The 115,343-nt window shown below is 69.1% G+C and carries 87 protein-coding genes, 1 pseudogene and 1 riboswitch (2 of these 89 cut by a window edge); of the genes and pseudogenes, 52 read left to right on the plus strand and 36 right to left on the minus strand.

Going from position 1 to position 115,343, the window contains the following annotated elements; all coding sequences use genetic code 11:
- Positions 1 to 1,438: the 3' portion of an MFS transporter gene (locus FBZ87_RS02255; RefSeq protein WP_186454525.1), read on the plus strand. Its footprint begins 77 nt before the window's first position; only the last 1,438 of its 1,515 coding nucleotides appear in the window; its start codon lies off the left edge, out of view; its stop codon occupies positions 1,436 to 1,438.
- Here the strand turns inward: FBZ87_RS02255 and FBZ87_RS02260 are convergent.
- On the minus strand, positions 1,382 to 1,885 hold the full coding sequence (locus FBZ87_RS02260) for a PaaI family thioesterase (protein ID WP_145608745.1): 504 nt from the start codon (positions 1,883 to 1,885) through the stop codon (positions 1,382 to 1,384). The genes FBZ87_RS02255 and FBZ87_RS02260 overlap by 57 nt on opposite strands.
- A gap of 184 nt (positions 1,886 to 2,069) precedes the next feature.
- Between FBZ87_RS02260 and ppk2 the strand changes: the two genes are divergently transcribed.
- The gene (ppk2, locus tag FBZ87_RS02265; RefSeq protein ID WP_246134191.1) at positions 2,070 to 3,053 is read left to right on the plus strand and encodes a polyphosphate kinase 2; all 984 of its coding nucleotides are present in this window, start codon (positions 2,070 to 2,072) and stop codon (positions 3,051 to 3,053) included.
- Between the two features lie 45 nt (positions 3,054 to 3,098).
- Here the strand turns inward: ppk2 and FBZ87_RS02270 are convergent, their stop codons facing one another.
- The gene (locus FBZ87_RS02270; protein WP_211106817.1) at positions 3,099 to 3,887 is read right to left on the minus strand and encodes a class II aldolase/adducin family protein; all 789 of its coding nucleotides are present in this window, start codon (positions 3,885 to 3,887) and stop codon (positions 3,099 to 3,101) included.
- A 105-nt stretch (positions 3,888 to 3,992) separates the two neighbouring features.
- Here FBZ87_RS02270 and FBZ87_RS02275 point away from each other — a divergent pair, with 105 nt between their 5' ends.
- From FBZ87_RS02275 to FBZ87_RS02335, 13 genes and pseudogenes are all read left to right on the plus strand, one after another.
- Positions 3,993 to 4,688 carry a Crp/Fnr family transcriptional regulator gene (locus FBZ87_RS02275; protein ID WP_186454526.1) on the plus strand — a complete coding sequence of 232 codons (696 nt, stop codon included), beginning with the start codon at positions 3,993 to 3,995 and terminating at the stop codon, positions 4,686 to 4,688.
- 13 nt (positions 4,689 to 4,701) lie between these two features.
- On the plus strand, positions 4,702 to 5,613 hold the full coding sequence (locus FBZ87_RS02280) for a LysR family transcriptional regulator (RefSeq protein WP_145608747.1): 912 nt from the start codon (positions 4,702 to 4,704) through the stop codon (positions 5,611 to 5,613).
- A 69-nt stretch (positions 5,614 to 5,682) separates the two neighbouring features.
- Complete coding sequence (gene leuC, locus FBZ87_RS02285) at positions 5,683 to 7,107, plus strand: 3-isopropylmalate dehydratase large subunit (RefSeq protein ID WP_145608748.1); 1,425 nt, start codon at positions 5,683 to 5,685, stop codon at positions 7,105 to 7,107.
- Positions 7,107 to 7,721: a 3-isopropylmalate dehydratase small subunit gene (leuD, locus tag FBZ87_RS02290; protein WP_145608749.1), complete on the plus strand. Its 615-nt coding sequence runs from the start codon at positions 7,107 to 7,109 to the stop codon at positions 7,719 to 7,721. The genes leuC and leuD overlap by 1 nt, the downstream gene beginning before the upstream one ends.
- Positions 7,722 to 7,828: 107 nt before the next feature.
- A complete protein-coding gene (locus FBZ87_RS02295) occupies positions 7,829 to 9,157 on the plus strand; it encodes a 2-hydroxycarboxylate transporter family protein (protein ID WP_145608750.1) in 1,329 nt (442 codons plus the stop codon).
- 107 nt (positions 9,158 to 9,264) lie between these two features.
- A complete protein-coding gene (locus tag FBZ87_RS02300; RefSeq protein ID WP_145608751.1) occupies positions 9,265 to 9,732 on the plus strand; it encodes a VOC family protein in 468 nt (155 codons plus the stop codon).
- A gap of 175 nt (positions 9,733 to 9,907) precedes the next feature.
- The gene (locus tag FBZ87_RS02305) at positions 9,908 to 10,921 is read left to right on the plus strand and encodes a retroviral-like aspartic protease family protein (RefSeq protein ID WP_186454527.1); all 1,014 of its coding nucleotides are present in this window, start codon (positions 9,908 to 9,910) and stop codon (positions 10,919 to 10,921) included.
- A 239-nt stretch (positions 10,922 to 11,160) separates the two neighbouring features.
- Positions 11,161 to 12,369, plus strand: coding sequence for a retroviral-like aspartic protease family protein (locus tag FBZ87_RS02310; RefSeq protein ID WP_186454528.1), 1,209 nt, complete (start codon positions 11,161 to 11,163; stop codon positions 12,367 to 12,369).
- 515 nt (positions 12,370 to 12,884) lie between these two features.
- Positions 12,885 to 13,382: pseudogene (locus FBZ87_RS02315) on the plus strand (RDD family protein); the annotation flags it as partial.
- Between the two features lie 92 nt (positions 13,383 to 13,474).
- Positions 13,475 to 14,890, plus strand: coding sequence for a short-chain fatty acid transporter (locus FBZ87_RS02320; protein ID WP_145608755.1), 1,416 nt, complete (start codon positions 13,475 to 13,477; stop codon positions 14,888 to 14,890).
- Between the two features lie 121 nt (positions 14,891 to 15,011).
- Complete coding sequence (locus FBZ87_RS02325; RefSeq protein WP_145608756.1) at positions 15,012 to 15,449, plus strand: hypothetical protein; 438 nt, start codon at positions 15,012 to 15,014, stop codon at positions 15,447 to 15,449.
- A gap of 106 nt (positions 15,450 to 15,555) precedes the next feature.
- Positions 15,556 to 15,984: a hypothetical protein gene (locus FBZ87_RS02330; protein ID WP_145608757.1), complete on the plus strand. Its 429-nt coding sequence runs from the start codon at positions 15,556 to 15,558 to the stop codon at positions 15,982 to 15,984.
- Positions 15,985 to 16,083: 99 nt separating this feature from the next.
- Positions 16,084 to 16,701 carry a GNAT family N-acetyltransferase gene (locus FBZ87_RS02335; RefSeq protein ID WP_145608758.1) on the plus strand — a complete coding sequence of 206 codons (618 nt, stop codon included), beginning with the start codon at positions 16,084 to 16,086 and terminating at the stop codon, positions 16,699 to 16,701.
- A gap of 98 nt (positions 16,702 to 16,799) precedes the next feature.
- Here the strand turns inward: FBZ87_RS02335 and FBZ87_RS02340 are convergent, their stop codons facing one another.
- Both FBZ87_RS02340 and FBZ87_RS02345 read right to left on the minus strand, forming a co-directional pair.
- A complete protein-coding gene (locus FBZ87_RS02340) occupies positions 16,800 to 17,282 on the minus strand; it encodes a glutathione peroxidase (protein ID WP_145608759.1) in 483 nt (160 codons plus the stop codon).
- Between the two features lie 111 nt (positions 17,283 to 17,393).
- Positions 17,394 to 17,768, minus strand: a complete 375-nt coding sequence (locus tag FBZ87_RS02345) for a hypothetical protein (RefSeq protein WP_145608760.1) — start codon at positions 17,766 to 17,768, stop codon at positions 17,394 to 17,396.
- A 286-nt stretch (positions 17,769 to 18,054) separates the two neighbouring features.
- Here FBZ87_RS02345 and modA point away from each other — a divergent pair, with 286 nt between their 5' ends.
- The 3 genes from modA to modC are packed head-to-tail and all read left to right on the plus strand — an operon-like array spanning position 18,055 to position 20,694.
- Positions 18,055 to 18,873, plus strand: coding sequence for a molybdate ABC transporter substrate-binding protein (modA, locus tag FBZ87_RS02350; RefSeq protein ID WP_246134193.1), 819 nt, complete (start codon positions 18,055 to 18,057; stop codon positions 18,871 to 18,873).
- A 24-nt stretch (positions 18,874 to 18,897) separates the two neighbouring features.
- Positions 18,898 to 19,599, plus strand: a complete 702-nt coding sequence (modB, locus tag FBZ87_RS02355; RefSeq protein WP_145608761.1) for a molybdate ABC transporter permease subunit — start codon at positions 18,898 to 18,900, stop codon at positions 19,597 to 19,599.
- Positions 19,600 to 20,694 (plus strand): molybdenum ABC transporter ATP-binding protein, encoded by a 1,095-nt coding sequence (gene modC / locus FBZ87_RS02360; RefSeq protein WP_145608762.1) that lies wholly within the window; start codon positions 19,600 to 19,602, stop codon positions 20,692 to 20,694.
- On the opposite strand, the gene FBZ87_RS02365 is transcribed toward modC, so the two are convergent.
- Both FBZ87_RS02365 and FBZ87_RS02370 read right to left on the minus strand, forming a co-directional pair.
- On the minus strand, positions 20,691 to 21,674 hold the full coding sequence (locus FBZ87_RS02365) for a TolB family protein (protein WP_145608763.1): 984 nt from the start codon (positions 21,672 to 21,674) through the stop codon (positions 20,691 to 20,693). The genes modC and FBZ87_RS02365 overlap by 4 nt on opposite strands.
- 94 nt (positions 21,675 to 21,768) lie before the next feature.
- On the minus strand, positions 21,769 to 22,116 hold the full coding sequence (locus tag FBZ87_RS02370) for a winged helix-turn-helix domain-containing protein (protein ID WP_145608764.1): 348 nt from the start codon (positions 22,114 to 22,116) through the stop codon (positions 21,769 to 21,771).
- A 137-nt stretch (positions 22,117 to 22,253) separates the two neighbouring features.
- On the opposite strand from FBZ87_RS02370, the gene FBZ87_RS02375 reads away from it, so the two are divergent.
- From FBZ87_RS02375 to FBZ87_RS02395, 5 genes are all read left to right on the plus strand, one after another.
- The gene (locus FBZ87_RS02375; protein WP_145608765.1) at positions 22,254 to 22,961 is read left to right on the plus strand and encodes a PadR family transcriptional regulator; all 708 of its coding nucleotides are present in this window, start codon (positions 22,254 to 22,256) and stop codon (positions 22,959 to 22,961) included.
- A 9-nt stretch (positions 22,962 to 22,970) separates the two neighbouring features.
- Positions 22,971 to 24,338 carry an MFS transporter gene (locus tag FBZ87_RS02380; RefSeq protein WP_145608766.1) on the plus strand — a complete coding sequence of 456 codons (1,368 nt, stop codon included), beginning with the start codon at positions 22,971 to 22,973 and terminating at the stop codon, positions 24,336 to 24,338.
- A gap of 123 nt (positions 24,339 to 24,461) precedes the next feature.
- Positions 24,462 to 24,791: a hypothetical protein gene (locus tag FBZ87_RS29045; protein ID WP_186454529.1), complete on the plus strand. Its 330-nt coding sequence runs from the start codon at positions 24,462 to 24,464 to the stop codon at positions 24,789 to 24,791.
- A 134-nt stretch (positions 24,792 to 24,925) separates the two neighbouring features.
- Complete coding sequence (locus tag FBZ87_RS02390) at positions 24,926 to 25,759, plus strand: substrate-binding periplasmic protein (RefSeq protein WP_145608768.1); 834 nt, start codon at positions 24,926 to 24,928, stop codon at positions 25,757 to 25,759.
- 83 nt (positions 25,760 to 25,842) lie between these two features.
- Positions 25,843 to 26,796 carry an NAD-dependent epimerase/dehydratase family protein gene (locus FBZ87_RS02395; RefSeq protein WP_145608769.1) on the plus strand — a complete coding sequence of 318 codons (954 nt, stop codon included), beginning with the start codon at positions 25,843 to 25,845 and terminating at the stop codon, positions 26,794 to 26,796.
- Here the strand turns inward: FBZ87_RS02395 and FBZ87_RS02400 are convergent.
- Positions 26,786 to 27,673 (minus strand): LysR family transcriptional regulator, encoded by an 888-nt coding sequence (locus tag FBZ87_RS02400; protein WP_145608770.1) that lies wholly within the window; start codon positions 27,671 to 27,673, stop codon positions 26,786 to 26,788. The two genes, FBZ87_RS02395 and FBZ87_RS02400, sit on opposite strands and share 11 nt — an antisense overlap.
- Before the next feature lie 145 nt (positions 27,674 to 27,818).
- Between FBZ87_RS02400 and FBZ87_RS02405 the strand changes: the two genes are divergently transcribed.
- The 4 genes from FBZ87_RS02405 to FBZ87_RS02420 all read left to right on the plus strand — a co-directional run bounded on the left by FBZ87_RS02405 (position 27,819) and on the right by FBZ87_RS02420 (position 31,312).
- Positions 27,819 to 28,577, plus strand: a complete 759-nt coding sequence (locus tag FBZ87_RS02405; RefSeq protein ID WP_145608771.1) for an SDR family oxidoreductase — start codon at positions 27,819 to 27,821, stop codon at positions 28,575 to 28,577.
- A 33-nt stretch (positions 28,578 to 28,610) separates the two neighbouring features.
- Positions 28,611 to 29,504 (plus strand): SDR family oxidoreductase, encoded by an 894-nt coding sequence (locus tag FBZ87_RS02410; RefSeq protein ID WP_211106818.1) that lies wholly within the window; start codon positions 28,611 to 28,613, stop codon positions 29,502 to 29,504.
- 270 nt (positions 29,505 to 29,774) lie between these two features.
- Positions 29,775 to 30,056, plus strand: coding sequence for a hypothetical protein (locus tag FBZ87_RS02415; protein ID WP_145608773.1), 282 nt, complete (start codon positions 29,775 to 29,777; stop codon positions 30,054 to 30,056).
- A 281-nt stretch (positions 30,057 to 30,337) separates the two neighbouring features.
- Positions 30,338 to 31,312 carry an NAD(P)H-dependent flavin oxidoreductase gene (locus FBZ87_RS02420; RefSeq protein WP_145608774.1) on the plus strand — a complete coding sequence of 325 codons (975 nt, stop codon included), beginning with the start codon at positions 30,338 to 30,340 and terminating at the stop codon, positions 31,310 to 31,312.
- Positions 31,313 to 31,368: 56 nt separating this feature from the next.
- Here the strand turns inward: FBZ87_RS02420 and FBZ87_RS02425 are convergent, their stop codons facing one another.
- From FBZ87_RS02425 to FBZ87_RS02435, 3 genes are all read right to left on the minus strand, one after another.
- Positions 31,369 to 31,713, minus strand: a complete 345-nt coding sequence (locus tag FBZ87_RS02425; RefSeq protein WP_004272344.1) for a hypothetical protein — start codon at positions 31,711 to 31,713, stop codon at positions 31,369 to 31,371.
- Between the two features lie 119 nt (positions 31,714 to 31,832).
- Positions 31,833 to 33,236: an O-antigen ligase family protein gene (locus tag FBZ87_RS02430; protein ID WP_145608775.1), complete on the minus strand. Its 1,404-nt coding sequence runs from the start codon at positions 33,234 to 33,236 to the stop codon at positions 31,833 to 31,835.
- A 100-nt stretch (positions 33,237 to 33,336) separates the two neighbouring features.
- A complete protein-coding gene (locus FBZ87_RS02435) occupies positions 33,337 to 34,311 on the minus strand; it encodes a glycosyltransferase family 9 protein (RefSeq protein WP_145608776.1) in 975 nt (324 codons plus the stop codon).
- A 184-nt stretch (positions 34,312 to 34,495) separates the two neighbouring features.
- On the opposite strand from FBZ87_RS02435, the gene ygfZ reads away from it, so the two are divergent.
- Positions 34,496 to 35,419, plus strand: coding sequence for a CAF17-like 4Fe-4S cluster assembly/insertion protein YgfZ (gene ygfZ / locus FBZ87_RS02440; RefSeq protein ID WP_145608777.1), 924 nt, complete (start codon positions 34,496 to 34,498; stop codon positions 35,417 to 35,419).
- Here ygfZ and FBZ87_RS02445 read toward each other — a convergent pair.
- Positions 35,388 to 36,572, minus strand: a complete 1,185-nt coding sequence (locus tag FBZ87_RS02445) for a glycosyltransferase (protein ID WP_145608778.1) — start codon at positions 36,570 to 36,572, stop codon at positions 35,388 to 35,390. The two genes, ygfZ and FBZ87_RS02445, sit on opposite strands and share 32 nt — an antisense overlap.
- A 382-nt stretch (positions 36,573 to 36,954) precedes the next feature.
- Here FBZ87_RS02445 and FBZ87_RS02450 point away from each other — a divergent pair, with 382 nt between their 5' ends.
- Positions 36,955 to 39,327 carry a HAMP domain-containing protein gene (locus FBZ87_RS02450; RefSeq protein ID WP_186454530.1) on the plus strand — a complete coding sequence of 791 codons (2,373 nt, stop codon included), beginning with the start codon at positions 36,955 to 36,957 and terminating at the stop codon, positions 39,325 to 39,327.
- Between the two features lie 82 nt (positions 39,328 to 39,409).
- Here the strand turns inward: FBZ87_RS02450 and FBZ87_RS02455 are convergent, their stop codons facing one another.
- Complete coding sequence (locus FBZ87_RS02455) at positions 39,410 to 39,859, minus strand: hypothetical protein (protein ID WP_145608780.1); 450 nt, start codon at positions 39,857 to 39,859, stop codon at positions 39,410 to 39,412.
- A gap of 129 nt (positions 39,860 to 39,988) precedes the next feature.
- Positions 39,989 to 40,426, minus strand: a complete 438-nt coding sequence (locus FBZ87_RS02460; protein ID WP_145608781.1) for a winged helix-turn-helix transcriptional regulator — start codon at positions 40,424 to 40,426, stop codon at positions 39,989 to 39,991.
- A 174-nt stretch (positions 40,427 to 40,600) separates the two neighbouring features.
- On the opposite strand from FBZ87_RS02460, the gene FBZ87_RS02465 reads away from it, so the two are divergent.
- Both FBZ87_RS02465 and FBZ87_RS02470 read left to right on the plus strand, forming a co-directional pair.
- Positions 40,601 to 41,215, plus strand: a complete 615-nt coding sequence (locus FBZ87_RS02465; protein ID WP_145608782.1) for an NAD(P)-dependent oxidoreductase — start codon at positions 40,601 to 40,603, stop codon at positions 41,213 to 41,215.
- 234 nt (positions 41,216 to 41,449) lie between these two features.
- A complete protein-coding gene (locus tag FBZ87_RS02470; RefSeq protein ID WP_040847588.1) occupies positions 41,450 to 42,193 on the plus strand; it encodes an acetoacetate decarboxylase in 744 nt (247 codons plus the stop codon).
- Positions 42,194 to 42,247: 54 nt separating this feature from the next.
- Here the strand turns inward: FBZ87_RS02470 and FBZ87_RS02475 are convergent, their stop codons facing one another.
- On the minus strand, positions 42,248 to 42,910 hold the full coding sequence (locus FBZ87_RS02475) for a LysE family translocator (protein WP_145608783.1): 663 nt from the start codon (positions 42,908 to 42,910) through the stop codon (positions 42,248 to 42,250).
- A 25-nt stretch (positions 42,911 to 42,935) separates the two neighbouring features.
- Positions 42,936 to 43,034, minus strand: a riboswitch (ZMP/ZTP riboswitch).
- A gap of 20 nt (positions 43,035 to 43,054) precedes the next feature.
- Positions 43,055 to 44,332 carry an MFS transporter gene (locus FBZ87_RS02480; RefSeq protein WP_145608784.1) on the minus strand — a complete coding sequence of 426 codons (1,278 nt, stop codon included), beginning with the start codon at positions 44,330 to 44,332 and terminating at the stop codon, positions 43,055 to 43,057.
- An 843-nt stretch (positions 44,333 to 45,175) separates the two neighbouring features.
- Here FBZ87_RS02480 and FBZ87_RS02485 point away from each other — a divergent pair.
- The 5 genes from FBZ87_RS02485 (at position 45,176) to FBZ87_RS02505 (ending at position 51,083) form a co-directional block, all read left to right on the plus strand.
- Positions 45,176 to 45,742 carry a RidA family protein gene (locus FBZ87_RS02485; RefSeq protein WP_246134194.1) on the plus strand — a complete coding sequence of 189 codons (567 nt, stop codon included), beginning with the start codon at positions 45,176 to 45,178 and terminating at the stop codon, positions 45,740 to 45,742.
- Between the two features lie 82 nt (positions 45,743 to 45,824).
- Positions 45,825 to 47,426 carry a flavin monoamine oxidase family protein gene (locus FBZ87_RS02490; RefSeq protein ID WP_246134195.1) on the plus strand — a complete coding sequence of 534 codons (1,602 nt, stop codon included), beginning with the start codon at positions 45,825 to 45,827 and terminating at the stop codon, positions 47,424 to 47,426.
- An 11-nt stretch (positions 47,427 to 47,437) separates the two neighbouring features.
- Complete coding sequence (locus FBZ87_RS02495) at positions 47,438 to 47,848, plus strand: c-type cytochrome (protein WP_145608785.1); 411 nt, start codon at positions 47,438 to 47,440, stop codon at positions 47,846 to 47,848.
- A gap of 291 nt (positions 47,849 to 48,139) precedes the next feature.
- Positions 48,140 to 50,593, plus strand: a complete 2,454-nt coding sequence (locus tag FBZ87_RS02500; RefSeq protein WP_246134196.1) for a TonB-dependent receptor plug domain-containing protein — start codon at positions 48,140 to 48,142, stop codon at positions 50,591 to 50,593.
- Positions 50,594 to 50,720: 127 nt separating this feature from the next.
- Positions 50,721 to 51,083, plus strand: coding sequence for a DUF1304 domain-containing protein (locus tag FBZ87_RS02505; protein WP_145608786.1), 363 nt, complete (start codon positions 50,721 to 50,723; stop codon positions 51,081 to 51,083).
- Positions 51,084 to 51,107: 24 nt separating this feature from the next.
- On the opposite strand, the gene FBZ87_RS02510 is transcribed toward FBZ87_RS02505, so the two are convergent.
- Both FBZ87_RS02510 and FBZ87_RS02515 read right to left on the minus strand, forming a co-directional pair.
- Positions 51,108 to 52,139 carry a DUF6607 family protein gene (locus FBZ87_RS02510; RefSeq protein WP_211106819.1) on the minus strand — a complete coding sequence of 344 codons (1,032 nt, stop codon included), beginning with the start codon at positions 52,137 to 52,139 and terminating at the stop codon, positions 51,108 to 51,110.
- Between the two features lie 124 nt (positions 52,140 to 52,263).
- Positions 52,264 to 54,546, minus strand: a complete 2,283-nt coding sequence (locus FBZ87_RS02515; protein ID WP_145608787.1) for a TonB-dependent hemoglobin/transferrin/lactoferrin family receptor — start codon at positions 54,544 to 54,546, stop codon at positions 52,264 to 52,266.
- Positions 54,547 to 54,786: 240 nt separating this feature from the next.
- Between FBZ87_RS02515 and FBZ87_RS02520 the strand changes: the two genes are divergently transcribed.
- Genes FBZ87_RS02520 through pnuC form a run of 3 tightly spaced genes read left to right on the plus strand, consistent with a single transcriptional unit; the run spans position 54,787 to position 58,776 of the window.
- Entirely contained in the window at positions 54,787 to 56,970 is a 2,184-nt protein-coding gene (locus tag FBZ87_RS02520; RefSeq protein WP_246134197.1) for a TonB-dependent siderophore receptor, read from the plus strand.
- Between the two features lie 17 nt (positions 56,971 to 56,987).
- Positions 56,988 to 58,175: a phosphotransferase enzyme family protein gene (locus FBZ87_RS02525; protein ID WP_211106820.1), complete on the plus strand. Its 1,188-nt coding sequence runs from the start codon at positions 56,988 to 56,990 to the stop codon at positions 58,173 to 58,175.
- Positions 58,176 to 58,200: 25 nt separating this feature from the next.
- Positions 58,201 to 58,776, plus strand: coding sequence for a nicotinamide riboside transporter PnuC (gene pnuC / locus FBZ87_RS02530; RefSeq protein WP_145608788.1), 576 nt, complete (start codon positions 58,201 to 58,203; stop codon positions 58,774 to 58,776).
- A gap of 142 nt (positions 58,777 to 58,918) precedes the next feature.
- Here the strand turns inward: pnuC and FBZ87_RS02535 are convergent, their stop codons facing one another.
- Together FBZ87_RS02535 and FBZ87_RS02540 are read right to left on the minus strand one after the other, a co-directional pair.
- On the minus strand, positions 58,919 to 59,194 hold the full coding sequence (locus FBZ87_RS02535) for a hypothetical protein (RefSeq protein WP_145608789.1): 276 nt from the start codon (positions 59,192 to 59,194) through the stop codon (positions 58,919 to 58,921).
- Positions 59,191 to 59,550: a hypothetical protein gene (locus tag FBZ87_RS02540; protein WP_145608790.1), complete on the minus strand. Its 360-nt coding sequence runs from the start codon at positions 59,548 to 59,550 to the stop codon at positions 59,191 to 59,193. Before FBZ87_RS02540 ends, FBZ87_RS02535 begins: the two co-directional genes overlap by 4 nt.
- A gap of 138 nt (positions 59,551 to 59,688) precedes the next feature.
- Between FBZ87_RS02540 and FBZ87_RS02545 the strand changes: the two genes are divergently transcribed.
- Positions 59,689 to 60,177 carry an Lrp/AsnC family transcriptional regulator gene (locus tag FBZ87_RS02545; protein WP_088873899.1) on the plus strand — a complete coding sequence of 163 codons (489 nt, stop codon included), beginning with the start codon at positions 59,689 to 59,691 and terminating at the stop codon, positions 60,175 to 60,177.
- Between the two features lie 59 nt (positions 60,178 to 60,236).
- Complete coding sequence (locus FBZ87_RS02550) at positions 60,237 to 61,022, plus strand: amino acid ABC transporter substrate-binding protein (protein WP_145608791.1); 786 nt, start codon at positions 60,237 to 60,239, stop codon at positions 61,020 to 61,022.
- Positions 61,023 to 61,102: 80 nt separating this feature from the next.
- On the opposite strand, the gene ppdK is transcribed toward FBZ87_RS02550, so the two are convergent.
- From ppdK to FBZ87_RS02565, 3 genes are all read right to left on the minus strand, one after another.
- Positions 61,103 to 63,787 (minus strand): pyruvate, phosphate dikinase, encoded by a 2,685-nt coding sequence (gene ppdK, locus FBZ87_RS02555; protein WP_186454531.1) that lies wholly within the window; start codon positions 63,785 to 63,787, stop codon positions 61,103 to 61,105.
- 253 nt (positions 63,788 to 64,040) lie between these two features.
- The gene (gene glyS, locus FBZ87_RS02560) at positions 64,041 to 66,185 is read right to left on the minus strand and encodes a glycine--tRNA ligase subunit beta (protein WP_145608792.1); all 2,145 of its coding nucleotides are present in this window, start codon (positions 66,183 to 66,185) and stop codon (positions 64,041 to 64,043) included.
- 3 nt (positions 66,186 to 66,188) lie between these two features.
- A complete protein-coding gene (locus FBZ87_RS02565) occupies positions 66,189 to 67,103 on the minus strand; it encodes a glycine--tRNA ligase subunit alpha (RefSeq protein WP_145608793.1) in 915 nt (304 codons plus the stop codon).
- Positions 67,104 to 67,462: 359 nt separating this feature from the next.
- Between FBZ87_RS02565 and FBZ87_RS02570 the strand changes: the two genes are divergently transcribed.
- The 4 genes from FBZ87_RS02570 (at position 67,463) to adhP (ending at position 71,608) form a co-directional block, all read left to right on the plus strand.
- The gene (locus tag FBZ87_RS02570) at positions 67,463 to 69,160 is read left to right on the plus strand and encodes a bifunctional aminoglycoside phosphotransferase/ATP-binding protein (protein WP_145608794.1); all 1,698 of its coding nucleotides are present in this window, start codon (positions 67,463 to 67,465) and stop codon (positions 69,158 to 69,160) included.
- A gap of 6 nt (positions 69,161 to 69,166) precedes the next feature.
- Complete coding sequence (locus FBZ87_RS02575; protein ID WP_145608795.1) at positions 69,167 to 70,117, plus strand: DnaJ C-terminal domain-containing protein; 951 nt, start codon at positions 69,167 to 69,169, stop codon at positions 70,115 to 70,117.
- 3 nt (positions 70,118 to 70,120) lie between these two features.
- Positions 70,121 to 70,486 (plus strand): chaperone modulator CbpM, encoded by a 366-nt coding sequence (locus FBZ87_RS02580; RefSeq protein WP_145608796.1) that lies wholly within the window; start codon positions 70,121 to 70,123, stop codon positions 70,484 to 70,486.
- A gap of 93 nt (positions 70,487 to 70,579) precedes the next feature.
- Entirely contained in the window at positions 70,580 to 71,608 is a 1,029-nt protein-coding gene (gene adhP / locus FBZ87_RS02585) for an alcohol dehydrogenase AdhP (RefSeq protein ID WP_145608797.1), read from the plus strand.
- Between the two features lie 31 nt (positions 71,609 to 71,639).
- Here the strand turns inward: adhP and FBZ87_RS02590 are convergent, their stop codons facing one another.
- From FBZ87_RS02590 to FBZ87_RS02600, 3 genes are all read right to left on the minus strand, one after another.
- Entirely contained in the window at positions 71,640 to 71,885 is a 246-nt protein-coding gene (locus FBZ87_RS02590) for a hypothetical protein (RefSeq protein WP_145608798.1), read from the minus strand.
- A 162-nt stretch (positions 71,886 to 72,047) separates the two neighbouring features.
- Entirely contained in the window at positions 72,048 to 73,526 is a 1,479-nt protein-coding gene (locus FBZ87_RS02595; RefSeq protein WP_145608799.1) for a methyltransferase regulatory domain-containing protein, read from the minus strand.
- A 68-nt stretch (positions 73,527 to 73,594) separates the two neighbouring features.
- Positions 73,595 to 74,551: a glycosyltransferase family protein gene (locus FBZ87_RS02600; RefSeq protein WP_145608800.1), complete on the minus strand. Its 957-nt coding sequence runs from the start codon at positions 74,549 to 74,551 to the stop codon at positions 73,595 to 73,597.
- Between the two features lie 342 nt (positions 74,552 to 74,893).
- Between FBZ87_RS02600 and FBZ87_RS02605 the strand changes: the two genes are divergently transcribed.
- Positions 74,894 to 76,780 carry a glycosyltransferase gene (locus tag FBZ87_RS02605; RefSeq protein WP_145608801.1) on the plus strand — a complete coding sequence of 629 codons (1,887 nt, stop codon included), beginning with the start codon at positions 74,894 to 74,896 and terminating at the stop codon, positions 76,778 to 76,780.
- Positions 76,781 to 76,898: 118 nt separating this feature from the next.
- Here the strand turns inward: FBZ87_RS02605 and FBZ87_RS02610 are convergent, their stop codons facing one another.
- The gene (locus tag FBZ87_RS02610; protein ID WP_145608802.1) at positions 76,899 to 80,450 is read right to left on the minus strand and encodes a ligand-binding sensor domain-containing diguanylate cyclase; all 3,552 of its coding nucleotides are present in this window, start codon (positions 80,448 to 80,450) and stop codon (positions 76,899 to 76,901) included.
- A gap of 180 nt (positions 80,451 to 80,630) precedes the next feature.
- A complete protein-coding gene (locus FBZ87_RS02615; protein WP_145608803.1) occupies positions 80,631 to 83,102 on the minus strand; it encodes a tetratricopeptide repeat protein in 2,472 nt (823 codons plus the stop codon).
- A 126-nt stretch (positions 83,103 to 83,228) separates the two neighbouring features.
- On the opposite strand from FBZ87_RS02615, the gene FBZ87_RS02620 reads away from it, so the two are divergent.
- Positions 83,229 to 84,134, plus strand: coding sequence for a hypothetical protein (locus FBZ87_RS02620; protein ID WP_145608804.1), 906 nt, complete (start codon positions 83,229 to 83,231; stop codon positions 84,132 to 84,134).
- Positions 84,135 to 84,137: 3 nt separating this feature from the next.
- Here FBZ87_RS02620 and FBZ87_RS02625 read toward each other — a convergent pair whose 3' ends face one another.
- From FBZ87_RS02625 to FBZ87_RS02635, 3 genes are all read right to left on the minus strand, one after another.
- The gene (locus FBZ87_RS02625) at positions 84,138 to 85,346 is read right to left on the minus strand and encodes an MFS transporter (RefSeq protein WP_145608805.1); all 1,209 of its coding nucleotides are present in this window, start codon (positions 85,344 to 85,346) and stop codon (positions 84,138 to 84,140) included.
- 122 nt (positions 85,347 to 85,468) lie between these two features.
- Positions 85,469 to 86,056 (minus strand): nucleotidyltransferase family protein, encoded by a 588-nt coding sequence (locus FBZ87_RS02630; protein WP_145608806.1) that lies wholly within the window; start codon positions 86,054 to 86,056, stop codon positions 85,469 to 85,471.
- Positions 86,057 to 86,204: 148 nt separating this feature from the next.
- Positions 86,205 to 88,475, minus strand: coding sequence for a TonB-dependent receptor (locus FBZ87_RS02635; RefSeq protein ID WP_145608807.1), 2,271 nt, complete (start codon positions 88,473 to 88,475; stop codon positions 86,205 to 86,207).
- Between the two features lie 487 nt (positions 88,476 to 88,962).
- On the opposite strand from FBZ87_RS02635, the gene FBZ87_RS02640 reads away from it, so the two are divergent.
- The 3 genes from FBZ87_RS02640 to FBZ87_RS02650 all read left to right on the plus strand — a co-directional run bounded on the left by FBZ87_RS02640 (position 88,963) and on the right by FBZ87_RS02650 (position 94,107).
- The gene (locus tag FBZ87_RS02640; protein WP_145608808.1) at positions 88,963 to 90,159 is read left to right on the plus strand and encodes a glycosyltransferase family protein; all 1,197 of its coding nucleotides are present in this window, start codon (positions 88,963 to 88,965) and stop codon (positions 90,157 to 90,159) included.
- Positions 90,160 to 90,536: 377 nt separating this feature from the next.
- A complete protein-coding gene (locus tag FBZ87_RS02645) occupies positions 90,537 to 92,888 on the plus strand; it encodes a TonB-dependent receptor (protein ID WP_145608809.1) in 2,352 nt (783 codons plus the stop codon).
- 64 nt (positions 92,889 to 92,952) lie between these two features.
- The gene (locus FBZ87_RS02650; RefSeq protein WP_145608810.1) at positions 92,953 to 94,107 is read left to right on the plus strand and encodes a metallophosphoesterase family protein; all 1,155 of its coding nucleotides are present in this window, start codon (positions 92,953 to 92,955) and stop codon (positions 94,105 to 94,107) included.
- 7 nt (positions 94,108 to 94,114) lie between these two features.
- On the opposite strand, the gene FBZ87_RS02655 is transcribed toward FBZ87_RS02650, so the two are convergent.
- Positions 94,115 to 102,658, minus strand: coding sequence for a tetratricopeptide repeat protein (locus tag FBZ87_RS02655; RefSeq protein WP_145608811.1), 8,544 nt, complete (start codon positions 102,656 to 102,658; stop codon positions 94,115 to 94,117).
- A gap of 247 nt (positions 102,659 to 102,905) precedes the next feature.
- Here FBZ87_RS02655 and pseB point away from each other — a divergent pair, with 247 nt between their 5' ends.
- Both pseB and pseC read left to right on the plus strand, forming a co-directional pair.
- Positions 102,906 to 103,928, plus strand: coding sequence for a UDP-N-acetylglucosamine 4,6-dehydratase (inverting) (gene pseB / locus FBZ87_RS02660; protein ID WP_145608812.1), 1,023 nt, complete (start codon positions 102,906 to 102,908; stop codon positions 103,926 to 103,928).
- Positions 103,928 to 105,163: a UDP-4-amino-4,6-dideoxy-N-acetyl-beta-L-altrosamine transaminase gene (gene pseC / locus FBZ87_RS02665; RefSeq protein ID WP_145608813.1), complete on the plus strand. Its 1,236-nt coding sequence runs from the start codon at positions 103,928 to 103,930 to the stop codon at positions 105,161 to 105,163. Before pseB ends, pseC begins: the two co-directional genes overlap by 1 nt.
- Positions 105,164 to 105,182: 19 nt before the next feature.
- Here the strand turns inward: pseC and FBZ87_RS02670 are convergent, their stop codons facing one another.
- The 5 genes from FBZ87_RS02670 to FBZ87_RS02690 form a co-directional block, all read right to left on the minus strand.
- The gene (locus FBZ87_RS02670; protein WP_145608814.1) at positions 105,183 to 106,424 is read right to left on the minus strand and encodes a tetratricopeptide repeat protein; all 1,242 of its coding nucleotides are present in this window, start codon (positions 106,422 to 106,424) and stop codon (positions 105,183 to 105,185) included.
- 68 nt (positions 106,425 to 106,492) lie between these two features.
- The gene (locus FBZ87_RS02675) at positions 106,493 to 106,879 is read right to left on the minus strand and encodes a response regulator (protein WP_088873923.1); all 387 of its coding nucleotides are present in this window, start codon (positions 106,877 to 106,879) and stop codon (positions 106,493 to 106,495) included.
- Between the two features lie 25 nt (positions 106,880 to 106,904).
- Positions 106,905 to 111,182, minus strand: coding sequence for a response regulator (locus tag FBZ87_RS02680; RefSeq protein WP_145608816.1), 4,278 nt, complete (start codon positions 111,180 to 111,182; stop codon positions 106,905 to 106,907).
- Positions 111,183 to 111,317: 135 nt separating this feature from the next.
- Positions 111,318 to 113,483 (minus strand): prolyl oligopeptidase family serine peptidase, encoded by a 2,166-nt coding sequence (locus FBZ87_RS02685; protein WP_145608817.1) that lies wholly within the window; start codon positions 113,481 to 113,483, stop codon positions 111,318 to 111,320.
- A 117-nt stretch (positions 113,484 to 113,600) separates the two neighbouring features.
- A protein-coding gene (locus FBZ87_RS02690) for a prolyl oligopeptidase family serine peptidase (protein WP_145608818.1) crosses the window boundary here: on the minus strand, positions 113,601 to 115,343 show its 3' portion. 387 nt of this gene lie beyond the right edge of the window; 1,743 of the gene's 2,130 nt are visible here — the last part of the coding sequence; its start codon lies off the right edge, out of view; its stop codon occupies positions 113,601 to 113,603.

A 115,343-nucleotide genomic window follows, 5' to 3' on the forward strand; every position in this document is an offset into this window, starting at 1 on the left:
CTGGCAGGCGATGACCCTGTTCCTGGCCTATTTCCAGACGGATGTGCAGGGCGTGCCCCCGGTGTGGGTGGGCGTGGGTTTTCTGGTGGCCGCCATCGCCGACGGCCTGGCCAATCCCCTGATGGGCGTGTGGGCCGACCGCACCAGCACGCGATTGGGCCGGTACCGACCCTTCATCCTGTGGGGCGGCGTGCCGCTGGGCGCCGTCATGGCGGCCTGCTTCACCGCGCCCGGCTTCGGCCAGGGCGGCCTGATCGCCTACGCCATCCTGAGCCACATGGCCTGGCGCGGCGTCTACACCATTGTCTCCATCCCCTACGCCTCGCTGTCCGCCCGCATCACCCAGGACGCGGAGGAACGGTCCAGCCTGACCGGCTATCGCATGACCTGCGCCTTCATCGGCGGCATCACCGTGTCCTTCCTGCTGCCGGCCCTGGCCGCCCGCATCGACCACATGGCAAGCGGCGGGCACGGCGGGACGGCGGGGGCCGGCCTGGGCTACAGCATCAGCGGCCTGGTGGTGGGCAGCCTGTCCGTCGCCTTGTTCTGGCTGTGCGCCAGCGTGGTCAAGGAACAGCCATACCCGGCCCTGACACCGGCTTCGCGCGCCGCGCTTGACAGCGATGTCGTCGGCTTCCTGCGCACGCTGGGCCGCTCCGGCCCGCTGATGCGCCTGCTGGTGTCCATCGGCCTGATCCAGGTGGCGGGCGCCCTTCAGTTCCGCAACCTGGTCTATTTCTTCAAGTACGACGTGGGCGACATGGACCTGGCCGCCTATGCCATGCCCGCCTTCTCCGCCGCCAGCGCCGTCAGCGTGCCCTTCTGGGTATGGCTGTCCCGCCGTACCAGCAAGAAGGTGTCGTGGCAGACGGGAACGGGCCTGGCGGCGCTGTCCTCCCTGGCCTTCCTGATGGCGCCCAGCGACCGGCCGGCCCTGGCGGTGGCGGCCATCGCCGCCCTGTTCGTGGGCTGCACCGTCCACGCCGTGGGCTTCTGGGCGATGCTGCCCGACCTGGTCGATTACAACGAGTGGCGCTTCGGCCGCCGGGACGAGGCCAAGATATTCGGCGTGGCCTCATTGGCGCAGAAGGTGGCGCTGGGCCTGGCCGGCGCCCTGCTGGGCTGGCTGCTGTCCGCCATCGGCTTCGTGCCCAACGCCACCCAATCGGCTGAAACCTTGAGCGGCCTGCGCCTGCTCATGTCCCTGCTGCCCTGCGGCCTGTTCATCGCCACCCTGGCGTTGATGGCGGGGTACCCGCTGGACGGTGCCCTGCACCGGCGCATCGTGGAGGAACTGGACGGGCGGCCGGCCGGCGGAACACCGCCCACCGCGCCTTCACCGGCCAACAATCCAGTCGCCGGCAGCCCAGCTCAAAGTGGGTCAGGCCTTGGGCGGCCGGGGGTCGAACACCAGGCACGTGGTGGTGCCGTGGGCTAGCAACCGGCCCTGGGCATCGATCAGGCGGCCTTCGGAGGTGGCCGTGCGGCCGCCGCTGTGGATGACGCGGCCTTCGGCCCGCACCGGGCCCGTCGCCTCCGTCACCGCGCGGATATAGTTGATCTTCAGTTCCAGCGTGGTGTAGCCGCGCCCGCCGGTCAGCGTGGTCTGCACGGCGCAGGCCATGCAACTGTCCAGCAGGGTGGCGATCCAGCCGCCATGGACCGAACCGATGGGGTTGTAGTAGGCGTGGACCGGCGTGCCGGTGAAGACGGCGTAGCCGTGTTCGGCATGGCTGAGCGTGAAGCCCAGGGTGTGGGAGATGGGCGGCGGCGGCAGGTCGCCCGCCATCATGGCGTGCAGGAAATCCAGCCCATCCATGCGGGCCAGCGCCGCCATGCGTTCCGCCTCGCCCACCTGCTTGTCGGCCTTACCCGCGGCAACCATCGTTGATCCTCTTGAACGTAGCGCGTCACCGCCATCTTGCCCTTGTCACTTTCATTATGCAATCCACATAACCGAAGGGCGCATTGACATGGCGCAAGGATGGGGCGCCCCATTCAGGGACAAGGTGCTTGGCAAGGAACCGCAACGGTTCACCCGCGCACATTACTGGGAGGCCTGAGACGCCATGGCCGGCAAGTCCAAGAAGCACGCGAACCAGAACACGCAACACACGAATGGCGCCGCCCAGAGCGGCGAGGTGGGCGAGCCCACCCCGGAAGAGATGGCGGACATCAGCCCGGCCCCGCCGCTGGACGGCGAGATCCTGCGCAACGCCAAGGAACATAAGCGCATCGAGGACCGCTGGAACATCCTGGGCCCGGGCAAGCCGGGCCGGCCGCCCAAGCACTACAAGTATATCGATGAGATGGCCCGCCTGCAGTTCGAGCTGCTGAAGCTGCAGGAATGGGTGCGCATCCAGGGTCTGAAGGTGGTGGTGCTGTTCGAGGGTCGCGACGCCGCCGGCAAGGGCGGCGTGATCAAGCGCATCACCGAAAGCCTGAACCCCCGCATCTGCCGCGTGGTGGCCCTGGGCACGCCCACGGAGCGGGAGAAGGGCCAGTGGTATTTCCAGCGCTATGTCCAGCATCTGCCGGGCCCCGGCGAGATGATCCTGTTCGACCGCAGCTGGTACAACCGCGCCGGTGTCGAGAAGGTCATGGGCTTCTGCACCGAGGATGAGTACCAGGAGTTCCTGCGCGCCTGCCCCCTGTTCGAGGAGATGCTGGTGAAGTCCGGCATCATCCTGATCAAATACTGGTTCTCGGTCAGCGATGAGGAGCAGGAGAAGCGCTTCGTGGAGCGCATGCACAACCCCATGAAGCGCTGGAAGCTGTCGCCCATGGACCTGGAGTCGCGCGGCCGCTGGGTGGAATATTCCAAAGCCAAGGACGTGATGCTGGCCCACACCGACCATGCCCATGCCCCCTGGTACATCGTCGACGCCGACAACAAAAAGAAGGCGCGCCTGAACTGCATCGCGCACCTGCTGCACCAGATCCCCTACAAGGATCTGAGCCCGGTGGAACTGCCCCTGCCCCCGCGCCAGCCCGACAACGGCTACAAGCGTCCCAAGAAGTCCACGCAGCACTGGGTGGATGAAGGGTATTGATGGGAATGGGCGGGAGGTTGGCGCCCCTCGCCCACGCCCCATTTGTCAGTCCTGATACCCCGGCATCTGGCGGTCCAGCCGGCGCAGCAGGGCCGGCCAGACCAGCAGGTTGGCGGCCTGGGACACGCCCATGCGGCTGATGTGGATATTACGCTCGATGGCTTCATGGGCGGCAGGGTAGAGCGGCCGGCCCATGGTGAGCGTGCGCACCTGCATGGTGCAGGACCGTTCCAGGAAATACATGCGCGTGAACGCCTCCGCCACCGTGCGGCCGACGGTCAGGGTGCCGTGGTTGCGCAGCAGCATGGTGTTCTTGGTGCCCAGGTCGCGCTGCAGGCGCGGGCGCTCGTCATGCTCGAACGCCACCCCTTCGTAGTCATGATAGGCCAAGTCGTCGATGACCAGCTGCGCCGTCTGGTTCAGGGGCAGCAGCCCTTCCTCCAAGGTCGAGACCGCCGTGCCGTCGGCGGTGTGCAGATGCAGGACGCAGCCCGCGTCCTCGCGCACCTGGTGTACGGCGGAGTGGATGGTGAAGCCCGCCGGATTGACGGGGAAGCCGGTGTCCAGCACCACCTTGCCGTTCATGTCCACCTTCACCAGGCTGCTGGCCGTGATCTCCTCAAACAGCATGCCGTAGGGATTGATCAGGAAATGGTGCTCCGGCCCCGGCACCCGGGCCGAGATGTGGGTGAACACCAGATCGTCCCAGCCGAACAGGGCCACCAGCCGGTAGGCCGCCGCCAGATCGACGCGCAGCCGCCATTCCTCGGCCGAGACGCGGTCACGCAAGGGCGGCTGGTCGGCGGGGGCCAGCTTGGGCGCGGTGTCGAACATGGGGTCCTCCCGGTGTTTTTATGATGTGCACAGCCTACGCCCGGACGGCTTCCAAGAATGTCGCGGATTTGACAATCTGAGCCGAACCGTTTGGGGGAAGCGAAGGTGGACAAGCACGCGGCGGCCCAGGTGCTGGAGGCGCGGGGGTGGCTGGCGGAGCAGCCGGCGGATCTGCGCGCCGAGATCCTGGCGCGGGGGCGCCTGCGCACGTACCCCGACGGCCAGGCGGTCTATCGTGGCGGCGACGCGCCGGATGGACTGTACGCCCTGGTCACGGGCCGCATGCGCTTGGCCACGGTGCAGGAGGATGGGCGGGAGGTGGTGATCCTGCATGCCGGGCCGGGGCACTGGTTCGGCGAGGTGTCCATGGTCGATGGCCTGCCCCGGGGGCAGACGGCGGTGGCGCGGGGGGAAAGCGTGGTGCTGCACCTGGCGGCCCAGGCCTTCACGCAAATCGTGGAGGCCGACCCCCGCCGCTGGGCCAATTTCGCCGGCATCCTCAGCCGCCACCTGCGTCAGGCCACGCATTACCTGGGGGAGGTGCTGGCCCTGCCCACGCCCCAGCGCACCGCCCGCCTGCTGGCGCTGCTGTGCCGGCTGGAGGAGGCGCCGCCGGGGAATGCGGGAAGCGGCCCTGTGCTTCTGCCGTTGTCGCAGGAGGATCTGGCCGGCATGCTGGGGCTCAGCCGCCAGACGGCCAACCGCGCCCTGGGCCGGCTGGCGCGACTGGGCCTGGTGCGCCGGGGCTATGGGGGTGTCGAGGTGCTGGACGCCACGGCGCTGGAGCGCTTTGTCGGTTAAAGGCGGGATGGATATGGAAGTCGCGTGGCTGGAGGATTTCCTGGCGGTGGTGGCGCACGGCGGCTTTTCCCGCGCGGCGGAGAACCGCAACATCACCCAGCCGGCGCTGAGCCGCCGCATCCGCGCGCTGGAGGACTGGGTGGGCACGCCCCTGTTCCACCGCACCACCCACACGGTGGAGCTGACCGCCGCCGGCGAGTCCTTCCAGGTGACGGCGGAGGAGACGCTGCGCCGCCTGGCCAGCGGCCGCGATGAGGCGCGGGAGGTGGCGCAGGGGCATACCGAACTGCTGCGCTTCGCCGCCACCAACGCCCTGTCGCTGACCTTTTTCCCCGCCTGGCTGCGGCGGGTGGAGGCGACGCTGCCCTTCAACATCAACGTCCAGATGGTGGCCAACCATATGGAGATCTGCGAACGCATGATGATCCAGGGCCAGTCGCAGTTTCTGCTGTGCCATCATTATCCGGCGGCCAGCACCCTGCTGGCGCCCGGCCAGTTCCGCTCCGTCCACATCGGTGACGACATGCTGGTGCCGGTCAGCGCGCCGGACGCGGCGGGGCGGCCGCTGCACACCCTGCCGGGCCATACCGACGCGCCCGTGGCCTATGTCGCCTATCGCCCGGAATCCGGCATGGGGCGCATCGTGGCAGCGGCGCTGGAGACCGCCCTGCCCGCCACCCACCTGAAGCCCACCTTCACCTCGCACCTGGCCAAGCTGCTGGTGACCATGGCGCTGGACGGGCGCGGCCTGGGGTGGTCGCCGCTGAGCCTGGTGGCGGAGCATCTGGATCGGGGGGAGCTGGTGCGCGCCGGCGATGAAAGCTGGGACATCCCCATGGAAATCCACCTCTACCGGTCGCGCGCGCGGCAATCCGCCGTGGCGGAGAAGTTCTGGGCGCATGTGGCGGGACGTGCCCCCGCATAAGCTTATACGGAGACGGCATTGGGCAAGGAGCCGACGGGGCTTCCATAGTGCGTCCATAGGGAGAAAGAGATGCCCCGGACGCTCTACGACAAGATCATCGACGCCCATACCGTCTGCCGCCTGGACGACCATGGACAGGTACTGCTGTATGTCGACCGCACCATCCTGAACGAATACACCAGCCCCCAGGCCTTCAGCGGCCTGCGCGAGGCCGGACGCACGGTGTGGAACCCGTCCGCCGCCCTGATGGTGGTGGACCATGTGAACCCCACCGTCAGCCACCGCACCCTGGAGGTGGCGGACAAGGAAGCGGCGGCGCAGATCGCCTATTTCCGCGAGAACGCCCGCGATTTCGGCATCGAGCTGTTCGACATCCTGGACCCGCGCCAGGGCATCGAGCATGTGGTGGCACCGGAGCAGGGGCTGGTCATGCCGGGCATGGTGGTGGCGGCCGGCGACAGCCACACCACGGCCTATGGCGCGCTGGGCGCCCTGGGCTTCGGCATCGGCACCTCGGACATCGAGCATTACCTGGCGACCCAGACCCTGGTGTACCGCCGGCTGAAAACCCTGCGCATCACGGTGGACGGCGATCTCGCCCCCGGCGTGACGCCCAAGGATCTGGTGATGGAGGTCATCCGCCGCATCGGTGCCGACGGTGCCACCGGCTACGCCGTGGAATTCGCCGGGCCCGCCATCGACGCCATGGGCGTGGAGGGGCGCATGACCGTCTGCACCATGATCGTGGAGGCCGGCGCCCGTGGTGCCATCATCGCGGCGGATGAGAAGGTGCTGGCCTACATCCAGGGCCGGCCCCGGGCCCCCAAAGGGGCGCTGTGGAGCCAGGCGGCGGAGGCCTGGCTGGCGCTCAGGACCGACGAGGGTGCCATCTTCGACCGCGAAGTCCACCTGGTCGCGGAAGACGTGGCGCCCATGGTCACGTGGGGCACCAGCCCCGACCAGGCGGCGGTCATCACAGGCACCGTGCCGGCGCCGGAAGCGGAGGCGGAGCCTGGCCGCCGCGCGGCGCTTTCCCGCGCGCTGGACTATATGGGTCTGGCGCCGGGCGCGGCGCTGGACGGCATCACCATCAGCCACGCCTTCATCGGGTCCTGCACCAATGCCCGCATCGAGGATCTGCGCGACGCCGCCCGCGTTCTGCGCGGCCGGCGGGTGGCGGCCGGCGTGCGCGCCATCATCGTGCCGGGATCGACCCAGGTGCGGGCGCAGGCGGAGCGCGAGGGGCTGGACCGGGTGTTCAGCGCAGCAGGCTTCGAATGGCGGCAGTCCGGCTGTTCCATGTGCCTGGCCATGAACGACGACGTGCTGCGGCCGGGCGACCGCTGTGCCTCCAGCACCAACCGCAATTTCGAGGGTCGGCAGGGCAAGGGCGCCCGTACCCACCTGATGAGCCCCGCCATGGTGGCCGCCGCCGCCATCGCCGGCCACCTGGCCGACGTCCGCACGTTCAGCACCCAGGAGGAGGTCGCCTGATGCAGCCCTTCATCCGCGTCACCGGCCCCGCCGCCCCCTTCCCCCAGCCCAATGTCGATACCGACGTCATCATGCCCAAGCAGTTCCTGAAGGGCGTGGACCGCAAGGGGCTGGACCGGGGCGTATTCTATGACCTGCGTTTCGGTCCCGACGGCCAGCCGCGTGCCGACTTCATCCTGAACCGCCCCGGCTGGCAGGGCGCCCGCTTCCTGGTGGTGGGGCCCAACTTCGGCTGCGGCTCCTCCCGCGAGCATGCGGTGTGGGGCTTGGCCCAACTGGGCATCCGCGCCCTAATCGGCACCAGCTTCGCCGGCATTTTCAACGACAATTGCCAGCGCAACGGCATCCTGACCGTAACCCTGGACGCCGCTGTGATTGATGATCTCATGACCCGGGTCGGCCAGCCGAGCGCCAACGGTCTGACCATTGACCTGCCGGAGCAGACCATCACCGTGGATGCCGACGGCCACATCATACCCTTCGCCATCGAGGCCTTGCGCCGCGACGCCCTGATCCAGGGCCTGGACGGCGTCAGCGCCACGCTGGCCCGACACGCCCAGGCCATCCGCGCATTCGAGGACGGCCACCGCCAGGCCAATCCCTGGTTCTACTGAGCCGCTGCCCCCGTCAGCGTGCCGCCTCGCACCCCACCGGGGCGCCGGCAGCGGCCCCGCCTTGCCAAAATAAGAATGGCCAAAATAAGAATGGGAGGACCCAAGACGTGACCGAGATCCCCGCCGCCATCCCCGGCACACCCTCGGCGCCGGCGCGCCTGGCCCCCCTGCGCATCGGGCCGCTGCCCCTGCCCATCTATATCGCGTTATGCGCCGTCACCGTCCTGGCCGCGATGTCCGGGCGCCTGCCCAACGACGTCATCGGCGGCCTGTCGGTGCTGATGCTGACCGGTTTCCTGTTGGGGGAGCTGGGCGCCCGGCTGCCCGTGCTGCGCCATATCGGCGGCACCGCCATCCTGTGCCTGTTCGTGCCGGCGGCCCTGGTGGGTACCGGTGTCGCCGACCCGGCCATGGTCAAGGCCGTGACCACAACCTTCAAGACCGCCAATTTCCAGTATTTCTACATCGCCTGCCTGGTGGCGGGCAGCATCTTGGGTATGCCGCACCGGGTGCTGGTCCAGGGTTTCCTGCGCATGTTCGTGCCCCTGCTGGGCGGCACGCTGGCGGCGCTGGGCACGGGAATCTGCGTCGGCCTGGCCTTCGGCTACGGTCCTGCCCACACCTTCTTCTTCATCCTGGTGCCCATCCTGGGCGGCGGCCTGGGCGAGGGCGTGCTGCCCCTGTCGGCGGGGTATGCCGAGATCCTGGGCCGGCCCCAGGCCGACCTGATGGGCATGATGGTGCCGGCGGCCCTGCTGGGCAATGTGGCGGCCATCATCGGCTGCGGCCTGCTGAACCGCTTCGGCCAGCGCAACCCGCGCTACAACGGCAACGGCATGCTGGTGCGCTCCGGCGCCGACCAGGACCTGCTGGCGGAGCGCGCGCCCGACCGGCCCATCGAGCTGCGCCTGATGGGGGCCGGGCTGCTGCTGGCCTGCGGCCTGTTCATCCTGGGCACGCAACTGGCGCCCCTGACCGGCATTCCCGCCCCCATCCTCATGATCGTGGGGTCCGCCCTTTTGAAGCTGACCCGCATCCTGCCGGCGGAGATGGAGCTGGGCGCCTATCAGATCAACCGCTTCATGTCGACCAACCTGACCTTCGCCATCCTGGTGGCCATGGGCGCCCTGCTGGTGTCGTGGCCGCAGCTGGTGGGGGCCTTCACGGTCGGCTATGTCGCCATCTGCACCGCCACCGTGGCCGCCATGATCGCCACCGGCTTCTTCATCGGTCACAAGATGCGCATGTACGCGGTGGAGGCCGCCATCGTCACCGCCTGCCACAGCGGCCTGGGCGGCACCGGCGACGTGGCCATCCTGTCGGCGTCCGACCGCATGGGCCTGATGCCCTTCGCCCAGATCTCCACCCGCATCGGCGGGGCCGCCATGGTGGTCATCGCCACCGTCCTGCTGCGAGCCCTGGGCGGCGTATCCTGAAGGGTGCGGAGGGAAGCGCCTAAGCGTCATTCCAACCGTGTAGAATGGTGGGCGCCGGTCAGCGGACATCTGGCCGGCCACGACACCGAACCGGGAGGAGACCAGCCATGACCGAGCCCAATCCACGCCATCCCCTGCCCCACCTGACGGTCGAGGGCGCCGCCGCCGCCATCGACTTCTATACCCGGGCCTTCGGCGCCACCGAGGCGAGCCGCCACCTGACACCGGATGGCCGCGTGCTCCACGCCAGCCTGGTGTTCCCCGATGGCGGCGTGCTGATGCTGAACGACGACTTCCCGGAATTTGCCGGCGGCCGCAGCCGCAGCCCCAAGGCGGTGGGCATCTGTTCCATCACCCTGCACATCACCGTGGCCGACGTGGATGCCGCGTGGGAAAAGGCCGTGGCGGCCGGCGCCAACATCGCCATGCCCCTGGCCGATCAGTTCTGGGGCGATCGCTATGGCAAGCTGACCGACCCCTTCGGCCAGGACTGGTCGCTGTCCAGCCCCCGCCGCAAGCCGTCGGCGGAAGAGATGGCCGACGTCACGGCCAGGATGTTCCCGACCAAGGGCTGACCACCGCCTCGCGGATCCCTGGTGCCGCCGGGGCGGTGCGTATTATCCTGGCGCCAGAAACGGCGCCAGGAGCGTGCCGGCCCCGGTGACCGGGGATAGGGGGGCATATATGGCTTGGACTGTAAGGGGTGCGGGTCCGGGAGCGGGACCGGCGGCGGCATGGCGTCGGCTCGTCATGCTGGTGAAGGCCGGTGGCCTGTTGTGCCTGGGTCTGGCGGCGTCACCCGCTGCGGCGGAAAAGCCGAAATGCCAACTGCAGCCGATGAGCAACCTTATCATCACCATGGACCGGAACATGCCCCTGGTGGACGTGGGCATCAACGGCCAGCAGGTTCACATGCTGCTGGACACCGGCGCCGATACCAACTTCATCACCAGGCCGGCCGCCGAGAGGCTGAAGCTGCGCCACGGGTGGGAGCCCGGCCAGCATGCCGAGGGTGTGGGTGGCCGCGTCGCCATCTATTCCAGCCAGATCGACGACATGACGCTGGGCAACTGGCTGGTCCATCGGGTGGAGATGCCGGTCTTGAGCAACCACGACGTTGGCGACGGGCCGGACGTCGTCGGCGTGTTGGGCGAACGGTTCCTGTCGAATTTCGACCTGGACATCGATATCGCCCACAACCGCCTGGTCCTCTTCCATGCCGAGGATTGCGAACATACCGCCCTGGCGTCCTACTGGGGCATACCCTACGACTACACGAAGATCGAGCGCATGCGGGAGGACGGGTCGCCGATCTGGCTGACCGTCCTGATCAACGGGCAGCCGGTACGCGCCATTCTGGATACGGGCGCCGCGACCTCGGTCATGACCTTGCAAACGGCGGCGCGGTTGGGCATGACGCCGCAGACCCCCGGCGTCACCCACACCGGCAGGTCTGGCGGCATCGGCAATGACGCGGTCGACGACTATGTCGGCCTGTTCGACAGCTTCAAACTGGGGGATGAGGAAATCCGCCGTGTCCATCTGCGCTTCGGCGAAATGTTCGGCAACGGCGGATGGGACGTGCCCGAGATGCTGCTGGGCCTGGACTTCCTGCGCGCCCACCGCGTGTTCATCTCACACAGCCAGCACCGGCTCTATTTCGCCTATGTCGGCAGCGGGCCCATCTTCCAGGTCATGGGTCCCAGGCTGCCTCGCGCCGACCAGGCGGCTGATATGGCGCCGGCGGAGACGGAAGGGCGCTGAAGCCCGTCAGACTGACCGTAAGGGGTGATGTCGCGTCGTTCCTGGCGCCGGATCATCGGGACCAGCGACATAATTGCATTTCAATATGTTCCGGCTTTCACAACCAGCGAGCGTCATGGCATTGTTTGCGCAATGGCCGCGCGTGGTGCGATGGCCTAGGGGATAGTCTGACTGTGACGATGGGGAAACCGGCCCCGGTTGGGAATCGGCATGGTTCCGGTGCCGAGGCGTCGGGCGAAATGCTTGAAGGCCGCACCAGCGCGAGCCCGCCCGGTGATGATGCCCATGGGTTCGATGGCTGGTCCCGGCGGGTCAACCACCCGAACAGACCGCCCGCAGCTTTCAACGCAGAAAGAAGCATGACCATGACGACGCGACGCCGTCGCACCCTCCGCCACTTGGCGGTGGCGACCCTGGGCCTGACCCTGGCCTGCGCCACGGTGGGCCCGCACAGCAACGCCCAGGCGAGCGAAGACAAGCGGAAGTGCCAGTTGCTGCGGGTCGGCACCCTAGGCCTGACCATGGACGCCAACATGCCCTTGCTGGACGTGGGTGTGAATGGCCAGGACGGCTATCTGATCATGGATACAGGCGCCACGTTTGGCACGATCACCAAGCCGGCGGCGAAAAGGTTGCAGTTGTCCGGGCATTGGGTGCCGGGAATTTACATGGAAGGCGTCGGGGGCCGGGTCAGCGTCGAGGAAGCCAGGATCGACGAACTGCGGCTGGGCGATTGGAAGGCCCATCACATCGACTATCCGGTATTCACCAATCATGACCTGTCGGACAATGAGAAGATATTCGGCCTCATGGGGGAGAATTTCCTGTCCAAGTTCGACCTGGATATCGATATAGCCCACAATAAAGTCAGCCTGTTTCAACCCCAGAACTGCGACGACGTCGCCTTGGCCTATTGGACTGACGCTTACAACGAGGCGGAATTCAGCCGCTTTTCGAAAGAGAATCCGAAGATCTGGTTGAAGGTCCTGCTCAACGGTGAGGAAATCCGCGCCATTCTCGACACGGGCGCATCCACCTCGGTGATAACCGAACGGGCGGCGGCCCGGGCAGGGTTGACACCGGAAAGCCCCGGCGTGACGCGCAGCGGCAAATCAGCGGGCGTCGGCGACGACCAGGTGCAAGACTATATCGGCGTCTTCGACAGCTTCCGGCTTGGGGATGAGGAGATCAAACATGTCCGCCTGCGCTTCGGCGAGTTGTTCAGCCATGGCGGTCGCGAGGTACCGGAGATGCTGCTGGGCCTGGACTTTTTACGTGCCCACCGCATGTTCGTCTCCCACAGCCAACGCAAGATTTATTTCTCGTATGTCGGCGGTCCGGTTTTCCAGGTAATGGGCCCACGCCTGCGCCGGGTGACGCCGGAGGCGGAACCGGCGGCGGAGGGCGAATCCCCCGCACCCCAGCCGGACGATAAAAAGCAGCCCTGAGCCGTATGCCCATCACCGCGCCAGGGCCTGCCCACCCTGGCGATTATGGTGAGCTGCCCGCAATGCCCCCCGGGGATTGAAATGCGCTGATCCAAGGCGCCAGGACGTTGCGCGACCTGTCACAACTCATCACAAGTCGCCGCGCAGTCAACAAATCGTAACGCTCACCCCCTTGCCCTATTGGAGAGAGGATGATAAGAGTCGTCACACAATAATCACAGCGCCATTTACTTGGGATGAACGGCCAATTAACTCGGCAAACCATCCTGATTTAACGTAAACGGCGCTTTAATGGCGATAATATTTCAGGCACTGCCGCCGCCTTCACCGGCCCCGTCTCATTCAAGACGGTGACACTTGTTGTGGCGGCATTGTCCTCATGCTCCGATGGGCCTACCCTCATGGACCCGCCCCTCAACCAACGGACAAGAGGGACCATGAGCGTCGAGACGACCGTCCCCACCCTTCCCTTGCAAAACAGCACCATCCCCGTTGGCTAGACCTACGGCGGCTTTTGGCGCCGGGCGCTCGCGGCCCTCATCGACACGTTGATCCTGTTCGTCGTCTCCCTGACCCTGGCCGTGGCTTTCGGCTATCCGCTCGCGCCACAGATGGCGGCCGGATCCGGGGCATCACCGGTGGCCCTAGGCACGGCAACGGTGGTGAACATCGCGCTGTACCTCACCTACCACACGCTGTTCGTCGCCAGCGGCATGCGGGCGACGCCGGGCAAGCGCTTCATGACCCTGGTCGTGGCCCGGCCTGATGGTGGACGGGTGGGCCCCGGCATCGCCTTCGCCCGCATCGGCGTGCAGGAACTGCTGACCCTGCCGCTGCTGCTGATGCAATCCCAGGCCAAGACAGCACCCCTGTTGTACCTGGCGGTGGTGCTGGTCTTCTTCGTGGCCCTGCTGGTCAACTACCTGATGGTGGCCTTCACCGACCAGAAAACCGCCGGCCACGACCGCATCTGCCGCACCCGCGTGTTCAAGACCCCGGATGAGGGGGTATGACCGCTGTGACACCCCACCTTGCCGCTGGTTTTCCCCGTTCTCGCCGCTAAGGTTAATGGCGGCGGGGGAAGACCCGCGTGGAGGGAACGTGAATGGCAATCAATAAGATGGAAAGCGCCGGGGCGGGCGGCGAGGGGGTGCTAGCGCGCTGCGCCGTCGCCTTCACCCGCTGGGCGGAAAAATGGTTCCCCGACGCCTTCGTTTTCGTCGTCCTGGGGGTCATCATCGTCGCCGCCGGCAACCTGGTAACGGGCGCGCCGGTGGGTGCCGTCGCCACCGGCGTGGGCGATGGGTTCTGGTCCCTGATCCCCTTCACCATCCAGATGTCCATGGTGGTGATCACCGGCTATGTCGTGGCCAGCTCGCCGCCCGTGCTGCGGCTGATCGAATGGCTGGCGCGGGTGCCGGCCACCGGCCGGGGGGCGGTCGCCTTCACCGCCTTTGTCAGCATGGCGGCCTCCTACCTCAACTACGCCCTCAGCCTGGTGCTGGGCGCCTTGCTGGTGCGGGCGCTGGCCCGGCGCCAGGACATCCGTGTGGATTACCGCGCGGCGGGGGCGGCCGCCTACCTGGGCCTGGGCGCCACCTGGGCCCTGGGCCTCAGCTCCTCGGCCGCCATGCTGCAGGCCAACCCGGCCAGCCTGCCCAAGGCGGTGGCCGACATCACCGGCATCATCCCCCTGAGCCAGACCATCTTCCTCTGGCAGTCCATGGTGATGGGCCTGGTGATTCTGCTGGTGTCCGTCGCCATCGCCTATTATTCCGCCCCCGGCGACGCGCGGGCCCGCACCGCCGCCGACCTGGGCGTGGACGTAACGGAGGCCGCCGCCGAAAAAGGAAGCGCCACCCGGCCGGGCGATTGGCTGGAGCTGACGCCCATCCTGCCGCTGGTCATCGTGGCCCTGGGCGCCGGCTTCCTGGTGCATGAGTTCCAAAACAAACCGGCCCTCGGCGTCATCTCCAACCTCAACACCTACAATTTCTTCTTCATCATGCTTGGCCTGCTGCTGCACGGGCGGCTGTGCAGCTTCCTGGCCGCCGTGTCCAAGGCGGTGCCCAGCACCGCGGGCGTGCTGATCCAGTTCCCCTTCTATGGCGCCATCGCCCAGCTGCTGACCCAGGTGCCGGGGTCGGATGGGCAGTCCATCTCCCACCATCTGGCGCATCTGTTCGTCAGCCTGGCCAGCGGCAGCACCTTCCCCGTCGTCATCGGCATCTATTCCGCCATCCTGGGCTTCCTGGTGCCCTCGGGCGGCGGCAAATGGATCATCGAGGCGCCCTACGTCATGCAGGCCGCCATCGACGTGAACGCCCACAAGGGCTGGGCGGTGCAGGTCTACAACGCGGCCGAGGCCTTGCCCAACCTGATCAACCCCTTCTGGATGCTGCCGCTGCTGGGCGTGCTGGGCCTGAAGGCCAAGGATATTGTGGGCTTCAGCTTTACCCAGCTGCTGTTCCACCTACCTTTGGTGCTGTTCCTGCTGTGGCTGCTGGCGCCGGCGGCCTAGCCTCGCGCACCGGTAGCGGTGATTGTATAAAATGCCGCATCCACCCTCCATGAGTTGAGGGGATGGTGGATGCGATGCTACGGTGAGCGCACGCCCCTTCCTCGCTTGAGGCCCACGCCTGATGAAGACCACCCTCGTCCTGGCCACCGCTTTCCTGCTGCTGGCTGGCTGCGCCGCCCCGCCGGCCACTTCGCCAACCACATCCTACGATGCGGTCCAACGGGCGGCGGCGGCGGCGCCGGACGGTGTGTTCGACACCTATGCCCTGGAGGTGCGGGCCACAGGGCGTGAGCATGGTCACATCTATCTAAATTCGGAAATGGACTACCGTGACCAGCGCAACGTGACGGTCGAGATCTTGCCCACCGCCATCCCGGCTTTTCGCCAAGCCTACGGCCAGGACGCCGACACCTACCTACAAGGCCGGCGCATCCTGGTCAGCGGCGAAGCCAAGCGGGTAACCATCTGGTTCTTCGCCAACGGCAAGCAAACCGATAAATATTATTACCAGACACACATTCTGGTGGCCGACCCGAGCCAAATCCAGTTGGGTTCCTGAACCGGTCCGGATAAGTCTGAAGGGACGGGCGCCGTGTCGCCGTCAAATTGAACGGACGCTCCTCCGCCTTATCTTGGTGACGCGCTTATCGTCATTGGAGAGCCCTATGAAGACCGCCGCATTGTCGATTCTTGCCGCCGCGCTGCTGGCCGGCTGCGCCACCCAGCCGCTGACGCCTGAGGACGCCATCCACTACGCCGCCGCTGTGGCGCCGGACGTCTATTCCGATACCTATGTCATGGACGTGGTCGCGACCGGCCGGCAGAACGGCCGCATCTTCCTGAATTCGCAGGAGGACTATCGCGACCCGCACACCTTGACGATCGAGATCCTGCCCAGCGCCCTGCCCGCCTTCAAACAGGCCTACGGCGAGGATGCCGACGCCCATTTCAAGGGCCATCGCGTCACGGTGCTGGGTGAGGCGCGACGCGTCACCATCTGGTACCTGAACCAGAGCGGCGAGCGCACCGGCCAGTCCTATTACCAGACCCATATCGTGGTGTCCGATCCGGACCAGATCAAGATCGAGTCGTGACGGCCCCATATCGCCGTCCTATTCCGCCTGACGCCTTGCCAGGCCCGCGTCCCCTCGTGGAAGGTGGGGCATGGGATTTGGTGATGTAAGGATGCCCTCATGGCGGATGCGGATGCGATACCCGCCCCAATGATCGTGCCCACCCTGGGCGACGGCGGCGTCATTCTGCGGCCCTTGCGCCTGGATGATGTCGTCGCCCGCCTGGCCCTGGGCCGCGATCCGGAAATCCACCACCTGATGGGCTGGGACGGCAGCGGCGCGCCGGCAGGGTACACCCAGGCCGACGCCGACCTATGGATGGCCGACCAGCTGAAGTTCCCCTACAGCTGGGCCATAGCCCTGCCGGAGCCGGGGGCGCAGGGGGCGGACGGCCCCCTGCCTGACCGCATGGTGGGCAGCGTGCGCCTGGGCGGAGTGAACGACGCGCTGGCGCCGGGCCTGCGCACCGCCAGCCTGGGTATCGGCCTGCTGGACCCGGCGGCGCTGGACCGGGGGCTGGGCATGCGCGCGATGCGCCTGCTGTTCCCCTACGCCTTCGGTCCCCTGGGTCTGCACCGCATAGGCCTGCGCGTGCTGGCCATCAACACCCGCGCCGTCCATTGCTATGAAAAACTGGGCTTCCAGATCGAGGGACGGGAGCGGCAAACCTATTCCCTAATGGGCCAATGGCACGACAGCCTGGTCATGGGCCTGCTGGCCGAAGAATACCGTGGCTGACGCCACCGGCCACCATCCTGGCAAGGGCGGCCGGTGACCGTGGGCGCGGCAGGGCGCGGGCCGAGGCCAAACCAGCGGACGCCCCCGCCTTGGGCCTGTCAGGCGGCCAGCGCGGCCTGGATGGCCTTTTCCAGCTTCTCGGGCTTGGCCACCGGCGGATACCGCTTCACCTTGCCATCCTTGCCCACCAGGAACTTGGTGAAGTTCCACTTGATGGACTTGCTGCCCAGGAAGCCGCGGGCGCGACCCTTCAGATGCTCATACAACGGCTCGGCCTTGTCGCCGTTGACCTCGACCTTGGCCAAGACGGGGAAGGTGACGTCGTAGGTCAGGGAGCAGAAGTTCTGGATTTCCTGGGCGTCACCCGGTTCCTGCTGGCCGAACTGGTTGCAGGGGAATCCCAGGATGACCAGCCCCTGGTCCTTGTACTTGCGGTACAGGGCCTCCAGCCCCTTGTACTGCGGGGTGAAGCCACACTTGCTGGCGACGTTGACCACCAGCACGACCTTGCCCTTGTAGGCCGCCATGTCCACCGGGCCGCCAGCCGCGTCCCGCACCGTGTAGTCGTAAATCGTGGCCATGGCCTTCCCCCGTTTCGTCCTGGCGGGAAGGCCCAAGGGTCCGGTGCCCCGGGGATTCCCGATCTTTCCCAAGGCTACAGGATGAATTATATTGTGCGCAAGGTAATTTGATTACACCAGCATGTTGACGGCGCTGATCTGCCCACCCTGGCCACCATCGTTGCTGGCGCTGCTGGCATCGCTGTCGCCCATTCCCGAACCGTCCTTGGCCGCCGCCTGGGTGGCCGGCGTCGTGGTCGTGGTGGTGGAGCCGTCGGAGTAGGTGACGGTGGTGGTGGTCGAGCCATCCGGCGCCGTGGTGGTGACCGTGCTGGTTACCGTCTTGGTCGAGGAGCTGCTGCTGGTGCCGCCGGCCGAGCCGCTGCTGTCCGACGATGCGGTGGACGATGACGCCGAAGACGACGCGCCGCCGGACGTGGTCCCCCCGCTCTGCAGGAGGGAGCTGAGCGAGACGGTCATGTTGGTGCCGGACGAGATGCTGGTCATGGCGATGATCCCCAAGGCTTGAACAGGCGCAGGGCGAAGCCCCCGCAGATTGGCCGGAAGCCAGGGTGATGCCGCCCCCGGCCCGCCGCCAGCGGTAAGAGGGCATGCGGTCCGCCTGCAAATTCCGCGACTGCCTTTGGCCTGTCCGCCGTTGCGGAAGGCAGTCGTTCGCAGCACTGCGATGAAATGATCGAATCCGGGCGGCGGATACGCGTGGCGACGGCCCCAATCACACGCTATATTCATCAGGATATAGCGTGTGATTGAAACGCGAGGGGGCAAGACAATGCATGAAATGTGGAGCCGGCGGATGCTGGGCCGGCTGGCGATGGCTGGCGCGACGGTGGCGGTCGCGATTGCCCTGGGCACCGCCACCGCCCTGGCCCAGGGCGGTGGCCCCCTGGTGTTCGCGGCCGCCAGCCTGAAGAACGCGCTGGACAACGCCAATGCCGCTTTCGTCGCCGGCGGGAGGCCCAAGGCCACCGTCACCTACGCCGCCAGTTCCGCGCTGGCCAAGCAGATCGAGGCGGGCGCCCCCGCCGACGTGTTCATCTCGGCTGACGAGGACTGGATGGACTATCTGGCCGGCAAGGGCCTGATCCAGCCCGCCACCCGCCGCGATCTGCTGGGCAACGATTTGGTGCTGGTGGCCCCCGCCGATGCCAAAACCACCATCGAGATCAAGCAGGGCTTCGCCCTGGACCAGGCACTGGATGCCGCGCAGAAGGGAGGCCGCCTGGCCGTGGGCGACACGGCCGCCGTGCCCGCCGGCAAGTACGCCAAGGCCGCCTTGCAGAAGCTGGGCGCCTGGGACAAGGTGCAGGACCGCCTGGCCCCGGCAGAGAACGTGCGCGCCGCCCTGGCCCTGGTGGCCCGGGGGGAGGCGCCGTTCGGCATCGTCTACAAGACCGACGCGGTGGCGGAACCGGGCGTGCGCATCGTCGCCACCTTCCCCGCCGACAGCCACGCCCCCATCCTCTATCCCATCGCCCTGGCCAAGGAGGCCACCAACGCCCAGGCGCGGGCCTTTCTGGATTTCCTGGCCGGCCCCAACGCGCGCCCCCTGTTCGAGGCGCAGGGTTTCACCGTACTGTCGGCGAAGTGATTCCTTCCTGACCGCTCGGCCCTCATGAACGACTTCGGTTTTGGTCCGGATGAGGTGGCGGCCATCCATCTCAGCCTGAAGGTGGCCATCTGGGCCACCCTGGCGTCGCTGCCCCCCGGCATCGCCGTGGCCCTGGCGCTGGCCCGTGGCCGGTTCTGGGGGCGGGATCTGTTGAATGGCCTTGTCCACCTGCCCTTGATCCTGCCCCCTGTGGTGACGGGCTATGCCCTGTTGCTGCTGATGGGGCGCCAGGGCTGGGTGGGCAAGCCCCTGGCCAGCATCGGCATCGTCTTCGCCTTCAACTGGACGGGCGCGGCGCTGGCCGCCGGCGTCATGGGCTTCCCCCTGATGGTGCGGGCCATCCGCCTGTCCATCGAGGCGGTGGACACCAGGCTGGAGCAGGCGGCCGGCACCCTGGGCGCGCCACCCCTGTGGGTGTTCGCCACGGTGACCCTGCCCCTGATGCTGCCCGGCGTGCTGGCCGGCGCGGTGCTGGCCTTCGCCAAGGCGCTGGGCGAATTCGGCGCCACCATCACCTTCGTCTCCAACATCCCCGGCCGCACCCAGACCCTGTCGGGCGCCATCTACGCCTATACCCAGTCGCCCGGCGGCGACGCCGGCGCCCTGCGCCTGGTGGCGGTCTCGGTGGTGCTGTCGCTGATGGCATTGCTGCTGTCGGAAGCGCTGGCGCGCAGCGTCAGCCGGCGCATCGGCGGGGTGGCGTGAATGAGCGCGCCGCCCGCCCTTGACCTTGATGTAACCCTGCGCCAAGGCGCTTTCGATCTGGTGGCGCAAATGACGGCCGGCCGGGGCCTGACCGTGCTGTTCGGCCAGTCAGGTTCAGGCAAGAGCACGCTGATCGACCTGGTGGCGGGCCTGAAGCGTCCAGACCGGGGCCGCATCGCCGTGAATGGCGTGCCCCTGGTGGATACGGCGGCCGGCCTGTGGCTGCCACCCCATCGCCGCCGCGTCGGTTATGTCTTCCAGGAGGCCCGGCTGCTGCCCCACCTGACGGTGCGGCAGAACCTGCTGTATGGCCGCTGGTTCGCCCGCCGCCATGTGGCGGCGGAGGCGCCTACGCTGGACTCGGTTACCGACCTGCTGGGAATCGGCCCCCTGCTGGCCCGCCGTCCCACCACCCTGTCGGGTGGGGAGAAGGCGCGCGTGGCCCTGGGCCGCGCCCTGCTGGCGGCCCCGCGCATCCTGCTGATGGATGAGCCGCTGGCGGCATTGGATGAGGCGCGCAAGGCCGAGATCCTGCCCTATCTGGAACGGCTGCGCGACCACGCCGGCCTGCCCATCCTGTACGTCACCCACGCGGTGGCGGAGGTCGCGCGCCTGGCCACCACGGTGGTGATGGTAGACCAGGGGCGGGTGCGCGCCGTGGGCACCCCGTCCACCCTATGGTCCCGTCCCGACCTGATGGACCTGACCGGCGGGGCGGAGGCGGGGTCGCTGCTGGACGCCGTGGTGGGGGCCTGCACGGATGACGGGTTGTTCCAGCTGGACACCCCCGCCGGCCGCATCCTGGTGCCCCATCTGCCGGCCCACCTGGCGCCGGGCGCCCGCACGCGCCTGCGCATCCCCGCCCGCGACGTGCTGCTGTCCGACAGGGCGCCTCAGGGCCTGTCGGCCCTGAACATCCTGCCCGGCATCGTCGCCGACGTACGAGAGGACGCGGATGGCAGCCGGGTGGTGCGCCTGGAATGCGTGGGCGCCCCCGTGCTGGCCCGCGTCACCCGTACCAGCGCCGACACCCTGGGTATCGCACCGGGCCAGCCCCTGTGGGCCATCGTCAAGGCCGTGGCCTTGGGAAGTTAGGGCAGCGGTTCGTAGCTAACAAAGGCGAAGCGCTGGCTGTCCGGCGACCAGGAATTGACATTCAGGGAGCCCTGGCCGCCGAAGAAGGTCAGCAGGCTGCGGATGGGGGCGTCGGCCTTGGGCGTCCCGTCGCCCGGCAGATCCATCAGGCGCAGTTGCACACCGGGGATGCGGCCGTCATGCGTCCTGGTGCCGGCGGGGAAGGACAGCATCAGCAGGTGGCGCCCATCCGGCGAGGGGTGGGGGAACCAGTCCTCCAGCGCGTCGTGTGTCACCCGCTGCGCCCGCGACTCCTTGGGCCCCGCGCCATCGGCCGGCAAACGCCAGATGTCCCAGCCATCCTGGCGGTCGGAATTGATGTAGATCCAGCGCCCATCGGGGCTGTAGTCCGGGCCGTCGTCGCTGGCGGCGATGTTGGTCAGGCGCTGTTCGGCGCTTCCATCCACCGGGCCGTCCACCGGCACGCGGTAGAGGTTGTAGGTCTGGGCGCCGTCGCGCTTGGCGACGAAGGACAGCCACTGGCCATCCGGCGACCAGCCGTGGAAATAGCTGGGTGTCGCGGGCGTCATGCGCCGCGCGTCCCCGGTCCTGGCCACGCCGTCCTTGCCCACCACATAGACGAAGCTATCGCGCATGGACCCCACCCCGCAGGATGCGGCGATCTTGTCCCCGATGCGGGTATAGGCCTTGTCGTTGTTGCAGCGCAGGTCGCCCATGGGGATGGCCTTCGGATGGCCGGCGTCCGGCCCCGCGACTGGGATGCGGTAGAGGACGCCCTGGCTGTTGGCCAGCAGCGACCGGCCATCCGGCGCCCAGTTTGGCGCTTCCCACACCGTATCGTCGGTGAAAAGCACCGTGGTCTTGCCGCTGGCGATGTCGAACAGCGTGATGCGGCTGCGGAAATGGTCGTTGTCGGCCGCATGGGCGATGACGGCCGTGGCCATGGCGGCGACGAACGTCGCGAAGCCGGCGAAACGCATGGGTGTCCCTCCTGCCAATTCTTATGGTGGGAGGGATAACATGAGGGCCGCGCGGTGTCTTCTGACAACGCTGTCCAACCGGCCGCTTGCGACCTTAGGCGCCGGGTGGCCGCAGGCGGCCGGCCAAACCGGCGCGGATGTCGGCCGTGGCCTCGGCTGCCGCCTTTTCCATGGCGCGATAAGCCGCCACCAGCTCATGCCCGAACTCCGTCAGGGCAGCGCCGCCGCCCCCGCCGCCGCCTACCTGGGTGGTGACCGAAGGCTGGACGAAGGTCTGGTTCAGGGCGTCGACCAGTTGCCAGGCGCGGCGGTAGGACATGCCCATGGCCCGCCCGGCGGCGGAGATGGAGTGGTGCTCGGCGATGGCTTCCAGCAGACGAATCTTGCCGGGGCCGACGGCGCCCTGGTCACCGAAATCAATGCGGAGGGTGAGGCGGTTCATGGGGGCGCATTGAATCGCGGGCGGCGCCCGCCCGCAAGGGGCATGCGCGGGACCCGAATGGAAAACCGTCACGGCCATAAAACCCGGGTAAAAAGGCGATTGATAGTTTAATCCAACTATATTAGTTTGTTTAAACTATGAAAGCGGAACTCCTCATCCTGGGCGTGCTGCAGGGCGGCGACCTGCACCCCTATGAAATCAAGCGCCGGCTGACGGCGGCCCATGTCGACCATTACATCGACGTGGACGTGGGCACGCTGTACTACGCCGTGCGCAGCCTGGCGCGCGACGGCCTGATCGAGGCCAAGGGGGTGGAGGCGGTGGCCCGCGGGGGCGAGCGCACCACCTATGGCCTGACACCCGCCGGCCGCGCCCGGTTCCACGCCCTGATGGCGGAACGGCTGGCCGACGTCTCGCCCCGCTATCACCCGCTCTATCCCGCGCTGATGTTCCTGCACCACGCCGATCCCGACGCGGTGGCGGACGCGCTGCGCCAACGCCTGGCCGTGCAGCGGGACTATCACCGTCCCCTGAAGGCCTTGGCCGACTATCTGGCGCCCGTCCAATCCACCGGCATGCGGGCCATCCTGGAAAACGGCCTTGCTCACCTGGAAACGGAGAACGCATGGCTGGCCAAGCTGCTGGAAACCATCGAGGCAGGCGACATCCGTCCGCCCGACTATGACCGGGCGCGCCTGATGGCACTGTTTCCGGCGGGTCAGCCGCCCTTACCCCCGGGATATGCCCAGGCGCCCCCGCCAGTACCCCCGCTGCCGGTGCCCCCGCTGCCGGCCAAAACCAGACGTCCCCGGGCGGCCAAGCCCGCCAAACCCCCGTTGTCCTGAGGCAAGCCCATGTCCGCCAAGACAAAGCCGAAGCGTCCGCCCAATCCCCTCATGCACAATCGCAATTTCCTGTGGCTGTTGGGTGGCGGCGTCATTTCCATGCTGGGCGACCAGTTCAGCCTGCTGGCCATGCCGTGGCTGGTGCTGGCCGTGACCAACGACACCCTGGCTATGGGCCTGGTGCTGGGCCTGATCAGCCTGCCGCGCGCCGTGTTCCTGCTGGTGGGTGGGGCGCTGGTGGACCGCTATCCCGCGCGCAGCGTGCTGCTGCTGACCAAGTACGTGAACGCCGTGCTGCTCGGCGGATTGGGCGCCGGGGTGCTGACCGGCACCCTGACCATTCCCGTGCTGTGCGGGGTGGCTTTCGGCATCGGCCTGGCCAGCGCCTTCAGCATCCCGGCCGGCACCACCATCCTGCCCCGGGTAATCCCGGGCGACCAACTGCAGGCCGCCAACGGCATGATGATGGGCCTGCGCCAGGCCACCTTGCTGCTGGGCCCGCTCATGGCCGGTGGCCTGATCGCCGTGGTGGGCGGCAGCGGCAAGGCCGCCGCGTCGGGGGCGCCCAGCGACCTGGCCGGTCTGGGCGCCGCCTTCCTGGTGGATTGCGCCACCTTCGTCATCTCCGCCCTCACCCTGTACCAGGTGCGCATGCTGACCCTGCCGGGTGACACCCCGGCGCGGAAGGGGGAAAGCCTGGGCGCCGTCTTCCGCTCCATCGGCGACGGCATCCTCCATTTCTGGCGGGATCCAGAGCTCAGGGCCCTGTGCCTGTATTTCTCGGCCACCACCTTCTTCATCGGCGGGCCCTTGCAGGCGGTGCTGCCCGTCTTCGCCCGCGACCGGCTGGCGGACGGCGCCGATGGCTTCGGGCTGATGATGGGGCTGCACGGCGTGGGCACCCTGGTGGGCATGACGGTATCGGGCGCCCGGCCCAACTTCCGCCTGCGCACGCTGGGCGCCACCATCCTGTTGATCGACAGCCTGGTGGCCCTGGTGTTCATGCCCATGGGCCTAGCCCAGCATACCTGGCAGGCGGCCCTGCTGATGGCCATCGCCGGCTGCCTGGCGGGCTTCATCCAGATCGGCGTCTTCACCTGGATCCAGCGCCGCATACCACCCGCCATGCTGGGCCGGGGCATGAGCCTGTTCATGTTCATCGTCATGAGCCTGGCGCCCCTGTCGTCAGCCCTGTGCGGCTGGCTCATGCGCTACGTCCCGCCGCAGGTCATGTTCCTGGGCAGCGGCCTGGCGCTGTGGGGCATCGTCGCCCTAGGCCTGACGTCGAAGTCGCTGCGCGCCATCGCCATGCCGGTCCGCACGCCGCCGGCGGCGGCACCGGCGGAGACGCCCATCGAAAACCCCGCAGCGGTGTAGCGCGCCCCGGCGGGGGGCTAGCCCGAACGGCCCTCTCCGTTTGGCAGCCTCCCCCCGGCGGGGGGCCGATGTTAGGGTATGCAACGTCCCGACCGACCTCTTCTTCCCCGAAGGAACGGCCAGATGACGCCACCCGACATCCCCGATACCGATCTTCAGATCACCGAGCCGGCGCGCGTCCTGTACAGCCAGGATCCCGATGGGGCGGCCGCCCGCATGCGCCATCTGTTCCAGGCCGGCACGGCGGGCCAGGCGGCGGACTGCCGCGCGCTGGCGGAACTGCTGCTGAACGCCGCCACCGACATGACGGCGGGTGACGCGCTGGCGGTGGAGGCCATCCTGGACCGCCAGCCGCCGGAAATGCGCGGCTGGCTGTTGCAGCGCGCGGCGGCCCTGGCGGCGGCAAGCGGTGTGGTGCGGCATAAGATCGCCAGCGCCGCCAACCTGCAATGACGCGGGCGGTCACCGCACCGCCACCATCGTTAAGGAATTGGTAGGTAATCCGGGCGGACAATACCTTGCTCCGCCCGGTTCTTTGTTCGCCCCTTCCCGGCGGATCTTCCCCGCAGCGCCGCCGCCAGGAAGCGATGTCCGGTACCCCCGCCGCAGTCCGTTGCCCCCACGCACCCCGCCCCGTGCGGCTGGCGGCGCTGTGCCTGGGCGCCTTGCTTGGGACGGTGCCAGCGGCCCTGGCGGGAGAGGCGGCGGTATCCCTGACGCTGATCACCGAGGAAAACCCGCCGCTGAACTATACCGACCCCGCCACCGGACGGTTGACGGGCATCATGGGCGATTTGCTGCCGTCGCTGATGACGGCGGCGGGCATCGCCTATCAGGTGCAGGTCATGCCGTGGCGCCGCGGCTATCACACGGTGCAGGAGGTGCCGGGAACCTGCCTGTTCGCGGTGAACCAGACACCAGAGCGGCAGACCCAATTCCAGTGGGTGGCACCCATCGCGCAAGGCGGCGCCGCCCTGTTCGCCCGGGCGGACTGGCTGCACTACGATCGCGCACATCCCGACGGCACCCACACCCTGGCCAGCCTGGATGAGGTGAAGACCCTGGCCGCCGAGGCGCAGGCGCGGGGAACGCCCCTGTCCATCCTGGTGCCAGTGGGCACCATGCTCGCCACCACCCTGCGCGACCAGGGGCTGGACATCACCGAGGTGTCGCTGGCGAACCAGATGCCCATGTTGGCCGCCGGGCGCGCCGACCTAGCCGCTGCCGGCGCCATCAGCGGCCGCTGGCTGGCCCGCCAGGCGGGGGTGGCGATCGAGCCAGTGCTGACCTTCAGCGTGGCCCCGGTGGGTATCGCCTGCAACCTGGGCACCGACCCCGCCCTGGTGACCCGTCTGCGCACGGCGCTGGAGGGCTTGCGACGCGACGGCACGCTGGACCGCGTGATCCGGAACTATCAGTAAAGCTTGGCGGTTTCCCCCGTTGCCCTGCCGCCCGCGTCCGTGTCATTCAGGCGGAACCCAAGGGCTGGCACGAGGAAACAGGCATGGCCAAGATCGTGGTGACCGGGGCCACCGGGTTCGTGGGCCGCGCCTTGCTGCCCCGGTTGCTGGCCGGCGGGCATGAGGTCATCGCCGTGGTGCGCAACGCCGGCGTGAGCCTGCCCACGGGCGTGACCGCGGCACCCGTGGGTGACCTGGCCGGCCCGGTGAACTGGGCCCCGGTGCTGGAGGGGGCGCAAGCCTTGGTCCACCTGGCGGGCTTGGCGCATCAGCGCAACGTCACGCCGACCGCGCTGCAGGCCCTGAACGTCACCGCCACCGTGCGCCTGGCCCAGGCGGCGCAGGCGGCGGGGCTGCGTCGCCTGGTCTATGTCAGCAGCGTCAAGGCCCAGGGCGACCACAGCCCCGGCCGCCCCCTGACGGAACTGGATCCCGCCCTGCCGGAGGACGCCTATGGGCAGTCCAAGCGTGCGGCGGAAGAGGCCCTGACCACGCTATGCCCGCCGGACGGCCCCCTTTCGCTGGTCATCCTGCGGCCGCCTCTGGTTCATGGACCGGGGGTGAAGGCCAACATGGCGGCCTTGCTGCGCCTAGCCACGCGCTGGCCCCTGGTGCCCCTGGGCGGCATCGCCAACCGGCGCAGCCTGGTCAGCCTCGACACTTTGGCCGATGCCATCACCCGGGCGGTGGAACGGGTCGGGATCACCGGTACCTTCCTGGTCGCCGATCAGCCCGCCCTGTCCACCAGCGGTCTGGTGGCCACCTTGGCCGCCGCCGCCGGCAAGCGGCCGTGGCTGGTTCCCCTGCCGGCGGTGTTCTGGAGCCTGGCCGGCCGCCTTCCCCGCCTGTCCAGTATCGCCGACCGCCTGACGGGATCGCTGGAGATCGATGATGCGGCCTTCCGTGCCGCCTTCGACTGGCAGCCGCCGCTGAACCAGGACGAGGCCCTGGCCCGCACGGTGCGGGCCTATTTGCACGGGACGCGGCCTAGCCTTTGAACAACCCAGCCACCCAGTCGACAAATACCCGCACGCGCGGCGACAGCTGCCGGTTGTGGGGATAAAGGACGGAGACGGGAATGGGCGGCGGCGGGTAGAGGGACAGCACCTCCACCAGCCGTCCCAACGCCAGATCCGGGCCCAGGTGATAGCGCGGCGTCTGGATCAGACCCAGACCCAGGCGGGCAACCTCCGTGAAGCTTTCAGCGCTGGCGACGCTGATCCGCCCCGGCAGGGTCAGGCTGCGCACCTCATCCCCCACCATGAATTCGAAGGGGAAGGGCCGGCCGGTGGCGGACGAGACGAAGTTCACCGCCTGGTGCCCGTTGGCCAGGTCGTCGGGCGTGGCGGGTACGCCGTGACGCTCCAGATACGGGGGGCTGGCCACGGTGGCCTGGGGCATCAGGCCGACGCGGCGGGCAATCAGGGCACTGTCGCGCGGCTCGCCCGCGCGCAACACGCAGTCCACGCCCTCACGCACCAGGTCCACCAGGCGGTCGCCCTCACTGATGTTCAGGTCCAGGCCAGGATGGCGGGCCAGGAAATCCGGCAGGGCGGGGAACAGGAAGTGCCGCGCCAGCTTGCCATGCACATCCACGCGCAACAGGCCCTTGGGATCGGTGGCGCGGAAGGCGCCCTCCGCCTCCTCCACATCCGCCAGCAGGCGCAGGCAACGCTGGTAGAAGGCTTCGCCATCCAGCGTGGGACTGACTTGCCGCGTGGTGCGGTTCAGCAGCCGCGTGCCCAGCCGCCCCTCCAGTTGTTGCAGGGTGTGGGTCACCGTCGCCCGGGGCATGCCCAGATCCTCCGCCGCCGCGGTGAAGCTGCGCCGTTCCACGATGCGGGTGAAGACGCGCATGGCGTCGAAGCGGTCCATGGGCTACCGGCCTATTGTTGATCATTTTTGGATAATGATGGCAAACATAGACCATTTATCCAGGATCAGCTAGGGCGCACCTTTTCTTCATCGACTGCAGCGGCCCGCGACGGTGCGGGCCCGAACCGAAGGAAAGGATCACGTCATGACCACGAACACGAACGGCAAGAAGGTCGCGCCCAAGGTCGCGCTGGTGACCGGTGCGTCCCGCGGCATCGGCGCCGCCATCGCTGAACGGCTGGGCCGCGACGGCCACACCGTCATCATCAACTACGCCGGCAGCGCCACCGCCGCCGAGGCCGTGGCCGCCAAGATCGAGGCCGCCGGCGGCCGCGCCCTGACCGTGCAGGCCGACGTGGCCGACGCCGCCGCGGTGAAGACCATGTTCGATCGGGTGGAGGCCGCGTTCGGTGGCGTCGACATCCTGGTCAACAACGCCGGCATCATGCCGTTGGGCGCCATCGCCGACGTGGGCGACGACGCCTTCGACAAGCTGATGGACGTCAACCTGAGGGGCACCTTCAACACCCTGCGCGAGGCGGCGCAGCGTCTGCGCGAAGGTGGCCGGGTCATCAACCTCTCCTCCAGCATCGTCGGACTGTACCCGCCCACGTACGGCGTGTACGCGGCCACCAAGGCGGCGGTGGAGGCCCTGACCGTGGTCATGGCGCGGGAAATGCGCGGCCGGTCCATCACCGTGAACGCCATCGCCCCCGGCCCGACCGCCACCGACCTGTTCCTGAACGGCAAGCCGCAGGAGGTGGTGGACCGGCTGGCCAAGCAGGCCCCGCTGGAGCGCCTGGGCCAGCCCGAGGATATCGCCGCCGCGGTTGCCTTCCTGGCCGGCCCGGATGGCGCCTGGATCAATGGCCAGGTGCTGCGCGCCAATGGCGGCATCATCTGAACCGGCACCTGAGGGAATGAGGAGCATGCGATCATGAGCCAAGTCATCGTCATCACCGGCGCCTCCAGCGGGTTCGGCGCCCTGGCCGCCCGCGCCCTGGCCCAGGCCGGCCATACCGTCTACGCCACCATGCGCGACACCCGGGGCCGCAACGCCCCGCAGGTGGAAAAGGCCAAGGCCTACGCCGCCGAGCATGGCGTGGATCTGCGCACGGCGGAAATGGACGTGCAGTCCGACGCCTCGGTCGAGGCCGCCGTCGCCCAGATCATCAAGGAGGCCGGCCGCCTTGACGTCATCGTGCACAACGCCGGCCACATGTCCTTCGGCCCGGCCGAGGCCTTCACCCCGGAGCAGTACGCGCAGCTGTTCGACATCAACGTGCTGAGCACCCAGCGGCTGAACCGCGCGGCGTTGCCGCACCTGCGGCGCCAGGGCAAGGGCCTGGTGGTGTGGGTGTCCAGCAGCAGCACCCGGGGCGGCACCCCGCCCTATCTGGCGCCCTATTTCGCCGCCAAGGCCGCCATGGACAGCCTGGCCGTCAGCTACGCCTCGGAACTGACCCGCTGGGGCATCGAGACGGCCATCATCGTCCCGGGCGCTTTCACCAAGGGCACCAACCACTTCGCCCATTCGGGATCGCCGGCCGACACGGACCGCGCCGCCGAATACAACCAGGGACCCTACGCCGATGTGCCGGATCGCGCGCTGAAAGGCCTGGCGGCGCTGGAGCCGCCGGACGCCGACGCCGCCAGCGTGGCCGAGGCCATCGTGCGGGTGGTGGATCTGCCCCATGGCAAGCGCCCCTTCCGCACCCACATCGACCCGTCGCAGGACGGGGCGGAGGTGGTGAACGGCGTCGCCGACCGGGTGCGGGCCGAAATGTTCCGCCGCATCGGGCTGGAGGATCTGCTGTCGCCCAAGGCGTAAACCTGGGCCACCCAACCCGGTGCCCACAGTTTCCTAAACCAACCCGCGTAGACCGGATGGGGGTGCCTTAGTACTAGGGCACCCCTTTTTGTCATGGGCAAGCAGAGCCCCAGAATTCACCCGCCTTTCCGCCTACGTCGGACTGCTTCATGACAGGTGGCGGTGCCCATGCTAGCGTTCCACCTGTGATTGGTGATTTGCAGTCCCATTTCCTGATCCGTGAAAAAGACTTGGGGGCGTCGTTGAAACCCTTGCTGACCGGAGGAAATCTTGAAGAATAGTCGTCACCGTTTCCTGTGGCGCGGCCTGCTGGCCGCCGCCGCCCTGACCGCCGTCGCGGCCTGCGGGTCGTCCCGCCCCGAGCGGGTGGACCTCAGCCACAGCTACCGCATGGTGGACGAGCGCGGCCGCACCGCCGGCCAGGTGGTGTTCTATCCGGCCGGTGGCGGTGCCGTTTACGACGCCGACAACAACCTGATCGGCAGCGTCGCCCCGCCCAATTCCACCACCATGGCGCCGCCCCCGGCGCCGGTGCCGCGCAACTATCCCTAAAGTTCTCCCGGCCCTCAGACACGTGGTTCCCCTCCCGCCTGAGGCTCCTTGGGTGGGGACCGGCCGCCCCGGTCCCCACCCATTTTCTTGCGCCCCATGCCGTGAAAAATTTCTTGGCGCGCGGCAGTGGGCTGCGCCTGGGCTTTACCGTTCTCCCAGGAAAAGCGCCACCCTCCCCTGCATTGACGCCTCCTGAGCACCGTGGCATTGAGGCCGGATCGGCCGGCCGCGGCTGTTCAAGAAATGCGGCTGTTCAAGAAATACAGGGGAGACGCCGTTCCATGAGCCTGCCGCCCGTCCTTGCCCAGAACCTGGCGCTGCCGGTCATCGCCTCGCCCATGTTCATCGTGTCCAACCCGGATCTGGTCATCGCCCAGTGCCTGGGCGGCATCGTCGGGTCCTTCCCCGCGCTGAACGCCCGGCCGAAGGAAGCGCTGGATGAGTGGCTGACGCGCATCGACACCACCCTGGCCGACGCCCGCGCCGCCAATCCCGACGCCAAGATCGCGCCCTATGCCGTGAACCAGATCATCCACCAGTCCAACGACCGGCTGGAGCACGACATGGAGGTGTGCGTGCGCCACAAGGTGCCAATCATCATCACCTCGCTGCGGGCGCCCGGTGACATCGTGCCCCACGTTCACAGCTACGGCGGCCTGGTGTTCCACGACGTCATCAGCCTGCGCCACGCGGAAAAGGCGCTGGAGGCCGGGGTGGACGGGCTGATCCTGGTGGCCGCCGGCGCCGGCGGCCATGCCGGGGCGCTGAGCCCCTTCGCCCTGGTGGGGGAGGTGCGGCGCTTCTACGACGGCCCCATCATCCTGTCCGGCGCCATCGCCACCGGCGACGCCATCCTGGCGGCCCAGGCGATGGGGGCGGACCTGGCCTACATGGGCACCCGCTTCATCGCCACGACCGAGGCCAACGCCGCCGCCGGCTACAAGCAGGCCATCGTGGAGGCCAGCGCGTCCGACATCGTCTACACGCCCTTCTTCACCGGCGTCGCCGGCAACTACCTGAAGTCCAGCATCGTCGCCGCCGGCATGGATCCCGACAACCTGCCCCAAGTGGACCGTAGCAAGATGAACTTCGGCGCGGCCGCCTCGGGCGCCAAGGCGTGGAAGGACATTTGGGGCGCCGGCCAGGGCGTGGGCGCCATCGGCGACGTCCTGCCCACCGCCGACCTGATCGCGAAGCTTAAAGACGAATACGCGGCCGCCAGGAAGCGCCTGCTGGGCCTGCAGGCGATTGTATAAATGAAGAAGGGGCGCGCCGGCCGGACCGGCGCGCCCCGTTTTGCTTCAAAGCGGCCTTAGTGGTCGGAACCGTGCAGGATCTGGCCACGGATGCCCGTGTCGTAGGCCAAGCCCGCCTCGGTCACGATGGCGGCGTTGGGGAACTGCGACTTGATCAGGCCCTTGCGCTCCAGCGCCACCCAGGCGGCCTCGTTGGACAGGCCGGTGGCATCGGCCGACATCACGGTGTAAGGCCCCAGGTGGAAGTGGTTACCGTGCGCGTGGGGGAAGCGGTCGACCATCACGCCGCCCTCGACCACCGGCTGGCCCACGCCCTCAAGCCCGGCCAGGACCTGAAGCAGGGTCAGAGTCTTCAGCTGCAGGGCATTCAGGTTCAGCGGGTTCTTTTTCACGGGCGGCATGGGCGGGTCCTCAAAGGAAGGGCTATTGGGCAATGAATATGGGGTTGCCATTTACCCCCGCCAGCCCGCCGGGGGCAAGCCGTCAGCAATGCTGGCCTGCCCCAACGCCGCCCCCGGCGTCAGGCCTTGCCGGCCCGCGTCCACCATCCCGCCGGCAGGTTCAGTTCCAGCAGACCCGCCGCCAGCATGATGCCGCACAGCCACCAGGTCTGCCACACGCCGTAGGAGAAGCAGCCCACCGCGATGGTGGCGGCGATGGCGGCCAGCGCCGTGGCCTGGGCATAAGCCGGCAGGCGCCGCGTGCCCCAGGCCAGCCCCACGCCCAGCCATGTGTAGAGCAGGCTGCCCACCACCCCCAGCTCCAGCAGCACCTGCAGGAAAATATTGTGCGGATGCAGGGGGATGATGGGGGATTCAGGGTGGAACTTGGAAACCTCGCCCTCATCCGGGATGTTGCGGGAACTGTCCAGTCCCCAGCCGAGCAGAGGTTTTTCCAGGATGCGGCGGGCGGCCACGTCCCAGATTTCCACCCGGTGGCGGAAGCTCCACGGCATGCGCGCCTCTTCCGTCAAGCCGGCGCGGTGCAGGGCCAGCGAGATGGGGATGGAGAGGGTGGGACCGGCCACCAGCGCCACGATCAGCAGCACCCGGGCCGTGCGCGCGGAAAGCCGCGCCAGGCCGTAGAACACCAGGCCCGCGCCCAGGCCCACCTTGGCCGAGGCGCTGGTGCCGCCCAGCGCCGCCAGGAAAAAGGCCGCTGGCATCACCCAGGCCCAAGGCATGGCCCGCCCAGCCGGGGGCAGCCTCATCACCGTCAGCGCCGGCAGGCGGGCGACGGCCCCCCGGCCTGTGACCCAGGCCAGGCGAGCCAGGCCCAGACCCAGGGGCCAGGCCAGCGTGGCGAACAGCACGGCGGGCCGGTTCAGCGCCCGGTCATGGTCTACTTTCGTGCCCTCAAGCGCCTTTTCCAGGCGGTAGATGGGTTGGTCGCCCACCACCTCGACGGCGAAGATGGCCAGGCCCACCAGCATGCCGATGACGGCCCAGCGGATCAGCAGCCAGCGTCGCTGCTCATCCACCTCGCGCAGGGTGCCGATCCAGAACAGGAAGGGCACGACAGTGTAGAGGAATGTCAGCAGCTGCCCCACGCCGTCCTTGCGCACGGGCGTCCACAGCACGGATACCGCCCCCAGCAGCAGGCACAGCGCCAGGGGCAGCAGGGGCGTGGCGCGCCAGGTCGCGCGGGCGGTGAGCAGCGTGGGCAGCCGGCGGGCGGTGAGCGCGTAGAGGATGCCGCCCAGGAAGGACAGGCTGATCAGGGCGGGTGCCGTGCCCAAGGGCAGCAGGGCGCAGACGAAGCCCAGCACGGTCAGCAGGAATAGCGTCAGGCCCGTCCATGCCAGGCTGAAGGGCGCCGCCTTCCGGGATATGGCGGTGGGCTCGGCCGCCGGCGGGGCGGCAGGCAAGGGGGACATGACCGGTGCACTGGCCCGCAGTTCGCGCGTGGTCTGGGTCGACGACATCTTGCTCCAGCGTATCTCTCCGGTGGCCCAAGGCCCCCCAGCCTGGCCACCAAGGCCCCACCTTTTACTCGGGAACGGCCATGGTCCTAGCGCTTTTTTATCAGGTCACAGGATGGGCATGGGGATAGGCCGTCACCTGGGCCAGCAATTCAGCCGCGGCGTCCGCCACGTGACTGAGGGAAAGTGCCGCCATGCGGGCCTCGGGCGACGCGCCCGGCTCGGCCACCGGCGCCACCACGGCCCGGGCTTGGGAACCCCACGGCGCATAGAGGTGCGACGGGGTGGGCCCGAACAGACCCAGCGTGGGCGTACCGGCCGCGGCGGCCACATGCATCAGGCCGCTGTCGTTGCCGACGAACAGCCGCGCCCGTTCCAGGCAGGCGCCCGCCAGCAGCGGATCGGTGCGGCCCACCAGGTCGATGACCCGGCCGGCACCCAGCGCGGCCCCCAGGGCGTCCAGCACCGGTGCGCAGCGCGGCCGTTCCGCTTCCGCCGCCAGGACCATGACCCGGGCGGGGCTGGGACCGGCCGCGAGCGGGCCGGCCACCATCCGTAGGGCCAGCGCGGCGAAGCGATCCGCCGGCCATTCCTTACCCGTCCAGTTGGCGGCGGGGCCCAGCGCCAGGATCGGGCCCCCGGTGTCGGGCCCCAGAAGGACGCGCGCCTCGTCGCGGATGGCGTCATTCAGGAACAGGCGGGGGTTGGGCGGCGGCTCCAGCCCCAGCACCTGGCCCAGAGACACGACCTTGGGCTGGCGATCGTCACCGCCCCGGAACGTGGCGCGGCGACCGGCCAGGACCAGGCGCGACACGGCGCTGTTGCGCAGATCCACCACCAAATCCCAGCGCCGGCCCGCCACCTGCCGCCACAGGTCCAGCCAGTGGCCGGCCAGCCGCCGCTTGGGCATGGCGATGATCTCGTCCAGGCGGGGCACGGCGCGGAACAGGGGGGCGGCGATGGGACCGCAGGCGATGGTGAAGCGCGCATCCGGCATCTGGTGCACCAGATGCCCCAGCAAGCCGGTTGTCAGCACCGCGTCGCCCAGACGGGTGGAGGTGATGAACAAAACCCGCAACAGACTGGCCCCCAAACCCACGGCATGACCCCGGCGACCGGCCCCTTATACAAGCGCCGTCAGACGCTTGCCAATGCGGCGATGGCGGTCGACCCTTGCATACGGATGGGAACCCTTGCGGCGTAACGCGCCACCCCTTACCTGTTGAAGCACCCCATTGGGAAAACTGTTCAGGTCCGGCATCATGACTGAAGGCGTCGCATTTTCCTGGCCCCTGATCACCCACGGCGTGGCCGGCCGGCTTGCCGACCGGGGCGTGCTGGCGCTGACCGGGCCCGACGCCCGCACCTTCCTGCAGGGGCTGATCACCAACGACGTTCGCCGCGTCAGCACCTCCCACGCCATCTACGCCTTGTTCCTGACCGCCCAAGGCAAGTTCCTGCACGAGCTGTTCGTGACCGCCCAGGTGGATGCCGACGGCAACGAAACCCTGCTGATCGAGACGGAGGCGGCGCGGGCGCCCGACCTGCTGCGCCGCCTGTCGATGTACAAGCTGCGGTCCAAGGTGGCCTTGGCCGACGCCAGCGCCCGATGGGCGGTGGGCGTAGCCCTGGACGGGGCGGCGCCGGACGCCGCGCCTGGTGCCGCGGGGATCATGGAAACGCCGGACGGCCCGGCCATCGCCTATGTCGATCCGCGCCATGCCGGTCTGGGCTTGCGCCTGCTGCTGCCCCGCCCGCTGGCGGAGAGCCTGCCCGACGCAGCCGACGCCTACGCCCGGCGCCGGCTGGACCTGGGCGTGCCGGATGGCAGCCGCGATCTGGTGCCGGAAAAGTCCATTCCGCTCGAGAACGGCATGGACAGCCTATCCGCTGTGGCCTTCGACAAGGGCTGCTACATGGGTCAGGAACTGACGGCCCGCACCCACTATCGCGCCCTGATCCGCAAGCGCCTGATGCGGGTGACGGCAACCGACGGAAACGCCCTGCCCGCCGCCGGCACGCCGGTGCTGTGGGGGGAGCGCGAGGTGGGCGAAATGCGCAGCAGCCTGGGGCCCCTGGGCCTCGCGGTCCTGCGGATCGAGGACGTGGAAAAGCCCGACGTGGCCCTGAGCTGCGGCGGCGTGCCGCTGACGGTCAGTGGCCCGGTGCCGGCGCCCCGGCCTTGAGCGCGGCGGCGGCGGCCGCCTCGGCAGAAGCGATCAGTTCGGCGTAGAGCCGTTCCAGCGCCTCCAGGCTGGTGGCCTGGTTGTAGGCGGGCAGCTCCGGCCGGTGACGCAGGCGGAGTCCAGCCGCACGGGCCTGTGCCATCGCCTCCAGCGCCACGCCCAACTGCTCCGCCAAGTCATCGGCATCGCCCAGGGCCGCCAGCGGGGCCAGCGCCAAGCCGCTGCCCGTTCGCGCGCCGTCGGCCGCGCTGAACGCGTCCCTGCCGTCCTGTGACGGGGGCTGCAGGATGGTGCGGGCCCCTTCCGAGGCGGAGGCCACGACGGGTACGCCGGCGTCCAGTGCCTCCAGGAACACCAGACCGAACGGTTCGAACCGGGAGGGGGAACAGAACAGGTCGGCGGCGTGGTAGAAATCTTTTACATCGCCCCGAAAGCCCAGGAAGCGGATGGCCGGGCAGTCTGCCGCCTGTTGGCGCAATGCCCCCATCTCGGGACCATCGCCAACGATGGCCAGCTTGAGGTGCGGGTGGTCCAAGCCGCGCACCGCGCTGACCAACAGGTCGAAGCCCTTTTCCCGGATCAGCGGCCCCACGCCCAAGGTCAGCACGTCGCCCGGCAGTTCCGCACCCATTTCCGCACGCAGTGCGGCGATGCGGCCGGCATGCGGGACGGGATGGGCCTGCCGCCACAGGTTCACGCGGGCGATGCGCCCCTCGAACCCGCCCAGCTTGGCCTCCTGTGCCTGCCAATCGGTGGTGGCGACCACGGCGTCGTGGTTCTGGTACCACCGGCGGCGGTAATCGGGGTGCATGGTGGCCAGCAGGGATGGGCGGCCCGGCAACAGCGGCCGCAGCCGGCCCACGGTCTGGCCCGCGCGGCCGCCATGGCAATGGATGACATCCGGCCGGAAGCGGCGGATATGGCTCCATATCCCCGGGGCCATGAGGCCGGGTCCCACCGTCACCACCCGCAGTCCCGGCAGCGCGCCCGAGGGCGGTAGCTGGTCGCGGATGGAACGACCGCCCGCGTCGGCGCAATCAGCCCGGACGATCAGCAGCACGTCGTGGTGGCGCGCCTGGGCCGTCGCCAATTCCGTGACGTGGCGTTCCGCCCCACGGAACCCTTTGGACAATATAATCTGGACGATACGCATACAGGCCCTCGATACGAAACCCGCGCAGCCACAACGGCGCAGACAACCGGGCCTCCTCACCCAGGATCCAGGCGCACCAACTTCGCCCGACCTGATCCTTCCTACGCCCTGCCCGGCGTGGGGGCAAGCCCCCGCCCGGCACCCGGCATTAAGGTCGCAATCGCGCACCCTGGTCGCGCGGTCTCTTGGTACGCGCCTGATGACGCCAACCCATCATCGTGCCAGCCGGCGCAAAGTGCTTAAGTACAAAGTCATTGACGAAGATGGGGCGCCCTCCCACACCATGCGCCTTGGACCGGGGCGCCTTGGACCGGGGCGCCCTGGACCGGGGCGCCCTGGAGATCGGCGTGTGTGGAAATGGGACGACAGGCGGGTGGGGGGTATGAGGTCAGGGGTCAGTTCATCGCACGGCACCGCCAGAGGGGGCCACGCCGGCAGCCTGCGGCGCGCCAGCGGCTGGATCGCCGCCCTGGTCGTCGTCGCGTCGGTCGCCCTGGTGGCGGCCGCGACCTACAACATGGCCCTGTTCAGCCGCGTGGACAGGTCGCTGGATGAGACGCCAGCCGCCGCCGCCGCCAAATCCCGCGCCCTGGATGAGGCGCGGTCGGCCCTGGGTAACGGCGGGCTTCTGAACGCGCTGGCCGTGTACGCCGAAACCGGCAGCGCCCAGGCGCGGGCCGACATCGCCCAGGCGCTGGAAACAGCGGACCGTAACGTCCGCGCCTTCGAAGGCAACCGCCTGACCACGGCCGAATCAGATCTGGCGCGCGACCTGCACCGCCTGATCGACCGCTATCGCGCGGCGGTGAATGCCGCCGGCGACAAGCCGCAGGCCCTGTCCGGCGCCACCGGCCTGTCGCTGATGACCCTGCATGCCGCCGTGGCCGACCGCATCGCCCAGCTGCGCCGGCAGGAGGTGCAGACCACGGCCGATGTCCTGGCCGGCCCCGCCCGCGCCGGCTTTTGGCTGGGAATCGCCGCCGTGGGCGCCATGCTGGCCACGGCGGCGGCGGCCCTGTGGCTGATCCGCCTGCGCCTGCTGGTACCATTGGCCCAGTTGCGCGACAGCGTGGGCGGAGTCGCCCGGGGGGATTGGCGCGTGCCCGTGGCCGGCACCGACCGCGTGGATGAACTGGGCGACATGGCGCGCGCCATCGAGGGCTTCCGCCGCCAGGTGGCCGATCTGCCCGACGTGTCCATCATCACTGAGAACGGGCGCGTGCGCCTGAAGTTCGACGGCAATGCCGGCGACCTGTTCGACCAGTTGACCGCCCGCCTGCGCAGCGCCGGTGACACCCTGGCCGGCAATGGCGACGCCGTGTCCACCCTGGTGGCCGACACCCGGCGCGACCTGACCGGCCTGCTGAGCGGCACCCAGCGCGACCTCACGGAATTGCTGGGGGACACCCGGCAGGAGCTGGCCGACAGCGTGCGCCGCATGGGCGAGCTGTGCGGCGCCGTGGCCAAGGCCGCCGGCGACAGCAACCGCGAGATCAAGGAGGCGACGGAGCTGTTGAGCCGCGCCGCCCTGCAGGTCCACGCCTTCGACGACCGCGGCGGCGGTGGCGGGCTGGACAACTTGGTGGAGGCGCTGCGGCGCAACGCCGACCTGGTGGCCAACACCGTGCTGACCGCGGGCGAGGACGTGGGCCGCGTCGTGCGCGGCCTGTCGGAGACGGAGGGGGAGCTGCGCCGCGCCACAAGCCAGGCGCAAGAGGCCAACGAGCGCATGAACAGCGCCATGGGCGACCTGCAGAACAAGCTGCTGGCCTCGGTCAAGCTGCTGCGCGCCTCGGGCGAGATGCTGGCGAGCAGCTCGGCGGAGGCCACGGCCGGCCTGACGCGCGCGACGGAAGCGGTGGGCAACAGCGACCGCAACCTGCAGGCCGCCTTGGCCCACGCCGGCGATCGGCTGGAACGGGTGACGGGCCGGGTGGAAGGCTCCGCCGAATTGCTGCGCGGCACGGCGGATGAGGTCACGCGCAACCTGTCGGGCGCGCTGGACGGCCTGAACCGCGCCAACCGCCTAATCGAGACGGCAGCCGAGGCCAATAGCACCCGCCTGGAGCCGGTGGCGGAAAGCCTGGCGGCGGTACAGCGCGACCTGGCGGGGGCCGCCGCGGGCGTGGCGCTGCGCGCGGGCGAGATGACCCGCACCCTGGACAGCCTCGGCAAGATATCGGAGGCCATGCGCGCCGAGCTGGAACGCCGCAGCGCCGATCCTGACCAGAAGGCCGCCGCGGACGAGGCCATCGCGCGGCTGGAGGCCACGGCCCACGCCCTGGGCGACCGGGCCGGCAGCATCGGCGACACCGCCACCCGCCTGTCGGACATGCTGGCCGCCGGCCTGGGCGACGCCGGGACGCGGGTGGAGCAAGCGGTGCGCGACCTGCAGCGGGAGGCCACCAGCCTGGCGACCGACGCCAGCGGCGCCACCAACGCCCTGAACCGCGCCCTGGCCCGCCAGGACGAGGCGACGGAATCCCTGCGCGCGCTGACCAGCGGACTGACGGAGGCACTTACACCCCGCGTCGATCCCAACCTGGCGACCGTGCAATCCCTGGCCGACGGCCTGCGTATCCGCATGGAGGCGGCCGACCGCACCATCCGCGGCCTGCTGGACCTGACCGGTGACCTGAAGGCCCTGGTCGACAGCAGCCGCGCCCACGAGCAGGCCAGCACCGCCGCCACCAAGGATCTGGGCGATCGGCTTGCTGCCATCGCCGATCAACTGCGCGCCACCGCCGGCAGCTGAGGCCAGCCCGGCGCCATTCCCGGTAAAGAAGAGGGCGACGGCCGGCCGGCCGTCGCCCTCATCGCATCAGCGGAAGGTTCGCTTACTTCGCCGCCGGCGCCGCAGGGGCCGCGGCGGGCGCGGACGTTGGGGCCGGCGCGGTGGCGCCCACGGGCACCAGCGTGACATTCACCGGGCTGTCGTACTTGTTGTCGGCACCGCTGGCGCTGTCGATGGCCCAGCCGATACCGCCGCCGGCCAGGATATTGCCGACGGTGGCGCCGGCCGTGCCGGACTTGTTCAGGAAGGTCGCTTCCTGGAAGCCATCCTTGGTGCAACGGATGGTGATGTCGTGCTTGGTCTTCTTCACCGTGGCCGACGCCGGGGTCTGGCTGACCCGGGCGATGACCGTGCCTTCCCGTTCCAGGGCGCAACTGGCACCGGCGGGATTGGTGTTCACAGTGATTTCCTGGGAGGTGCCCTCGATGATGGAGGAGCAGGCCGACAGGCTGAATATGGCCAAAGTAGCAGCAAGCGCTAACCGAATATGCATGAGGATTCACCACTAAGGAGATAGCAATCTCCCGAGCATATTGATTGCCGATTTGTGATTCATTGCATGATTGTGGTTAATGGTAGCCGCAAATGGCGGCATAATGTCGCAGCGTCATGCCGCCCCATCCTATGCGGGGTCGTCACCCAGTGCCGCGTCGTACGCCCGGCGGCTGGCGCGGATGGCGGGCTGGTGAAGGGCGGCCCATTGGGCGAGTTGCGCCAGGTGGGCGGAGAAGCTGCGGCCCAGGTCCGTCAGAGCGTATTCCACTTGCGGCGGGGTGGTGGGGAACACGGTACGGCGGGCCAGGCCGTCGCGTTCCAGCTTGCGCAGGGTCTGGGCCAGCATGCGCTGGGAAATGCCCTCGATGGCGCGGCGCAGGGCGTTGAAACGGGCGGGGCCACCGTCCAGGTGACGAATGACCAGGACGCTCCACGCGTCACCCAGGCGGTCCAGGACATCGCGCACGGGGCAGACGCCATCCTCCGCGTCGGGGCGATATCCCGCGGCCACCACATCCCCGGCGATGACGGGTTCCACAGTTGCTTCGGGCGTGCATCCGTCCATGAGTGTCTCTGTCCTGAGCGCGTCAATTCCTATGGGGGCGGGTGGTAATGCCACGATAACCAGGGCACCGAAACGTGCCTTCTTTAAACCTGGCAGTCAAAATGGCATCTGGTTACCGAACGTAACCTAGTCCGCTGCGCGACAATCCGCCAGCGCTCAAACCGGAGACATCCCATGAAAGTCGCCCTGATCGGCGCCACCGGCAATGTCGGCACCCGCGTTCTGGCGGAGCTGCGCCGCCGCGGTCACACCGTCACCGCCATCGCCCGCGACGTGGCCAAGGTACCGGTCCAGGATGGCGTGACGGCCAAGTCCGGCGACACCAACGACGCCGCCGGCCTGGCCCCTTCGCTGGCCGGCCACGACGCGGTCATCAGCAGCACCCGCTTCCAGGGTCTGGACCTGACCTCGCTGCTCAGCGCCATCAAGACCGCCGGCGTCAAGCGCCTGCTGATGGTCGGCGGCGCCGGCTCGCTGGAGGTGGCGCCGGGCGTGGCGCTGATCGACACGCCGGAATTCCCGCCCGCCTATAAGGCGGAGGCCGGCGCCGGCCGCGACGTGCTGAACGCGCTGCGCCAGGGCGACATCGGCGTGGAATGGACCTTCCTGTCGCCGTCCGCCTTCTTCTTCGCCGGGGAGCGCACCGGCCGCTTCCGCCTGGCTGACGACCAGTTGCTGGTCGACGCCACGGGCAAGAGCCAGGTCAGCTATGAGGATTTCGCGGTCGCGCTGGTGGATGAGGTGGAAAGCCCGGCGCACGCCAACCGCCGCTTCACCGTCGGTTATTGATAAGGCTGAGGAAACGGGGTGCGGCCATCCGCCGCCCCCGTCTGCCTTTGGTTTTGATGCGGCGCAACAAAAATTACTCGGACAGGGAATGGTTTTCCGGGAATGCATCCGACATCCTGGTCATCCCTTCGTCCGGGTATCGGTCCGCCGCTAAAGTCCTGCAACCATCCCGCCCATCGACCGGTCCCGGTGCTTCCCCCCTTTTGGCTCTGAACGCCTGGGAGTAGTGCCGACATGAATCGTGACGAGATCCTCTCCGCCAGTTCCATGCCCCTGTTCAGCCCCAGCTATCCGCGGGGGCCCTACCGCTTCATTCGCCGCGAATATCTGATCATCACCTATGAAAGCGACCCGGAAGCCATCCGCCGGGCCCTGCCGGAACCGCTGGAGCCGGCGCCGGGCAACCTGTGCTTCTATGAATGGATGAAGATGCCGGATAGCTCCGGCTTTGGCGATTATGAGGAGAGCGGCACCGGCATCGTCGCCCAGTTCAATGGTGAGCCCTGCAACTTCTCGGTCCAGATGTACCTGGACGATGAGCCGCCCATCACCGCCGGCCGCGAGATCTGGGGCTTCCCCAAGAAGTACGGCATCCCCCGCCTGAAGGTGCAGAAGGACACCCTGACCGGCACGCTGCACTACGACGAAGAGCGGGTGGCCATGGGCACCATGACCTACAAGCACTTCAGCCTGGCCGACCGGCTGGATGAGGTGGCCAAGGGCATCGGCAAGCTGAACGTGAACCTGAAGTTCATTCCCGACGTGGACGGCGGCCCCAAGGTGGCCCAGCTGGTGGGCTACAACCTGACCGACATCCATGTCCACGGCGCCTGGGACGGCCCGGCCCGCCTGCACCTGATGCCTCACGTCAACTGCCGCGTGGCCGACCTGCCGGTACGCCGCATCGTCGGCGGCCGCCACCAGGTGGTGGACTTCACCCTGCCCTTCGGCCGGGTGCTGCACGATTACATGGCCTGATGCGGCGCGGGTGGGCGCATCCCTCGCCCACCCATTCCCGACCCAATCGTGGCGTCAGCGCGCCAGGGCCGCGTCGCGCACGGCGTCGGCCACCAGGCGCAGGCCCAACGCCCCCATGACCGTTCCCGTCACCCGGTCGATGCCGCCCTTGGCCTTCAGATAGGCGCGGCGCGGCGCCGCCGCCGAAAAGGCCGCGGCCACCACGCCGTACCAGCCGGCCTCGATCAGGAAAATCACCGGCGGCAGAACCAGCAGCAGGTGGGACGGCGGCCCCCCAAGCTCGGACTGGGCGGGCAATAGCGCCGCGAAGATGCTGGCGTAGGCGATGGCGGTCTTGGGATTGCTGAGCTGGGTCGCCAACGCCACGACGAAGGCCCGGCCCAGGGAAGGGGCGCGGCCCTGGGCCGGCGTGTCCGCGCTCATGGCCAGCGGTGTACCGGCGCCCCGCCACATGCGCAGGGCGAGGTAAAGAAGGTAGAGGCCCCCGGCCAGGCGCAGCGCCATGTTCAGCCACGCCACTTGGGTCAGCAGCGCGGTCAGGCCCAGCAGGGCCAGGGTTCCGAAGAAGGTGCCGCCCACGCCCATGCCGACGGCGGCGGCCAGGCCATTGCGGCGGGACTGGGTGACGGCCGTGCGGGTGACCAGCACGAAACTGGGACCAGGGGCCATGGCCCCCAGCAGCAAAGCGACGAGGATGGGGATCAAGCTGGCAAGCATAGGGCGCCCTTTCCATTCAAAACGGGTGGATGGCCCAGGCGTGCGGCACGAAGGTGCGCCCGCGCTTCCCGATGGTGCCCCATCCAGCCCCGTTCCGGGGCCTGCGCCAGTCACGCGGAGGGGAAGAGCGTAACCGTCACCCCCCTAGCCCGCAACCATGGTGCGCCGGTCCGCCCGCCGGCCGAAGATCAGCGCCGTGCACAGGATGACCGCGCCACACGCGGCCATGACCAAGGGCGTGGGCAAGAGGTTCAACAACGTCGGCGCCGCCGTCATGGCCACCAGCGTTCCCAGGCAGTCCAGCACCAGGAACAGGCGGAAGACGGCGGCGATCTCACCCCCGCTGAAGCGTGTCTGGCGTAGAGTGGTCAGAGGGATTTGGCACACCGGGCCGCCTGTCGCCGTGGCTACGGCCGACAGCGCGATGGCGGGCAATGTCCATGGCACGGGCACGAACGTGGCCAGCGCCATGACGACGAAGCCGCCGCCCACCAGCACGTCGCCCGCGACCACCAGGGCCATGGGCCGGCGGGTCAGCACACCCCCTGGCGGCAGGCTGCCCACCACCAGGTTGCTGATCAGGTTGCCGGCGCCATAGGCCGAGAACAGCAGGGCCAGGGCGGACAGGCCGCTGAGGCCGAACCCGGCCAAACCCTGCTGACGCACCAGCAGGGGCAGCGACAGCCAAATGGTCAGCGTCCACAGGCCGCCGGTCAGGCCGCTGCGCCACAGCAGATAGGTGAAGGGCGGCTCCCGCCGCACCAGGCGCCAGCCAGCAAGCAAGCGCCCCGCGAGGGTGTCCGCCGCCGCGGCCGCGTGCACAGGCGCCTTCCCCGCCGGGTCGGCGAGATGCGACCGGACACTGAACACGGCGCAGGCCGATGCCAGGAAGCTGAGGCCGTTCACCCCCATCAGCGCCACCGGCGGCATCAGCGTCGCCAGGGCGCCCGCCAGCGTGGGACCGACCAGGCGTGCCAGACGCAAGGTGCCATCGAACAGGGCGTTGGTGGCGGCCAGCAGGCTGCGGTCCGCCGTCAGCCGTGGCAGCGAGGCCTGCAGCGCCGGGTCGAACAACCCCGCCAGGGCGGATAGCGCCACCGATGGCACCACCAGGGTCCACAGGGTGAGTTGGCCGGTCAGTGCCGCCAGCACCGGCACCGCTGCCAAGCCGGCGCGCGCCAAGTCGGCCGCCATCATGACACTGCCCTGGTCCCAGCGTTCCACCCAGGCGCCCGCCAGCAGCGCCACCGTCATCAGCGCCACCGTGTCGGCCGCCGCGACATAGCCGGTGTCTGGCCCTACCAGCCCCACGGCCAGCCAGACCAGCGCCATTTGATGCAACTGGTCCCCCACCGCCGACAGCGACAACGCGCCCCATAGACGGGCGATGGGGCCGTAGGCCAAAGGTTTCAGCAGGCGCATCGAAAGAACGTCGGGAATAGGGGCCGCGTGGGTCACTTCCTGCTTACAGCAAGCGACCGGCCTGTCCAGTGCCGTTCCCGACAGTCAGCCCCCCACAGCCTAAAGCTTCATAGGGCCGTCGCGTCTGCACAGCTTTGCGGCAACATGCCTGTAACAATCCTGAATTGCCCAATCGCTGTGCGCCCGATTCACCGTTGCCTCTGCCGAAATGCTTATATCGCAGCCGCGAACGAACTGGCCCGGTTATTGCTGATAAACCCTGACAGAGTGAAAACGGTCTCATCCCCTGAAAAATGGGGCTGGAACCGGGGTTTTGGCAGTTGGGTCGATAAAAGAGAAACGCAAGCAGACTTCCATCCACTTCTCAATTTGACAGAGACGCATGACGAAACGGGCCGTCACCATCATTGTCAAAAATATTCTCCGGGCTCCAGGCTGCGCTGACCTGGTGGCCGGCCGGCATGCCGGTAAGATTCCGACTCTCGATACTCAGTATTTTGCTAATGATATTGCAGATATGGCCGCCCACGCGGGCGGCCATTCATATTTTCGGCGATCATTTCCTTTCACACCCCCATCAACCAGAGCATGAGGACACGCCCCGGGAGCCGCGCGCGGCGCTGACCCGGCAGCGCACCCCTGTACCGGCGACTACACGGAAATTGTGCGACGCACACGTCCGAAGCCGCCGCCGACTACCCCACTCCGCCCGCCGGGCCCGGCCCGGCGGGCCGGAGACGACAAGTCCCGCCGCTTAAAACCATAAGTGGCACGGGCGCGCACCGTCAGGCAGCGGGCGTCCGTCGATACAGGACCATAAAAACGGAACAGGAGAGCCTTGCCTTGACCACCCATTCCACCCGCAGCCCCGAGCGCCGCATGGCCCGCTTCTTGGGCGCCCTGGCCCTGACCGCCGTGCTGGCCGGCATCATCACAGAAGCCGGCATCATCTCATCCAGCGGAACGGCGACGGCCAAGCAGCCCATCACCCGCACCGACGCCGCCGGCGGCTTTCCCATCTCCGCCGCCGTATCCGTGCCGGCGGGATCGGACGTGGTGTACCTCAGCGGCATGACGCCGTCGGTGGCCGACCCCAACGCGCCCAAGGGCAGTCCGCAGGCCTATGGCGACACCGCCATCCAGACCGTCAGCACCCTGAACAAGATCAAGGAGGCGCTGGCCGCCCAGAAGCTGACCCTGGGCGACGTGGTCATGATGCACGTCTACCTGGTGGGCGATCCGGCCCATGACGGCAAGATGGATTTCGCCGGCATGATGTCCGGCTACACGCAGTTCTTCGGCACCGCTGACCAGCCCAACAAGCCCGCCCGCACCACCGTGCAGGTGGCGGGCCTGGCGGCCCCCGGCCTGATGGTCGAGATCGAGGTGATCGCCGCCCGCGCGCCCTGACGCCGTTCAGGCGGCCCAAGGGCCTGGTGACGCCCGCCGCGAACCGGCGGGCGGTCCCGCGATGCGGACAAGGAGGGTGCATATGCCTGCCATGACGGACCTGCCCCGCGCCGGGGTGACACGGCGCCATTTTCTGGAAAAGGCGGCGCTGCTGGGCGGCAGCGCCATGGTGATGACGGCGCTGAACGCTTGGGGGGCGGGCATCGCCTCCATGACCAGCGCGCCGCCGGCCCTGCGCGGATCGGGTGCGGGGCACAAGCTGCTGATCCTAGGTGCCGGCGTGGCCGGCATGACGGCGGCCTATGAAATGTCCAAGCTGGGCTATCAGGTCACCATCCTGGAGGCGCGCGCCTTCGGCGGCGGTCGCTGCCAGACGGCCCGCAAGGGCTTCAAGATGACGGAGCTGGGCGGGGAGGAGCAGGAGTGCAAGTTCGATGAGGGCCTGTACCTGAACCACGGCCCCTGGCGCATCCCGTTCTGCCATCGCTCCACCCTGCACTACACCAAGACGTTCGGCATCCCGCTGGAGGTCTTCGTCAACGAGAACGATGCCAGTTACGCCCAGTTCGACACGGTGAAGGGTCCCCTGGCCGGCAAGCGCGTGCGCCAGTTCGAAATACGGGCCGACATGCGGGGCTACACGTCGGAACTGGTGGCCAAGGCCGCCACCTCGGGCAAGCTGGACACCGGCCTGGCCAAGGACGACGTGGAACTGTTCATCGAGTACCTGCGCGGCGAAGGCTATCTGGAGAGCGACCTCAGCTATCGCGGCACGGAAGGCCGCGGCTACAAGGTCAACCCGGGCGCCGGCATCGATGACCCCGGCCCCGGCGTGCCCAGCACCCCCTACGCCTTCCCCGACCTGGTGCAGTCCCGGCTGTGGCGCATGGTTCAGTCGGTCGGCACCTTCGACCAGCAGCACACCATGTTCCAGCCGGTGGGCGGCATGGACCGCATCGCCAAGGGGTTCGAGAAGCACGTCGGCCACCTGATCAAGTACAACGCGGAAGTGGAGCGCATCCGCCAGTCCGACAGCGGCGTCACGGTGGACTACCTGGACACCAAGACAGGCAAGCGCGCCACGGTCAGCGCAGATTATTGCCTGTGCACCATCCCGGTCAGCGTGCTGCGCACCATCGATGCCGACTTCTCCGACGCCTACAAGCAGGCCATGGGGCAGCTGTCCTACGACCCTGTATGCAAGATCGGCCTGCAGATGAAACGCCGGTTCTGGGAAGAGGACGACGCCATTTATGGCGGCCATGTCTACACCGACGCCCCCGGCCTCAATTTGATCAGCCTGCCGTCATCCGGCTGGCAGTCGGCCAAGGGTGTGCTGTTGGGCTATTACATGTTCGGCGCCGACGCGACGGACATGAGCGGCAACACCCCGGCGGAGCGCGCGGCCATCGCGCTGGAGGCGGGGCAGCGTATCTTCCCCCAATACAAGGACAGCTTCGAAACCGCCTTCTCCGCCTCCTGGCACCTGATACAGTACAATCTGGGCGGCTGGGGCAACTGGAGCGCGGAGGCGCGGGCGACCGCCTATCCGGTACTGGTCAAGCCCGATCGTCGCATCTACTTGGCGGGAGAGCACATCAGCTACATTGGCGGCTGGCAGGCCGGGGCCATCGAGTCCGCCTGGCACCAGATCGCCCAGATCCATCAGCGCGTGGCGGCGTGAGGGAGGGGGGAATGCGCAAGACCATCATCCTCAGCGCCGCTCTCCTCACCGCTGGCGTCACCGGTCTGGCCATGATGTCGCCCGCCCTGGCGCAGGACGTGGCCAAGGGTCAGGACCTGTTCAACCACAAATGCGCCGCCTGCCACCAGAAGACCGGCCTGGGCGTGAAGGGCGCCTTCCCGGCATTGGCGGGCGACCCCTTCGTGCAGGGCGATCCGGAACCGGTGGTGCGCACCGTGCTGCAGGGCCGGGGCGGCATGCCCACCTTCGCGGCCCTGCTGAGCGAGGAGCAGCTGGCCGACATCATCAGTTACGTCCGCCAGGCCTGGGGCAACAAGGCCCAGGCCGTGGACCCGGGCTTCGTCGCGCAAGTGAAGGCGAACGCCCATCCGCAGGACAAGGCGCCGACCGTCACCCACTGATCGGCGCGGTCGGCCTGAAGTTCAACGGGTCCTGAAGGACACCTTTCCTGGACGGGGTCGGGAAGCCCCGAATCGAGGAAAGGGTCCGGAAAGGGCCAAGACAAGGGAAAGGAGTACGCTTGTAAGTCAAGCCGCCTTTCAAAAAGGCAAATCTACTTCCGCATCGCAATCGATGAGGATTTGAAAAGAGGCGGCCGGGGCAATGAGTCGCTTCGTTTCATAAAATTCGCGGGGAATCGCGCCATCAAGCTGCCGTGATCTAACAAAACATCCAAAGATCAGGGGGCCAACATGACGCTTACAAACAACACCAACGCCATAAGTGCGCGTAAAGCCTTGGGTATCGCCCTGCTGTGCTCAGCGGGATGGCTGGCCATGGGCGCCGCCGCGACCGCCGCCACGGCGCCGGCGCCCGCCGCCGACGCCGACGCGCTGTCGGAAATCGTGGTGACCGGCAGCCGCCGCGTGGACCGCTCGGTCGCGGACAGCCCGTCGCCCATTGACGTGTTCACGCCGGACGACCTGTCGCGCCAGGCAGGCGGTGACACCAACGACCTGCTGCGCCAGTTGGTGCCGTCCTTCAACGTCGCCCGTTTCTCCATCTCCGACGGCTCGACCTTCGTACGCCCGCCGACGCTGCGCGGCCTGCCGCCCGATGAGACGCTGGTGCTGATCAACGGCAAGCGCTTCCACCGCTCGGCCCTGGTGCAGATCGGCGCCAACGGCCTGACTGTGGGCTCGCAAGGCCCCGATTTGGCGCAAATCCCGGCCATCGCCATCAAGCAGCTGGAAGTGCTGCGCGACGGCGCCGCCGCCCAGTACGGCTCGGACGCCATCGCCGGCGTCATGAACTTCACCCTGAAGGACAGCGCCGACCAGGGCACGGTGGTGGCCCAGTGGGGCCAGACCTATGCCGGCGACGGCGGCAGCGCCCACATCCAGGCCAATTCCGGCCTGCCTTTGGGCGACCGCGGCTTCGTCAACATCAGCGCCGAGTATGTGAAGAACGACCCGACCTCGCGCGGGACGCAGCGCCCCGACGCCGCCAAGCTGGCGGCCCAGGGCCTGACCATCCCCAACCCGGCCCAGCGTTTCGGCGATCCGGCGGTGGAGGCGGAGCGGCTGTTCGTCAACAGCGGCATCGACCTGGGCGACAATTCCAAGGTTTACCTGTTCGGCAACTTTGGCCACAGCTACGCCAAGGAAAGCTTCAACTACCGCAACCCCACCACGGTGTCGTGGCTGATCACGCCCTTCACTCTGGACAACGGCGCCACCTTCAAGTGGAACAGCGTCTTCCCCAACGGCTTCACGCCCTGGTTCTATGGCGACATCCTGGATAGCAGCATCACCGGTGGCTACAGGACGACTCTGAAGTCCGGCCTGATCATCGACGCCAGCGCCAGCTACGGCAAGGATGAGCTGCGCTACAGCATCCGCAACACCGTCAACCCCTCGCTCGGGCCCAGCAGCCCGCACCAGTTCTATGTCGGGACCCAAATCCAGGAAGAGACCAACCTGAACCTGGACCTGACCTACCCCATCAATCTCAATTGGCTGGCCAGCCCCCTGACGCTGGCGGGCGGCGGCGAGTACCGGCGCGAAACCTACACCATCAAGTCGGGTGACGTGGCCTCGTACCAGGCGGGCAAGTACTACACCGCCGGCATGCCCATCGGGTCCAACGGCTATCCCGGCTTCACCGCCAACGATGCCGGCCAGTACCCCCGCGGCAACTACGCCTTCTATGCCGACGCCGAAGCCGACATCATCAAGGACCTGAGCGCCGGCGTGGCCCTGCGCTATGAAGACTTCGACGATTTCGGCGACACCACCAACTGGAAGATCTTCGGCCGCTATCAGCTGACCGACTGGGTGGCGGTGCGGTCGTCCATCAACACCGGCTTCCGTGCCCCCACGCCCGGCCAGTCGCACATCAGCAGCACGCAGACCACCTTCAAGGCGGGCAGCCCGGAACCCATCGTGCTGGGCACCTTCCCGGTCGACAGCGTGGTGGCCCAGTACTACGGCGCCAAGACGCTGAAGCCCGAGACCTCGTTCAACATCGCCGGCGGCCTGGTCTTCGACCTGCCGGGCGGCGTCAACCTGACCGTCGACTACTACAACATCAAGGTCGAGGACCGCATCGGCATCACCAGCGACTTCACCGTTTCCGCCGCCGACCAGATCAAGCTGGCGGCGCTGGGCGTGGTGGGCGCCAACACCCTGGGCAACGTCAACTTCTTCACCAATGCCTTCGACACCCGCAGCCAAGGTGTGGATATCGTCGCCAACAAGACCTTTGAGGTTTATGACGGCGACCTGCACCTGACGGCGGCGGCCAACATCAACCATACCGACGTCACCAAATACGACGCCGCCGTGATTGACGCCAACCGCAAGGCGGACATCGAGAACGGCCTGCCGCATTACCGCGTGAACCTGACCGCCACCTACGACATCGGCGCGCTCAGCCTCATGTACCGTGGCAGCTACTACGGCGCCTGGCAGGATAATTCCAGCGCCGGCCAGCATTACGACCCCGCTTGGATCTTCGATGCGGAGATCGGGTACAAGGTGACCGAGGCTCTGACCGCCACGGTCGGCGCGCAGAACCTGTTCGACAAGTACCCGCAGAAGAACCGCAGCGCCGGCCGCCTGAACTATGGCGACCAGTATCCCGACACCTCACCCTTCGGGTACGACGGCGGCATGTACTATTTCCGCGTGGCCTACAAGTGGTAAGCGCCTGATCCAGGCGTGATCGAGGGGGGCCGCCCGGGCGACTGGGCGGCCTTTTCCTTTGGTGTTTGCCAACACCCCGGCACCCGGCATAGTGGGTCCATAACAACCTTTGGGGGACGTCCTTTCCATGGCCGTTATCGCGACTATCCTGGTGGCCGTTGTGGCCCTGCTGCACGCCTGGTTCCTGGTGCTGGAAATGGTGCTGTGGACCAAGCCGCTAGGCCTGCGCACCTTCCGCAACTCCCCCGAAAAGGCCGCGCAGACGGCCGTGCTGGCCGCCAACCAGGGCCTGTACAACGGCTTCCTGGCGGCGGGTCTGGTCTGGGGCCTAGCCTATCCCGACCCGGCGGCAGCGCTGCACATCAAGACCTTCTTCCTGCTGTGCGTGATCGTAGCCGGCGCTTACGGCGCCTGGTCCGTCAGCCGCCGCATCCTCATGATCCAGGCGATGCCGGCGGCCGTGGCCCTGGCGGCGCTGTGGCTAGCGTGAAAACCTGACACGGCCGGGGCGGCGTCAGGCGCCGGACTTGGCCGGGGCTTGTGTCGCGTCGGCGATGACGCGGCGGGCCTCGGCGATGGCGTCCGGGGTGCTTTTGCCGCCCTTGGCGATGCTGTCGGCCAGGCCCATCAGCGCCTTGCCGGTGACGGAGCCGTTGTTGGCCTCCTCCGTCACGCCGACCCCCTGGTGCCGGGCGATGGTCTGGTCCCAGGCGGCACGCGCAGCCGCCCAGTAGGTGGACGTCTTGGCCCAGTAGTCGTCGGCCGCTGTGACGGGGAAGTCGCTGAAGCGGACGTAGGTGTTGACCACCGTCTCATGCACGAAGGTCACCAGGGCGCCGTCACGAATGCCCAGCTTGGCGTTATCCTGCTCATGCACCCAGCCGGCGGGCGTGAGGGCGTGGCGATTGGTGCCGCTGTAACGGTCGTAGGGCGGATGGCGGGTAGCATCGCGGCGGGCCAGGGGGCGCCAGGTCTCGTCGCTGGTCCAGCGCGAGACGCCGGCATCGTGGCGCCAGCGGCCCACCCCGCCATAGCGCGGGGAATCGTCCGTCTGCCAGACGGTCTGCGACCAGGCGCCCTTCGCGGCCGCCCCTTCCACCGGGGTCAGCGACCAGTGGCCGGTGCCCTGGTAGGTCAACACGGTGGCGGGCTGATAAACCCAATCCTGGCGCCAATGCTTCACCACCACGGGCAAGCCGTCCTCGCCATCCACCACCAGGATGTGCTGCAGGCGGATGATGGAGCCGGTGTCCTCCACCACCCGCACCACCTCGTTCCCACCGCTGACCTTGGGCGCGATGGGCTTGTAGTCAATCAGGAAGGCCGTGGTCTCCCGGAAATCGAAAGTCACCTTGTAGGTGCCGGCCATGGCCAGGATGGCTTTCCTGTCCTGCTCCGGCGCAGCGGTGGAGGGGGCGGTGGTTTCGGCCGCGCGGGCGGCCAGCGGCAGGTGGGCGGTCATGCCCAGCAGGGCGGTGCCGGTCAGGAAGGTCCGGCGGCCGGTCTTTAGGGTGTCCGGCGTCTTCAAGGTTTCATGCGTGGTCATCGGGTGGCCTCTTGGGGCAGGTCATCGGGAAAGAAGGTGGCGGCGGGCACGGGCGGGGCCCGCCGCCACGCGACCCGGCCAGGCGTCCCCCCCCGCCGGCCGGATCGGGATCAGCGCTTCGGGGTCACAGCTTCAGGGTCAGCGAGGCGCCGACGTTGCGGCCCGGCTGGGTCCAGGCGTCCAGCACCGTGGAGGTGGAGGCTTGGCCGCGCACGTCGCCCCACCACCAGTACCTCTCATCCGTCAGGTTGAAGATGCCGGCGCGGATGCTGGCGTTCTCCGTCACGTTCCAGTAGGCGGTCGCGTCCAGGATGGTGAAGGCCCCCGGGATGAAGTAGGCCGCGCTGCTGACGTCGGACCGGTCCTTGGCCCCGGAATGGGTCATGGTGACCTGGCCGCCGAAGCGGCCCGCCGGGTCGCGGTAGGTGACGCCCAGCACCAGCTTCCACGGGTCGACGCTGTCCAGCGGGGTGGTGACGCCACCCGACGTGCTTTCGCCATGGGTGTAGGAGAAGGCGGCCAGGGCGCCGATGCCGGAATTCAGGGTGACCTGGCCCTTGGCCTCCGCCCCCCGCAGGGTCACCCGTGACAGGTTCACATACTGGTAGATGGCCGGGTTGGCGGCGGTGAAGGTACCGCCGACCTGCACCTGGTCAATGAAGTCGCGGTAGCGGCCGGCATAGCCGGTGACGCTGGCGTCCCAGCGGCCGCCGCCCAGCACGGCGTTCCCGGTACCAGTACCCGTCTTTTCACCCCAGCCCCCGTTGAACTTGAAGCCGCCCTCGATGGTCTGGCTGGTCTCCGCCTTCAGGTTGGGGTTGGAGACGGACTTGTAGTTCTGCGTCGGATTGGCGAAGCCATTGTTCACCTGCGATGGCGCCGGCGCCTTGAAGCCCTCGGCCAGGTTCACGAACACGCCCACGTCCGGCAGCAGGTGGTAGAGGATGCCCAGCTTGGGCGAGACGTGGCTGTCGTTTTTGGAAATGGGCGTCAGCGCGGTGAACAGCGGGTCGTCCTTCTTGGGCGACAGGTCGTAATAGTCGAAGCGCACGGCGGGGTAGAGCGTCAGCCGCCGGTCGAAGGCGTTGATCTCGTCCTGCAGGAAGATGCCGGCCAGCGTGTAGTCGGTGGTGGGATAGGCCCGCGAGGGGAAGGCGTCGCCGGCCGAGGGCACCGTGCCGTCGCGCAGCGATTCCTGGTGGGTGACGGAGTAGTCGCCGCCGTACACGAAGGTGTGCGTCAGGTCGTGGCCCAGCGTCTTGCTCTGCGCCTGGACGTCGAAGCCATAGACACGCGTGTCGAAGGTGCTGTCGCGCGTGCGATCAACGGCGGTGTTGCGATCCTCCGCCCCATATTGGGTCGCGTGGGTTTCCTGGTAGTAGGCCGTCCAATGCAGGCTGTCGATCACGTCGGCGCCGATATCGTAGCGGTGATCCAGGCTGATGCGGTTGCGATCCTGCCGATCCCGGGCGATTAGGCCCAGCACGCTGGTGGCGGCCAGCGGTGGCTTGGCGATGGCGCTCAACACCGTGGTGTTGGTGTGGTTGTCATCATGGTCGAAGGTCAGGCGCAGGCGGTGTGCGTCCGACGGTTCAAAGACCACCTTCGCCAGGACGGCGTTCGAATAGAGGTCCTGCGGGTTGGCGGTGGTGCGGTCGGTGTTGGCGGCATTGTTGTCGCCGTTGGTCGCGGTCTCGTTGCCGTCGCGGCGTGTGTACGCCACCAGGGCCTGCAGCTTGCCCACCCGGCCCGCGGCCAGCGCGCCCTTGGACCAGGCCCCGTCAGCGGAGGTGTAGCCGACGCTGCCCTGGGCCGCCCAGTCCTTACCGGTGGTCAGGAAGTCGTCCGGATCCTTGGTGATGAAGCTGACGGCGCCGGCGACGCCATCGCTGCCGTAGAGCGCCGAGGCCGGCCCACGCAGGATTTCGACGGACTTCAGCAGCCCCAGGTCGACATAGTCGCCCCGCCCCATGTTCTGTGCGCCGAAGCTGTAGGCGTCGGGCACGCGGATGCCGTCGGTCAGCATCAGGACGCGGTTGCCCTCCAGCCCCCGGATGTTGAAGCCGCTGTCGCCGTCACGGCCGGTGGCGCCGCCGGCCAGCGTGAAACGCGCCGGGCTTTTACGGACGGAGACGCCGGGTTCGTAACGCACCAAATCCTTGATGTCCGTCACCAGCTGGTCGTCGATCTGCTGGCTGGTGATGACGCTGACACTGGCCGGCACGTCGCTGATGTCCTTGGCCGTGCGCGTGGCGGTCACGGTGACCGTCGCCGCCGGGTCAGCATCGGTGCCATCGGCGGGGGCCGGGTCGGGAGCCGCCGCCAGCGCGGTATGGGCCAGGGTGGCGCCCCCCAGCGCCGCCAGCAGCCAAACCGGAACGGTCGCCTTCAACAGCGTTTGCCGCATTCTTGTTTTCCCCATCAGGTTGGTTCCTGGTGCACCTATATGACTCATGAAATTAAGAATCAATCTCATTCTCATTACTGGGTCCGGCACTGGCGCAACCCGGCCCTGAGCAGGCAGAGGTTTGACCCGGCGGCGGGAATCCGCCAAAAAGCCGCCAATCCCAATGCTGTTCGTGGCTTGCCCCACCCCGCGCGCCCAGCGGCGGGCACGGCAGCGCCGCCCTTTCAGGATGACAGTCCCGTGACGATTTCCCACCGCCGCCATGCCCGCCTGATGCACTCCGTGGCGGTGATCGCCCTGGTTATGGCCGGGGCCGCGCAGGCCGAACCGGCCGACCAGCCGGCCACCGTTATCGTCACCGGCGTGCGCGACCAGGGCTTTCGCGCCACCGACATCCAGTTCGGTGCCGCCGGCACGGTGCTGGACACCCCGGCCTCGGTCAGCGTCGTCACCCGCGACCTGATGGACGACCAGCAGGCCCGGCGCCTGAGCGACCTGATCCGCAACGACGCCTCGATCGGGGAGAATTACGCGCCGGAAGGCTATTACGAGGACATCGCCATCCGGGGCTTCCCCTTGGACTTGGCCACCGGCCTGCGGATCAACGGCCTGACCATCGCCGGTGAACAGCCGGTGGCGCTGGAGAACAAGGAACGGGTGGAATTCCTGAAGGGCCTGGCCGGGGTGGACGCCGGCGTGGTGGCGCCGGGCGGTCTGGTCGATTACGTCACCAAGCGGCCGGCGGATGTGCAAAGCCTGACCCTGGGCACCGACAACCGCGGCGGCCTCTACAGCGCGGTGGACATCGGCAGTCTGTTCGGCACGCGCAAGCAGTACGGCCTGCGCCTGAACGCGGCGCATGAGGACATCGCCAGCTACGTCGACCATGCCGACGGCTACCGCAATTTCGGGTCCATCGCCGGCGACTGGCGGGCGACGGAGGACGACACCGTCAACCTGGACCTGGAATACCAGCGCCGGGTGCAGCACTCCGTCTCCGGTTACCAGCTGCTGGGCGGCACGGCCCTGCCGGCGCTGGACACGGTCTCGCCCTCACGCATGCTGGGCGCCCAGTCGTGGACCAAACCCGTCACCATCAATGCCCTGAACCTGTCCGGCCAGTATGAGCACCGCTTCAGCGACGACTGGCGCCTGACGGTGCAGGTGGGCCACAGCCGCACGGTCATCGACGACAACGTCGCCTTCGCCTACGGCTGCTATTATGTGGCCAGCTGTGCCGCCGGCGAGTCGCCCGGCTATTACTTCGCGCCCAACGGCGATTTCGACGTCTACGACTACCGCAGCCCCAACGACGCGCGGGAGGATGACCAGGCCCAGGCTCAGGTGCTGGGCAAGGTGGCGACGGGTGCCATCGGCCACAACCTGACCCTGGGCGCCAGCGTCTTCCGCCGCACGGTGACGCAGACCGACTACGTCTATGACTATGTCGGCAGCGACAACATCTACAACCCCACGCCCCTGGCCTTCGCGCCCTCGCCCAACAGTCCGGGCGCCAATTACGAACGGCTGGACAGCCGCCAGTACGCCATCAGCGCCATGGACCGCATCGACCTGGGCGCCCTGGTGACGGGGCTGGAACTGGATGCCGGCGTGCGCACCGTCTTCCTGCGCGAGCGCGCCTACGACATCGACCATGCCACCATCCGCAACACGGCGGAAACCCTGCCCCTGCCGCAGGTGGCCCTGGTCTACAAGCCGTTGTCGGCCGTGACCCTGTACGCCAGTCATGCGCGCGGCCTGTCCCTGGGCGGCCAGGCGCCGGCCTGGGCCACCAACGCCAGCGAAATCCTGTCGCCATCCCTGTCCTGGCAGGATGAGGTGGGCGCCAAGTACGACTGGAACGGGCTGCTGCTGGGCGCCAGCGTCTTCCGCCTGAGCAAGGCGTACGAGTACGCCAAGCCCGACGACAGCGAATACGGCTTCACCTATGTGCGCCAGGGGACGGAGCGGCACGACGGCCTGGAGCTGAACGCCGCCGGCCAGGTGACCGATGCCCTGCGCCTGACGGCCAGCGCCACCTTCATGCATGCCGTGGCCTACGGCACCGGCACCCCCAGCTATGACGGCCACCAGGCCATCAACGTGCCCCATGTGCGGACGGCGCTCTATGCTGACTACACCCTGCCGCACCTGGACGGGCTGGCCCTGCTGGCCGGCTGGCAATACGTGGGGGAACGGGCGGCGGCGCGTGACGCCGTGGCCACAGCGCCGGCCTATCATCTGTTCAACGCCGGCCTGCGCTACGCCCCCAGCGCGCTGGACAACAAGCTGACCCTGCGGCTGTCGGTCGACAACCTGCTGGATCGGCGGTACTGGAAAGATGTTGGCGAGAGCGCCGGCGACGCCTATCTGCATCTGGGGGCGCCGCGCACGGCGCGCTTCACGCTGCAGTATTCCCTGTAAGGTCCCCGCCCCGCTTCATGAGCGCTTCCCCCGCCCGGTCCACTCTCGACAGCTTGCATCACGCCCATGGGATGGGCGTGGGCGCCGTGCTGCCTGACTGGCCGCCCCTGACCGGGACGGAGGTGGCGGCCCTGCTGCGCCATTACCCCGATGTGGGCGCGGTGCGCGGCATCCTCAGCCATAGCCCGCGCCCCTTCTCCGCCGCCTCGGTGGTGGCGACGGCGGGTGGCGCCCGCCCGGCGGTGTTCGTGAAGCGCCACCATGCCCGGGTGCGGACCGCCGCCCAGCTGGAGGATGAGCACGCCTTCATGGACCATCTGCGCCGGCGCGGCGCACCCCTAGGCGTGCAGATCTGTGATGTGCTGGCGACGGATAGGGGCGCCCGCGCCCTGACCCTGGGCGATTGGACTTATGAGGTCCATGGCCTGGCGCCGGGCCTGGATCTGTACCGGGACGCCCTGTCCTGGACGCCCTTCCGCGACCTGGGCCACGCGCGCGCCGCCGGCACCGCCCTGGCCCGCCTGCACCAGGCCTCGGAAGGGTTCAACCGGCCGCATCGCCGGGGCCAGGCCCTGGTGTCGGGCTTCACCCTGTTTTCCAGCGACGACCCGCTGGCGGCCATGGCGGACTATGTGGCGGCCCGCCCGGCGTTGGCCGACTACCTGTCGACCCGCCCCTGGCGGCGCGACACCCAGCGCCTGCTGCTGCCCTTCCACGACGCGCTGCGGCCGTACCTGGACCGGTTGCCGGCCCTATGGACGCACAACGACCCGCACGCGTCCAATCTCACCTGGACGGATGCCGGCCCCACGGCCGGCGTGGCGGCGGTGCTGGACTTCGGCCTGGCCGACCGCACCACGGCCCTCTATGACCTGGCCACGGCCATCGAGCGCAACACGGTGGAATGGCTGGCCCTGACGGAGGGGCGTCAGCCCGCCGTGCACCTTGACCAGGTGGCGGCGCTGATGGCGGGATACCATGCCGTCAGCCCCCTGGACGCGCCCCGGCGCCAGGCGCTGGCGGCCCTGTTGCCCCTGGTGCATGCGGAATTCGCCCTGGCGGAGACCGACTATTTCCACGGCGTCACGCACTCGGCGGAGAATGCCGGCCTGGCGTACGAGGGCTATTTCCTGAGCCACGCCGCCTGGTTCCACGGGGCCGACGGCCAGGGCCTGCTGGCCTTCATCCGTGACCTGACCCTGTAACCCCGAACGGCGGCGCCCTTCCCCCATGTCCCCCTTGGAAATCGTCGCCGTCATCGTCAGCGCACTGGCCGTCTGGACCACCACCCGCCGGTCCTTATGGTGCTGGCCCCTGGGCCTGGCCTCCGTCGCGCTCTATGGCGTGGTCTTCCTGGAGGCCAAGCTGTACTCCGACATGGCCTTGCAGGCCGTGTTCGGCGCCTTCCTAGCCTATGGCTGGGTGTGCTGGTGGCGGGGGGTGCGGGATGACGGCCAGGTGGTGGTGGCGCCGCTGAGCCTGAAAGCCGCCATCCTCGGCCTGGCCGCCGGCGGGATCGCCAGCGTCGCCCTGGGCCTGGCCATGGCCCGGTGGACCGATGCCTCCCTGCCCTATCTGGATGCCACCCTGGCCGGCTTCAGCCTGGTGGCGCAGTACTGGACGGCGCGCAAGCACATCGAGAACTGGTGGCTGTGGATCGCCGTCGACGTGGTCTATGTCGCCATGTACGTGGTCAAGGACCTGTACCTGACCGCCGGCCTCTACGCCGCCTTCATCGTCTTGGCCATCGTTGGCCTGCGCAGCTGGCGGGTTGGGACGGAAGCACCAGCCGTGCAGCCTTTGTAACTTAAGTCTCGGACCAGCGGCATGGCCCCATGCCGCTGTAGGCTGCGACGGCAGCCGCCGGAGGTTTCCGGGGAACGCAGTGGACTGGAAACTGAGGACAAGCCCAGGCCGCGGATGCGGCCGCCCGGCGCCTGAGGGACGCCTAAATACTCCCTGCGACTTGATGCACGCCCACCACGCCGCGGAACAGGGCGGCCACGCGCTCGCTGTAGGCCGAGGCGGTTTCGGGCAGCTGGATGTCCACCTCCAGCATGTCCTCGCCGGGAAGGTCCGCGCGGCGGCGGGCATAGACGTGCAGGGGCACGATGTCCAGGCGGGCCAGGGTGCCCATCAGGCGGGACAGCAGGCCGGGGCTGGCGTCGGCCGCCACCGACAGCATGACGGGGCTGGCGTTCGACGGCAGGGTCGCGGCGGTCATACCCGGGTCTCCGGCAATCCTGCGACCGGCACGGCGGCGACGGCGACGGCACGGCGCACGGCGGCCTCGGCCGCATCGCCCTCATACCCGACGACGACGGCATGGGCCGTGGCCCAGGGCCGGCCGGCGCGGCGGTCGGCTTCCCCCCGATGGCGGGCCACCGACAGGGCGTAATCGATGGCGGCGTCCAGGCCGTCGGTATTTTCCAACGGGTCCAGGCGGCTCCAGTCGAGGGTCACGTCCACCGGGCCGGCGCGGTTCACGGCAAGGGCAACGAAACCATCGCCGCTGCGCACCAACGTCAAGGTGGGATGCAGGACGGCATAGTCGGCGGGGGAGCAATCCAGGGGGGGCATGGCGGCGGCTCTTCAACAAATCGTGTTCCGATGAGAGCAACAATAGCGACCAAGGCGCGCATAGTCTTTGCGAAGACTGTTCAAAATCGCCATTATCAACATGACTCATGTTTTGATGCGGCGATATGGAGATGGATCATGCGGCACAAGCTGGACGGGCTGGATTGGAAGATCCTGGACGTGCTGCAACAGGACGGCGCCGCCTCGGCCGCCGACGTGGGCGACAAGGTTGGGCTGTCGCAATCGCCCTGCTGGCGCCGCATCCAGCGGCTGGAGGAGACAGGGCTGATCCGCCAGCGCGTGGCCCTGCTGGACCGGCGGGAACTGGGCCTGAACTTCCTGGTCTTCGCCCATGTTAAGCTGGAGGCGCACGCCGGCGACAGCCTGGACGCCTTCCGCCGCGCCATCGCCGACATACCGGAGGTGCTGGAGTGCTTCGTGCTGATGGGCCAGGTGGATTTCCTGCTGCGCATCGTCGCCAAAGACGTCGAGGCCTATGAAGCCCTGTTCTTCAAGAAGCTGTCGCAGTTGCCCGGCGTGCGCGAAATAAATTCGATGATGGCAGTGTCGACCGTCAAGGAGACGACTGCACTGCCGTTGGGGCAGCTGCGCGCTGAATTGGGGTAGTCCAGGCAGGGGGCCTTGACCATCTGACCGGGCAATTCCATTCGCCGGGCGTGCTCATCATGACCCCCAACCGCCGCACCGTCCTGTCATTCCTGATGGCGCTGTCCGCCGGTGGGGCGGGCGTGGCCCGGGCGCAGACATCGCTGGAGCCCGTCCGCATGCTGGTGCCGGAACTGCCGGTGCTGGGTGAGCGCGGCGCCGATGGCCAGGCCAGGGGGCTGGTGGTGGAACAGGCGCAGGCCATCCTGGACCGCGCGGGCATCCGCGCCACCGTCGAGCTGCTGCCGGTGGTGCGCGTGTATGCCGAGCTGGCGCGGGAACGGCCGCCGGGCGGTCCCAAGGTCTATGGCATGGTCGCCGTGCCCATCCGCGACCCGTACCGGGCCATCGTGCCCCTGGCCCTGACCATGGGGACGCAGCTGGTGGCGGTGGCGCGTCAGGGGGTGACGCTGGCGAAGCCCGATGACCTGCGGACGGTGGGCCCGGTGGCCGTGACCGCCACGGGCACCCAGGCCCTGGTCCCAGTCATCCAGCAATATGGGATCACCGTGCAGACCGTGCCGTCCACGCTGAACGGCCTGCGCATGATGGCCCACGGCCGGGTGAACGCCGTGATGGGCATCGCCTCCGTCATCGACGTGGTGGCGCGGGAAAACAACCTGACCGACCAGCTGGGCGACCGCGTGCAGGTCAGCGCCATGGAGGCCTGGCTGTCCTGCGACCCCGCCACCCGCGACGCCCCCGAGACGGCGATCCTGCGGGACGCGGCCGAGGCCCTGTACCGTGAGGGCCGGCTGGACGCGATCGCCCGCCAGCATTTCCAGAAGGCGGCGACGGGGAGCTGACGCCGTTTTCCCGGGCGCCCAAAGAATAAGGGCGACGGGATCGCCCCCGCCGCCCTCAACCTTAGACGCGGAACCGCCGCTTACGCCTCGCTGGCGGGTTTCTCGCCCATCAGGGCCGCCTGCGCCGCCGCCAGGCGGGCGATGGGCACGCGGTAGGGGGAGCAGGAGACGTAGCTGAGCCCCACTTTCTCACAGAAGTAGACGGAGGCCGGGTCGCCGCCGTGCTCGCCACAGATGCCCAGCTTGATCTCCGGACGGGTCTTGCGGCCCCGTTCGGCGGCGATGGACACCAGTTCGCCCACGCCCTCGGTGTCCAGGGTCACGAAGGGGTCGTGCTCGAAGATGCCGGCCCGCTGGTAGTCGGGCAGGAAGCTGGCGGCGTCGTCGCGGCTGATGCCAAAGGTGGTCTGCGTCAGATCGTTGGTGCCGAAGCTGAAGAACTCGGCCGACTGGGCGATCTCCGCCGCCCGCAATGCTGCGCGCGGCAGCTCGATCATGGTGCCGACCAGATAGTCGATCTGCACGCCGGAGGACTGCTTCACCTCGCCCGCCACCCGGTCGATGACGGCCTTCAGGATGTCCAGTTCCTTCTTGGTGCCGACCAGGGGGATCATGATCTCCGGGATCACGGTCTGGCCGGCCTTGCCCACCTCGACCGCCGCCTCGAAGATGGCGCGGGCCTGCATCTCATAGATTTCGGGGTAGGAGATGCCCAGGCGGCAGCCGCGATGGCCCAGCATGGGGTTGGCCTCGTGCAGCTGCAGGGCGCGGTGGCGCACCCGCTGGATGTCCGTGCCGGCGGCCTTGGCCACCTCGTCCATCTCTTCCTCGCTGTTGGGCAGGAACTCGTGCAGCGGCGGGTCCAGCAGGCGGATGGTGACCGGCAGGCCGGCCATGATGCGGAACAGCTCCACGAAATCCTGGCGCTGCATGGGCGCGATCTTGGCCAGGGCGGCGCGGCGGCCGGCCTCCGTCTCCGCCACGATCATCTCGCGCACGGCGATGATGCGCTCGGTATCGAAGAACATATGCTCGGTCCGGCACAGGCCGATGCCTTCCGCCCCGAACTTCACCGCCGTGCGGGCGTCCAGCGGGGTTTCCGCGTTGGTGCGCACCTTCATGCGGCGGAAGCGGTCGGCCCAGCCCATCAGGGTGGCGAAGTCGCCGGACAGTTCCGGCTGGATGGTGGGCACGTGGCCCAGCATGACCTCGCCGGTCGATCCGTCGATGGTGATGACGTCGCCGGCGGCGATCTTCTCGCCCCGCACGGTCATGACCCCGGTCTTGTAGTCGATGCGCAGCTCACCGGCGCCCGACACGCAGGACCGGCCCATGCCGCGCGCCACCACGGCCGCGTGGCTGGTCATGCCGCCGCGGGTGGTCAGGATGCCGGCGGCGGCGTGCATGCCGTGGATGTCTTCCGGGCTGGTTTCCACGCGGCAGAGGATGACCGCCTCACCCATCTGGGACTGGCGCTCCGCCTCGTCCGCCGAGAACACCACCTTGCCGCAGGCGGCACCCGGGCTGGCCGGCAGGCCCTTGGCGATGATCTTGCGCGGGGCCTTGGGGTCCAGGGTGGGGTGCAGCAGCTGGTCCAGGGACTTGGGCTCGATGCGGCGCACGGCCTCGGCCTCGTCGATCAGGCCTTCCCGCGCCATGTCCACGGCGATCTTCAACGCCGCGGCGGTGGTGCGCTTACCATTTCGGGTTTGCAGCATGTACAGCTTCTTCTGCTGCACCGTGAACTCGATGTCCTGCATGTCGCGGTAGTGCCGCTCCAGCTTCAGGCGCACCGCGTCCAGCTGCTGGAACACCTCCGGCATGCTCTCTTCCATGGCCGGCAGGTCGGAACCGTTGGCCTGGCGGCCGGCGATGGTCAGGTGCTGCGGCGTGCGGATGCCGGCCACCACGTCCTCACCCTGGGCGTTGATGAGGTATTCGCCGTAGAAGGCGTTCTCACCCGTGGACGGGTTGCGGGTGAAGGCCACGCCGGTGGCGCAGTCGTCGCCCATGTTGCCGAACACCATGGCCTGGACGTTGACCGCCGTGCCCCAGCTGGCCGGAATGTCGTGCAGCTTGCGGTAGGTGATGGCGCGCTGGTTCATCCAGCTGCCGAAGACGGCGCCGATGGCGCCCCATAGCTGTTCCTGCACATCCTGCGGGAAGGGGCGGCCCAAGGCTTCCTGCACCACCTCCTTGTAGCCCTCGATCACCGCCTGCCAATCGCCGGCTTCCAGGTCGGTGTCGTAGTTCAGGCCCCGGTCGCGCTTGTGGCTGTCCAGGATCTCTTCGAAATGGTGGTGGTCCACGTCGAGGACGACGTTGCCGTACATCTGGATGAAGCGGCGGTAGCTGTCATAGGCGAAGCGTTCATCGCCGGCGCGCTTGGCCAGGCCCCGGACGGTGACGTCATTCAGGCCCAGGTTCAGCACCGTGTCCATCATGCCGGGCATGGAGGCGCGGGCGCCGGAACGCACGGAGACCAGCAGCGGGTTCTCGGCATCGCCGAAGGTGGCGCCGATGATGCCCTCCACCGCCTTCAGGCCGGCGGCAACTTGGTCCTTCAGTTCGGCCGGATACTGGCGGCCGTTGTCATAGAACCAGGTGCAGACCTCGGTGGTGATGGTGAAACCGGGCGGCACGGGCAATCCCAGATTGCTCATCTCCGCCAGGTTGGCACCCTTGCCACCCAGAAGGTTCTTCATCTCGGCCCGGCCCTCGGCCTTGCCATCACCGAAGCTGTACACCCACTTGGACACGCTCATGGTTCCTCACCCGATGAGTTCGGCGGAGCCGCGGCCGGTTCACTCATGGGCCGCCACTCGCCAGTTTCCCCGAAGTTTTTCACTGCGATTTGTGTTTTTTCAGGGTCCGGTCAAGCCGGGCCCCGTTTTGTCACGCGTACTGAAATCAAAGCCTTGCAGACTATCCGGGCCAACGGAAGGGCCAAGATTGTGACCGCACCCACGGTCCCGGGCGCCAAACGAAAACGGGGGCCGGTTTCCCGGCCCCCGCGACTCACCCCTCGATGACCGAGAAGTCCGCCACATGGTTCAGCGTGCGACGGATACTGGCCAGCAGACGCAGCCGGTTGGCCCGCAAGGCCGGATCGTCGGCGTTCACCGTCACCTTGTCGAAGAAGGCATCCACCGGGCCGCGCAAGGACGCCAGGGCGGCCATGGTGCCCACATAGTCCTCGGCGGCCAGCGCCGGCTCCGACGCCGTGCGCGCGGCATCCAGCGCCGCCGCCAGCGCCTTTTCCTCATCCACCTGCAGCAGGGCGGGGTCGGGCACGCCGTCATGGGTGTGGCCGTCCTTCTTCTCCTCGATGCGCAGGATGTTGGCGGCACGGCGGAAGGCGGCCAGCAGGTTGGCGCCATCGTCGGTGTTGACGAAGCCGGCTAGCGCGTCCACGCGGGCCAGCAGGCGGACCAGGTCGCCCTCCGCCCGGCCGGCCCCTGTTCCATGAGAAAGTGCGGCCGCGATCAGGTCGTGGCGCACGCCCTTTTCGCGCAGGGCCACCACCAGGCGATCAGCGAAGAAGGCCAGCAACTCGCCGTCCAGGGCGGCGTTGTCCAGGTTGAGCTGGCCGCGCGCCACCAGGAACAAGTCGCCGAGGTCCAGGCGCAGACCGTTTTCCACCACCAGGCGGATGACGCCCAGGGCGGCACGGCGGAGGGCGTACGGATCGCGGGACCCCGTGGGCTTCTCATCGATGCCGAAGAACGCCACCAGGGTGTCGATCTTGTCGGCCAGCGCCACCGCCACGGAGACGGGGGCGGTGGGGCAGCTGTCGCTGGGGCCCAGGGGCTTGTAATGGTCGGCGATGGCCTCGGCCACGGCGGCGCTTTCGCCCTGCTCATAGGCGATGTAGCGGCCGACGATGCCCTGCACCTCGGGGAACTCACCCACCAGGCCGGTCACCAGATCGGCCTTGGCCAGGCGGGCGGCGCGGCGGGTGGCGTCCACGTCGGCATGGATGGCCCGCGCGATGACCGCCGCCAGGCCTTCCACCCGGTGGACCTTGGCCGCCGTGGTGCCCAGCTTGGCATGGAAGGTGATGTCGGCCAGCTTTTTGGCCTGGTCTTCCAGCGGCACCTTGCGGTCCAGGTCCCAGAAGAACTTGGCGTCCGACAGGCGGGCGCGCAGCACGCGCTCATTCCCGGCCACGACCGCCTTGCCGCCGTCCTCGGTGGTGCGGTTGGCCATCAGGATGAAGCGCGGCGCCAGCTTGCCGTCACTTGTCTCCAGGGCGAAATAGCGCTGATGGGTGCGCATGGAGGTGGTCAGCACCTCCGCCGGCACGTCCATGAAGGCCTGGTCGATGGTGCCGATCAGGCCCACCGGCCATTCCACCAGGCCCGCCACTTCCTCCAGCAGGCCGGGATCGTCGCGCAAGCTCAGGCCCTCGGCGGCGGCGAGCGCGTTGGCCTGTTCCAGGATGCGGGCCTTGCGCGCCTCACGGTCCAGCACGACGAAGGCGCCGGCCAGCTTTTGCTGGTAATCGGCGAAGTCGGTGATGGTCAGCACGTCGGGCGCCAGGAAGCGGTGGCCGCGCGTGGTGTTGCCGTAAGGCAGGGTGACGGCCGTGGGCTCGCCACCCAGGCAGACGTTGCCCTCCGACGCCTCGGGCGCCGGCTCGGCCGTCTTCAGGGTGAGGGAACCCGGTACCACCACGCCGTCGAACAGCGCTAGGATGGACTGCAGCGGCCGCACCCAGCGGAAGGTATTGCTGCCCCAGCGCATGGACTTGGGCCAGGGCAGTTCGCGGATGGCGGCGTCGATGATGCCCGGCAGGGCGTCGACCGTGGCCCCACCCGGCTTTTCCACCACGGCGAACCAGAACACGCCCTTGCCGGTGTCGCGCTGTTCGCACTGGTCCAGGCTGGTGAGGCCGGCGCCACGCAGGAAGCCCTGGACGGCGGCGTCGGGGGATCCCACGCGCGGGCCCTTGCGCTCATCCCGCACGTCGGCCTGGCGCACCGGCAAGCCGGTGACGGCCAGGGTCAGGCGGCGCGGGGTGGAATGGGCGATGGCATCGGTAAAGGCCAGGCCGGCGTCCGCCAGCTTGGTGGTCACCAGGCGCTTGAAGTCATCGGCCGCGCGCACCTGCATGCGGGCGGGGATTTCCTCGGAAAACAGCTCGATCAGCAGCTCGACCATGGTTCAGGCCCCCTTACCGGAAACGGGCCCAGGCAGGGTCCAGTCCACTTTCTTGTCGCCCTTGACCCACTCTTCGCAGCAGGCCTTGGCCAGGTTGCGGACGCGCAGGATGTAGCTCTGCCGCTCCACCACGGAAATGACGCCGCGCGCGTCCAGCAGGTTGAAGTTGTGCGAGGCCTTGACGCACTGCTCATAGGCCGGCCAAGCCAGGCCGCGCTTCAGCAGCTCGGCGCACTCATGCTCCGCGTCCTCGAAATGGCGCAGCAGCATGGCGGTGTCGGCAGCCTCGAAGTTATAGGCGCTCTGCTCCCGCTCATTGCGGTGATAGACGTCGCCGTACTTCACGCCCTGGCCGTTGAAGTCCAGGTCGTACACGTTCTCGACGTTCTGGATGTACATGGCCAGGCGTTCCAGGCCATAGGTCAGCTCCGCCGCCACCACCTCGCACTCGATGCCGCCGACCTGCTGGAAATAGGTGAACTGCGTCACCTCCATGCCGTCGCACCACACCTCCCAGCCCAGGCCCCAGGCGCCCAGCGTGGGGCTTTCCCAGTCGTCCTCGACGAAGCGGATGTCGTGCTGCGCCGGGTCGATGCCCACGCGGCGCAGGCTTTCCAGGTAAATCTCCTGCACGTTGGCCGGCGAGGGCTTCAGGATCACCTGGTACTGGTGATGCTGGTGCAGGCGGTTGGGGTTCTCGCCATAGCGGCCGTCCTTGGGCCGGCGCGACGGCTGCACGAAGGCGGCCCTCCACGGCGTGGCGCCCAGTGCGCGCAAGGTCGTGGAGGGGTGGAAGGTGCCGGCCCCCATCTCCATATCGTAAGGCTGGAGGATCAGGGCCCCCTGCTCCGACCAGAACTGGTGGAGCGTCAGGATAAGTCCCTGGAAACTGAGCTTCGCCGCGCCTGAGGCCGCCATTGCCTGACCGTCTTCACCCTGGAAGGGCGGAAAAGGAACTTTTGGGGTTCGAAAACCCGTCCTCCCCGGCCCTTTGTTGCGTTGCGGCGCACCTTACAAGGCGGGCGAACCCCAAATCAAGGCGGCGACCGGCGCGTTTCCCGCATGTGGGCCCCGTTTTGACGCGGGTGTGACACGCGTGTTCCGCAACGGAACGGGTGTGGGTCCCCGTATGCGGGTTCCGCAAAGAAACGGACGCACCGTCGCTTGATCCCGCTCAACGCGGCGGAACCGCCGGGGGGCCTATGCTTTTCCCCAAGAGAGCCCGTAGCACCCCATCGCCCGGGTTCCGCCTTTCCGCAATCAGGGAGTCTGCCGCGATGGACGACCAGACCGAGACGCTCGCCTTCCTGGCCCATCCGGAATCCTTCGGGGCCCGTGGCAGGGTGGAGCGTATCGACACCCACATCTCCCACGTCTTCCTGGCCGGCGACCGGGCCTACAAGCTGAAGCGCGCCGTGCGCTATTCCTATCTGGATTATTCCACGGTCGAACGGCGCCGGCATTTCTGCCTGGCGGAGCTGGCGGTCAACCGCCGCTTCGCCCCCAACCTGTACCTGGGCCTGCGCCCCGTCCTGCGCACGCCCGACGGCCTGACCCTGGGGCCGGAATGGGCGGCGGGGGAGGATGAGCCGCCCTTGCCGCCCGATCAGGTGGTGGATTGGCTGCTGGTCATGCGCCGCTTCGACCAGGACGCCCTGCTGGACCGCATGGCGACGCAGGGCCGGCTGACGCCGCAGCTGATGCTGGATCTGGCCGACCGCCTGGCCCGCCTGCACCGGGCGCAGCCGGGGCGCACGGAGGGCGGCGGGGCCCAGGGCCTGGCTGAGGCCATCGCCATCACCCGCGCCAACCTGAAACCGGGCGACGCCTTCTCGGCCGCCGACATCCGCGCCTGGAACACCAAGGTGCAGGCGGCCCTGTCGGCGCAAGGCGGCCTGCTGGACGCCCGGCGGGACGCGGGCCGGGTGCGCGACTGCCATGGCGACCTGCACCTGGGCAACGTCTGCCTGGTGGACGGCACGCCCACGCCCTTCGACGCCATCGAGTTCGACCCTGCCCTGGCCTGCACGGACGTGCTGTACGACTTGGCCTTCCTGCTGATGGACCTGTGTTTCCGCGACCGCGCGGACCTGGCCAGCCTGGTGCTGAACCGCTACCTGGACCTGACGGGGGAGGATATGGCCGGACCGGAAGGCCAGCCCCTGGGCGGGCTGCCGGCCCTGCCCCTGTTCCTGTCGGTGCGGGCGGCGGTGCGGGCCCAGGTGACGGCCGCGGCCGCCCGGCGCCAGACCACGCCCACGCAAAAGACCGCCGGGGCGGTGGAGGCCGACCGCTACCTGCAGCTGGCGCTGGACTTCCTGCGCCGCGATCGGCCCCGCGTGGTGGCAGTGGGCGGCTTCAGCGGCACGGGCAAGTCCACCCTGGCCCGGGCCCTGGCCCCCCTGCTGGGCACGGCCCCGGGCGCCCGCGTGCTGCGCACCGACGTAATCCGCAAGCAGCTGTTCGGCGTGGCGCCGGAACAGGCGCTGACCAATGAGGCCTACAGCCCGGCCGTCAGCGCCGCCGTCTACGACCGCCTGCGCACCCAGGCCGCCGCCTGTCTGGCCGCCGGACGCAGCGTCATCCTGGACGCGGTGTTCGCCGACCCCGCCGAACGCGCCCTGGCGGCGGACGTGGCGGCCCAGGCCCATGCGCGTTTCACTGGCCTGTGGCTGCAGGCGCCGGAGGCGATGCTGGCGGAGCGGTTGCGTCGGCGGAGCGAGGGGCCAGCCCGGGATGCGTCGGACGCGGATATGCCCGTTTTGCTAAGCCAGATGCGCAAGGGTGCCGGCGAGGTGCGCTGGGCTATCCTGGACGCCGGTCCCACCCCGGCCACGGTGCTGCGGCAGGCGGAAGCCCTGCTGGCGCCCCCGGCGGGGGAGGCCGGGCGTCACAGCGCGGGAAATCCCCCAACGGGCCGCCCCAAGGCCGGCCGCATGATCGCGTCCCCTGGTCCCTTCCCTGGAATGAGGTAGCCTACGGTGGATCCCTACGCCTTGCTGGGCGTCGCCCGCGACGCCGATGAGAAAGCCATCCGCAGCGCCTACCGCGCCCTGGCCAAAAAGCACCATCCGGACCTGAACCCGGGCAAGCCGGAGGCCGAGGCCAAGTTCAAGGAGATCGCCGCCGCCTACGCCCTGTTGTCGGACGCGGAGAAGCGCGCCCGCTTCGACCGGGGGGAGATCGACGCCACCGGGGCGGAAACGGCCCCACGCGGGCCCGCCGGCGGGGGCAGCTATTACCGCCAGTACGCCGGGGACGGGGGGCATGCCCGCTATTCCGCCGGCGCCGAAGACTTCGGCGGCTTCGACCATGACGACCTGGAAAGCCTGCTGCGCCGGGCCTTCAACCAGGGCGGCGGCCCCGGGAGCACCCGCGCCGGCGGGTTTCCGCTTAAGGGCCAGGATGCGCACTATTCCCTGACGGTGGATTTCCTGACCGCCGCCCGGGGCGCCACCCGCCGGCTGACCCTGCCCGACGGCCAGGTGCTGGACGTCACTATCCCCGCCGGCCTGAAGGACGGCCAGGCGCTGCGCCTGGCGGGCAAGGGCGGGCCGGGCGTGAACGGCGGTTCCCACGGCGACGCCTTCGTGGAGGTGGCGGTTTCGCCCCACCCGCTGTACCGCCGCGACGGCGACGACATCATCATCGAACTGCCGGTGACGCTGAAGGAGGCGGTGCTGGGCGCCAAGGTCAAGGTGCCCACCATCCACGGCAGCGTCATGCTGGCCATCCCCCCCCGCTCCAGCAGCGGCACCCGCCTGCGCCTGAAGGGCCGGGGCATCCGCGCGGGCCACCAGATGGTGGAGCTGAAGGTGGTGTTGCCGCCGGGCGAGGAGCCGGAGCTGGCGGCCTTCCTGGAAGGCTGGAAGCCCCGGCATGACGCCGACCCGCGGGCCGGCCTGGCCGACCTGGACCGTGAGGGAGCTTGAGCCATGGGCACGCTGACCCTGTTGACGTTGAAGGCCGTGTGCGCCCGTTTCCCAGACGTTGGCGAGCAGGACATCCATTGGTGGGTGGCGCAAGGCTGGGTGCGGCCCGACGGCGACCGCGGGCCGGAGCATGCGGCCGACTGGCGCTTCCACCCCGTGGATGTGGCACGCGTGGGCCTGATCCGCGACTTGCGCCACGACATGGGCGTGGCCGACGACACCCTGCCCCTGGTGCTGTCGTTGATCGACCAGGTCTACAGCCTGCGCGCCGCCCTGCGCGGCGTGGCCGGCGTGCTGGACCGTCTGCCGCCCGAGGTGCGCCAGACGGTGCTGGCCGTCACGGAAGAGGTAGATCCGTCCGGTCCTTGACCCATCTCAAGGCTGCGAGCGGCCCGCCGGTATCTTCTGTCGGCGAACGAACGGCCACCGCCGTTCGCCCCCCGACAGGAAGGACCGTTCCCCATGTCTTTGCCCCGGACCATGAAGGCCGCCGTCGTCCACACCCTGGGTAAGCCCCTGGACATCCGCGAGGTCGCGGTACCGGAAGTGGGCCCCGGCCAGATCCTGGTGCGCATCCAGGCCAGCGGCGTCTGCCACACCGACCTGCACGCCGCCGACGGTGACTGGCCGGTGAAGCCGCAGCCGCCCTTCATTCCCGGTCACGAGGGCGTGGGCTACGTCGCCGCCGTGGGCGCCGGCGTCACCAGCGTGAAAGAGGGCGACCGCGTGGGCGTGCCCTGGCTCTACACCGCCTGCGGCCATTGCGAGCATTGCCTGACGGGGTGGGAGACGCTGTGCACCGCCCAGCAGAACACCGGCTATTCCGTCAACGGCGGCTATGCCGACTATGTGCTGGCCGACCCGAACTTCGTCGGCCACCTGCCGGACAGCGTGGGCTTCGAGGAAATCGCCCCCATCCTGTGCGCCGGCGTCACCGTCTATAAGGGGTTGAAGGAGACTGAGGCGCGGCCCGGCCAGTGGGTCGCCATCTCCGGCATCGGCGGTCTGGGCCACGTGGCCGTGCAGTACGCCAAGGCCATGGGCCTGCATGTCGCCGCCATCGACGTCGCCGACGACAAGCTGGAGCTGGCCCGGAAGCTGGGCGCCGACCTGACGGTGAACGCCCGCACGGAGGATCCGGCCAAGCGCCTGCACAGCGACATCGGCGGCGCCCATGGCGTGCTGGTCACCGCCGTCTCCCGCCCCGCCTTCACCCAGGCCGTGGGCATGAGCCGCCGCCACGGCACCGTGGCCCTGATCGGCCTGCCGCCCGGCGAATTCGGCCTGCCCATCTTCGACGTCGTGCTGAACCGCATCACCGTGCGCGGCAGCATCGTCGGCACCCGCGCCGACCTGGCCGAGGCCCTGGCCTTCGCCGGCGAGGGCAAGGTGAAGGCGGAGGTGGAGGTCCAACCCCTGGACGCCATCAACACCATCTTCGACCGCCTGCGCGCCGGCACGGTCAACGGCCGCGTGGTGGTGACGCTGTAGGCTGAGTGTCCGGCGGCGCTGACGCCATCCGTCAGCGCCGCTGCGGGCACTCGGGCTTGCCGCAGGGGGTGGAGCCGCGCGCGACGTAGGCGCCGCAGATGGCGCAGGCGTGCAAATCCTCGGCGGCGGGCTCCGTCGCGCGGGGCGCGCGACCGCCGGGGCGGCTGGCGGCGGGGGCCCCACCGGCCATTTTCCGCCGCTGGGCCAGGGCGCCCCATTGATAAGCCTTCCACACCAGGACAACCAGCCCGACCAGGACCACCAGTTTCGCCAGCATCAGAGCGCCTGCGTGATGGTGGAAGGACGGAGCGGAAGGGCGTGGGTCATGGATGTGTCGTCTTGAGGTAAACGGAGTGAAGCGGCGGAGATTAAGCCGCCACCGGGCGGGCGTCAAAGCGGCATGCGCCGCTGGGGTCGCCAAGGCGCCCTGTCGTTGCCATCACAGCACGCCCAGCCGCGCCAGGCGGGACAGGGCGTCGGGGGGCATGACCATTTCGCCCGCCCAGTGGGCGGCGAGCGCGCCCATTTCCTCCACCGAGGCCATGACGCCACCGCCGGTGACGGCGGAGGCCAGGCGTTCCGGCAGGCGGATCTCGGGATCCAAAGTGGCACCGGTCACCAGGCTGTCGGCCAACAGGGCCTGGTTCAGGCGGCGCACGCCGGGCAGGGCCGCCTGGATCTGGGCATCGGCCAGGCAAGGTGCCAGCACATCGCCCGCCACCAGGATGGCCAGGGCCCGCAGCAGCCAGCCGGCGCTGTCGGGTCCCCAATCCGGCACCGTGCGGGCCAGATGCTCCACCAGGTCCGCCAAGGTGGCGGGCCCGCCGGCCAGCACCGCCAGCACCGGGTGGAACAGGCGCGAAACCTCAGGATCGGGCGGACCCAAGGGCAGGGTGAAGTCCGGCAGGGCGGCGCCGGGTTCGCCCAGGGCCACCAGGCGCAGGGCGCCCAGGCGGGCCACGCGCTGGCGGGGGTCCAGGGCCAATGGCCCGCGCACGAAGATGTCACGGCGCAGCGGCTGGTTGGTGACGTAGTCCTTCACCGTCTCGGCCAGGGCCCGGGTGGGGGCCGCCGCGGCCATGTCCTGCTGCGCCCGGGTCATCATCAGATCGGGGAAGTTCTCGACCCAGGCGGCGCTGCCGGCGTAGCTGAGCTTGGCGGCGGACAGGTCGTCGGCCACCTGGGCATGGTAGGCCGGCTGCCAGCCGCTGTGCATGTATTCATGCACCAGGTAGGGCGCCGTGGCGCCGCGCAGGCGATCCGCCCGGGCGCTGGCGGCGGCGTTGCCGTTGAAATAGCCGGCCCCCTGGTTCAGCAGGTGCAGCAGCAGGTCGCGCGCCTGATCGCCGGCGGCGGCTTTGGGGCCGGGCAGCGCCTGGCCGTAGGCGTTCAGCAGGAACTGCACCGGCATGGCCGCCGCCCAGCCCGGCAGGCAGTTGTAGCTGAGATAGGCCGCGCCGCCGGACTTCAGCCGGCGGGCGATGAGCCGGGCGATATGCCGCCGGCTCTCATCCCCCACCCAGGTATAGACGCCGTGCAGGACGACATAATCCAGGGGCGGCAGCAGGCCGGCAGCATCATTGGACCCATCGGCCGCCAGCTCGGCGAAGTCGGCCTCGATCAGGCGGATGTTGGAGAGGCCGGCGGCCTGGGCCAGGCGCTGGGCGCCATGGATATGGGTGGGGTTGAAGTCGACGGCGATGACCGTCATGTCCGGCCGGGCGGCGGCCAAGGCCAGGGCCGAGAGGCCGTGGCCGCAGCCCAGCTCCAGCCACACCGGGCCACGTTCCCCCGGTTGGGGCGGCGCCACACCCGCCAGCACCAGCGCGGTGTCCAGCCACAGGGGCGACAGCTCCCGGTACCAGCCCCGGGTATAGTCGAGGTCGGAGGCGTAGCCCCGGGTCCAGTCGGTGGTCATGCGAAGGAAACTCTCAGCGCCTGAAACACGACTGATACGGCGCGGCCCTGGCGGCGGCAAGCCCGGCTTTAGGGTTGGGGCCGCCGCGCCAGGCCCTGCCACACCCCATGCCACAGACCGCCGGCGAAGGCCGCCAGCTTGGGCAGGCGGTCGCGCTCCATCACCGCGATCTTGACGGCGGTGGAGGCCAGGATGCGCAGGGTCCAGCCGGTCAGCGCCGGCACCGCGCGCCGGTGCAGGCGCCAGGTCCACAGCGCGTTGCGCGCCTGGAACCAGCGGCGGCCGGCGGCGTGATGGGTGATCGCCAGCGCCCGGCCGCCCGCCTGCACGTGGGTGACGGCGCCCAGCCGGTGGTCCACCAGGGCGTCGCGCACCGCCACCAGGCGGAAACCGGCACGGCGCAGGCGCAGGGCGTATTCCACATCCACCCAGTCGATGAAGAAATCGTCGCGCAAGGGGCCGCAGGCCCGGGCGGCCCCGGCGCTGACCAGACTGCCGGACGCGGGGGCCAACAGAAGGTCGGGCAGCAGCGGACCGTCGAGTCGTCGCACCACGGTCCAGCGCCGGGCGTCGGGGCTGACCACCCAGGGCGAGTCGGGCCCGCCCTCCGGTTCCACGTTACGCGCGGCCAGCAAGCCCGTGTCAGGCGGCGCGGCCGCCAAGGCGGCGGCATAGGCGGCCCGCAGGCCGGGTCGCGGCACACTGTCCTGGTCCAGGAACAGCAGCCAGTCGGCCCCCTGCGCCAGTGCCTGATCCATCAGGCGGTTCTGCGCCGCCGCCAGACCGATGTTGGCCGGATCCGTGAGCAGGACCGCGCCCGTCGCCGCCACCGCCCTGTCCACCCGGGCGTCATCGGCGGCGTCCCGGCCCCGGTCCTGTTGGAACAGGAAGACGCGGTCGGCCGCGCCGGCGGCGGCGGCCAGGCAAGCGGCGAGGCCGTCATCGGGCCGGTAGGCGACGACCAGGGCCGCGATACGGCCGGGAAACGGGGCAGCGGGGGCGGGGGTGGGGAGCTCCATGGCCATCTTGGATAGCAGCCGCCCCCGGCCTTGGCGACACCCCTTCTAAGTCGCCGGCCACCAGAGGGAGGCACCCCGCATTGCCGCTTGACCCAGGGGCGGCCTGTCCCCCATGAATCGCCTAATAACGACATGGGCGGCCCCGATGGGATGGGGGACCGGCCGGTTGGGGGAGCGCCGATCAGTGCCTGGTTGAACCCGGGCGCGGGGTTGGCGCTTTGTTGTTTCTGGGGACCGGGGCGCCCGCGGGCGCCGACGGAACCGAAGCTGTTTTCCAAGAGGCGGGGCAACCGGCACGTGGATCAGAAGAACCCGGACCACCCCCCGGCAAGGGGATCGCAAGACGCGGTGGCCGCGCATGACCTGGAAGGGGCGCCCCTGGGCGCGCACCCCGGCAGCATGCACGTGCCCGGCACGGCGATAGACGCGGCCCCACCCCCGCCCACAAAACCCCTGCGCGGCCCCACGGGCATGGCGCTGGTGCGGGCGCTGAGCCGCATGGTGGCCCATGGCCAATTCGCCGACGTGGCCAGCCGCCTGTGGCAGTCGCTGGCGCCCCGATCGTTCTACCGCGCCTGGACCCTGCGCCGCGACGGCCCCCGCCGCACCGAGGCCGGCGAAATATCCGTGGCCCTGGCCCGCCTCCCCGCCCCGCCGCGCGTCAGCCTGATCATGCTGGGGCCGGAGAACAGCGGCCTGAAACCCGCCGCCTGGGCCATCGCCGTGCGCCGGACGATCGACAGCCTGACCCGCCAGATCCACGACAATTGGGACCTGTGGCTGCCGGCCGACACCGCCACCGATTTCCGCGACCCGCGCGTGAAGCGCCGGGGCGCCGGCCTGCCCGTCCTGAGCCAGGTGGAGGGCGACACCGTCGCCCTGCTGTCGCCCGGCGACCTGCTGCCCCGCCATGCCCTGGCCCTGTGCGTGCTGGCCATGGCGCAGAACCCGGACACCCAGATCCTCTACACCGACGAGGAATGGACCGACCGCCTGGGCCACCCCCTGCGCCCGGTGCTGAAGCCCGCCTTCGACCCCGACCTGCTGTACGGATCCAGCGGCGCCTATCCCGGTCAGCTGCTGTTGATGCGCACCGCCCTGGCCCGCCGGGCCATGGCCGTGGGCCAGCAGCCGGGCCGGCTGGACCGGTACCGCCTGCTGCTGGAGGCGACGCACCTGGCGGGGCGGGAGCATGTGCGCCACATGCCGCGCGTGCTGATGCGCCGCCGCCGGCCCTTGCCCGTGGGCGGGCTGCCGGCCCTGCAGTCCTTCCTGGCGACCTACCATCCGGGCGCGGTGGCCGAACCGGTGACGGAGAGGGACCCCAAGGGCGAGGGCCACACCGCCCGCCGCGTCATCTGGCCCCTGCCGGATCGCCAGCCCGTGGTCAGCCTGCTGATGCCCACCCGTGACCGGGTGGATCTGCTGCGTCCCTGTGTCGAGGCCATCCTGGGCGAGACGCGCTATTCCGCCTTCGAACTGCTGGTCATGGACCACGAGAGCCGCGACCCGGAAGCCCTGGCCTATCTGGAGTCGCTGCGCGACCGCCCGGGCGCCCGGGTCATCCCCCATCGCGGCCCCTTCAACTTCGCCGACATGATGAACCGCGCCGCCGTCACCGCCGCTGGCGAGGTGCTGGTGTTCCTGAACGACGACATGGAACCGCAGCACCCCGAATGGCTGCGCGAGCTGGTGTCGCAGGCCCTGCGCCCGGACATTGGCGCCGTGGGGCCCAAAGTGCTGTCGACCAACGGCACCATCATGCACGGCGGCATCGTGCTGGGCCTGGGCAACGGCCCGGGTGCGGCTCGCCTGGCCGGATCACGCTTCGCCGGGCGGCCGGGCGACACCGTGGGCGACCTGGGCATCGGCCTGTGCGCCCACCGCGTCAGCGCCGTGGCCAGCGCCTGCATGGCCATCCGCCGCAGCTGTTTCGAGGCGGTGGGCGGCTTCGACGCCGACACCTTCCCCATCGCCTTCAACGACGTGGACATCTGCCTGCGCCTGGAACAGGCGGGTTACGCCACGCTGTGGACGCCCCATGCCGTCCTGACGGCGCTGGAGCCCTACGCGCCCGACCGGCGGGAACGGGTGGAGCAGGAGCGTTTGGCCTTCCTGGAGCGCTGGGGTGCCACCATCGGCCAAGACCGGTCCTGGAACCCCGGCCTGTCGCTGGACGGTCCGGAGGACTGGCTGGCCCTGCCCGGCCTGGTGCATGGGCCGGTGACCCGCTAGTGAGCTCCCTCAAACGCCGGCGCCAGCATCCGCTGGCTTGGCATATCCTCAGTTTCCAGCCCGCTGATGTTCCCCAGAAACTTCCGGTGGCCCCGGTCGGGGCCTACAACGGTGTGAGCTAACTGGACGCCGCCTTGGGCTCGGGCGGCACGTCCTCGTCCGGGCTGGATGCCGGCCGGTCGTAGGTCTCGCGTTCATAAGGGTCTACCAGCGTGGCATCGCCCAGGCCGGCAAGGCGGGCCAGCGGCTCCAGCGGTGGGGTGTCGGCCACCAGCGCCGCAGCGGCCTCATCTCCCGTTGGGTCACCGGACGGGACGATGGCCCAGCCCATGCGGGCCGCCCGTTCCACCTCGTTATAGGCCAGCACGGTGCGGTTGCGACCGCCCTTCTTGGCCTGGTAGAGGGCGCCGTCCGCCCGCGCCAGCAGATCCTCCAGCGTCTCATCGGGGCTGCGCCACTGGGCCACGCCCAGGCTGGCCGTCACCTGGGCCACTCGCCCATCGTAGGCGACCTCCATCTCCGCCAGGCTGGTGCGGATGCGTTCCGCCACCACCTGCGCGCCGGCGATGTCCGTCTCGGGCAGCAGCATCATGACCTCCTCCCCGCCGAAGCGGGCCAGCAAGTCCACGGTGCGGCAGGCCTTGGCCGCCACCGCCACCGCCGCCCGCAGCACCTCGTCCCCCATGAGGTGGCCGAAGGTGTCGTTGATGCGCTTGAAATGGTCGAGGTCGAACAGGATGACGGAGAAGGCGCGGCCGTAGCGGCGGGAGCGATCGCATTCCAGCCGCGCCAGTTCGAAGAAGCGGCGCCGGTTCAGGACGCCCGTCAGCGGATCGGTGCTGGCCAGCTGTTCCAGCTTGGTGTTGGCGGCGCGCAGGTCGCGGGTGCGGGCGGCGACGATGCGGCCCAGCGCCCGTTCGCGGCGCATCTGCGCCTCCGTCCGGATCGCCAGCACGCAGGCCATCAACGCCACCAGGCCGAAAACCAGCAGCAGCCGGAACCAGGCTTGTTCGTACCAATGGGGCAAGACCCTGATATGGAACGCCAGTTCGGCCATGGGCGGGATGGACAGCGCGTCCGCCGTGTTCTGGCCGGGCCGCGCCACCGGCTCGGCGTCGGGATCGAACCCGGCCGTCGCCTCCTGCCTGTTGGACAGGGCCAGGCCCGGCAGGTCGGTCCAGGCGCGCACCCGGAAAATATACTCGCCCTGCGGCAGGTTGGTGTAGACGGCCTGGGGCTGGGCGCCATTCACCTCCACCCAATCCTCGTCGAACCCATCCAGGCAATAGGCGTAGCGGGTGTCGTGCGGGGCACGGAAATCCAGCAGCGACAGGGCCAGGCGGATGGTCTTCACACCGGCGCCCAGGGTCAGGGTGCCGCCCGGTGGGGGCAGGCGGCCCGGCGGCTGCGCCTTGTGGTTCACATCCAACGCGGTGACGGCCAGCACGCCAACGGGCACGGATGGACGAAGCATGCCGGGCCGCATGACCGTCAGGCCGCCCATGCCGCCGAACAGCACCTCGCCCCCAGCGCCTCGGGTCGCCGCCTTGATGTTGAAGGCGCGGACGATGACACCGTCACGGGCGCCCAGAACGCGGGGTGGAAAGCCGGGGCCGTTGAACTTCACCAGGCTGGCCGCGGCGGCGGCCCAGACGCTGCCGTCGCCATCCACCGCCAGCGCGGATACAGCGTTGTTGGCCAGACCCTGCGTCTCATCCACCACCAGCGGGGCGATTCCCCGGCGCCCGGCCAGCGCGTCCCGCATCTGCGCCGGCGTCAGCACAGCCACGCCGCCGCCATAGGTGCCGGCCCACAGATTGCCGGCGCCATCCACGACGACATCGTTGACCACGTTGTGCGGCAGGCCGCCAATAGCGCCCGCCTGCGACGCACGCCGCAGCGTGTGGAAGCGCGGGCGCGGCATACCCGCCAGGTCGGCCACGGCGAGGCCGCCGGACGTGGCCAGCCATACCGCGCCCTGGGGGGCGTCTGCGCAGGGAGGCACCACCAGGATCTTGTTCACCTGGTCGGCGGGCAGGCTCTCCGCATCGGCCGGATCATGGACCAGATGGGTCAGGGTGCCGTCGGGCTGGCGGATGTACAGTCCGTCATAGCCGCCCAGCAACACGGCGGTTCCAGCGGGCGTGGGTGCCGCCGCCAGGGACAGGACGACGACGCCGTCCAGCGCCGGTATCCAGGACGAGGTGCCGGCCAAGGTGACGGGATCAATGCGGGTGACACCGCGCCCGCCCGCCAGCACCGCCCCGTCTGGCAGAACCGCCAGGCTGTAGATGTCCCGGCCCCGGTCCACCCCCGGCAGGACGACGTGACGCAAGGTGCCGTCGGCGGGGTCGACCACGTCGACCAACCCGCGCCCGAGGCCAAGCCACACCCGCCCCCGCGCATCCGTGGTCAGGGCATGCACGTCGGCGTCCGCCAGGCCGACGCCGCCCGGGGGAGCGGCCTGTACGGTGGAAACCAGGCGCTGCCCCGCCTCCACCCGGTCGGCGCCCCGTTGTGTGCCTACCCAGACATTGCCGCTGCGGTCGCGCAGGAAGGCGCGCACGACGTCGCCAGCCAGCGAGGTCGACACCATTTCAGAGTGCGCCAGGATGCCCACCCGGTCGTCAGCATCCAGCGTCAGGATACCGACGCCGTCGGTGGCCAGCCACAGGGGGCCGCCGGGCCCTTCCGGCTCGGTGATGGCGCGCACGGTGTGGCGCGCCGCCACGCCATCCGCGCCGCTGAGGCCCTTGATTGTCAGGGGACGGCCCGTGGTGGTGTCCAGGGCGAAGGCCCCATTCTCGCCCGTCCCCACCCAGACGCGGCCCTGGCCGTCCTCATACAGGGCCCAGACGTCGTCGGCCAGCGCACGCGCCAGGATAGGGTCATCCACCGGGGCGGCCACGCGGGTGAACGCCGTCTCACCCGCGCCGCGCCGGAACAGCCCGGGGTGGCCGCCCAGCCATAAGGCGCCCCGGCTGTCCTCCAGCACGGCGAACAGACGGGGGCTGACGCCACCGGCACCCGCGTCGGCCACCGGCGATGCCGCGGCGGCATGGGGGTCGTAATGGTCCAGCCCCTGGTCCGACAGCACCCAGGCGCCGCCGTCGCGGGCCGGCCCCAGGGCCATGATGCGGGCGGCGGTGGCGCGGTGTGCGATGGGCACGGCCCGGAAACCGTTCGCGTCCATATCGAAGCGCACCAGGCCGCCGGCGTTCGTGCCGATCAGCAGGCCGCCGTCGTCGATGTACAGCAGGCTGCGCACATAGGCATCGGGCAAGACATAAGAGGGCGGTGGCGCGCCGGCCCCCTGCTTGCCGGGCGGCGAGCCGCCGCCAGCACTGGTGTCGGGCGAGCCCCGGTATATTTGGGTGCGGTAGCCGTCGAACCGCACCAGGCCGCCGAAGGTGCCGAACCAAACCACCCCATGGCGGGTCTGCGCCAGGCTGGTCACCACGTCGCTGGGCAGGCGCAGAGCGGGGGGGAAATGGTCGAACTCGGGGCCGGAGAGGCGGGCCCAGGGATCGGAAGCGCCGGCGGGAGCGGTGGGCTGGGCGGCAAAGGCCGACGCGGCGGCGCAGGCAAGCAGCAGCGCCAGGCCCAACCGCCCGGCCCCCAACCGCCCCGCCAGGGCGCATCCCGCCCGCAAAAAGCGCCGCCCAATCATGACCGGGTCCGCATTCCCTCACAAGAAATCGCCGCGGCGGGCGACCCGCAGCCATGGTTAACGCCAAATGATTACCAAATCCTCGACAGGCAGGCGTCCGACCCCGTGTTCCTGTCAGTTTTTTGCCTGGAGCGCGGCGCGAAGGCCAGGACCGGCGCGTCCCGGGATCGGCGCAAAAGGTTAGGCGTCCGCCAGCGGTGGAATCTGGAAAAACGCTTCCAGCGCCTTCCGCCCCGCACCCGCCCGCAGCGCCACCACCGCCTGGTCCAGGCGCGCGTCGATATCGGGCAGAGTCTTCTCCGGCACGATGGGCACGAACATCGCCGGCCCCGCGCCGCCATCCAGCCGGCCGCCATCCAGTCGATAGACGCGCCCGGCCCGGTGGACGGGAAGCAGGCGGTCGGGTGTCAGCACGAAATCGACACCGGCCACCAGGGCCACCTGATCCAGGAAATAGCCCAGGACCGGGCCCCCGTTCCGGCAGCGGTCCCAGTGATACAGCAGCAGGTCGGCCACGCCCCGGGCGAAAGCCCGGGCCATGTCCCCCGGCCCGACCGCCACCAGGCCGCCGCCAACCGCGTCATAGGGGGCCGCCAGGTTGGCGGGGCCCCAGGTGGCCGCGACCGGCCGGCCGGCGGGCAGGGCGGCGACGAAGCGGGCGGGGTCGGACAGGAAAGCGGCATCGATGTCGGCGACCACCAGCGGCGCGCCATAACGGTCCTGGATTTGAGGCAGCCGCAGGAAGCGCGCGGCGGTCAGGTAGGTAAGGCGCGTTTCATGGTGCAGTTCCGGATCCAGCGCCTCCGTCGACCATCCCAGGCGCAGGCCGGGTGCCGCCGCCGCCAGGAAGTCGATGTCATCCGTCGCTGGGTCGCAGATATGGACATGCAGGCGGGTGCCGGCGGCAACGGCGGCGATGGAGGCCGCCAGGAAGGGCAGGAAGCGGCGCACATAGCGGCTGTCGGCCGCCACCAGCACCACGGGCTCTTCGGCGACGCCCGGCGCCGTCCGCCCCCAGTCCAGCGTGGCGTCGAAGCCTGCGCGCAACGGCTCGGCGGCGGCGGTCCAACGCTGGAAGTCATCGCCCAGGGGAATCTGGGCCGCGAAGGGCAGGGCCTGTTCCAAGCTGGCGAAACAATCCTTCGCCCGCCGCTCGTGCCCCAGACGCAGGGCGACGCAGCCGTCCAGGAAGGTGAACCAGGGGTCCAACAAGGGGTCACGCCCCATGGCGGCCCCTGTGACAGCCTCGACCAGCCGGGGCAGTTGCGCCGCCCCATCAGGCTTCCGCAGCAGATGGTTGCCGGTCTCCAGCGCCAGATAGTAGGCGTTTTTCCAGAAATAGTCCCGCGCCTCCCATTCCGTCGCAACCCAGGCGACCAGGCGGCCCAGGGCGTCCCACGCCTGATCCGTCGCGGGCGCGATGTCGGCCAACAGGCGGGCCAGGCGGTGGCAGTCTTCCATCCCCGCCGCCCCAGTACCCGGAACCAGGGCCTGGATCTCGGGCAGCAGGGCCGCTGCCGCCGCGATTTCGCCCTGGGAGACCAGCAAGGTGGCGCGATTGCTGGCCGCCGCCGCGCGCAGGTCCGCTGCCAGGTCGCCCCTGATCATAAGGGTCGCGTAAGCGGACAGGGCTTCCGCATCCCGCTTGGCCTGGTGCAGCAGGCGGGCGCGGGCGAACAGCAGGTCGGGGCGGTCCGGCGCCAGCGCCAGCGCGGCGTCCAGGACGGCCAGCGCCTGGTCCGGCCGGTCCTGACGCTCGCGCAACTGCCATAGCGCCTCATGGGCCATGAGGTTGGCGGGCTCCCGATCCAGTACCGCCTGGAAACAGTCAGCGGCGGCCTCCAGCCGGCCCAGACCGGCCAGCACCTGGCCCAGGCCGAAGCGGGCGGGCAGCAGACCCGGCGCCAGGACCAGCGCCGCCTCATAGGCCGCGGCGGCGTCCTGCGCCCGGTCCCGCTTGTGCAGCAGCGCGCCCTGCACCTGCAGGCCCTGCGCCGCCAACAGGGGATCGCCGGCCGACAGCCCGGGGACGGCCAGCGCGGCCTGGTAGGCAGCCAGCGCCGCGTCCTCCTGCCCCTGTGCCTCCCGCACGCGGCCCAGCGTGATGTGGGCCGCGGCCGCGGTCGCCCCCGTCGCCGGGGCCAGGGCGCGGGCCAAGGCCGCCGCCGCCGCGTCCAGCCGCCCAAGGGCGTGGAGGCAGCGCCCCTGGTCCAGCGCCAAAGCCGCATCCGTCGGCGCCAACCGGCTGGCGCGTTCGAACAGGCCGGCCGCCTCATCCTTGCCACCTGGCTCGCCCCGGCCGGCCAATAGCCGCGCCAGGGGTGCCAAGGCCTCCGCCTGGTCCGGCTGCTGGGCCAGGACGGCGCGGAACTGGGGGATGGCGGCCTCCGCCCGGCCGGACGCCATCAGCGCCTTGGCCAGGGTCAGGCGATAAGCCACGGCCTCCGGCCGCAGCGCCAGCGCCCGCTCCAGCCCGGCCGCAGCCGCGTCGAACTGGCCAGCCTGTGCGTCCAGCACGGCCAACAGGTAAAGGGCGTCGGGGGTGTCGGGCGCCACGGCCAGGATCCGGCCGTAGAGGATGCGCGCCTCGGCCAAGCGCCCCGCCTGATGATGATCCAAGGCGGCCTGCAGCGCCTCAGCGATGGTCGCCACGGCGACACCCCTTTCCCCAAAATGCCCCAAAGAGCCCCACTCCCACGCCGCTGGCGCGGGGACGGGCTTATGGTAAACTAACGATTGTCGACGCAGTCTCGACCAAAGAGGCCAGGCCGCACAAGCATGTCCAGGGAAACGGCATCACCGCCGGCCCCCAACCCCGACGTCCGGCGCCGTCCCCAGGAGGGTCGGCGGGGGCGTGACACTGACCAATCCCGCCGCTATCGCGCCACCCGTCAGAAGATCGCCCAGCTGAACGAGGCTGTGCGCGCCCTGGGCGCCGATTGCGCCCGCACCCTGGCGGCGGAACCGCACGTGGACGAGGCGTATGCAACCCTGCGCCGCCTGTCGCCCCTGTTCAGCGAGGTGCTGTCGTTCGTCGCCGTCATCGGCACCCAGGTGGACACGTTGGAGGAACCGCGCCGTACCGAGGCGATGGAGCAGCTGGCCCTGCTGGAACGCCACCTGGCCCGGCTGGAGCTGGAAACCAGCGCCACGCTGATGGACCAGCTGGCGGCCTCGACCGCGCCCCGCGCCCTGGGCACGCGCCATGTCCTGGAGCGCTGGCTGGCGGGCACGGAAGGGTTGGAGGAAAAATTGGACCAGGACGGCCAGGCGCGGCTGGGGCATATGCGCGCCCTGGCGCGGGTGGTGGCCGATGGCTGCCCCGCCCTGCCAGACTTCTCCACAGCGCAGATGCCCGCCGGCGAGGGCGGGCGGGCGGATACCGTCCCCTTGCTCACCCGTGCGCCCGCAGCATCCCGGCCGGATACCGGCACCGTCCAACTGGCTTTCCGCACGGGTGAAAAGGGGGTGCACATCGACCCTGGCCAATCGCACAACCTGGCGGCGGAGGTGCGGCGGCTGAAGCTGCAGGTGGCCATCGCCGCCGTGCTGGACATCACCCCGGCCAACGTGGCCCTGGTGCTGACCGGGCGCGACCCTTTCCGCGCCGTCCAGGCCACGGCCCTGGCCGACGTGCTGCGCCGGCACATCGGCGCCGACCGCCTGGTGGTCAGCGGGCCTTGAGCCTCATACTTCCTGGCGGCGGGCGTGGGCCAGCAGCCAGCAGCCCAGCAAGGCCAGGGCGATGGCGCCGCCAGTGGCCGACACGGCCAGCCAGCCGCCCAGGTCCCACGCCAGGCTGGCCACGGCCGAGCCGCAAGCGCCGCCCACGAAATAGGTCGTGAGGTAGACCGTGGTGACCCGGCCCCGGGCACCATGGTTGCCCGCGTAGATGACGCTCTGGTTGGTGATCTGCAGGCCCTGCACGCCAATGTCCAGCAACAGGATGCCGGCGGTCAGCGCGATCAGCGACCAGTGGGTCAAGGCCATCAAGCCCCAGGCGGCCAGGCAGGCGGCAGCGAACAGGCCGGTGGCGGCGTGGGCATGGCCCTTGTCGGCCAGGCGGCCCGCCCGGCTGGCGGCCAGCGCGCCGGCCAGGCCCGCCAGACCGAACAGGCCTATGGTGGCCTGGTCGAAATGATAGGGCGCGTCGCTGAGCACGAAGGTCAGGCCCGTCCACAGCACACTGAAGCCAGCGAAGCCCAGGGCCCCCATCAGCGAGCGCCAGCGCAGCACCGCGTCCGTGCGGGCCAGGTGGAGGACGGAGGCCATCAACCGGCCGTAGGGGATGCTGGGACGGGCGGGGTCGGCCGGCAGCGCGCGCGCCAACAAGGCGCCCAGCACCGTCATCACGACGGCGGCGGCGATATAGACGGCGCGCCAGCCGGCATAATGGGCGATAGCGCCGGCGATGGTACGGGCCAGCAGGATGCCCAGGATGAGGCCGCTCATGACCGTGCCTACGGTGCGGCCCCGGCTGTGGTCCGGCGCCAGGGACGCGGCGAAAGGCACCGCCACCTGGGCGGCGCAGGATAGCACGCCCACGCCCAGCGAGGCGGCGGCGAAGGTGAGGAAGCCGGGGCTGGCCGCGGCCCCGAGCAACAGGAGGATGCACAGGGCCAGCAGGGTCAGGATCAGGCGCTTGCGGTTGTGGGTATCGCCCAGGGGCACCACCAGCAGCAGGCCCAGGGCATAGCCCACCTGGGTCACCGTCACCAGCATGCCCGCCGACCCCATGCCCACCTGGAAACTGGCGGCGATGTCGGCCAGCAGCGGCTGGACGTAATAGATGTTGGCGACCACGGCACCGCAGGTGATGGCGAACAGCAGCGTCAGCCCGGCGGACAGGCCGCCCGATGCGGTTTGGCCGGGTGTGGTTTCGGATGACACGGTCATGGGACGGCGGACCTGTGCTGAAGACAAGGGCGGCCGTCTTCAGTACCGGGGTTCTGTCAAATAGGAAACGGTTAGTTGCGAAAACCAGCCGCGCCCCGTGCGGGGGCTTGACGGCGGCCTTTTCAGTCCACGTCCATCACCCGCAGCAGGGGCCAACGTTCCAGCCAGCGCTTCTCGCGCACCCGCTGACGCAAAATTTCGCGCTTGGCGCCCCGGAAGGCCGGCGTGGGGCGGATGACGCGGCCGAACAGGTCGTCCAAGCCGAAGGGCGCCAGAATCTCCAGCGCATCGCCCGGGGTCAGGCGCACTGCCACGGCTGTGGCCGTTTCCGGCCAGTGGCGCAGGGCATCGGCGCAGCCGGCATAGGGCGCGTCGCCATTGCGGCAGTGCATGCGGGCCTGGTTTTTCACCGACCAGGGAACACCGGGCGCCAGGGCCAGCAGGCGGTCGGTAAGGTCCCGATCCACCGCGATGGACGGGCGCACGGCGTCGAACCACACCACATCCACATCGCTGTCGGGCGCTTGGCCCGCCGTTTCGGGGCCGGCCTGTTGGCGGTGCAGCTGATCCCACACGGCGTTGCGCACGAAGCCCGCGCCAATCCAGCAATCCGGCAGGTCCAGGGCGCGAACATGGGCCAGCAGCCGCATGCGCCAGGCATCGTCCCGAATCACGGCCTGCAGGCGATCGCCATAGGTGAGCTGGTGCATGGTGCCGCCCCATCCTGCGCGGATAAAAAGAATGGGCCCCGCCGGTTAGCCGGCGAGGCCCCTGAAAGATATATGTCTTTCCTCATATGGGGTGAGACCGCAAAAGGTCACACCCCCAAAATGTCGCACTTATGCAAGTTACGCGGCCTCAGAACTTCTTGCGCACGGAGACGAACACGGCGGCGGGGGCGCCGGCCTGCAGCGTCTGGAAGCTGCCCGTCGGGTCGCTGACGGTGTAACCGTTGGTGCCGATGGACGAGATGTAGTGACGGTCGAACAGGTTGGTGACGTTGCCCTGGATTTCCAGGTCACGCTGCCAGCCGCCGCCCTGGAAGCGGTAGCCGAAGCTGAGGTCCACGGTCATGTAACCAGGGACCTTGCCGTCGTTGATGTAGGTGTAATACCGCTCGCTCATGTAGTTGCCGGAGACCGCGCCGAACAGCATGCCGTTGTCGAACGACAGCTCGGCCTTCACCATGTTCTGCGGGCTGTCCACGGTGATCTTGCCCTTGGTGGCGGCGTACAGGGTGCCGTCGCCGTTCAGGGTATCGTCGTCGTAGGTGGACTTGTTGTACGAGTAGGAGCCGTACAGCGACCAGTTCTTCACGAACTTCCAGGTGCCGGCCAACTCGATGCCCTTGGAGGTGACACCACCCACGTTGGACAGAGCCGACGGGTTGCCCTGGATGCCCGAGCCCACAGTGGTCGCCAGCAGGCGGTCATGGAAGCTGACGTAGTAGGCGGCGGCCACCGCCTCGAACGTATCGACATGGGCGCGGGTGCCCACCTCGAAGGCGTCGGAGGTTTCAGGCTTCAGCTTGCCCTTGATGGCGTTGAAGCCGGACTGGGTGGTGGAGAACGGACCGTCGGTGTGCGAGCTGACGAAGGCGCGGGCGTTCTTGGCGTAGTCGCCGAACAGCTCGGCCTCGTCGGTCAGCTGGTAGTTGAAACCCACCTGCGGCAGGAAGCCCTTGGAGGTGTCGATAGAGCCGTTGATGATGTCGCTGGCCGAGGTGTAGCGCTGCGTCTGGCTCTCGTTCTCCACCTTGATCGACTTGAAGCCGTAATTGATCTTCAGCTTGTCCAGGGCCTGCCAGGTGTCCTGCAGGTGGAACACGTAGGTCTTGGTGTTGAAGGCGTACTGCCACTGGGTGGCGAAGGGATTCTCCTGGAACTCATCCGCCGTGCGGCCGGGGCTGGCCAATCCCAGGCCGTAGTAGCGCCGGGCCTGGTCGAAGTCGTTGTTCTCGAACCACAGGCCACCTTCGATGGTGTGGTCGGCCAGGGTGTAGGTCAGGCTGTCCACCGTGCCGATGCGCGACACCGTGTATTCGGTGGTGCGCATGGAAATGGGGGAGCCGCCGAACGCGGCGGGGGTCGGGACGTAGGGGGTGTCCCAGGTGCCCATGCCCTTGTCGTGGTGGCCATAGACCATGGCCTTCAGCGACAGGCGGTCGTTGATGGGGTATTCCAGCTGGGTCGAGCCGATGATGTCTTCACGGTTGCCGGCGCCGTCGAAGTAGACGTCGTCAGGCGTGGAATACGGCGCCGGAATGGCCTTGCCCGCCTGGTAGGCGGTCGCGATGGCCTTGGCCAGCGTGTAGTTGTCAGAGATGTTGTCCAGCTTGTAGCCGAACTTGCCGATCAGGGCCAAGGACAGGTCCTGGTAGTCGTTCTCATGCCGGTCCGAGTAGTTGACCATGGTGGTCAGCGTGCCCTCGCCCACCGGCTGGACGAACTTGCCGTTGGCCTGCTGCTGCCACTGCTCGCCCTGGCCCTTCCACTTGTTGCCGTGCTGGTAGTCGTAGCTGAGATAGCCGCGGCCGCCGCCGTCGATCTCACCCGTTTCGATGCGGCCGAAGGCGCGCACCGTGGCGTTGCTGCCGTAGCTGACGGCGGCCAAGCCGCCGGCGGTGGTCTCCGGATCGGCCGACTTGAACTTCAGCGTGCCGCCCAGGTTGGAGGTGGAGGCGGTGTCCAGGGCGCCGGTGCCCTGGGCCATCTGGGTGACGCCCAGGTTCTCGGACGAAATGGCGCGGCTGATGTGCAGGCCATTGTCGTTGGCGTAGCTCATGTCACCCAGCGGGATGTCATCGAGCGTGAAGCCCAGCTGGTTCTGGTTGAAGCCGCGCACCGAAATGCGCACGGCCCATTCGTAGGCGCCGTAGGGATCGGCAGCCTGATAGTTCACGCCCGGCAGCTTGGAGATCACCTTGATGGGGCTGGCGCCCGGAACGGCGATCTGCATGTCCATGGGCGTGATGGCCTGCACCTGGCGGGTTTCGCCGCGGCCGAACACGACGATTTCCTGCAGCGCGTCGGCATCCGCGGCGGCGTCCGGCGCCGTCTGCGCGAACGTGGCGCTGGAAATACCGAGGATGAGCAGAGACACACCTGCCAACAACCGATTCTTCAGCATCGAATTTCCCCCTTCGATTTATTTAAAATCTTCCCCGTCCGGCAGTACACATAAGTGATATGGTCACCTTTATGTCCGGCTTGAAAGCGCATGCTGCATAGCAACGCGATGTGAATATTTTAAGACAGTGCGATTACCGATCCGTTTACTGGCAACGGTGTGACATTTTGGTATACGGTTCTTCCCCCTCGGGGGTGGCGGGCGTCCCACCCTTGGGGTGGCTGCCGCCCAAGCCCCGCGCGCGCCCGGCGCCGGCGGGGCTGCGGCCCCCAGCAGCAACCGCGACAGGGCCCGGCGGGGCTCACCAAGGTCATGGACGATCATCCGGCGAGGGTTGGGAAACCGTCCGTTACGCCATCCGCTTGAAAAGACGGCGACATATTGGTTAACGATTCATGACCGTCTGGGCACCGGTGTCCGATGCTGGCGTCACCAGCCCGGCTGGGGCACCTTAGGCGCCAGGGGCCGACGCCCCAGGGGAGAGGTCATGCGTATCGTTCTGTTCAAGGGCCAGTCGCAATACGGCTCGCTTCGGCTGCATATCGACCAGTTGGCGGCGGCCCTCGCGGCCATGGGGCACGAGGCCATTGTGATCGACCTGTTGCTCCCGGACGGAATGGCGCGGCTGAACGCCGCACTCAGCCAGCCGGTGCAGTTCTTCTACTCCCTCAACGGCATGGGGGTGGATATGCGCGTCGGCGACCAGACGCTGTACGATGCGGTCGACAGCCTGTTCATCACCCTGCATGTCGACCATCCGGTGCATCTATGGCCCCGGCTGGAGATCAAGATGGACCGGCGGCTCATCGTCAGCTTCCTCGACGAAAGCCACGTCAAGCTGGTGCGCGACAGCTTCCCCCCCGAACATTTCGCCGCGCTGTCGATAATGCCGCCGGGCGCCAACACCAGCATTCCGCCGGCCATGCCCGACGAGGAAACGCTGTTCCAGGACTGGGCCACGCGGCGCGACATCCCCCTGCTGTTCACCGGCACCTACCGGGGCGCGCCCCAGCGGAAATGGCACAGCGCCGAGCGCAACTTCGTCACCACCCTGTTCGACGACGCCGCCGACCTGGCGCTGAGCCAGGACACGCTGTCGCTGGAGGAGGCCATCGACCAGGTGCTGGCCGTCCGCGACACCAGCCTGCCCCCCGCCAGCCGAATCCAGTTGATCCGCAAATCAGGCGAGGTCTACCGCTATGTGGAAGCCTATCGCCGACACCAGTTGCTGGTGACCCTGAATGCCGCCGGGGTGCCGCTGGTGGTTTACGGTAAAGGGTGGGAGGACCGGCCCTTCCCCGCCTTCGATTGGCGGGGGGAAGGCAGCTTCGAAGAGACGCTGCGCCTGCTGCGCCGCACCCGCCTGGTGCTGAACAGCAACAACAACTTCGTTGCGGGCGGGCACGAACGGGTGTTCGCGGCGCAAGTCAACGGCGCCGCCGTCGTATCCGACACTAGCCGCTACTACGACCGCCACTACACCGACGGGCGTGACATCCTGTTCTATCGCTGGACCGCGCTGGAAACCCTGCCCGCCCAAATCGAGGCGGCGCTGGCCGACCCGCACGGCCTGGCGGCCGTGGCCCGGGCGGGCTTCCGCCAGGCCACCGCGCACCACACCTGGGACGTCCGCGCCCGCCACATCCTGGATTTGTTCGCGGCCGTCAACATCCTGACTCGCTGATTCCTGCCCCGCTGCCCCACTGCCCCGGGGGGGGCTGGGGCCGTGACCCGCTGCGTCATAGTGGCGCAGCGGGCCTGCCTGCGCGCCATGAAAATTATTATCAGTATAAATCTGGTGTCGCTCTCGGCGCTCATGTCAAACGATGATCGGCGTTAAGGCCAGATCAACAAGAACCACGTGCTTTCGCCGAATTCTGCCGCTCGCAGCGTCAAAATTAACAGAATGTTTAATTTATAACGAAGTCGTTAATCGACCAAAACCCAAGATAATTTCTTTTCCGGTAATAATAACGAAATAAACAGTCAACCAAAATTTAACGTGCACCCCCAAGGCGCGAAACCTAGTGAAGCGCCACGTTTTTCATGGGGAGCCGAAAAATGTTCAACAAAACAAGAAGCAGCCGCCGTTTCCTCCGCGCCGCCTTGTTGGCCGGCAGCGCCGTGGGCTTGGCCTGGGCCGGCGGGGCCTGGGCCGCGCCCGCCGATGCCGTCGTGGACGCCGGCGCCAGTGGGAACACGGGCAGTGGGGATACGGGCAGTGGGGATACGGGCACCGGGGACACGGGCGGGGGCGCCAGCCGCTCCACCGCCGGCACCGGCTCGGAAGGTGTGGACGTGGACACCATCCTGATCGAGGCGGAGCGCAACCGGGCCGCCGCCGAGGCGCCCGTGAAGGCGTCGCTGGACCAGACCCAGCCGAAATCCTTCATCAGCCGCCGTTACATCGAGCAGGCGACGCCCGAGACCGGCGACTTCACCACCACCGTCCTGATCGCCCCCAGCATCGGCGGCATCGCCTCCAACGGCGGTGGCGTGGGGGAGACCAACAAGGTCACCCTGCGCGGCTTCGCCGACGGGCAGTTCAACATCACCTACGACGGCATGGCCTTCGGCGACACCAACGATCCGACGCACCACCCCGCCTCATACTTCCCGGCGTCCACCATCGGATCGGCCGTCGTGGACCGCGGCCCGGGTGCGGCGGGCGACCTGGGCCAAGCCAACTTCGGCGGCGCCATCCACTATTTCTCGCCCACCGTGGACGACACGTTCGGCCTGTCGCAGAAGATCACCTTCGGCTCGTTCAACACCCAGAACTTCGTTTCCACCATCCAGACCGGCAAGCTGGACGAACTGGGCGGCACCAAGATCCTGCTGAACTTCGATGAGCGGCAGTCGGACGGCGAGCTGAGCTTCTCCAGCGGCGAGGCGCAGAACCAGCTGATCAAGATCCAGGTGCCCATCAGCGAGACGTGGCAGGCGACGCTGTTCGCCACCCACAACCGCACCCACTTCTACCAGTCCGACGCCGGCCCGGGCGAAACCTGGGCCCAGGTCGTGGCCTACGGCAAGGACTTCGCCCTGAACGACAACCCCAAGGACGAGCATTACTACAAGTACAACCAGCAGCGTAAATCCAGCGACTTCGACTACATCAACGTCAAGGGCGACCTGGGCGACGGCTTCAGTGTCGACAATGACGCCTACACCAATTTCTATTCCAACCAGACGGAATCGGTGAACGACGTCACTGGCCTGGTGGGGGCGGCCAACACCTCCAGCACCGGCAACAAGAACCTGCCCAAGACCGACATCGGCGGCTACAGCAAGGGCAACCGCTACCGCGTCTTCGGCGACATCCTGCGCGGCAACAAGGACTGGACCTTCGGCACCCTGAAGGTGGGCGGGCTGGTCGAAACCTCCAGCACCGACCGGCACAACCTGCTGCAGGACCTGACGCAGGGCATCGATGACCTGAAGTATTCCAGCCTGACGGCGCCGGTGGTGAAGAACGTCTCGAACGTCAAGACGCTGGAGGACAGCTCATGGTTCCAGTACCAGCTGTTCGCCGATTTTGAGCTGCGCCCCATCGAGCGGCTGACCATCACCCCGGGCGTCAAGTACGTGAACTTCGACCGCACCGTGGACGCCGCCATGGAGAACAGCGGCGTCACCAACTTCACCCGCGGGCCGCTGCACGGCGACAACGTCTATGACAAGACGCTGAAGTTCCTGACGGCCAACTACAAGATCACGCCGGAGGTGGCGGTCTACGCCCAGTACGCCACCGGCTTCCTGATCCCGTCCCTGTCCACGCTGTATGTGAACAACCTGGACCTGAACGCCCTGAAGCCGCAGGAAACCACCAACTACCAGCTGGGCGCGGTGTGGAGCCGCGACAACATCACCGTCGATGCCGACATCTACAGGATCGACGTCACCAACCTGTCGGTCGCCGACCCCACCGGCCAGTTCTACGTCAACGCCGGCAACGCCCGATATAGCGGTGTGGAAGGCCAGGCGGCCTACAGCTTCGACAACGGCGTGACCTTCTTCGTCAACGGTTCGATCAACGCGGCCAAGGACCTGACGGCGCACCAGGGCCTGACCAAGGTGCCGAAATGGACGGACGCCATCGGCGTGCTGTTCAACCAGGGACCCTGGCAGATGACGCTGAGCCGCAAGCAGGTGGGCCGCCAGGTCGTGGCCTACAACGGCAACACCGCCACCACCACTGCCGACGGCACCTTCCTGGCGCCGGGCCAGGCGTGGGAGATCCCCGAGTACACCACCACCGACGCCTCGATTTCCTACGATTTCGGCATGGTGCGGCTGAAACTGGCGGCCTTCAACCTGGCCAACGACCGGGCCATCACCACCTATGGCGGCGGCCTTTACACCTTCCAGGCCGGCCGCCAGATCCAGGGCACCATCCAGGTCAAATATTGAGCCTAGGCGCAACCGTCGGGGGCGGCCGCCTTGCCGCCCCCTTCCCCATTTTCAGGTTTCCCCCATGATCCGCACCGCCCGCCTGCTGGCGCTTGCCGGCGCCTGCCTGTCTGCCACCCTGGCCGCCGCCCTGGCCGCCGCCCTGGCCGCCCGGGCAGCGCCCGCCGACGATCCGGTAGTCTTCCACTTCGCCACGGTGGGCGACAGCCGCCAGGATCCGGAGGACCCGCGCCTGACCGTGCATGACGCCCCGTTCCTGCAGGCGACGCGGCAGCTGGCCCGCATTAGCCGTGAGGTGCAGGCGGCCCATGCCCAGGCCTTCATCTTCCTGGGCGATATGGTCATGGGCTACACCCCCGACCGGCCGTTGCTGGACCGCGAGTACGCCTATTGGCGCGGCATGATGGCCCCGCTGATGGAAACGGGCACCTACGTCCTGCCCGTGGCCGGCAACCATGAGACGGAAAGCAAGGTCAAGCAGCCCAACGGCAAGACCCTGAAGCTGGCCAACACCGCCAACGAGGACGCCTGGCGGGCGAACATGGGCGACCTGGTGCTGGACGCCCCGCTATGGCAGCGGCTGACGGGCGTGCCCGCCACCCATTGGTCGATGGACAACACGCCAGCCATCGGCACCGACCGCATCACCAGCGACCAGCGCCAGCTGACCTACAGCTTCGACACCGGCCCGGTGCATATCGCCGTCATCAACACCGACCCCAGCGGCGCCGACGGCACCGCACCCGTCGCCTGGCTGGAGGCCGACCTGACGGCGGCCGAGGCGCGCGGCGCCACCCACATCTACATCTTCGGCCACAAGATGGCCTACAACTACGACTTCCCCGTGCCGAAGGACAAGGTGGGCAAGGCCGAGAAGGAAACCGGCCTGGAGGCGGGCGGCGAGGCCATGCGCGACACCTTCTGGCAGATCGTGGAACGCCACCACGCGACATATTTCTGCGGGCATGAGCACATCTTCCACGCCTGGCAGCCGACCAAGGCGCAGGGTGGGCAGGCCTGGCAGGTGATCATCGGATCCGGCGGGTCGCCCCTGGCGGCGGTCAAGGCGGGCGGCACGGGGGAGGTGGACCGCCTATACGCCTGGGCGGAAGTCTGGGCCTATCGCAGCGGCCGCACCCACGTGGCCATCCACGGCTTCGACGACGGCGACGCCGCCAGCCGCACCCTGCAGGAATGGGACATCCCCGCCGGACGCTGACCCGGGTTTATTCCATCAACCGCTGGAGCTGCATGGCCATGGCCTCCAGCGCCCGTTCGGGTTCCAGCTGGTATTTCTCCAGCGCGAACAGCCGGTGTGACGGGAACCAGGGACGGACCGGGGTGCCCAGGGTCGTCCAGTCGCGTGAGGCGAAGCGCCAGCAGGGGGTGCCCACCGCCCCCGCCATCTCACCCACCGCCGTGGCGGCACCGATCACCAGGTCGCAAGCCGCCGTCAGCGCGGCGGCCGTTTCCAGATCGTCGCGCAGGTCGGCATCGGCGAAGCGATGGACCGTCAGGCCGTGGTCGCGCTTCAGCGCCGCGATCTCTTCCACCGCCGGCTGATAGTGCAGGCTGACCGCCATGACCCCCGGCAGGGACAGGATGGACCGCCATTGGGCCAGCGTGGAATAGGCCCGCGACCGTTCGGTGCTGAGCTGGCCGGAACGCCAGGCGATCCCCACCACTAAGGCGGGCCCGGAAGCCAGCTCCGCCAGCCGGCACCGCCAATGGGCCACCCGCCCCGCATCGGGCAGCAGATAGCCCGCCGCCATCCCGCTGCAGGCGAAATCCGCCAGCGTCGGCGCCAAGAGGGCCGCCAAGTCGCCGGCCGCCACCACGAAGTCGGCGCCCGCCGGCTCCAGCGCGGCCGCCTCCTGCCGGCGCGGCCGGGACAGGAAGCGCAGGGAGGGAAAGCTGCGGCCCAGCAGACCGGCCAGGCGCGGATCGCACTCCACCAGCACGGCCGTGGCCCCCTGGTGGGCCGCCCGCGCGGCCAGCGCCTGATAGAGGCTGGCGAACAGCAGTTCGTCCCCCAGTCCCTGTTCGTGCCACACCCGCAGGGTGCGGCCTGCCAGGCTTTCCCCGCGCCAAGCCGGGCGGTCGAAGCGGGGTGCCGTCCCTTTATCCTCGGCCGCGAAGCGCCAGGCATAGCCCTGCCAGCCCCGCTTCAGGATGCCCAGCTGCAAATCGACCAGGCCGCGGTTGAAATGCGCCGTGGCCAAGGCCGGATCCAGTTCGATGGCGCGGGCATAGCTGTCGCCGGCAGCGGCATAGCGGCCGGCATCGTTCAGGCAGCGGCCCCGGTTGTTCCACGCGGTCGCCTGGTCGGGCGCCAGGGCCACAGCGCGCTCCAGCCAGGGCGGTCCGGCGAAGATGTCGCCAGCGCGGCGCAGGGCCTCGCCCAGGCCGCACAGGGCGTCGATGACCACGGGATCCTGCGTATCCGACACCTCCTGCGGCAGCAGGGCGCCGCCCAGCGCCCGGCGGAAGGCGTCGATGGCCGCCGCCGGGCGGTCCAGCGCCAGTAGGGCCGTACCCAGGTTGGACGCGGCCGCTGCCAGGTCCGGCGCCAACTGCAGGGCCCTTTCCTGGCAGGCCGCCGCCTCCGCCGCGCGGCCCTGCGCCAGCAGGGCGTTGCCCAGATTGGTCAGGACATCCGGCCGGTCCGGCTCCGCGTCCAAGGCCAGGCGATAATGGCCTTCGGCCTCCGCCGCGCGGCCCAGGGTCTGCAGCACGTTGCCCAGGTTGGACTGGGCGGCGGCATAGGCAGGCGCCACCTCGACCGCCCGGCGCAGGAAGGGCAGGCCCGCCTCCGCCCGGCCCAGCTGCGCCAGGGCCAAACCCAGGAGATGCAGGGCCACCGGCTGGTCCGGCTGGCGGTCCAGCACGGCGCGGTAGCGCGCCAGGGCGCCGGCGGCGTCGCCCGCCTGATGACGCGCGGCGGCGGCCAGCAGGCCATCCACATCGGAAGGTGACGATTGCGGGGGTACGGGCAGCCCGCGGCGCAGCCGATCCACGGTGGCCACCACCGTCGCCACCGTGTCGGCGGCGCGGCCGTCGGCCGGGGCCGGCACCACCGCCATGGCGGCGAACCAGGGCCGCACGGCGGTGCCCAGCATGGACCAGTCCATGCGCGTTCCCACCCGCCAGACCGGCACGCCCAAGGCGCCCGCCAGTTCCCCGACGGAGGTAGGGGCCGTGACCACCAAATCCAGGCAGGCAGTCAGGGCGCCCGCCGCCTCCAGATCCTGGCGCAGGTCAGTGTCGGCCCAGCGGTGCAGAGTGACGCCCAGGGCGGCCTCCACCGCCCGCACCTCCTCCTCGACCGCGCCGTATTGCAGCATCACCGGGATGACGCCCGGCAGGCGCAGCAGGGGCGCCCAGTCGGCCAGGCGGGTGTAGGCGCTGTCCCGGTCCAGGTCGCGCACCATGCTCTGCCAGCACAGGCCCACGCGCAGGCCCGGCCCCAGCGCGTCCACCCGCACCCGCCAGGCGGCCAGGCGCGCTGGATCGGGCGTCAGATAGGCCTGCCCCGTGAAGGCGCCCAGACCGTCCCGCAGCACCTGGGGCAGGCTGCCGGCAGGGATGTGCAGGTCGGCGCCGGCGGCAGCGGCGGTGATGAAGTCCGGCGCCACCGTCACCCTGCCGCTCCCTGGGTCCACGAAGGCGCGGGTGAAATAGCCAGCCAGCCGGGCGTCGCATTCCAAGACGAAGCTGGCCTCGGGATGGGTGGCGATCAGCTCCCGATACAGGCTGGCGAACAGCAGCTCGTCGCCCAGGCCCTGTTCCCGCCACACCAGCAGGCGGCGCCGGCCCAGCGCCTCCCCCTGCCAGCGGGCCTGGGGAAAGCGGCGGTCGGGCAGGGCCTGGCCGGCGTCGAAGCGGGCCTGGTAGCCGGACCAGCCGGTTGGCAGCCGCCCCTCGGCCAGATCCAGGATGGCCAGATTGTAGCGCGCGGGCGCGAAATCCGGCCGCAGGGCAAGGGCCCGCTGGAAGCCCGCCCGGGCCTGGCCCTGGGTCTGGCGAATGGCGTCCCGCGTGGGCCCGCGTTCCCCCAGCCAGGTCAGGGCCAGGTTGTTAGCGGCCTCGACATAGGTGGGGTCCAGGGCCAGGGCCCGTTCGTGGCAGGCCCGCGCCAGTCCCCACATCTCCTCCGTCCCCAGGGCCAGGCCCAGATTGGTCAGGGTGTAGGGCGTCTCCTCCGCCGCCACGGCGGCCCGCGCGGCGGCCAAGCCCTCAGCCGTGCGCCGCAGGCCGGCCAGGGCGCGGGCCTGCTCCACCAGGGCCTTGGCATATCCTGGACGCAGCGCCAGGGCGCGACCCGCCGCCGCCAGCGCCGCATCCCAGGCGCCGAGCTCGACATGGGCCCCGGCCAGGTTGCCCCAGGCCTCGACATAGTCCGGCACCAGTTCCGTGGCGCGGCTGAAGGCGGACAGGGCGCCGGGCAAATCGCCGCCGGCCCGCAGGGCGCCGCCCAGGCTGTTGTGCGCCTGGGCGAAGGCGGGGTCCGCCGCGACCGCGCGGCGCAGCAGGCTGGCCCCTTCGTCCACCCGGCCATCCTGCACCATAACCACGCCCAGCAGGTGCAGGGCATCGACATCCCCGGGCACCCGCGCCAGCACGGAACGGTAGATCGCCTCCGCCCCCGCCAGATCGCCGGCGCGATGGGCGGCCATGCCGGCCTCCACCGTGGCCGGGTTATCCATCGGCGGGCTGGCCACCGTCTCCGCCCTCAGGCGCAGCAGCGCCGCACGTATGGCCGGGACGACCACCTCCGGCGGACCCCAGCCGGAAAACCATTGGCGCTGCGCCGGGAGCCAGGGCCGCGCCCCGGTGCCCAGGGACGCCCAGGCCGGCATGTGCTGAAACCGCCAAGTGGGTATGCCCAGGGCCGCCGACAGCTCACCCACCGCCGTGCCGGCCGACACCACCAGATCCAGCCCCGCCATCAGCGCCGCGACCCCCTCCTGATCGTCGCGCAGGTCCAGGTCGTCCCACAGATGCAGGGTCACGCCGGTCGCGGCGGCGACCTCGGCCATCTCCGCCGCGGCGTCGCCGGCGCGGGCGTCGTACTGCAGCACCACGAAATGGACATCCGGCACGGTCAGCAGCGGCACCATCTGCATCAGAGTCAGGTACAGGTTCTGCCGCCCCAGGCCGCGCAGGCCACTGCGCCAGCACAAACCGACCTTGAGGCCGGGCCCGAGGGCGGCGAGGCGGCCGCGCCAGAACGCCGCCCGCTGCGGATCGGGACGCAGCCAGGGCGGCGGACCCCCCGGAAAGTCCCCGAGGGAGCGGCGCAGCAGGGCCGGCAGTCCGCCCAGGGGCACATGCATGTCGGCGTCGCGCGGCGTGTCGGTACGGCCACGCACCACCAGGTCCAGGCCCGCCGGGACCTGCGGCTGCAGCGCCCGGGACAGCAAGCCGACCAGCCGGGCGTCCACCTCCACCACCACGCGGCGGCAGCCGCGCGCGCCCAGCCAGCGCAGCAGGTCGGGCAGGCAGCTGGCGAACAGGATTTCATCGCCCAGGCCCTGTTCGCCCCATACCAGCAGGGCGCGGTCCCGCACGTCGCCACCGGTCCAGGCCGGCAGCACCAGGTCCCGCCGGGCCGTGCTGTCGGGCACGACGAAGCGGGCGGGATAATCGTGCCACCCGGTCTCCAGGTCGCCCAGCTCCAGCGCCAGCATGGAGAGGTTCACCCGCGCCTTGGCCCAGCCTGGCCGTAGCGCCAACGCGCGGCGGTAATGGTCGCGCGCCTCTTCCACCAGGCGCAGGTCGAACAGGGCCCGACCCAAATTGAGATGGGTATCGGCGTCGTCGGGCTGCTGCGTCAGCACGGCGCGCAGATGGGCGGCGGCGGTTTCCGGTTGGCCCAGCAGCAGGCGCAGGTTGGCCAGGCCACTCAGCGCCGCCGCCGATGCCGGCTCGATCGCCAACGCCCGGTGAAAGGCCTCAAGCGCCGCGTCCGGCCGGTTCAGCCGGGTCAGGGCGACACCAAGGTTAACCCAGCCGCCGACCCAGCCGGGGTCGGCCTCCGTCGCCCGGCGCTGGGCCTCTGCCGCCGCTTCGTCATTCCCCAGCGCGGTCAACGTCAGGCCACGGTTGGCATGCAGGACCGCCCGGTCCGGCGCCAGCTGCACGGCCCGGTCGTGGCAGCGCAGGGCGTCAGCCCCCTGGCCCAAGCCCTGCAGGGCGAGGCCCAGGCCGGACAGCGCCTCGGCATTGTCGGCGCGCAGGCGCAGCAGCTGGCGGTAACGGTCCGCCGCCGCCGCCCAGCGCTCCTCCCGCCGCAGCAGGCCGGCCAGCGCCGCCAGGGCACTGGCATGGCCAGCGTCCGCCGCCTGGCCCAACCGCTCCACAGCCAAGTCCACCCGGCCGGCGTCGCGTGCCGCCAGGCCGTCGGCGTACAGCGTGTCAGGTGACGGTGCCGGGGGCAATGGCGCTGGGGGCGACGGCGCAGGACCATCGGCAAGGGCGCTCCGGACCAGACTGGCCAGCCGCCAGGCGAGATGCGGCAGCACCACGCCGATGACCTCGCCCTCCGGCGGGAAGAAGGGCTGCTGCGCCGGGAACCAGGGCCGCGCCCCGCTGCCCAGCCGGGTCCATTCAAAGGTGGCGCCCAGCCGCCAGCACGGCACACCCAGGGCGCCGGCCAGTTCAGACACGGCGGTGCCGGCCGTCACCACCAGGTCCAGGCCGCTGATCAGGGCCGCGACGCCGTCCAGATCATCGCGCAAATCCAGGTCGGGCCAGCGGTGGATGCGGATGCCCAGGCGCGCCTCGGCCGCCATCAGCTCGGGCTCCGCCGCCGCGCCGTCGTACTGCAGGCTGACAAAGTGCACGTGCGGCAGCCGCAGCAGCGGGTCCCACTCGTCCAGCTGCGGGTACAGCAACCGGCCGCGTTCTTCAGTCCGCAGGCCGCTGCGCCAGCACAAACCCACCTTGAGGCCCCGGCCCAGCGCCGCCAGACGGGTGGCCCACACTGCCGCCAGCGCCGGGTCGGCCGTCAGATAGGCCGTCGGGCCCCCGGCGAAACTGGCCAGGTCCGGCCGCAACAGGGCCGGCAGGTCGCCCGCCGACAGGGCCGCGTCGGGCATCGGGGCGTTGCCACCGTTCAGCACGCGGCCCGCCGGCGCGATGACGGCGCCGGGAAAGGCGCGGGTGAACAGCGCGGCCAGACGCGGATCGCAATCGATGACCAGCCGGCCCACCCGGTCCGCCAGGTCGGGGTAGAGGCTGGCGAACAGCAATTCATCCCCCAGGCCCTGTTCGCGCCGCACCAGCAAGGTGCGCCCCGTCAAATCCTGCCCCCGCCACGGCGGCGCCGGCAGCGGGCCCGCCGCCCCGCCCAGGTCGCGGCGGGCATAGCCCTGCCAGCCTGCCGCCAGGTCCCCTTGCGCCAGGCGGGCCAGGCCCAGGTTGAACTGGATCAGGGGCTCACCGGCGTCCAGCGCCCCGGCCGCGGCCAAGTGGCGCGTTCCGTCCGCCAGGCGGCCCTGGGCCACCAGGGCGGTACCCAGGTTGCCGTGTGCATGCGCCATCCCCGGCGCCAAGGCCACCGCCCGGCGAGCCAGGGATTCCGCCTGCCACGGAGCCCCCAGGGCCGTCATCGTGCCCGCCAGGTTGACCAGCGTTTCCGCCCGCTCGGGCGCCAGCCGCAGGGCGTGCAGCAGCGCCGCCTCCGCCCCCGCCAAGTCGCCCCGGTCGCGCAGCAGCGCCCCCAGGTTGGATGCCGCCGCCGCCAGGGCCGGGTCCTGCGCCAGCGCCCGCCGGTAGGCGGCCTCCGCCTCAGCCAGGCGGCCCAGCTGGCGCAGGATGTTGCCCAGGTTGTTGGCCGGCATGGCCGATTGTTCCGGCGGCAGCAGGGCCAGGGCCTGGACAATGGCGGGCACCGCCCCGGCGGCGTCACCCCTATGGAAGCGCGCCAGTCCCAGCAGGTGCAGCGCCTGGCCCCGCGCGGTCGGCGCCAATTCGCCCCATGCGATCAGCGCGTCCAGGGCGGCCACCGCCTCCGTCGCGCGGCCGGCCGTCAGCAGATCATAGGCCTGGGCCAGGGTCGGCAAGTCGGGGGGGCGGGACATCGCCCGGGGCGCCACCCCACGGTCATTTGTTTCGATACCAAAATCAGCCAGCGTCAGCAGGGCCATCCGCACCTGGTCCAGGGCATCGGCCACAGTCTCGGCCGGGAAGATGCGCATGGCCGGGTACCAGGGCCGTACCCGGGTCCCGAGCATGGACCAGTCGCCCGGCAACTCCATGCGCCAAATGGGTACGCCCAGGGCGCCCGCCAGCTCCCCCACCGAGGTGGGGGCGGTGATCACCATGTCCAGGGCGGAAATCAGGGCGGCCACGCCCTCGATATCATTGCGCTGGTCCAGGTCGGTGAAGCGATGCGGCAGGCGAAGCCCCTGTTCCGCCGCGGCCCGCCGCTCCGCCGTGACGTCGCTGTATTGCAGATCCACCCAGGTGATGCCCGGCAGGGACAGCAGCGGCGCCCACCGCGTCAGCCCCAGGTAATTGGGGTCGCGGTGCGGCGCCCTGATGCCGGAGGTCCAGCACATGCCGATTTTCAGCCCGGGGCCCAGATCGGCCAGGCGTTGACGCCAGTGCGCCACTGCCTGGGGTTCGGCCGCCAGCCAGCCGGCGCCGCGCCCCGCGTAATCACGCAGGCGGGCACCGAACAGGGCCGGCAAGCCGCCGGCGGGCAGGTGTACGTCGAAATCGTTGCCGCCCAGCGGTTCGGGCCGCAGTTCCACGCGATCGGCCAGATCCGGCACCTCGCGCCGCAGGTAGCGCGACATGAGGCCGATCAGCCGGGGCTCCGTCAGGATGACGACACTGCCGCCGGCAGCCCCCCCCAGCGCCGCACGTAGGGCCGGGACATAGAGGGGTGAGAACATGAACTCATCGCCCAGCCCCTGTTCCCGCCACATCATCAGGCGGCGGCCATCCAACGCGTCCCCTGCCCACTGGGGGCGGTCGGGATATCGCCAGGGCTGGATATTTCCGGTAACGAAACGACTGGTGTAATCGGCCCAGCCACCCGGCAGCTGGCCCATCGCCAGCCGCACATAGGCGCGGTTATAGCGCGGCGCCGGATCCTGCGGGTCTGCGGCCAGCGCCCGGGTGAAGGCGGCCTCCGCCTCCGGGAGATCACCCAGGACCTGAAGCGCGTTGGCCAGCGACATCAGCCCCCGGGGGTTGGCCGGCTCCAGCGCCAGCAAGCGCCGGGCCATGATCGCCGCGCCCTCGCCATCATAGAGTTGGCGCATCAGGTCGCCCAGGTTCAGCAGGGCGGGGACATGGGTGGGGGCGATATCCAGCAGGCTGTGATAAGCGGCCATGGCCGCCGGGTGGTCCTTCAGCTCGGCATAGGCCAGGCCCAGGGACATCCAGGCGGAAACGCTGCGGGGAAACAGGCGCAGGGTGTGCCGCAGCAGGGGCACCGCCGCCGCCGCGTCCCCCACCTGCACCAGCAGCAGGCCCAGGTTTTCCAGCGAGCCTTGGTCGTCGGGCCGCGCGGCCAGCGCCCGTTCCAGCAGGGCGCGCCCCTCGACCGAGCGCCCCTGCTGATGGCAGGCCACGCCGCAGAGGTTCAGCGCGTCGGCCTGGGCCGGATCCAGTGCCAGGATACGGCGGTAGAGCGTCTCCGCCCCCGCGAGATCGCCAGCGCGGTGCTGGTCCATGGCCTGGGCCAGCAAGCCGGCGATCTGCCCGCCAGCCTGCCGGTCGCCCTTCGCCCCCGTACCGGCGCCGCCATGGACCATTTATCACCTGTCAGGAACATTGTTCGGAGGTTCAACCCCCGTTTCGCCGCCAACGGAAGGCCCACCCCGTGTAACCACCCCGTTAGGATAGCAGTTGTATGGTGATTACATAAACCACACAGATTGTTGATACTTGCCGTGGTGTTGGCGCTATACTCACCCCAACCATCCGGCGACCGTCCTGTCCGGGCGATCTCCGCGAACTTTCAGGCCCGGGGGGACGGCTCCACCGGCGGCGGGGGCAGACATGACGTCGAAGTTCCTTAAATCGGCCCTGGCCGACTTCAACGGCGCATCCATCCTGATCACCGGCGGGACCGGATCGTTCGGCCGCCAGTTCGTGCGCTATCTGCTGGAACACGCCAAGCCGCGCCGGATCATCATCTTCTCCCGTGACGAGTTCAAACAGTATGAAATGCAGCAGCAGCTGGGCGTGGCCCACGAAGGCGTGCTGCGTTTCTTCATCGGCGACGTGCGCGACCGGTCCCGCCTGGAAATGGCGATGCGCGAGGTCGAATACTGCATCCACGCCGCCGCCCTGAAACATGTGCCGACGGCGGAATACAACCCCATCGAATGCATCCGCACCAACGTCTATGGGGCGGAGAACGTGGTGCACGCGGCCCTGGCGGCGGGGGTGCGCAAGGTCATCGCCCTGTCCACCGACAAGGCCGCCAGCCCCATCAACCTGTATGGCGCCAGCAAGCTGGCGTCCGACAAGATCTTCGTGGCGTCGAACAACCTGTCGGGATCGGTGGGCACCCGCTTCGCCGTCGTGCGCTACGGCAACGTCGTGGGGTCGCGCGGCAGTGTCATCCCGCTGTTCCGCCGGCTGATCGCCGAGGGCGCCGGCGAGCTGCCCATCACGGATGAGCGCATGACGCGCTTCTGGATCACCCTGCAGCATGGGGTGGAGTTCGTGGCGTCCTGCTTCGGCATGATGCAGGGCGGCGAGATCTACGTACCCAAGATTCCCAGCATGCGGGTAGGCGACCTGGCCCGCTGCATGGCGCCGGACCTGCCGCACAAGGTCATCGGCATCCGTCCCGGCGAAAAGCTGCACGAGGTCATGATCACCGAGGACGACAGCCGCCAGACCTTCGAGATGGAGGATCGCTACGTCATCGAGCCGGCCTTCAACTGGTGGACACGCCAGGCCTACGTCAAGCTGGGGGCCAAGCCGGTACCCGATGGCTTCAGCTATCGCAGCGACAGCAACACGGATTGGCTGACCCCCGAACGCCTGGCCGTGCTGCTGCAGAGGCCGTGATGGCTGCCGACACCCCGTCTGTGCCTTCCTACCTGCCCTACGGCCGGCAGGCCATCGATGAGGACGACATCGCCGCCGTCACCGCCGTGCTGCGCGGCGACTGGCTGACGCAGGGCCCCACCGTCACCCGGTTCGAGCAAGCCTTCGCCCAAGCCGTGGGCGCCCGCCACGCCATCGCCTGCGCCAATGGAACCGCGGCGCTGCATCTGGCCTGCATGGCGTTGGACCTGCAGCCCGGCGACGCCGTGGTGGTGCCTGCCGTCACCTTCCTGGCCACCGCCAACGCCGCCCGCTATTGCGGGGCGGAGGTGGCCTTCGCCGATGTCGATCCTGAAACCGGCCTGATGGGCCGGGCAGACGCCGAGGCCGCCATCGCCCGGGCGGAGGCTGCCGGCTGGCGGGTGCGCGCCCTGGCGCCGGTGCACTTCGCCGGTCAGGCGGCCGACATGGACGCCCTGGGCGACCTGGCCGAGGCGCGCGGCCTGGCCATCATCGAGGACGCCTGCCACGCCGTGGGCAGCCGCCGGGCCAGGACCAATGGGGGTGTGGGCACCGTGGCCCTCGGCGCCTGCGACCGATCCGCCATGGCCTGCTTCTCCTTCCATCCGGTGAAGACCATCGCCGCCGGCGAGGGCGGCATGGTCACCACCAATGACGACGCCCTGGCGCGCAGCCTGCGGCGCAATGTCAGCCACGGCATGGTGCGGGATCCGGCCGCCTTCCAGGACAGGGCGGCGGCCTTTGGCGCCACCGGTGCCGCCAACCCCTGGTATTACGAAATGCCGGCGCCCGGGTACAATTACCGCCTGACCGACATCCACGCCGCCCTGGGCCTGAGCCAGTTGGGCAAGCTGGACCGCTTCGTCCGCCGGCGGGCGGAGATGGTGGCGCGCTACGATGAACGCCTCGCGCCTCTGGCCCCCCTTATCCGGCACGCGGGGCGCAGCGGGGGCGAGCCCGCCTGGCACCTCTACGTCGTCCTGATCGATTTCGCAGCCCTGGGCCGCGACCGCGCCGCCGTCATGGCGGAGCTGCGGGCCCAGGGCGTGGGCAGCCAAGTGCACTACATCCCGGTGCATCACCAGCCCTATTACCGGGAGCGCTATGGCAGCCTGAACCTGCCTGGCGCCGACGGCTGGTACCAGGCCTGCCTGTCCCTCCCCCTGTTCCCCGCCATGGCCGACTATGATGTGGGCCGGGTGGCGGCGGCGCTGGAACGGCTCGCCGGGGCCTGAGCGAGGCGGTCGCCCTGTGTCAGCCCGCCTTGCGCGCCAGTGCGGCCACGCGGTCCTGATAGGCGGGCGGGTATAGGGCCAGCTGACGGTGCATCAGCGCCCCACCTTCCGCGTCAGCCTCGCGATAGGCGGCCACCGCCTCGGCCGCCTGCCCGGCACCATCCAGCACCATGGCCAGCAGCAGCTTGGCCAGCGGCTGGTTGGGCGCCTGGGCGCTGGCCTGCTTCAGGCTGGCGACGGCCTCGGCCAGGGCTCCGGCCTCAAACTCCACCAGGCCGCGGCACTGGTTGGCGAAGTAGTTGCGCGGCTCACGGGTGCAGCCCGCTTGGGCGTGGGCCGCCGCCTGAGCCGTATCACCCCGGCGCAGCGCCACCAGGGCACGGTGGCTTTCCGGCAAGGCCCAGCCGGTGTCAACCTGGGCGCAGCGGCTGAAATGCTCCGCCGCCGCCGCCAGGTCGCCGGCCGCCAGGTCACGCATGCCCCATTGCAGCAGCAGGTTCTTGTCATCCGCGGCGCCCGCGCCCACCAGGGCGACGTAGCCCTCGATCTCGGGCACCGCCTCCTGTGGCCGCACCAGGCGCACCAGGCAGCGGATGATCTGGAAGCGCAAATCCGGACGGGTCGGCACCAGCCGGCTGGCCACCCGCGCGGCCGCCAGCGCCAACTCCGTCCGCCGCACCTGATCGTCCCGCCACTGAGCGAAAAGGGTGTTGGAGACATCAGCCAGGGCGCTGGCCAGGTCGTCGGCTGAACTGGCCGGGATGTCGCTAGCCACCGTCAGCGCGTGCGCCCAGGCGGCCAGCGCATCGGGGATGCGCCCTTCAACGTGGGCCGCCAGGCCGGCCAGCGCCGACACGCGAATGTCGGTGGCGGGCGCCAGCTCCACGAAGCGGCGGGCCCAGGCCACGCCTTCCGCCTTGCCATCCTTCAGCAGGCGGGCGGACAGGTTGGCGCAACCGTCCAGCCACAAGGCCGGCGCGCGTGCCTGCAGGTCGGCCTGCCGTTGCCGCGCGGCCTCGGCTTGGCCCAAGCGCTCTTCCGTCCACGCCAGCAGGGGATACAGGATGGCCAGGTCCGGCTGGATCTCCACAGCCCGCTGCAGGGCGCCGAGGGCCGCCTGGGCGTCGCCGCCCATCAGCAGGGCGATGCCCATCTCGAAATGATAATTGGCGAAGGTGGTCTGACGTATGCGATCCCGCCAACGGCCGATCGCCGCCTCATCCAGCGCGGTTGCCGCCTGGTCCCCTGCCGTCACGCTCATCTCCTGCCTTTCATGGTCGCCGACCGTGTCGGCGACACTGTACCAATCCACGGCGGCCAAGCCACGGCCTATCGCCGCCCGCGCGCCTGGGCGATGCAGCGTTCCATGCGGGGAATGAATTCCTCAGCCTTAAAGGGCTTCAGGATCACGCCGGCGGCCCCATTGCGCAGGGCCTCCTGCAACACCTCGGCCTCGGCATGGCTGGTGACCATGATGACCGGCACCATGGACAGGGCGTGGCTGCCGCGCACCGCCTTCAGGGTTTGCAACCCGTCCAGCGTGGGCATGGTGATGTCCAGCAGCAGGGCGCGCGGCTGCACCTGGCTCAGCATCCGCAGGCACTGGGCACCGTCGGACACGGGCACGGGGGTGTAGCCACCGGCCTTCAGCAGGGCGCCGATCATGGCCCGCAGGCCGGGTTCGTCCTCCGCGAATACGATCGCACCCTTGCTCATGCTTTCCTGCCGCCATTCCTGGGAGTTAGTCGTCCGCCACCTCCACCGCCTTACCGATAAACCGTTCGCCCAACGCCGTCCAGGCGCCGGGGCCGACACGGCCGATGCGGACGGCAAGGGCTCGCACGGCACCCATATCCCCGTCGGCGCAGGCGTCGTGCATCTGGCGGCCCAGCGCCTGCAGGCCCACAAGGCCGACATTGCCGGCGGTGGAGATCAGGTCGTGTGCCTCCGCCCGCAGGGGCGCCAGGTCCGTTGCCTCCGCCAGGGCCTGGATGCGCCGCACCCGGGCCAGACCGTGCTCGACGAAATTCTCCACCAGCACCTGGAAGTCGGCCGCCGGCACGATGGCCTGCAGCCCAGCCAGCACCATGGGGTCCAGCCGGCCCAGGCTGGCGTCGTCCTGCGCCATCGGATCCGACGGCGCCGCCTCCACATCAGGGAGCGGGCCTGCGGCATGGTCGGCGCCGCTGGCCACCCAGCGCGCCACCGTGTCCAGGAACTGCTGCTGGTCGAAAGGCTTGGAGACGTAGTCGTCCATGCCGGCGGCCAGATATTCCTCGCGCATGCCCACCATGGCGTTGGCGGTCATGGCCAGGATGGGCAGATGGCGCAGACCCAGGTCACGGCGCAGCACCTGGGTGGCGGTCACGCCGTCCATCACCGGCATCTGCACGTCCATCAGCACCAGGTCATAGGCCGTGGTCCGGCAGGCGGCCACCGCCGCCTGACCGTCCTCCGCCATGTCGACGGTATAGCCGTCGCGTTCCAGCATGATGCGCGCGACGGACCGATTGACCATGTTGTCGTCCACCAGCAGCAGTCGGCGGCCCAGCCCGCGAGCCCCCTGGTCGCGCGCCAGCGGCCCGTCCACCTCGGTCTCCATCACGTCGCCGCCGCCAAAGAGCCGCAGAAGCAGGGCGCGCAGCGCTGGAGCCCGTACCGGCTGGGTCAGCACGCCGTCCACCGCCATATCGGCTTCGGCCACCTGCTGCCGGTCGGTCGCCACCACCATCTTGGCCGCCGCCGCCCGGGGCAGGGTGCGCAGCCGGGCGGCCAGAGTGGGACCGTCCGCACCAACGGCGGCATCGGAGGGGGTCTCGGCGACGACCACGATGTCGAAGGCCCAGGCCTCATCCGCCGCCACCTCGGCCACAGCGGCGTCCGCGTCCGCCACGGACGTCACCATGAGATCCAGGCGCTCCAGCGCCTTCACCAGACCACTGGCCCCGACCACCAGGGCCCGCAGGCCGCTGAGTGCGGCCACGGCCGCGGCGCGGCGGGCCACCTGCACGCTGGACGGCTTCAGCGGAATGGTGAAGGCGAAGGTGGAACCGGCGCCGGGCACGCTGTCCAGGGTGATGCCGCCGCCCATGAGACGCACCAGCTCGCGCGAGATGACCAGCCCCAGGCCGGTACCGCCATAGCGCCGATTGATGGACGTGTCGGCTTGGGTGAACTTTTCGAACAGGCGGGCCTGCTGGTCGGCGCCCATGCCCACGCCCGTGTCGACGACGGTGAAGCGCAGGCGGCGGCGGTCGTCCGCCCGGTCTCCGCCGTTTTCAGCGGGTGCCGCCGTGATGGCCAGGCTGACGCGCCCCTCGGCCGTGAACTTCACAGCGTTGCCCATCAGGTTCAGCAGCACCTGGCGGAGGCGGGTGGGGTCGCCGCGATAGGCGCCGGCAACCTCGGGCGCCACGGAGACGTCCAGATCCAGCCCTTTTTCCCGCGCCTGCGGCGTCAGCAAGGCCACCACGCCCTCCACCACCTCATCCAGGACGAAGTCCACCATCTCCAGCTCGACCTTGCCGGCCTCCAGCTTGGAGATGTCCAGGATGTTGTTGATGATGTTCAGCAGGGCCTGGGCGCTGTCGTGGATGGCCTCGGCATAAGCGCGCTGCTCGGTCGCCAGCGCGGTGCCAAGCAGGATCTGGGTCATGCCCATGATGCCGTTCATGGGCGTGCGGATCTCATGGCTCATATTGGCCAGGAAATCGGACTTGGCGCGATTGGCCGCCTCCGCCGCCTGCTTGGCGCCGGCCAGATCATCGGCCAGGGCGGCCAGGTCGCCCTCGCGCTTCTTCTCCCGCGTGATGTCGGACAGGGTCACCACCAGGCCACGCCCCCAGGGCACGGCGGTGATGCGGAACCAGCGCCCGTCCTCATCCCGGTGATATTCGAAGGTGGTGGCGCGGCCCGTGTCCACCACCTCGACATAGCGGTCGAACAGGCCACCGGCCGCAAGATGCGGAAACAGCTCCTTCAGGCCCCGGCCCACCAGGTCGTGGGCGGAGCGGCCGGCCATCTTCTCGGCGGTGACATTGACCAGCTCGAACCGGAAGTCCCTGACGTCGAAGTTTTCGTCCCGGATGGTCTCATAGGCGAAGACCCCGTCCAGCGAGGCGTTCAGCACGTTGTCCAGCAGGGTGCGTTGCGCCTGCAGGGTGGCACGCGCCGCCTCCAGCTCCGTCACCTGGGCGTTCAGGTGCAGGGTCGCCGCCACCTGGTCCGACACATCGCGCAGCAGGGCGACGTAATGGGTGACGCGGGTGCCCACACGGGCCGGGAAGATGGCCAGGTCCACCCAGAAAGGGCGGCGGTCGCGGGTATAGTTCAGCAGGCGCTGGCGCACCGGTTCCCCCGCCACCAACGCCTGGCGGATGCGCTCCAGCGCCGCCCTGTCGGTCAGCGGCCCCTGCAGGAAGCGGGGGGAACGGCCCACCGCCTCGTCCCAGGAGAACCCGGTGACGGTGGTGAAGGCCTCGTTCACGAAGATGATGCGGGGGCCCGGCTCGTCCAGCGCGTCGGCCTCGGTGATCATGATGCCATCGGTGGCGTGCACCGCCACCGATTGCAGCAGGCGCAGGCGCTCTTCCGCCGCCACTTGGTGGGTACGGTCGCGTCCCGATCCGCGAAAGCCCCGGAATACGCCGGCTTCATCGAAGAAGGGCTTGCCGCTGACCACCACGTGACGCAGCACCCCATCCTCGCCGTACAGGCTGTAGGTCAGGTTGCGGAATGGCTGGCGCGCCGCCAATCGCTCCTCATAAACTAACAGGTCGGGATTGTCGGGATCGAGGGCGAAGTCGCGGCGGGTACGGCCCAGGAAATGACCCGCCGGGATGCCCAGACTGCTGACGCCCTGGGACATCTGGGTGAAGCGCCCTTCCGGATCGGTTTCCCAGAACCAGTCGCTGGATACCTCCGTCAGGTCGCGGAACTGCGCCTCGCGCTGGGCGATCTCACGCTCGTGCCGATCCAGCGCCGCCGCCATGTCGTTGAAGGATCGGGCCAGCTCCGCGAACTCCGCCGTGCCCGGCGCGATGGCGGCGCGTACGCCCCTGTCACCGGCGGCCAGGCGGGAGACGGCATGGCGCAGGGCCAGCACGCCGCGCAGCACCGTCGCCTCCACCCCCACCCAGCCCAGAAGCAGGGCGCAGAGGGCGGCCACGCCGCCAAAGGCCAGGGTGCGCCGCTGATCGGCCAGGATGGGGGCCAGGACGGCGGCGCGATCCGCGCCCACCACGACATGCGCCCCGCTGCTGGGCAGGGCGGCGATGCCCACCAGCCGCTCCACCCCGTCCAGGGTGACGAATTCCCCCCGGTCCGTCGGCCCGTCCAGCACCGCCTGAATGAACGGAGTGTCCTTGAAATTATGCCCCACCAGATCCCGCCGTTCTGGGATGCGGGCCAGCACCGTGCCGGTGCGGTCCACCAGCAGGAACAGGGACCCGTCGTGGCTGAAACGGGCGCCTGTCTTCTCGATCCAATCCATGCTGAGGCCCGCCAGCACCAGGGCGTCCGGCTTGCCCTCGGCCGCTGGCCCGCCCGTCCTGTACACCGGCTGGGCGGTGCCCAGGATGACGCGGTTGCTGGGCCGCCCGAACACATAGTCGCTGGTGCTGGCCCGGCCGGTCTCGAAGGCTTGGCGCACGTATTCGCGGTCGCTGTAGTTGGACCACGGCTGGTCCGCCGATGAGCAGATGACCGAGCCATCGGGCTTGACCACGTGGATGTTGGAAACCCAGGGCTGGGACGCCTTCAGGATGCGGGCGTCGTCGACGCACTGGTCGGTGGGCAGCAGGGCGGAATGCTGGGCGAAGCCCAGGCTGAGCCGCCGCACCTGGTCCAGCAGGCGTTCCTGTTCGTCCGCCGCCATGCGGGCCAGTTCCACCGCCTGGGCCTCGACGGCGGCGACGGCTTCGTCCCGCCGGGCCCGGCTTTCGCCCAGCAGCAACAGGAAGAAAGGCACGGTCGTACCGATCAGCAGCAGCAACAGGCGCCGCCGCAAGCCCAAGGCCATCCCTCATCCCCCAACAGGCCGGGGGCATGGAGGCCCCGGCCGTTCCCGCCAGGGGACCTTTGTCGCACCCGGATGCCGTATCGTCCAGGGCGCGGACGGAGAGGCTACATAGATAGGATTTGCGTGAGACAATCCCTAGTCGGCGGCCCCCGCGACCACCTGGCCGCCGGCGGGACGCTCGGCATGCCGCGGCATGAGGCGGGAGGCGAAGTAGGCCAGTTCCAGGGCGGGGCCCCGGGCACGGGCGGCGTCATCCAGGCCCCGGGTGCCGTGCCCGCCCTCGTCACTCTCATAGAACAGCACGGGCTTGCCCAGCGCCTCCATGCGGGCAGCGAACTTGCGTGCATGGCCGGGGCCCACGCGGTCGTCGTGGGTGGCCGTCATGATCAGGGTTTCCGGGTAGGTGCGTGTGGGATCCAGCCGCTGGTAGGGGGAAATGCTGGCCAGGAAGGCGCGTTCCTCCGGCACCGAGACGCTGCCGTATTCCGCCACCCAGGACGAACCGGCGGCGATGGCCTCATAGCGCAGCATATCCAGCAGCGGCACCTTGATGGCCACCGCCCCCCATAGGTCGGGGTGCTGGGTCAGGGCGACGCCCATCAGCAGGCCGCCGTTGGAGCCGCCGCTGATGCCCAGGCGTGCCGGCTGGGTGACCTGGCGTTGAATCAGGTCGCGCGCCACAGCGGTGAAGTCGTCGAAGGACTTCTGCCGGTGGGTCTTCAGCGCCGCCTCGTGCCAGGCGGGGCCGAACTCGCCCCCGCCCCGGATGTTGGCTACGACATAGACGCCCCCCCGGTCCAGCCACAGCTTGCCGATGGTGGCGGAATATGTCGGCAGGCGCGACAGGTTGAAGCCGCCGTAGGCCGTCAGCAGGGTGGGGTTGTCGCCGCTGAGCACCATGTCCTTGCGGTGGACGATGAAATAGGGGACGGCGGTGCCATCGGTGGACACGGCCTGCCACTGGTCCACGGTGTAGGGGCTGGCGTCGAAGCCGGGGCTGCCGGCCTTGACCAGGGTGGCGGCGGCACTGTCCAGGTCCACGCTCCACACCGCCTGGGGCGTCAGGAAGCCGGCCACGGTCACGGTCAGCTTGTCCTTGTCCTCGCTGCTGGACTTGATGCTGACGGCCGACATATCCGGCAGATCGACACGGGTCGTCTTCCAGCCACCGTCGACGCGGGTCAGCACCGTCAGGCGGCCGCGCACATTCTCGTCGCTGGTCACCACCAGGTGCGACCTGGCCTTCACCAGGTTGGTCACGGCCTCGCGCGGGCCGGGCAGATAGACGGGGGCCGCCTTCAGCTTGGCCGGGTCGTGGCGGGCGGCATCCAAATCCACCGAGACATAAGAGCCGGCGGGAAAGGTGCGGCCGCTGGCCGTCTGCCAGTCCTGCCCCAGCTTGACCACCAGTTGCCCGTTGGCCAGCACCGCCAGTTCGGCCAGCGGCGGCAGGCCCAGCTTCAGGGTGTGGCGGCCCTCAACCAGATAATGTTCCGTGGTGAAATAGCTGGGCCGCCGTACCAGCACGATGGCGCGGTGGCCCTGGCGGTCGCGGAAGATGGCCGGGCTGACGGAGGTGTCGGTGACACGGCCCTGGAAAATCTCATGCGCCTGGTCCAGCGGCTGGCCGCGCTGCACCACCTTGACCACGTAGGGATAGCCGGAGCGGGTCAGCGCCGCGTCGCTGGAATCCCAGCCACGGGCCACCAGCAGGGTGTCATGGTCCAGCCACACCACCGTCTGCTTGGCGTAAGGCAGGTGGAAGCCGCCGGGCACGTAAGCCTTGGCCACAGGGTCGTATTCCCGCACCTCCACCGCATCTTCACCCGTGCGCGACAGCGACACCAGGCAGGTGCGCCCCATGACCACCGGGTCCGCCCCCGGGGCCGGCGGCGGCGCATCGGGATCGACCGTGCCGTAGCAATTGGACCCGGCATAGACATGGCGCACGCCGTCGATGGTGGTGACGGCCGGATCCTTGCCGTCCACCGCCCCGCCCGAGGGCAGCGCGCCGCTGCCACCCTCTTCCGACGCCTCATGCGCCAGCAGGGTGGCGGTGGAGATGAAATCGGACAGGGGCGCGTCCTGCGTCAGTTCCGCCAGCGTGCGCTGGTTCTGCCGCGCCACCCAGGCCAGCGCATCCGGCGAGTCGGGCGTTTCCAGCCAGGCGTAGGGATCGGTGTAGGTGGAGGACAGGCCGGACAGCGGGCTCGCCGGCTCGGCAGCCGGCTTTTGGGCGCATGCCGCCAGCGACAGCGCCAAAAGCAGAGCCGGAAGGACACGGGAACAAACGGACGGCATGGGACGCGACAGCCTCGGCGGATCGGGACCTGTCCCCTGACGACAGCGGCGGCGGCCGGGGTCAGGAACACAGCGGAACGGAGGCAGGGAACACCTGCCCCGTTCCAGGATTGATCCCTAATCCTTGAGTTTCCGTAAAAGGTAGGTGAACTCCAGCGCCTGCCGCCTGGCGGTTTCCTTCAGGTTGGCGCTGGCCGCGTGACCGCCCTCGGTGTTCTCGTAATAGAGGTAGGGCAGGCCCATCTCCTTCATCTTGGCCGCCATTTTGCGGGCGTGCCCGGGATTGACCCGGTCATCCTTGGCCGAGGTGACGAACAAGGGTTCCGGATAGGTCACCCCTGCCTTGAGATTGTGGTAGGGCGAGATGCCCGCCAGGAAGGCCCGCTCTTCCGGCACCGCCGGGTCCCCGTATTCCCCCATCCAGGAGGCGCCGGCGCCGATGACGGGGAAGCGCAGCATATCCAGCAGCGGCACCTGGATGACGACGGCGCGCCACAGTTCCGGATGCTGGGTGAACTGCACGCCCATCAGCAGGCCGCCGTTGGAGCCGCCCTCGATGCCCAGCCGGCGGGTGCTGGTCAGCTTGGTGGCGATCAGGTCGCGGGCCACGGCGACAAAGTCGTCGTAAATGGCCTGGCGCTTGGTCTTCAGGCCCGCCTCGTGCCAGGCGGGGCCGAACTCCCCACCGCCCCGGATGTTGGCCAGCACATAGGCGCCGCCGCGTTCCAGCCACATCTTGCCGGTGGCGCCCAGGTAGCGGGGCAGCATCGGCACCTCGAACCCGCCATAGGCGTACAGCAGGGTGGGGGTGGATCCGTCGAAGGGCACGTCGCGCGGCCGCACGACGAAGTAGGGCACATGGGTCCCGTCGCTGGACACCGCCTCGCGCTGTTCCACGACCGCCTTGGACGCGTCGAACTGCGGCGGCGTGGACTTCAGCCTTTCCACCGCCCCGGTGTTGGTGTCGACCAGCGACAGGGTCAGCGGCTCCAGAAAGCCGGCCACGGTGACGAAGGCGCGGTCATGGTCGCGGTCGGTGCCGGTGACGGTGATGTTGGCGTTGTCCGGCAGCTGCAGCTGCGCGCGGCGCCAGCTGCCGTCGGCATTGCGGTCGGCCACATAGACGCGGCCCTTCACATTGTCCGTCAGGCTGATCAACAGGTGGTGCCTGGTGAAGTCCAGGTCGTTCAGGCCTTCGCGCGAGGTCGGCGTGTAGACAGGCACGGGATGCAAATGGTCCGGATCGGCCGTGGCCGCCGCCAGATCCAGCGCCACGACGGCCCCCTGGGGCACAGCGGTGCCCCCCACGGTCCAGTCCTGCTTCACCTCCACGATCAGCTGGCCCTCGTGGATGCCGTGCACGCGGGCCTTCAGCGGCAAGGCCAGGCGCTTCGGTTGCCCACCCGCCAGCAGATAGGTCTCCACCTCGAAGAAGCTGAGGTTGCGGGTGATCAGCGTGGCCTGGTGGCCCTGGGCGTCACGCATGGTTTCGGCGCCGACCGACATGTCCGACGGCTGGCCCCGGAACACCTCCTGCGCCTGGTCCAGCGGCTGGCCGCGCTTCAGCGTCTTGATGACCAGGGGGTAGCCGGCGCCGCTCATGGTGCCGGGGCCCCAGTCGCGGGCCACCAGCAGGGTTTCGGTGTCCGCCCAGGCGACAGTCTGCTTGCCGCGCGGCAGGGCGAAGCCGCCGGGCACGAAGGCCCGGCTCTTCATGTCGAACTCGCGGATCGTCACCGCGTCCTCACCCCCGTTGGACAGGTGGACGACGCAGTGGCGACGGGTTTCCTCGTCGCAGTCGGTGCCCTTGAACACCCACTTCACGCCCTCGGCCTTGGCCAGGGCGTCAACGTCCAGCAC

It is taken from the genome of Nitrospirillum amazonense (assembly GCF_007828035.1).
Lineage (GTDB): Bacteria > Pseudomonadota > Alphaproteobacteria > Azospirillales > Azospirillaceae > Nitrospirillum > Nitrospirillum amazonense.

What these genes read in the sequence shown, in the direction of transcription:
- FBZ87_RS02260 (WP_145608745.1), bottom strand. Translation starts at nt 1,885, where the DNA reads ATGGTTGCCGCGGGTAAGGCCGACAAGCAGGTGGGCGAGGCGGAACGC.
- ppk2 (WP_246134191.1), top strand. Translation starts at nt 2,070, where the DNA reads ATGGCCGGCAAGTCCAAGAAGCACGCGAACCAGAACACGCAACACACG.
- FBZ87_RS02270 (WP_211106817.1), bottom strand. Translation starts at nt 3,887, where the DNA reads ATGTTCGACACCGCGCCCAAGCTGGCCCCCGCCGACCAGCCGCCCTTG.
- FBZ87_RS02280 (WP_145608747.1), top strand. Translation starts at nt 4,702, where the DNA reads ATGGAAGTCGCGTGGCTGGAGGATTTCCTGGCGGTGGTGGCGCACGGC.
- leuC (WP_145608748.1), top strand. Translation starts at nt 5,683, where the DNA reads ATGCCCCGGACGCTCTACGACAAGATCATCGACGCCCATACCGTCTGC.
- leuD (WP_145608749.1), top strand. Translation starts at nt 7,107, where the DNA reads ATGCAGCCCTTCATCCGCGTCACCGGCCCCGCCGCCCCCTTCCCCCAG.
- FBZ87_RS02300 (WP_145608751.1), top strand. Translation starts at nt 9,265, where the DNA reads ATGACCGAGCCCAATCCACGCCATCCCCTGCCCCACCTGACGGTCGAG.
- FBZ87_RS02305 (WP_186454527.1), top strand. Translation starts at nt 9,908, where the DNA reads ATGCTGGTGAAGGCCGGTGGCCTGTTGTGCCTGGGTCTGGCGGCGTCA.
- FBZ87_RS02310 (WP_186454528.1), top strand. Translation starts at nt 11,161, where the DNA reads ATGCTTGAAGGCCGCACCAGCGCGAGCCCGCCCGGTGATGATGCCCAT.
- FBZ87_RS02320 (WP_145608755.1), top strand. Translation starts at nt 13,475, where the DNA reads ATGGCAATCAATAAGATGGAAAGCGCCGGGGCGGGCGGCGAGGGGGTG.
- FBZ87_RS02325 (WP_145608756.1), top strand. Translation starts at nt 15,012, where the DNA reads ATGAAGACCACCCTCGTCCTGGCCACCGCTTTCCTGCTGCTGGCTGGC.
- FBZ87_RS02330 (WP_145608757.1), top strand. Translation starts at nt 15,556, where the DNA reads ATGAAGACCGCCGCATTGTCGATTCTTGCCGCCGCGCTGCTGGCCGGC.
- FBZ87_RS02335 (WP_145608758.1), top strand. Translation starts at nt 16,084, where the DNA reads ATGGCGGATGCGGATGCGATACCCGCCCCAATGATCGTGCCCACCCTG.
- FBZ87_RS02340 (WP_145608759.1), bottom strand. Translation starts at nt 17,282, where the DNA reads ATGGCCACGATTTACGACTACACGGTGCGGGACGCGGCTGGCGGCCCG.
- FBZ87_RS02345 (WP_145608760.1), bottom strand. Translation starts at nt 17,768, where the DNA reads ATGACCAGCATCTCGTCCGGCACCAACATGACCGTCTCGCTCAGCTCC.
- modA (WP_246134193.1), top strand. Translation starts at nt 18,055, where the DNA reads ATGCATGAAATGTGGAGCCGGCGGATGCTGGGCCGGCTGGCGATGGCT.
- modB (WP_145608761.1), top strand. Translation starts at nt 18,898, where the DNA reads ATGAACGACTTCGGTTTTGGTCCGGATGAGGTGGCGGCCATCCATCTC.
- modC (WP_145608762.1), top strand. Translation starts at nt 19,600, where the DNA reads ATGAGCGCGCCGCCCGCCCTTGACCTTGATGTAACCCTGCGCCAAGGC.
- FBZ87_RS02365 (WP_145608763.1), bottom strand. Translation starts at nt 21,674, where the DNA reads ATGCGTTTCGCCGGCTTCGCGACGTTCGTCGCCGCCATGGCCACGGCC.
- FBZ87_RS02370 (WP_145608764.1), bottom strand. Translation starts at nt 22,116, where the DNA reads ATGAACCGCCTCACCCTCCGCATTGATTTCGGTGACCAGGGCGCCGTC.
- FBZ87_RS02375 (WP_145608765.1), top strand. Translation starts at nt 22,254, where the DNA reads ATGAAAGCGGAACTCCTCATCCTGGGCGTGCTGCAGGGCGGCGACCTG.
- FBZ87_RS02380 (WP_145608766.1), top strand. Translation starts at nt 22,971, where the DNA reads ATGTCCGCCAAGACAAAGCCGAAGCGTCCGCCCAATCCCCTCATGCAC.
- FBZ87_RS29045 (WP_186454529.1), top strand. Translation starts at nt 24,462, where the DNA reads ATGACGCCACCCGACATCCCCGATACCGATCTTCAGATCACCGAGCCG.
- FBZ87_RS02390 (WP_145608768.1), top strand. Translation starts at nt 24,926, where the DNA reads ATGTCCGGTACCCCCGCCGCAGTCCGTTGCCCCCACGCACCCCGCCCC.
- FBZ87_RS02395 (WP_145608769.1), top strand. Translation starts at nt 25,843, where the DNA reads ATGGCCAAGATCGTGGTGACCGGGGCCACCGGGTTCGTGGGCCGCGCC.
- FBZ87_RS02400 (WP_145608770.1), bottom strand. Translation starts at nt 27,673, where the DNA reads ATGGACCGCTTCGACGCCATGCGCGTCTTCACCCGCATCGTGGAACGG.
- FBZ87_RS02405 (WP_145608771.1), top strand. Translation starts at nt 27,819, where the DNA reads ATGACCACGAACACGAACGGCAAGAAGGTCGCGCCCAAGGTCGCGCTG.
- FBZ87_RS02410 (WP_211106818.1), top strand. Translation starts at nt 28,611, where the DNA reads ATGAGCCAAGTCATCGTCATCACCGGCGCCTCCAGCGGGTTCGGCGCC.
- FBZ87_RS02420 (WP_145608774.1), top strand. Translation starts at nt 30,338, where the DNA reads ATGAGCCTGCCGCCCGTCCTTGCCCAGAACCTGGCGCTGCCGGTCATC.
- FBZ87_RS02425 (WP_004272344.1), bottom strand. Translation starts at nt 31,713, where the DNA reads ATGCCGCCCGTGAAAAAGAACCCGCTGAACCTGAATGCCCTGCAGCTG.
- FBZ87_RS02430 (WP_145608775.1), bottom strand. Translation starts at nt 33,236, where the DNA reads ATGTCGTCGACCCAGACCACGCGCGAACTGCGGGCCAGTGCACCGGTC.
- ygfZ (WP_145608777.1), top strand. Translation starts at nt 34,496, where the DNA reads ATGACTGAAGGCGTCGCATTTTCCTGGCCCCTGATCACCCACGGCGTG.
- FBZ87_RS02445 (WP_145608778.1), bottom strand. Translation starts at nt 36,572, where the DNA reads ATGCGTATCGTCCAGATTATATTGTCCAAAGGGTTCCGTGGGGCGGAA.
- FBZ87_RS02450 (WP_186454530.1), top strand. Translation starts at nt 36,955, where the DNA reads ATGAGGTCAGGGGTCAGTTCATCGCACGGCACCGCCAGAGGGGGCCAC.
- FBZ87_RS02455 (WP_145608780.1), bottom strand. Translation starts at nt 39,859, where the DNA reads ATGCATATTCGGTTAGCGCTTGCTGCTACTTTGGCCATATTCAGCCTG.
- FBZ87_RS02460 (WP_145608781.1), bottom strand. Translation starts at nt 40,426, where the DNA reads ATGGACGGATGCACGCCCGAAGCAACTGTGGAACCCGTCATCGCCGGG.
- FBZ87_RS02465 (WP_145608782.1), top strand. Translation starts at nt 40,601, where the DNA reads ATGAAAGTCGCCCTGATCGGCGCCACCGGCAATGTCGGCACCCGCGTT.
- FBZ87_RS02470 (WP_040847588.1), top strand. Translation starts at nt 41,450, where the DNA reads ATGAATCGTGACGAGATCCTCTCCGCCAGTTCCATGCCCCTGTTCAGC.
- FBZ87_RS02475 (WP_145608783.1), bottom strand. Translation starts at nt 42,910, where the DNA reads ATGCTTGCCAGCTTGATCCCCATCCTCGTCGCTTTGCTGCTGGGGGCC.
- FBZ87_RS02480 (WP_145608784.1), bottom strand. Translation starts at nt 44,332, where the DNA reads ATGCGCCTGCTGAAACCTTTGGCCTACGGCCCCATCGCCCGTCTATGG.
- FBZ87_RS02490 (WP_246134195.1), top strand. Translation starts at nt 45,825, where the DNA reads ATGCCTGCCATGACGGACCTGCCCCGCGCCGGGGTGACACGGCGCCAT.
- FBZ87_RS02495 (WP_145608785.1), top strand. Translation starts at nt 47,438, where the DNA reads ATGCGCAAGACCATCATCCTCAGCGCCGCTCTCCTCACCGCTGGCGTC.
- FBZ87_RS02500 (WP_246134196.1), top strand. Translation starts at nt 48,140, where the DNA reads ATGACGCTTACAAACAACACCAACGCCATAAGTGCGCGTAAAGCCTTG.
- FBZ87_RS02505 (WP_145608786.1), top strand. Translation starts at nt 50,721, where the DNA reads ATGGCCGTTATCGCGACTATCCTGGTGGCCGTTGTGGCCCTGCTGCAC.
- FBZ87_RS02510 (WP_211106819.1), bottom strand. Translation starts at nt 52,139, where the DNA reads ATGACCACGCATGAAACCTTGAAGACGCCGGACACCCTAAAGACCGGC.
- FBZ87_RS02515 (WP_145608787.1), bottom strand. Translation starts at nt 54,546, where the DNA reads ATGCGGCAAACGCTGTTGAAGGCGACCGTTCCGGTTTGGCTGCTGGCG.
- FBZ87_RS02525 (WP_211106820.1), top strand. Translation starts at nt 56,988, where the DNA reads ATGAGCGCTTCCCCCGCCCGGTCCACTCTCGACAGCTTGCATCACGCC.
- pnuC (WP_145608788.1), top strand. Translation starts at nt 58,201, where the DNA reads ATGTCCCCCTTGGAAATCGTCGCCGTCATCGTCAGCGCACTGGCCGTC.
- FBZ87_RS02535 (WP_145608789.1), bottom strand. Translation starts at nt 59,194, where the DNA reads ATGACCGCCGCGACCCTGCCGTCGAACGCCAGCCCCGTCATGCTGTCG.
- FBZ87_RS02540 (WP_145608790.1), bottom strand. Translation starts at nt 59,550, where the DNA reads ATGCCCCCCCTGGATTGCTCCCCCGCCGACTATGCCGTCCTGCATCCC.
- FBZ87_RS02545 (WP_088873899.1), top strand. Translation starts at nt 59,689, where the DNA reads ATGCGGCACAAGCTGGACGGGCTGGATTGGAAGATCCTGGACGTGCTG.
- FBZ87_RS02550 (WP_145608791.1), top strand. Translation starts at nt 60,237, where the DNA reads ATGACCCCCAACCGCCGCACCGTCCTGTCATTCCTGATGGCGCTGTCC.
- ppdK (WP_186454531.1), bottom strand. Translation starts at nt 63,787, where the DNA reads ATGAGCGTGTCCAAGTGGGTGTACAGCTTCGGTGATGGCAAGGCCGAG.
- glyS (WP_145608792.1), bottom strand. Translation starts at nt 66,185, where the DNA reads ATGGTCGAGCTGCTGATCGAGCTGTTTTCCGAGGAAATCCCCGCCCGC.
- FBZ87_RS02565 (WP_145608793.1), bottom strand. Translation starts at nt 67,103, where the DNA reads ATGGCGGCCTCAGGCGCGGCGAAGCTCAGTTTCCAGGGACTTATCCTG.
- FBZ87_RS02570 (WP_145608794.1), top strand. Translation starts at nt 67,463, where the DNA reads ATGGACGACCAGACCGAGACGCTCGCCTTCCTGGCCCATCCGGAATCC.
- FBZ87_RS02580 (WP_145608796.1), top strand. Translation starts at nt 70,121, where the DNA reads ATGGGCACGCTGACCCTGTTGACGTTGAAGGCCGTGTGCGCCCGTTTC.
- adhP (WP_145608797.1), top strand. Translation starts at nt 70,580, where the DNA reads ATGTCTTTGCCCCGGACCATGAAGGCCGCCGTCGTCCACACCCTGGGT.
- FBZ87_RS02590 (WP_145608798.1), bottom strand. Translation starts at nt 71,885, where the DNA reads ATGCTGGCGAAACTGGTGGTCCTGGTCGGGCTGGTTGTCCTGGTGTGG.
- FBZ87_RS02595 (WP_145608799.1), bottom strand. Translation starts at nt 73,526, where the DNA reads ATGACCACCGACTGGACCCGGGGCTACGCCTCCGACCTCGACTATACC.
- FBZ87_RS02600 (WP_145608800.1), bottom strand. Translation starts at nt 74,551, where the DNA reads ATGGCCATGGAGCTCCCCACCCCCGCCCCCGCTGCCCCGTTTCCCGGC.
- FBZ87_RS02610 (WP_145608802.1), bottom strand. Translation starts at nt 80,450, where the DNA reads ATGATTGGGCGGCGCTTTTTGCGGGCGGGATGCGCCCTGGCGGGGCGG.
- FBZ87_RS02620 (WP_145608804.1), top strand. Translation starts at nt 83,229, where the DNA reads ATGTCCAGGGAAACGGCATCACCGCCGGCCCCCAACCCCGACGTCCGG.
- FBZ87_RS02625 (WP_145608805.1), bottom strand. Translation starts at nt 85,346, where the DNA reads ATGACCGTGTCATCCGAAACCACACCCGGCCAAACCGCATCGGGCGGC.
- FBZ87_RS02630 (WP_145608806.1), bottom strand. Translation starts at nt 86,056, where the DNA reads ATGCACCAGCTCACCTATGGCGATCGCCTGCAGGCCGTGATTCGGGAC.
- FBZ87_RS02635 (WP_145608807.1), bottom strand. Translation starts at nt 88,475, where the DNA reads ATGCTGAAGAATCGGTTGTTGGCAGGTGTGTCTCTGCTCATCCTCGGT.
- FBZ87_RS02640 (WP_145608808.1), top strand. Translation starts at nt 88,963, where the DNA reads ATGCGTATCGTTCTGTTCAAGGGCCAGTCGCAATACGGCTCGCTTCGG.
- FBZ87_RS02645 (WP_145608809.1), top strand. Translation starts at nt 90,537, where the DNA reads ATGTTCAACAAAACAAGAAGCAGCCGCCGTTTCCTCCGCGCCGCCTTG.
- FBZ87_RS02650 (WP_145608810.1), top strand. Translation starts at nt 92,953, where the DNA reads ATGATCCGCACCGCCCGCCTGCTGGCGCTTGCCGGCGCCTGCCTGTCT.
- FBZ87_RS02655 (WP_145608811.1), bottom strand. Translation starts at nt 102,658, where the DNA reads ATGGTCCATGGCGGCGCCGGTACGGGGGCGAAGGGCGACCGGCAGGCT.
- pseB (WP_145608812.1), top strand. Translation starts at nt 102,906, where the DNA reads ATGACGTCGAAGTTCCTTAAATCGGCCCTGGCCGACTTCAACGGCGCA.
- pseC (WP_145608813.1), top strand. Translation starts at nt 103,928, where the DNA reads ATGGCTGCCGACACCCCGTCTGTGCCTTCCTACCTGCCCTACGGCCGG.
- FBZ87_RS02670 (WP_145608814.1), bottom strand. Translation starts at nt 106,424, where the DNA reads ATGAGCGTGACGGCAGGGGACCAGGCGGCAACCGCGCTGGATGAGGCG.
- FBZ87_RS02675 (WP_088873923.1), bottom strand. Translation starts at nt 106,879, where the DNA reads ATGAGCAAGGGTGCGATCGTATTCGCGGAGGACGAACCCGGCCTGCGG.
- FBZ87_RS02680 (WP_145608816.1), bottom strand. Translation starts at nt 111,182, where the DNA reads ATGGCCTTGGGCTTGCGGCGGCGCCTGTTGCTGCTGCTGATCGGTACG.
- FBZ87_RS02685 (WP_145608817.1), bottom strand. Translation starts at nt 113,483, where the DNA reads ATGCCGTCCGTTTGTTCCCGTGTCCTTCCGGCTCTGCTTTTGGCGCTG.